The sequence below is a fragment of the Enterococcus sp. C63 genome, from assembly GCF_040887215.1.
In the GTDB taxonomy this organism is placed as follows: Bacteria; Bacillota; Bacilli; order Lactobacillales; family Enterococcaceae; genus Enterococcus_B; species Enterococcus_B hirae.
Genome location: NZ_JBFOFI010000010.1, coordinates 1 through 114,247, shown reverse-complemented (window position 1 = coordinate 114,247; position 114,247 = coordinate 1). Strand labels below are relative to the sequence as shown.

Sequence of the window (114,247 nt, the reverse complement as noted above, 5' to 3'; positions counted from 1 at the left end):
CGAGGCACTAAGCCAAACAGTACTACGACAGAAAAAGAAGAAGTCGTGACAGAAGAAATTCCTTATCAAACTGAAACTATTGATGATCCAAGTTTAGATTTAGGGGAAATGAAAGTACAAGTAGAAGGAGAAAAGGGTAGTCAAACGATTACGTATCGAATTACTTATGATGCTTCTGGAACCCAAATCGACAAAAAAGAAATCAGTCGAGTAGTCACTAAAGAACCAGTAAAAAGAGTAATTTTACGTGGGACGAAAGTGAAAGCAGTAGACCGAAGTGCCTTAGAACAATTGATTCAAGAAGCAAAAACCTATCAAGAAAACCAATATACTGCTGATACTTGGAAGGTATTTACGGAACAACTAGCTAACTCAGAAACAGTAGTTGAAAATGAAGCTGCAACGCAAGAAGAGATAGATCAATCTGTTGTTAAACTAAATGAAAGTATCCAACAGTTAAAAACAAAAGTAGTGAATAAGGAGAACTTACAACAGCTGATCAATCAAGCAAAAGGATATAAACAAGAGTCGTATACTACTGATAGTTGGTCCTCACTTAGTGCAAGTCTGCAAAAGGCAGAAGGAGTAATGAAAAATGCGCAAGCAACGCAAGAAGAAGTCAATCAAGCGGTTACGGAATTACAACAAAGCATTCAACAGCTAAAAGTAAAGGTAGTAAATAAAGAGGAACTACAAAAGCTTATAGATCAAGTAAAAGGCTATGAAGCAGCTTCTTATACTACAGATAGTTGGGCACCATTTAGTACAAGTCTGCAAAAGGCAGAAGGGGTAATGAAAAATTCACAAGCAACACAAGAAGAAGTAGATAAAGCAGCCTCTAAGTTACAACAAGCCATTGATCAATTGAAGAAAAAAGAAGAAGTTCCTGTAGTTAAATTGGCTTCTATTGATAAAAATGTTGATCAAAAAACAGCCACTATTCATTATAAGGTGACAGATATAGATGATACGTTACAATCAATTCAAGTAAAAGTATATCAAAATCAGTCTTTAAAAGTAGAACAAGCTGTTGATTTAAAAACACATTTAGTAGTACTAAATAACCTTGCTTATAATACTCCATATACTTTAGAGACAATTTACACGTATAGAATTAATCAACAAGCAATTACCAATAATCAACAAGAAAAAGAAACGATCGAATTAGTGCCTAAGAAACTAGAAATCACTAATTTCAATACATTAAAGCTCTTCAAAGTTAATGATAATGGCTCTTTGAAGAATATTATTGGATTAAAAGAAGTACCACAAGATTTATCCAATTATATCGTTCAAATCGATTCAACAAACAATAAAGATATTCTATTACCGGTTCATGAGATTCAAGAAGTCACTGAAAATGGGGAAGCAAAATATAAAGTAACTCTTTCCTATCCGGAATTGGTTACCTATGACTCAACCACGAATGATTTTACTGAAAACTATGCGTTTTATATCAATAAAATCACACAGAAACAAGGCGTGTATACAACATTTAGCGATTTAGTGAAAGCAATTAATAGTACCCCAGATGGTACATTTATAATTGGGGCAGATCTTTCTGCTTCTGAAGTAGTAGCAAACGGAGATAGTTATATCACAGAAGCCTTTGCTGGAACACTAGAAAGTGAAGCTGGAAAAGTTTATACGATTTATAATCTGAATAAACCATTATTCAATGCTATTAATAATGGTACAGTTAAAAATATTCATTTAGTTGATGTATCTATAACCGGAAATCAAACTGGAGTTGGATCATTAGCAAAAACTGCAGACCATGCGACAATCCAAAATGTTCATGCAGAAGGAACTATTCGTGTTCCAATAAATGCTGGTGGTTTAATATATACAATGAACAATTCTTCGAAGTTACTAGATAGTTCTTTCTCAGGATCATTGATTCTGACAAGTAGCGAAAATTATTTCATTGGTGGTTTAGTAGGAATACTAAATGGTCAATCCGTGATTGAACGAAGCTATGCAAATGTTGATATGATTGTCTCTGCATATCGAAATGACAATAAGTTAGGTGGACTAGTTGGACAAAGCTATAGTGATACCTGGATTAAAAATTCCTATGTATCAGGTAGTATTGTCAATAATGGCTCTGCAGGATTTATTGGGGGAATTATCGGTAGTTCTTGGTATAATGGTAAAATGGAAAACGTTATTAGCTCTGTATCTGTTTCAAATGGGAATATGATTCATGGGGATACAGGATATACGTATGCTCCATTTACGAACATCTATTATGTTCAAGGAGCAGCCGAAGGAAAAAGTTATGCTAAATCTACTGATATATCTGAGGAACATGCGAAAGAGCTGATTGCTCAATGGGGAATAAAGATAGTTGAATTAACTCAAGCTGCGACTATGACTGATTATAGCCATTTATCTGGTTATCAAAAAGAGCGAGAAACTGCTTATCGAAATGTGGAAAAACTTATTCCTTTATATGATCGATATACGGTATTACGTTACGGGAATTTAGTAGATACAAGTAGTAAACTCTATACTACGTCAGTGTTATCTGTGACACCAGCGAAAGATCACCAAGTGATTACAGATGTGTTTGAACAATTATCCGATATCAATCAACTACTGATCCACTATTCAGATGGTACGGTAGAGTGGTTAGCCTTATCTAATGAATCTAGCTTTAAGAATACGAAATTAGTGGAGTTTCAATTAGGAGATAGTCTCATCTATACACCAATGCAATTCCAAAATAATTTCGACTCTCTATTGAATCAATTAAAAACAACTTTTGATGGAATAGAATTTCTATCTATAGATATGCTTCAAAAATTTGGGTTCATGTGGACAGAGGATGAAGTACAAAAAGCACAAGATCAAGCAGTTGCTAATTATAAGAAAAATAATCCAGATACTGAATTAACTTCAGAAAAAGAACAAGAATTGCGTACACAAGCAGAAAAAGATCTTCAAGAGTCGAAATATAATAAATTAAGAGATATGTATTTATGGGAATCCTTTGATGCAATCAAAAAGAACCTGAATCAAGAATTACGTTCGATCTTGGTGAATAGTACAGTTGTTGATATGAATTCAGAGGGTATTTCTAAATACTTGCTTACTAAATTAAAAGATCAAGCTCAAAACTTACTTTTAGGATTAACATATGTCAATCGGCTCTATAATATTAATTATGGTGATGTGAATACGAAAGAGTTGGCGATGTATCGGACCGATTTTTATGGTTCTATGGTTGATAACTTAGATTGGTTGATTTCTTTCGGAAATATGAGTTATGAAAGCCTGCAAGTTAAAAATAACTACAGTACTTTTGGGACACAATTCTCAACGGTAACTGGAAAAACGAATTTGATCGATTACTTGGATTATAATCGTAAGTTATTTGTACCTGAAATGGATGAAAATGACTGGTTTAAAGGAGCTACAAAAGCCTTTGTATATGAGGCACCCTCAAAAGAAGTACCGGATGCAGAAGTAAAGATCTATCCTCGGTTAAAAGGGAAAAATCGTACAGAATATCGTAACTTTATCTTACCATTATTGAATTTAACTTCGAATAATGTATTTATAGTAACGAATATGTCGACAATTACTTTTGGTTTATATGAACGCTATATCGATGAAGCGTTGAAGAAAACACCAGAAGAGTATGCGGAAAAGGTAAAAGAATTTGAAAAAACATTGGCTCATTATGGTGATTTATGGGCAGGTTACTATGATACTTGGTATCGGATTGTGGACGAGAAAGTAAAAAGCCAGCTCTATACACGAGATATTCCAGTTTGGGATGGTTATTGGATCATTGATCAGACAAAAGGATGGCCATATTATCGTCGTTGGGTTGGAAGATATGATACCAGTGTTCCTGCAATGGTGGAGTTTTTTGGGGCTATTGGAAAGTGGTATGATCCTAACGGAAGTGGTGCGTATGCGAATGGTAATTTAGTACATTTTGTTGTAGATGGATCTGTAGGTGATTATGGCACTTCTACATTGACACACGAAATGACGCATAACTTTGATGGAGGAATTTACTTCAATGGGTACGGTCGCCGTGATGGAGAATATGCAGAAAACTTTGCGATGGGCTTATTACAATCACCATATACAAAAGATTCTTCTGTTTATGGATTAAATATGGTCTATGAATGGCCTGAAGACAGTTTACGTTCTCAAAACTATAGTCCGTCCATTTTTGAAAGTGCTCAAGATTTGTATGAGTATATGCATGGTGTATTTGATGTTACGTATTTGTTGGATTATGTAGAAGCCGATGTCACTTTGCAAAAATCGAAAGACGAGCTTAAATATCTATATCGTAAGCTTACTTTTGAAAATGGCACAGATAAAGTTGTGGAATTTACCGCAGAAGAATGGGAAAAAATGAATCTAAAAACTGTCGATGATTTAATTGATTATAGCGTAGTATCTAGACGTTATTATGGCGGAGCTTCTGTTGGAAATAACGCATATTATGAAATTTCAATGTATGCGCCAATCTACTCTGCATTACAAAATAGTAATGGTGCTTCTGGAGGAATCGTCTTTAGAAAAACAGCTTATGAATTGTTAGCTGCAAAAGGTTGGACAGATGGGTTTGTACCATATGTATCTAACCAATATAAACAAGATGCTCAAAGACAAGGAGAAACATTCTCTGATGTATTTATCATTAAGAAGATATTTAATGGTCAATATAATAATTATGAGGAATTCAAGAAAGCTATGTTTAAGGAACGGAGCGATAAGAAAAATAAAATTAAATCGATTACCGTGCAATGGAATAACTTGACGCGTGTAATTAATAACTATACTGATTTACAAGCGTTATTTATGGAAGCTTTGGAGTATGACTTGGTATTAATTAAAAAGAATCAAAATCCAAGATATATGGATGATTTGAAAGCTAAGATCATGCAGAGCTATCATTTATTAACGAATGATTTTAAAGAATCTATTTTCAAATAAAAGAATGTACCATTTCCTTTTTAGGGAATGGTACATTTAACTATTTTTTATAGGGGAAATACGTATGAAGCAGATTACTAAAAGACTAGAAACATCTTTAACTACTTTGTTGACTAGAAAATCTTTTGAATCTATTACAATTAGTGAGTTAGCTTATAACGCTAAAGTTTCGAGAAGAACGTTTTATCTTTATTTTAAGGATAAACATGAATTTATTTTATTTATCGTTGATAGACACCTGCAAAAATGAAAGAAGCATCTATTAAAGATCGTCAAACTCTATTGAAATCTACTCAATTTTCCAAAAACTTAGAAACTATTTTATACTCTAATGAAGCTTTCTTTTATGTTGCTACTTACGTAGGTGAACATCGATTGATTTTATCTGGCTTAACGTCTAAGAACAGTACACATGCGTTTTATGATCAATTGTATCGGATAATGATTGAAGAATTTCATGAACGAATAAAAATATTTAATGGAAGTTATATCTATAGTATTCCGATTAAATATATTGATCAGTATTATAAAAGATTGTTTTAACCTTGATTTCTTCTTGCTCTAATCTTGTTCTTGAATCAAGGTTTCTAACTTTTTTAATATGCGTTCTCTGCTCTTAAACAAATAACTTCTTCTTCAAGAGACTCGTCTTTAAGTTTTTTTAGGAATATTTAGCTTGGAATTCATACTAATTTTTCTGCTTCTTTTTTGGCTCTCAAGTGAAGAAGCACCGCCTTCTTCATATTGCTCTATCCATTTACTTAGAGTTCTATTTAAACCGATATTAAATTTTTTTGCGGTTTCTTGGATAGAAAGACCATTTGTTTCCATATATTCTATAACATCAATTTTAAATTTTGTAGTGTAGCTTTTGCCACCTCCAACCATGATAGTTATAAATCCTTATCCAATGTCTAACCAGTGTACGATTTATTTGATATTTATGTGCAAGATATTTGTATCCGTTTTTGTTATTTAAATAATCTGAAACTACTTTTTTCTTAAAATCAAATGTATATATCTGCAAAAAAAACCCCCCTTTTAATTAGATTTCTAGTCTAATTAAAAGGGGGGCACATCATTTAAGGGGCTAGCGAATTGCGAGCCATTCTAGGGGTTTTTACTTTTCTATTTTAGATTAATAAAAATAATTTTAAAGAAGTTTATTTTATCTATTTAAATCAATCAAGATTTCTTTAAAATTATTATCTATATTTGTATAAGATATATAGTATATATTTGGAAAAATCGTATTATTATTTTTCAATCTCTCATCACAAATTATAATGTTATTCTTAAATTGTAAAGGAATATCCTCCAATGAATAATATATATTATCTAGTAAAATTCTATTAGAAGATAGTAGGTACTCTTGGATTTTTTTTCTATAGATTAAATATATATTTATATTTTTAGAGACTACTATAATCATTTGTTTCTTCTGATTGATTATGGATATAATTTCTATGCTAATTCTATTTAGTTCTTCTTTAGAAAATTTAAATTCTTTGTCACTAAAACTCTTTATCCAGTTATTAGTAATATTTAGAAATTTATTTAGAAATATTTCATGAGTATTTTTCTGATAGATAGGGCTGGATAGAAGGAATTCCTGCTCTGAGAAAAATAGTGGAGTTATAAATCTTAAAATAGAGCTTTGTATTATTGTATCATTGATATTGTTAACTTTAAGATTTATATCTAAAGAAATTAATAAATCAGGTATTTGAGGATTGGTTTCAATCATTTTATTCATCAATAAAAGATGGTCTTTTTCAAATAAAACATAATTGTTTACATTAAATGAGATCATTCTAAATACAATGGATAAAAAAGCGATTTCATGATCATCTAACTCAATACCTATAGTTGATATAATACGTTTTATTTCCAAAAACATTAAACTGGATTTAAGAAACTTTAAGTATTTATCGCTAATAAAAATAGGATTATTTTCATGTCGTTCTATAGCTAAATAGATACCTCCCAGAAATAAGCGCTTTTCTAATTTATTCATTTTTATATTAAATGGTATTTCAATATTATCATATATAGATATATTAAAAGGTACTTCAATCCTTAATAAAATTTCAAGAAAAGAATAGCGGTAGTATAGTTCACTTTTAATAGCTTTTCTATTTTCAAAATAAGCATTAACTCTTTTTTTTAGATGATAAGCCTTTGTTAATGAAATATATTCTGAGTCAGCTATATCATAGTAACTGTATTCAATGTTTTTTAATTTTAAAGTACAGAGCTTCAAAAAAATTGAATCCCTATAGATTAGTTCTGCCACATCAAAATATTCTGTATCTTTTTTAAAATATATTCTATATATTGGACCTTTGTGATAGATTTGATTGATATACTTGCTACACGTATTGCAAATAAAACTAAAATCTCTTTTAAATGTATCTATAGTGAAAGGTATTTCAAGTATATTCAGATTTATTTCAGTAAAATAGAAAAAATATTTTAAAGTTTCTGTCTTTCTGATTATGTCTTTTTCAATATACTCTTTTATCATAAATATTCTCCTCCAATGTCGTATATGCTCATATTTTTAGTTAAATTATATTAATATATTACAATAAAAAGATTTATTTTTTATTATTTTATCTTTTGAAATTAAATTTTTAAAAAAAGTGTGCATATTGAATTTTTATTGATCATATGATATTTTTTCTGTGACTTATATTAAGTAAATAATCTTCAATAGGAAAAGTGAAGTGATTAATATCGTGTAGCGAATGTAAGATTAGTCAATGAGTATTTTAAGTTTTATTGATTATATGATAAAGAAATAATACAGAAATATTGAAATTGTGAGGAGAGAATTATGAAGAATTATTCTGTTTTTTTGAAAGAAAATGAATATTTTCGATATTTTGAAGAAAAGTATAATAATAAATTATTTTCTCAAAAATATCCTTTAATCTCTAAGAGAATGAAGATTCTATGTGAATCAATTAAAGAAAAAATTTACAATGTTGAACCAAGTAATTTTTTTCGTATACATGCAGAAGTATTAGGACTAGATGCACAATTACAAATTCTGTTATCATTTGTAGATACTGTTCAGCACGATGAAGATTTTTCTGAAGCAATGATTTTGAAATGCTCAAAGGAAGACTATACTGTTTTTATGAAGGAATTTTGTGAAATGGATGTAAATGATATTGTCAATCATTCACTATATTTTTCGGTAATTTAGTTTTATCCTTTTGTATACTTAATTTAGCTTATCTAAATATCAATGTATTTTTTGGTAATTAAACATTAAGGTAATTTGAATTTAGTACTGCATGGAATCTGACTTTAATAAAAAAGACTTGCATTTGTACCCCCAAAAAAAAATTAGATTTTTTTGAGGAGGTATTTTTTATGGATAAATATCCTTTTGAGCTTAGATTAAAGATGATTTGTGATTATTTGGATGGTAAAGGCGGAAGTGATTATATGCCAAAGAAGTATTCCGTTAAGGCTTTGTCACAAGTTAAGCACTTGATCAATATCTATCAAGAATTTGGTGAAGAGAGCCTAGTAAGAAAGTGTCAAAATAAAAAATATTCTGTTCAATTTAAGCTGAATAAGATTAGAGTTATATCAAACAAGTGAGCTATCCTATCGTGAAGTTGCCAACACACTTAACATGAACAATCTTAATTTATTTATGGAAGTTTGTCTACTTTTGTCTACTTCTGCTCAAAGAAACGGTAATACATGATTATTAACGAAGAAAAACGATGGATTGGAGGAGCTGCTACTGCAGATATTAACCTTGTATTTGTGAAAGATACATCAGATAATAAATTAAATGTTTTATTATTCCAGGAAATACTGAAGGAAAGATTGCTCTCAGAGTAGTTCAAAATGGTCATATCTATTTAAATAATGTAGAAGTAAGTGATGAAGCAAGATTAGAAGCATATTAATGGCTTTAAATATGTTTCTAGAATTCTAAGAGATACACGAGCTGATATTGCGCATGTAGCAATAGGAATGCTAGCAGGTTTATTAGAAGTAGCTTTGGCTTATGTTAAAGAGCGCAATCAATTTGGAAAAAAGTTTGCTGCATTTCAATTAGTTCGAGAAAAATTAGCTATTATACAAGATAATTTATAAGATTGGCAGAATTACAAGAAAAAGATAAATTTTAAATTTATAGAAGAAAGCTCTACTTTAGATAAAATGCATTAAGATTAAAAAAAGTTTCATTGGTAAGAGAAATGGTTGGTGGGAATGGAATATATTTAACAAGGCTTTGTTTTTTTCTTCTCTTTTCTTCTTTTAAATAAGGAAAGATTTTTTTATAAAGGATCTGATAGAATTCGTTTGATTGCTTATCCACAGTAGATTCATAACTATTTGTCACTTTACGCCAGATGAAACTGAACGTTTTGGCATCTACTTTGGTTTTTGTAACTTAAAATCATATTTTGATGGTTAATTTCAAAATCGGACTTTTTTTTCTTAATGACTGTAATTAGTTTCGTGCACAAAGCGTGCGAAACAAGAAACCCGCGTGTTTCTATGCGTGGAAGAAGTAGCTTTAGCGATAAAAAACTCCTTTCGATATACTAGTGAGTGGCTACCAACCGCTCATCAGATCGAAAAGAGTTTTTTCATGTCATATGAGAAAGTAATGAGTCAGCGTACTGATTTTCTAAATAAGTTATTAAAAACCACGATATTATTTGTATGGAAGACTTAAATACACAAGGTATGTTTCGTAATCATAAATTAGCGAAAAGTATTTCTGATGTTTCTTGGTTAAGTTTTGTGACTAATTTACAATGAAAGACTAATTGGTATGGAGCGGAAATTATCAAAGTTGATAAATATTTTCTGGTTAGTCAAATTTGCTCAAAATACGGACATAAAGACGGCAAGAAATCTCTCGAAATTCGAGAATGGATTTGTCCTATTTGTTATGCTCATCATGACCGAGATATCAATGCAAGTATCAATATTCTGAACGAAGGTCTATGACTAAAACAATTAGCACAGATCCAATAAAGAACTGTAGGAACTATGGGGGTATGGTAAATACAAGACATCGCTATTAGTGACAAAAATAATCTATCAAGTATGCTCTTTTTCCAAGAAGATTCCACTTCAAGCATTAAAAATCGCTAGCTTTAGCTAAGTGGTCAGTAATTCACAAATGATATTTCCTACCCTTACATAAATAAATTCCATTTTTGAAAGAAAATATTTTCGTGGTTAATATCTAACTAATTTTAGATAAGGCATATAACAATTTCTTTTGTAATAAATCTATTGGATTTCCTCATTTCAAAAATTAGTTAAAATATACAATTAATAATAAAAAAAATAAATTAGATAATCTATTCTTTATTTGACTGAGAGTGTAAAATATTTTGTGTAAATAGAAAAAAGGAAGTCCCTTCTGTAGAATAGAGTTACCACAACACATTCACAGAAAAGAGGACTTCCATATGAACGATTTTACTACAGAAATTCTAAAGACTCTAGCGAACAAAGGCGATTTGAATGAATTATTCCGTGTCCATTTGGAAAAAGCTGTCAATACGCTTCTCAAAACGGAGTTAACGGCTTTCCTCGATTACGAAAAGTACGATCGCATTGGTTTTAACACGGGTAATTCTCGTAACGGCTCCTATGACCGTACGGTCAAGACCGAGTATGGGGAACTTCATATCCAGATTCCGCGCGACCGCAACGGCGAGTTCAAGCAACAGACTGTTCCTGCTTATAGACGGACGAATGATACCTTAGAGGAGACCGTCATTCACCTCTTCCGAAAAGGTATTACCATGTCGGAAATCGCAGACTTGATTGAGAAAATGTATGGGCATCACTACACGCCCCAAACCATGTCCAACATGACTAAAGTGCTGACTGAAGAAGTAAATGCATTTAAAGTTAGAACTCTAAATGATAAGTATGTCGCTATTTTCATGGATGCTACTTATATTCCTTTAAAACGGCAAACCGTCTCCAAAGAAGCAATCTATATTGCCATTGGTATACGAGAAGACGGCACTAAAGAAGTACTAAGTTATGCAATTGCCCCGACTGAATCGACCTACGTTTGGAATGAGTTGTTACAGGACATTTACTCCAGAGGGGTTCATGATGTCTTACTGTTTATTACTGATGGCTTAAAAGGCATGAAAGATACGATTCACCAGATTTATCCTAAAGCTAAATACCAACATTGCTGTGTTCACGTTTCCCGTAATATTGCTCATAAAGTACGTGTCAAAGATCGAAAAGAAATCTGTGATGATTTTAAGGCTGTTTATCAAGCTAGCTCAAAGGAATAGGCAAATACCTTTTTAGGGAGTATGATTGAGAAGTGGTAGAAAACTTATCCTAAAGTGACGCAGTCACTGATAAAAAATCAAGATTTATTGATTTTTTATGAGTTTCCGCCTAGTATCCGCCGAAGCATTTACTCAACTAATTTAATCGAATCTTTCAATAAACAAATCAAGAAATACAGCCGCAGAAAAGAGCAGTTTCAAAATGAAGAATCACTAGAGCGTTTCCTAGTATCCATCTTTGATACATACAATCAAAAATTCTTAAATAGAAGCCATAAAGGCTTCCAACAAGTGAGGGATACATTAGCTTCAATGTTTACTGAGTAACCCATTATTTTGCAGAAGGACGAGTTATTTACACAAAATTATTGACGCTCCCATTTGACTTTTAGTGGAGTACTTTTAAATCGTAAAAATATAATATGTATTATTTTACCTACATGTTAAAAATCCAGTCTTACTTTCCTGCTAAGTAAAAAAAGTTTTACTACTTTTTTCGTATTTGATATATAAATTTCTTTTTTTAATAATTTATTATTTAATCGTTAAGACAACTATACTGTTCTTTTTGTTTTTTTACAAACACAACAATATTTAAGAGAGAGAAATAAAGAACGTGAGTAATTTTAACATTGTTTGGAGATTTCATAATAGTGAAAAAAATTGAAATTTCACAGTTATGAGTTTATTAAATAATAAGGAGGAAAAACAATGGATAGAAGTACAAAAAAACTATCTTTGATGAGCTTTTTTGCTATAACTGCCTCAATGGTCATGACAGTTTATGAGTATCCGACATTTGCAACATCAAAGATGAATCTAGTTTTTTATTTACTAGTTGGGGGCTTTCTTTGGTTTATTCCTGTGGCACTTTGTTCTGCGGAAATGGCTACTGTGAAAGGATGGGAAAAAGGTGGACTTTATACGTGGGTCTCAAAAACTTTAGGAAGAAAATGGGGATTTGCTGCTATTTTCTTCCAATGGTTCCAAATTACAGTAGGTTTTATCACAATGATTTACTTTATTATAGGAGCACTATCTTATGCACTTAATTGGCCAGCTTTAAATACGAATGTTTGGTTAAAATTGATTGGAACATTAGTAATTTTTTGGTTAATAACAATTTCACAATTTGCTGGGACAAAAAATACTGCTAAAATTGCAAAATTAGGTTTTTTTGTCGGAATATTAGCGACTGGAATACTTCTCTTTGTTTTAAGTATTCTTTATATTATGCAGGGAAATCCAGTAAAAGTTTCTTTTGGGGCAGATGCTTGGCTTCCAGATTTTACTAAAGTAAATACGTTAGTGGTTTTTGTTTCATTTATTTTAGCATATGCAGGGGTTGAGTCGTCTGCTAGTCATGTGAAAGATATGGAGAATCCTGGGAAAAATTATCCTAAGGCTATTTTGATATTAGTAATTTCGACAATTATTTTAGATACATTGGGTGGTGCTACAGTTGCTGCAACAATCCCACAAGACCAGTTATCACTGGATACAGGAGTAATCCAAGCGTATTCTTATTTAATTCACCATTTTGGTGGAGGAGCAGTACTTATTCGTATCATTGCAGTCATTATTTGTTTAGGTGTTGTTGCTGAAATTGCCACATGGGTAGTTGGCCCGTCGACTGCTATGCTTGAAGCAGCTGAAAATGGACTGCTACCAAAACAAATGGCAAAAGTTAATAAATATAATGTACCTACCAATATCGTATTAATTCAAGGAATAATCGTTTCTATCTGGGCAGTTGTACTAACATTAGGAGGAGGGGGAGCTAATCTTTCGTTCTTTGTTGCAATGGCTTTGACAGTATGTATTTATCTTGTAGCTTATGTTCTTTTATTTATTTCTTACATCAAATTAGTGAAAGAAAAGGAAGATTTAGCAAGATCATACCAAATTCCTGGTGGAAAGAAAGTAAAAATTGGTGTAGCAATTATAGGATTACTTGTTTCAGTTTTTGCATTCTTTATATCGTTTTTTCCACCTAACGATATCGGTTATGGTAAAGGAGGAACGTATTTAGCTATCTTAATTATTAGCTGGTTAATTATTTTAGTTATCCCTTTTGGGATTTATAAAACATTTGATGAAAAAGGAAATAACAGAAAAATCTAAGAAATCAGTGCTTTTTAGGAGGAGAGAAAAATGTTATTCAGTAAAAAAAATAGACATGAAGCACAATATTTGGAACCTATTTTCGGAAATGAAGCGATGGACGAAGCGATTCCTATGTATAAACTGCCAAAAGGCTCGCTGATTCCTCGAGATGCTTATCAATTGGTAAAAGATCAATTAATTGATGAAGGTGTGTCAAGACAAAATCTCGCTACATTTTGTCAAACATACATGGAACCAGAAGCTGCAAAAATCATGTGTGAAACATTGGACAAAAATGCAATAGATAAAACTGAATATCCACGTACAGCAGAGATCGAAAATCGGTGTGTTAACATCATTGCTGACTTATGGAATGTTCCAGATGAATCTGATTTTATAGGTACCTCGACTGTAGGTTCGAGTGAAGCTTGTATGTTGGGGGGATTAGCATTAAAATTTGCATGGCGTAATCGTGTAAAAAAACTTGGTTTAGATATCAATAAACAAAAACCTAACTTAGTAATTTCTTCTGCATATCAAGTCGTTTGGGAAAAATTCTGTGTTTATTGGGATATTGAAATGCGCACAATCCCGATTGATGAAGAACATGGGAGTATCAATATAGACACTGTAACCGATTATTTTGATGAATATACGATTGGCGTAGTAGGTATCTTAGGAATCACTTATACAGGAAAATATGACGATATAAAGGCATTAGATAAAAAAATAGAGGAATATAACAAACAGACTGACTACAAGGTATATATTCATGTAGATGCTGCCAGTGGTGGATTATTTGTACCATTTATGGAACCAGAACTTGAATGGGATTTCCGTTTGAAAAATGTACGTTCAATTAGCACTTCTGGACATAAATATGGATTGGTATATCCTGGTGTTGGTTGGGTTATCTGGAAAGAAAAAGATTTTTTACCAGAGGAATTAGTCTTCAAAGTTAGTTATCTTGGAGGAGAAATGCCAACAATGGCAATCAATTTCTCAAGAAGTGCAAGTCAGATAATAGGACAATATTACACATTTATCCGTAATGGGTTTGAAGGTTATCGATCAATTCATAAAAAAACCAGTGATGTAGCAAAATATTTAGCAAAAGAAATTGATAAAATGGGTTATTTTGATATTTATAATGACGGTTCACAATTACCAATTATTTGCTATAAATTGAAGAAAGATGTTTCTATCTCTTGGAATTTATATGATCTAACCGATCAATTTGCAATGAAGGGGTGGCAAGTCCCTACTTATCCGTTACCTGATAATCTATCAAATATTAATATCCAACGTTTTGTTTGTCGAGCAGACTTAAGTATGCAAATGGCCATAGATTTAATTCAAGATATGAAGACTGGTATTGATTACTTAAATCAAAGATCTATACGGAAAGAATCCCCTGATATTACTTATGGATTTTCCCACTAAATTTCAACAGATAAGTTATTATTTACCTCCTTTAAATTGTTTAAGTGAAGTGCACCCCAAAAGTTAGACTAAAAATCTAATTTAGAGGGATGCTTTTTTTGAGGAAATACACACTGGAATTTAAGGAAAAGTGGATAGTCTTGTTTTAGCGAATACAAAAATTAATCTAGACAAGGCGTTCAATAATTTTTTCCGTGATGAATATGTCGTCGTTCAAAAGAAAAAAATGGTTCAAAGTTGCACAATCAACAATCAGAATGGAACAATTGTTTTGATTGATAATAAATACGTCAAAGTTTCTAAATTGAAGTTTTTAGTTAAAATTAAGCTTTATAGATAATCTAAAGGTTTGATCACAATCTCACGTCATTCAAGTGGCAAATACTTTGTTTCGTTGCTGCGTGAAGAAGAAGTTGTTGAGTTAAAAAAACAATTATGCAATTAATATTTACTTATGTATTATTGACGTTGCCATTCTTTCAAATGATCAAAAGATTGATAACAATAAATTCACATCAAAAATGGAAAAGAAACTAAAACATGAACAACATAAATTGCTAGACGTACGTTATTGGCTAAAAATAAAGGTGTCAATCTTTTTGAAGCTAAAAATAGAAATGCATAGTAGTTCGATTATACGAAAAAGTAATGAAGCAACGTACCGATTTTCTGAATAAGTTGAATACAGAAATCATCAAAAATCAGGATAGATAAAATGAAGAACCGTAGGAGTAGAGATTGGTAAATAAGAGACACCATTGCTAGTGAAAAAATAAGCTATCAAGTATGCTGTTTTCCCAAGAATCTCTCATTTCAAGTTTTAAAAACCGATAGGTTTAGCTGAGTGATGAGATGAGTAGTTCACTGTAGTCACCAATCCCCTGTAGTCTAATAGTATAAGCCTAGAAAAAATTTTAAATTTTTTTAGAAATTAAATTAATTTTTAAAAATCTAGGAACTGAGCTTTTAATTATTTATAATTTTTTAGTCATTTAAAATAGGAGGAAGTATTTTGAAAAAAATGATCTATATTATTATAGGAGTCATTACGGTAATCTTTATTTGTATTGGGTCAATGACTATCGCTAAAAATGATGAAAAGAAAGAAACAACAGAAATTATAACAACAGAAAAGAAATCTGCTCAAGAAGTAAAATCAGTATATGATAAATTAACAATAGGAACAGGTTTGGAGAATGTAAATAAAATATTAGGTTCTCCGTTATATACGGAATCTTCTACAGATCATTCGGGAAATTCTGAAACCATTTATACTTGGGGAAGTAGTAAGAACGGAGAATTAGGTGCTAAGTTAACTGTTGGTACAGAAAACAACAATGTTGTCGAAAAATCAGTATCTGGATTATATGTTTCTTATGATAAAGAAAAAGTAGTTTCTTCTAAAGTATTTGGAGAAATTCAAATGAATAAGGATTTATCAAAGGAAAAAGCTATTAAAAAATTTGGCAAACCGAATGCTATTGCGGAATATAAAAATTCAAATGGTGAAAATATTCAAACATTGACGTGGGAAACAAATACTACTGGACCATTAGGATCTTATTTTGTCATCACATTTACGAATGATATTGCTACTTCTAAAAATGAAGTTGGATTAGTGTAAGCCAATTTTAAATAGCCAAGTTTAATAGAAAGTTTAATTAAAACACTGAAAGCTATCTATGATGAATTGCCCAAACAGTTTAAAAAGAGATATTTCAGATATTCATTGATGAGAACTGACATTAGATACAATAAAAAAGAGCACCTCAAATTTAGTAAAATAAATTTGGAGGTGTTTTTGTCATGGAAAAAATGGTTATCACTAAAGAAGTGAACTACTCAGCACTTAGCTAAACCTAACGGTTTCGGGGACATTGGACATAGCGATCAAGCTAAGAGGCAATTGGTACCCCCAGACAGAAGAAAAGATTGCGCTTTCTTGTAGAATTGATACAATTATCTAAAAGGACGTGTGCTTTTATGAATCCACCTATTGAACTTGTTAGCGCTGAATATGAATTTCCCAAAGGGGTACATGACGCTCTAGGGCATTGTCTTCTCTATTTGGAATCCTTTGCTTCTAAATCAGTTTGTGCGTATGATATTCAGACATGTGAAGTAAAATTAATTCGGAAAATCCGGAAGAAACTTGATCAAGTCGTTCACCAGGAACTATTGTCGATGGAAATAGAAATCCTTCAACAGAATAGTCGAATTTTACCTGCAGTCGATCATTGTTCGCAACAGCTTGAGACGCTCCTCCAAAAGACAAATCCACTTGGTGAGAACGTCCGATTTGGCAGTATAGGCATTGACGGGATTGCCCAAACTAACGCAGATGATGCACTGTACTTACAAGAGGAACAAGCCATAGTAGAGCGCTACCGACAGTTGTTCTTGAAAAGGAATGATCCGTCAGTCGAACTGGATCCTTATAAATGGTAAGTAAAAAAAGCAGGAGCCAAGATAGCTCTTTTCAGGCACTCGCTGAAATATTTTATCGAATAATTGATCGAAACAGGATCAACTAGTTAGCTTATGAAACAGGGTTCTGCCAACGATGGAGTAAGGTCCAAGGGGACGATTTTTTCTCAACGTGTGTTTTCTTTGTCAATTCAATCGCTAAAGAAACACTGGTTGATTTGTCGGTCTACTTAGAAAAACAAGGATAGATCAGTATCAGCCCGCAGGGCTTACATGAACGCTTTAATGAACGGACCGTTTCTTTTCTTGAGCAGTTTTTGAAGCAGTTGATCCAAACAGATGCCTCGAAAGAAACCACATTATTGAATGAGGATTCTGTTTTTAAACGCATACGGATTATCGATTCTACCGCATTTATTTTAGATTCGTCGTTTGTCGATGAATTCCCAGGTTCTGGTGGAACCAGACATACTGTGGGAGCTAAAATTCAATTGGAGTATGACTTGATCAGCGGTCGAATTTTGGAAAACTACCTAGGCGCAGAACGAGAAGGTGACAAACAGTTTAGTGATACACATCTAGCAAAAATAATTCCTGGAGATTTGTGTATTCGAGACTTAGGTTACTTTGATTTGAGTGAATACCAATCAATTCAAGCTGCTGGAGGTTTTTATATCACCTGAGTAAAGACAACCACTCGTTTATTTGTAAAAAATCCTAATCCAGAGTCTTTTAAAAAAGCAAGTAAACAGAAAAAGCACAGTCAATATTTACCGCTTTCTTTAGAAGGATTCGTTGATACTTTACAACCAGGAGAAACAATTAAATTTCCAGAAGTCTATTGCGGCAAAGGACACTACCTTGGGGCTCGAGCAATCATTCGTTGTTTAACAAATAAAGAACTAAAACATCGACAACAACAGATAGAAAAATTGGTAAAAAGCGCAAACCACTAAGTGATCGCAGCAAGAAAATCAAGCGGTTAAATATTTATATCACGAATTGTCCGGTAGTCCATGTCCCAATGGACATGGTACATGAGGTATATTCCTTACGCTGGCAGATAGAACTTCTTTTTAAAGTTTGGAAATCGGTCTTCAAAATTAATAAAATAAAAAAATAAATAGTCACCGATTAAAATGCCATATCTATAGCAAATTGATTGCCCTATGGCTGACGATGACAACGATGTACAAGATGAGAAAACTATTGTACGAAAAGCAAAAGAAAGAGTTAAGTGAATCAAAAACCATGCATGTGTTAATACACTATCTACCAGATTTCTGTCAGGCTTTCAGGGGTGACCTTATAGCGATTGAAAACTTATTAGACCGTATTTTTAATCTGTTAAAAAGAAACGCTTTGAAGTCTCGAAGAGGGACAAAAAAGACAAGTATGGATATCCTTAGTCCCTTTATCAGGTAAAAAAATTTAAAAGTCATGAAGCTTATTTAGTGTATGCTTTTTTTAGAAAATGTGACAAAGTCCGAGAAATTCTTTAAATAAAACTATAATGTATCCTTATATTTTGCCTTAGCTTGATGGCTATGTCCAGTGACCCCTTTACTTAAAAATTGTATATATTGTGAATTGAAGCCTACTTTGTATATTTATTTCCAGAAAGTCATTGGAGTAAATATTCTAGATAATTATACTCGGCCCAACAGGGTATAACCTGTTGGGCTTTCTGTTTAGCTGTTAGAAACTTAAATTAGCAAATGAGATTGAAGTTTAGCAATAAAAATAAAAGGGATGTGTTAGAAACTTAATAGTTTTTGATATATGATTAAATTCGCGGTATAATAGGATTTGTAGTGTTTCATAAACTTATGTCAAAAAGTTAAGGGGATTTTCCATGATTTTAGAGAATAAATTGGGTTTGACCAATCAAGTTGAGTTGGCCAAAGCTGAAGAGAAAATCAGTAAGCAAAAAGCAAAAGAATTATACGATTCTGGAAAAATAAATGAAATCGAAGTCGGTACGTTTAAAGGCTTATCTGAAATTCATGATTTTCTCTTTTCAGAGATTTATGATTTTGCAGGAAAAATTCGGACGGCCAATGTCGCAAAAGGAAATTTTCGTTTCGCACCGGTCATGTACCTGGAACATTCGTTAAAGCATATTGATCAAATGCCACAAACTTCTTTTGAAGAGATTATTAATAAATACGTGGAGATGAATATCGCTCACCCTTTTCGTGAAGGGAATGGACGAAGTACTAGAATTTGGCTAGATCTCATTTTAAAGGAAGAATTGCAAAAAGTTGTTGACTGGAACTTGATCGATAAAACAGACTATCTTTCTGCAATGGAGCGAAGTCCCATAAACGATTTGGAGATACGGTATCTAATTTCCAATGCCCTGACTGATCAAATCGACGATCGCGAGTTATATATGAAAGGAATCGATGTCAGCTATTTTTATGAAGGATACTCTGAGTATACGATAGATGATTTGTAAGAGCAGGTGGGTTAAATGACAAAATATGGCTATGCACGTGTCTCAACTGCTTCTCAAAGTAAAAAGGAGCAGATCCAACAGCTGCTTGAGAACGGTGTTGAGAAGAAGAATATTTTTTCTGAAAAATTTACAGGTACGAAACGAGATCGACCGAAGTTTAATCAGCTGTTAGCTGGTCTGAAGCCTGGAGACGAAATCGTTGTTACGAAACTTGATCGATTCGCCCGTAATACAAGAGAAGTACTAGAGATCATTGAACCTTTACTCGATGATAACGTCACGATTAAGGTATTGAATCTAGGAACGATCGAAAATACGTCAATGGGTCGAATGGTTACACGCACGTTGTTGAGTGTAGCTGAAATGGAACGTGATATGATTGTAGAACGTACTCAGGAAGGAAAATTGTTTGCGAAAAAGAATAATCCTAATTTTAAAGAGGGACGTCCGAAAGCAACAATCACACCAAAGAAGAGGCACGCATATGAATTGATTACTTCCGGTAAATCGTACAAAGAAGTGGAAGCCATAACGGGGTTCAGTTGTAGTACACTTTTTAGAATTAAGAAACAAATAGAAGGCAGTGATTAGAAGATTGATAAAATGAATATAAAAATCTCTTTCAATTTAAATGAATCGTTGTTTATACGAACATTCTAAGGTCAAGTTCGCTCATTAAGAAATATCATTGGTCGAACAAAGCGTCATATTAGCTACGAATAGAGATATTTTTAGGGAGAATCGAAGAAAATGAAAGAACAACAATTAGGCTATACTTTTTGGGGACGTCCATTATACGGATTAGAAAGAAGAACAGCTGTATCGATCTATTGTGCTTGTGGTGAGTTGATTCAGCAAAATACTCAAACGAAACAATATCATTGTAAAAATTGTGGGAATTGTTACCAATTCATTGACCAAGACTTCCAATTGCTAAACGAAAAAAATAAGTAGGTCTATGAAAGTCAGACAAATAGTCTGACTTTTTTGCTATTTTAGAATGTTCCCTTTTACAAATGCAAACGTATGTTTGTACAATCGAATTGAAATGGGGTAGAATAAAATGTTTGATTACTCAAATGGGACAGTCAATGATTACTTTTTGATCGATATAAAAAATTTTTATGGTGTGAAACGTTTCTAACTGAAAAGGTTAGGCACACAAGTAGTTCTTGTGGAGAACTGATGATTTGAGGAGTGAAATGATGGTGTAACGACCTGAAGCGCTCCCTCTGATACTCCGATTGGCAAATCTGTTGATTAGAATAAGAATTTGTCAAAAGCTAGGTAAAGCCGGCTGAGAGTTACCGTAGTTGCATTGTTGCAATCAAAAGCTGTCCAGCGGTGGATAGTGTAACCTATAAGTCGGGAGTCCAAAAATTACTCATGGTGAGAATGTGCAATTGTACTGACAAATTCGCGAATATACGAATCTATAGGCTTGGGGTGCAGAAATGTATCTTGCCCGCACAAAAGATATTGTGACATAGGGTGCGACTTGCGGTTTAGTAAGAATCGTAGATATGAATAACCGTGCAGTGTTAAGGGCACTGGAAAGTCGCAGGTTTAGAGTGAGCACCTAAAAGTAAATGTACGGATAAAATCATTGGAACGTTGAAAGCTAGTGACGTGGAGGACTAATCTCCTTTGAAGCGGTTGAGACGAAGAATAATAAGCTCATTCACACTAGTGAGAGTAGTGGCACAGTACCTATGAATCAGTAATAATAAGCTGTGGAGGGATAGCCACAAGTCAATTGGTTTTACTAACAGTTATGATACAATCTATACAAAGAAAGTTGCGATAATCACATTTTCAATAACCTTATGGAAATTGTAACTTCGCCGAATAATATCTTACTAGCGTATAGAAATATTAAAGGAAACTCTGGGAGTGTATCTCCGGGCGTTGATAATAGAAATATTGATGATTTAAAAGAAATACCTAATACGGATTTTATCAGAATCGTGCAAGACAAATTTTCAGAATATAAACCACAACCAGTTAAAAGAGTAGAAATCCCAAAATCAAATGGAAAAACTCGCCCACTTGGTATCCCAACTATTTGGGACAGAATCGTACAACAATGTCTATTACAAGTTCTAGAACCTATTATGGAAGCAAAATTTCATGATAAGAATTATGGGTTCCGTCCTAATCGGTCGGCACACCATGCATTCGCTCAAGCAGTACGCTTAGCACAAGTGTCTAAACTTACTTTTGTAGTAGATATAGATATTGAGGGATTCTTTGACAACGTAAACAATTCAAAGCTTATCAAACAGCTCTGGACATTAGGAGTCCAAGATAAGTGGCTTTTAGGTGTTATTAGGGCAATGCTTAAAGCGCCCATCATTCATAAGGATGGGCGAATTGATCACCCTAAGAAAGGAACTCCGCAAAGCGGAATCCTTTCCCCTCTTCTCGCAAATGTTGTGTTAAATGAATTAGACTGGTGGATATCATCACAGTGGGAAACCCACCCTACAAGGCATAATTATGATTGGTATAATGCCGAGAAAGGTTACTGGAATAAAGGAAATAAATATCGAGCGTGGCGTGGTTCAAAACTAAAAGAAATTTATCTCGTAAGATATGCCGACGACTTCAAAATCTTCTGCAGAAAACGTAACGATGCGGACAATATATTTATAGCCACCAAATTGTGGCTAAAAGAGCGTCTGAAACTCGACATTAGCCCAGAAAAATCAAAAGTGGTTAATCTAAAGAAAAAGAAATCCGAGTTCCTCGGTTTCACTATGAAATTGGTTCGCAAAAGAAAGACCTTTGTCATAGAAACGCACATGTGTCCTAAAGCCATGAAAAAAGTATTTGATAATCTAGCAAAACAAATAAAGGTAATTCAGCACACCCTTACCAAAGAGGACTTACAAAAACAACTAGTGAAATACAACTCGATGGTGATAGGGATTCATCAATATTACAAAAAGGCTACCCACATTAGTGTGGATTGCCCGAAAATTAACCAACGTATAATGGTTATCATTAAAAATCGACTGGACGTTAAGAAAAATGGATCTCCACCTAGTGATTTCGTTAAGAAAAACTATGCACGTTCAAAACAGCTAAGATGGATCAATGGCTATCCTATGATTCCTTTAGGATTCGTTAAACACAGCCATACATCACTACCCAAAATGGGAATTTGCAAGTACACGCCCGAAGGACGTGTGCTAATACACAAGTATCTTACCTTTCCAATCGATATTATCAACCAACTCATGAATATGAATAATCCGAATGAAAGCACTGAATTTAGGGATAATCGTGTCTCTAAGTACTCCGTACAACGAGGCAGGTGCCGAGTAACAAAAGAGGTTTTGGAGCTAGCAGATATTTATTGTCACCGTATCATACCTAAAAATCTTGGTGGAAAAGATAACTTCCAAAATCTAGTTATCATTCACTAAAATATTCATCAACTTATTCATGAGAATGATAAAACGAGAGCTTCATTTCTCATGACAAAGATGAGGATTACAGGCGCTCAGCTTGAGATAATTAACCAGTTCCGGAAAAAAGTGAAAAATTGTGAATTGTTGCTGAATTTATAACTGTATGATATCTGTTAGTAGACATTGATGGAACGCCGTATGCGGTGAAAGTCGCATGTACGGTGTGGAGTGGGGGAAAATCCGGAGACTATATCAAAGGATTACCTATCGCTATCAAGTGTCGAATGTATAGAAAGGGATTTAGATCCATTAACGACTGAATTAGTCGTGATGAGTCGAGCGGACAATACAGGATCAAGGCTTATTTTAGCTTCTTCACCAGCTGCAAAGGAAAAATATGGAATCTCTAATGTCAGCCGGCCGCGAGATCTACCGCAGCCTTATCCTAAAACGTTACATGTCGTTCCGCCACGTATGAACCTGTACATTAAACGAAACATGCAGGTAAACAATATTTTCAGAAGGTATGTAGCAGACGAAGATCTATTGATCTATTCGATCGATGAATCTTTTTACGACTGAAGGAACATGAAGTCAAAGAAGAAAGAAGTTGGCTCAAATGATCCAGGAGAGCATTAAAGAAGAGCTAGGATTGATTGCTACGATGGGAATTGGTGATAATCCTTTATTGGCAAAACTAGCTTTAGACAACGAAGCAAAGCAAAATGAAGATTTTATTGCTGAATGGACGTATCAAAATGTTCCTGAGAAAGTATGGAATATTCCTGAAATGACGGACTTTTGGGGCATTGGCTCTCGAATGAAAAAAAGGCTCAACAAAATGGGTATCATGAGTATTAAAGATTTAGCTAATTGGAATCCATACAATATTAAGAGCCGTTTAGGTGTGATTGGTTTACAGCTGTACTTTCATGCTAATGGGATCGATCGAACAGATATAGCGATCCCGCCAGAACCAACCAAAGAGAAATCCTATGGTAATTCACAAGTGTTACCACGAGATTATACCAAGAAGGAAGAAATCAAGCTTATCGTAAAAGAAATGGCGGAACAAGTAGCAATCCGTATTAGACAACACCACTGTAAAATAGGTTGTGTTCATTTACACATTGGAACTTCGATCTTAGAAACGAGACCAGGGTTTTCACACTAAATGAAAATTCCTAACACAGACAATACAAGAGAGCTGCAGAATTACTGTCTTTTCTTATTTGATAAGTATTACGAAGGACAAGAAGTCCGACATGTTGGTATTACCTATAGTAAGCTAGTTTATACTGATTCGCTTCAATTGGATTTGTTTAGTGATCCACAAAAGCAGATTGATGAAGAAAAACTAGATAAAATTAGGCAGAAGTATGGTTTTACGTCGATTGTACATGCTTCTTCGATGGTAGAAGGCGCTCGAAGTATTACTAGAAGTACATTGGTTGGTGGATATGCAGGAGGCAATGGGGGCTTAAAAATGATTGATTATAGCGATCGAGGACGGTTGAAATGGGCTGGATTTTACTTATCAGAAGCGGTTTAATTCTTCTTTTTTCATATATTTAAAAAAAGCTTCGATGACGGCGTTATCCCACGGATAACCTGGTTTAGAAAGAGAATGGACAATCGGATGATTCTCTATAAACTTTCTAAATTCTAAAGAGGTATATTGAGACCCTTGATCTGTATGAAAAAGAACAGGACTTATTAAATTTCGAGAATGAAGTGCTTTATCCACTGTTTGAATGGCTAGGTTTGTATTAATCGTTGGTCCTACAGTCCAAGCAATTACTTTTCTAGAAAATAAATCTAAAACGACACACAAATACGCAAATGTTTTCTTACCGATGGGGATATAAGAAAAATCACTCGTCCAAACTTGATTGGGTGCTGGTAGATTGAACGCTTGGTTTAGATGATTTGGACGTGTCAAAGAAACCTTGTTTTTTCTTTTTTTGAAAACAGGTTTTACTGTAGACATTTTTGGTAGGTTCATTGATTTCATCAAGCGATAAACGCGACCAATACTAATCGAAATGCCATAATCACGCAAAAGGATCCGTTGGATCTTTGCAGTGCCAAGACGTTTTTGAGAAGAAGTATAAATTTCTAAAATCATTTTTCTTAGGTGTTGATTTTCTTTTGTTCTTGGGACTACTTTTCCAGAAAAGCGTTTGTAATAAGTGGAACGATTGACTTTGAGTACACGACAGAGTGTAACAATACTGTGTTCATATCGAAGAATGTGTATGGCTTTTAATCGTTCGTCGAGCGAGGCGTGAATATGGCAATCGCTTTTTTTAGGATTAAATTTTCCTCCTCGAGCTGCGCATTTCGTTTTTGTAGCTGTTTGATCTGACGAGCCGTAAGGATCGTGTCATCATCAATTTTTACTTCAGAATATTGTTTGACCCAACGAGCAATTGAAGAAAGAGCAATGCCGTACTCTTTAGATAAAGCATGTTGAGTTTTACCACTTTCGTGAAGTTTCACAATGGATTTTTTAAACTCTTCATCAAATTTACGTGGTGATTTTCTGTTGTTTCCCATATTAAAAAGTCCTTTCAAAATTTGTGTCTATTTATTTAAGAGTATACAAAAAAATGTGTCCACTTTATTAGGATACATGCAAATAAGACCAGATCTTATGAAGAGTAATACCCAATATATAAAAGAAAAACCTAAAGATTGTGACTACATCATCATAAGTGAAGCAAATAAAACAGTATTTCTGATAGAACTTAAAAGCTCAGCTCAGACTTCTCCTGCAAAAGAAATTATTGAACAAATTGATGGTGGATATAAGTAGTTAGAACATCTTAGTTTTCTAACAAAATATGATTTTATTGAATTCAGTTATAAAATTATTAAGGTATGTTGTAAATTTGAGGCAAGACAAGATCGTAAAAATCTTTTTAAACCTAATGAATATGGTATTTATAATATGAATGGTCCAAAATTAGACTTAAGAGAGTTGTATAGAAGGTGTAACGATCTATAAATTCAAATCTTTTTTAATTCTATATATTGTTTGTCTAGTAACGTTATAATTCTTTGTAATCTTTGAAATAGAGATGCCTTCATTCAAGTCCTTAACGATGTTTTCATAAACTAAACGTCGTTGAGGATTTTTTGTATCTGCACTATAAAGTTTTGGACGACCTTTATAAACTCCATTTGCTTTCACAATTTTAATGCCTTGCGCCTGGCGTCGTTTAGATTCGGTACGCTCTTGTTCAGCGATCATGGCCAAAATTTGTATGATCAGATCCTTAATGAATTTATCCAGGAGAGGGTTACCAATTGCTTCAGCCATGATCGGTAGACTGGTGATGATTAGCTGTACGTTTTTCTTCTTTAGGTAATTGACTGAGGCGATGATCTCGTCGTAATTTCTTCCAAGTCGATCAATAGCTTCCACAATAAAAATGTCTTGATCTCTGACGAAATCCAATGTTTCTTGGAAAACAGGTCGATGAGTAATCGTTGCGCCCGATTGTTTCTCGATGAAAATTCTCTCTGCACCGAATTTTTTCATTTCTTCAATCTGGCGTTGTTCATTTTGATCGATGGATGAGACACGTATGTATGCAACTCTCAAAATTTTTACCTACTTTCTGCAACTATTTAAAATACATCCTAATCATACACGATAAAACCAGATGTCATTTTTCTTTTTAAATGACGAATATTTTATTTAATAAATGGCAAAAAATCACCTTAGAAAAAAGAGTTCAGTAGTTAGAAACCTTTTTTCTAAGGTGATCTGGTAACATTTTATCTAATTCTTCTTCTGAAAAAAATTGCTCTTCTTCAGATTTTAGTGCTTTTAGTGCTTTTAGTGCTAATTTATAACTTTTACTATCTGTTTTTGGAGTATTTATATAGATTTCATGGGTTGCGTTCATTAATTTATCTCTTTCATTTGTGATATTATTAATGCTCAAACGATTTAAATCTGTTAGTAAACTTATATATTTTTCTCTAATTAACCATAATTTATCAGCAATAATTTGATGATTTTTAGCTTCTTCAGCAAGATTAAAATTTTTAAAGTATAAATTCAATCCAAGAGAAATTGTAGAACGTAGACCAGCAATAATTGTTGAAATATGATTAGTAGTAATGATAGTCCCCAAAAATCCTCCAGTAGTAACAGCTGATAATCCTATCTGAACACATTTTAAACGTTTATTTTTAGAAATGATTCTATCTGCTTGTTTTAAATGAGTCGTATAAGTATAAGTTACTCGACCATAAGCTTCACGTAGTTGAATTTCTAAACACTTTTTTTCTTCTTCCATATTATCCCCCACAACTCTTTATAAAGCTATTTTTTTAAAACTTTTTCAAGGCATACAATGCTATTTTCTGTATCAACAAATTGATTACTTCCAGGAGAATATAAATTTAAAAAGCCAAATATATTATGTGAATTAAAGTAATTTAATAAAGTTTTTTCGTATTCTCCTGAATTTACAACTTGCCCATTATTATTGTCTACATATTTCCAGCTCCCTATAGCTTCATAAACAAAACTATCAATGACTATTCCTGAAAGGTGATAGCTTTTAAATTCTGTATCTCTTACATGACGAAAATGCTTACAAGTATCGTATAACAAATTATTACTTTGGATATTTTTTAGTTTCATAGCTTCCTGCTCTTTTTTAGGATTAGTAGCCTTCCAGTTTCCACCCATATTTGAATCTGGATAGATAAATCCTTTTGAATTTCCAAAATAATCTTTGTCATTAAATGCTGGTACTATTTCAAACTTAATTCCATCATGAAAATTTATTTTAACAATTTGTCCATCAGCTCTAATATCACTACTTGGTAATATCTCTAGAATTGTTTTTCGTATAACTTGTAATAATCTAGATGGTCCATTTGACGAATAACTCTTAAATCTATCCAATTCTGACATTGGTAATTCAACTAATATATCTATATCACTAGTGCTTATTGCAGTTCCTCTTCCATAAGATCCTACATATAAGCTGTGAGCAGAATCGCTTTCAGAATTCCAAAATGCTCTATTTATTGCTTTAGTAATTCTATGATATCTTGTGGCTATTCGTTGACGTTTATATAGTGGGATAGAATAAAAATTAGATTTTTGAATTAATAATCCCATGTTTATCATCTTCCTTTTAAATGTATTCTTCTATTCTATAATATCGTAAAATTAGTATTTCAATCAATCATTATAAGTAGTGTACAGAAAATCCGCCGTTTCTGGACACTTTATTTTTTAGCTTTATTTTATAAAAAATCAATTCATTTTATGTTCATAAACCCATAACAAAATCTATGTTCAGTTAAACTATGTAGATAAAGTTATGTTACGATGAAATTAATGAAGGAGTGATTTTTTTGAAAATAGGGTACGCACGAGTATCTACCGGTTTACAAAATTTAGATTTACAAGAGGATAGTTTAAACAAATTTGGTTGTGAAAAAATTTTTACTGATCATATGAGTGGGGCAAAAAGTAATCGACCAGGATTAGAAATGGCGCTCGATTTTATTCGTTCTGGAGATACACTTGTCATTTGGCGTTTAGATCGTCTGGGAAGAAATATGGAAGATTTGATTTCAATCGTCAATCGATTGAATGAACGTGGTGTGAGTTTTCATAGTCTTCAAGAAAATATCACGATGGATAAATCCAGTTCGACTGGTCAAGTTATGTTTCATCTATTCGCGGCGTTCACAGAATTTGAACGTAATCTGATTTTAGAGCGTTCAGCTGCTGGACGTGCTGCTGCACGAGAAAGAGAACGATTTGGTGGTCGTCCTGAAAAGTTAACTGAACAAGACTTGGAATTACTGAAGACTTTAGTAGATAGTGGAACACCGATTAAGAAAATTGCGGAACGATGGAATGTTTCTAGAACAACAATTTATCGTTACTTAGATAAACTGGAGGGAAAATAAAGAATGATGAAAACAAAAACTGTGAAAGTGGATGAAAAAACGTCTTTAGAAATAGTCACTTCTAAAGATTTCAGGGATTTTATAATTATTGATGTAAGCTGGAACAAAAAAGATATAGAAAAAGTTTTAACATAATTAAGCAGAAGTTAATAATAATCATGCTCTTTTATAAAAAGAAGGTATTGATGGCAATATTTGTTTTGAATGAAATGGTACAATGATTAGGATAAAAATAATTGGAATTGATGGATACCAACTTACAAAAGTGTTAGGGAAATTCTTTTGTTTTAACGTTTACAAAGCTATACCAATAGCTATATAGTTTCTACATAAAAGAAGTTCGTTAAAGTTTTAGTCTGTTGTAGTATGATTAGTATTGGGTTTACAGCATTAGGAACAAATATAGACGCTGCTACGTATTACGGAAATGGTGTGTATTGTAATAAGCAAAAATGTTGGGTAAATTGGGGACAAGCTTGGTCAGAAGGGGTTAAACGTTGGGGAGATAATTTGTTTGGTAGTTTTAGTGGAGGAAGGATTTAAATGATTGATATTGATGAAACAAAAAAAATAATTCATGAATTATATAATAGTTTAAAGAAGCGTGATGAGACCAAAGCTATATTAGATATTATAGATGTTTTGTTGCAAGTCTATAAAAAAATAGATAGCGAAAAATATCCAGAAATATTAATAAACAAATTGGTGAATTATATCTATATTGTTGGCTTTGACAATAAAATTCATTTTTTAGGAAATGATGAAAAGTTATTAATAGAATTGGGAGATATATCTAAAAAGGCTGGAATTAACAGTAAATATAAAGCTAATTTTACAGATAAATCTCAATTCTATAGTTATTCTGAAAAAGTACCTATTAGATAATTATATTTCTCCATTCAATTGAATAGTTGAAAAATTCAATTGAATGGAGAAATATAATATGATTTAAAGAAGCTAATATATGATGAAATTGCGGTTGATCCATATAAAGGTGAACAAAAAACTGGAGATTTATCAGGTATTTGGTCTAATGGTTTTAGATATGCAGTACAATTTATAGAGTGGCTTATGAAATCAGGGAAAATAAGGTGATTCCAGTATTGTTACGTGGAACACATGAAAATTTTTATGAACCGTTGAAGAAAATTATTTAGGTCGTTCTTCTTTAGAACGACTCAGACTGTAGCCAAAAGAGTATATATATCTTTTGGCTATTTTCTTATCTATGCTGTAAAAATAAAGAAAATATCACTTGAGCAACAAAAAATCCTACAATAAAAAAATTACTACTAAAATAGATTTTCCTAGTTTTAACCAAATGTTATTTTTTTCATATTATTTCCCCGTAAATTATAAAAATTTTTTGAAAAAAATGTGAAGTTACTTTATTGTTGAGAGATTTTTGTTAGAATGAAGGAGGATAATGATAAGTGAATAACAATTGTGATAATCAGGTGTCTCCTGACTTAAAAGAAAGCGTTTGGCAAGTAGAAGATCATACGCTGTGTGAAGAATGTTCAGAAGAACTATTTTTCAAAATGAAGGATAACTATCATGAATTTTCTTTAAGTATATCTGTTGTTTTAAATTGTTTGTTTATTGCAGAAAAAGAAGGATATGTTCCTAGGTTACCAGATTATTGGTGGGTTCAAATTCGACAAAAGATTCCTGCAGAAACTATATTGAATAAAGGAAAGGAAGAAAATTTGTAGATGAAGAAAACGAGTAAATTATTGTCTGCTTTATTGTTATTAGGTCAAGTTGTTGGTTATACTCCATCTGTTTTAGCAGATGAAAAACCATCAAATGTAGCGACAGAACAATCAACGACAGTGAATACTGACAATTCTACAACTGATAGTACAGATACGACTAAGGAAGAAACCACAACTGATTCTTCCATTGAACGATCTGAGCAAAAACCAAGTGAATCAACCGATCAAACGACAGACTCTACGACAGATAGTTCACAAACAACAGAATCTAAACCAGAAACAACTACTCCTGGTACGACAGACTCTAGTCAACCAGAAAATAATACGCAAGAACCTACTAAGCCTTCAGAAACGAAGCCTGTGGAACAGCAAACCACAAAACCAAGTGAATCAGTGAATCAAGAAGTGACACAGCCAACAAAACCTGCGGAAGTCACTCCTTCACAATCAGTTTCGAAACAGCCTTCAACCACTGGACAAAATGCACAACCAAAAGCAGAAACAAAGGCACAAGCTCAACCAACTGTGCAAGAAGAGTCAAAAGCTTATCGTCAAGCACCAACTGCGCCCATTCAAGAATTAGTCCCTTCTAGCAAAAAGGATAACGAAGGAAACATTCATTTTGAAAAAGACGAATCAGGCGAAACATTTATTCGAAAAATTGGCGAATCTGCTCGTAAAATCGGACAAGAAAATGATTTGTATGCTTCCGTCATGATTGCCCAAGCGATTTTAGAATCGGCTAGTGGTCAAAGTCAGTTAGCACAAGCACCAAATTACAACTTGTTTGGAATCAAAGGCACACATAACGGAAAAGGCGTCTCTTTTGCGACACAAGAAGATTTAGGTAATGGGACACTTTATACTACTCAGGCAACTTTTAGACAGTATGAGAACTATGAGGATAGCTTAAATGACTATGCTCAACTATTAAAAGAGGGTTTAACAGGAAATAGCCATTTCTACGATGGAGTTTGGAAGACCAATGCAAAAACATATCAAGAAGCAACGAAGTTTCTAACAGGTCGTTATGCGACAGACACTAGCTACGATAAAAAATTAAATGGGTTAATCGAAACCTATGACTTAACCAAGTATGATAAAGAAGTAGCGGGCCCACAACTAAACAAAAAAGGGTATGTCGTTCCATTAAAGAATTACACGATTTCTAGTCCGTTTGGTACTCGTGGGGGAGAATTTCATCGAGGATTAGATTTAGCAGCGCCACAAGGTGAGCCAATCTATGCCAGCAAGGCAGGAACGGTCGTTAAAGCAGAGTTTCACCCATCATGGGGCAATGTTGTAGCTATCGAGCACGAAGACGGTACAACGGCTTTATATGCGCACCAACAAGAATATCAAGTCAAAGTGGGTGACAAAGTAAAACAAGGGCAGATTATTGGTTATGTTGGTTCAACAGGAAACAGTACAGGCAGTCACTTACATTTTGAATTGTGCCTAAATCATAGTTTAAACCAATCACAATTGGTTGATCCAGAAACAGTCTTATTCTGATGAATAAGGCTGTTTTTTAAGCTCTATATCATTTAATTGATATTTAAGAAAATAAATAAATTGTAGTGAGAGAGCAGTTATACCTATAGCCACACATTCAAGTAACCATGATTTTCTTTCTTCCAATTGTGTTAGAAGGCTTGTATCATCAAAAGATAACATATCAGTAAATTGTAGAAGTAATGTGAAAAAAAGCAATACATGAGTAAAAAAGTCTTTTGAAATATCTAGTATCTTATAGACTGAAATAATATTTATTTTACTTAAATGTACTAAAGTGAGTCCGATAGCGTGAGTAATTATAGATAAAACAAAACTAATAATAATTATTGTGCTAATTGTTAGTGATTCAGATTTTATAGGAAGTATAAGAGTAATGAAATGGCACGTCAAGAGGCTGAAGAATCAGAAGAAACGACCAATTCAGATGATTTAAATTCTTATTCATCTGGAAATGAAGAGGCTCATTTATCAGCTAATAATGAAAAAGAGACTGGTTTTAATCAAGATTCTGACGATCCAAAATCTCCTAAAACTGAAGAAAAGCCAAAACGAACGATTTCTGCGAAGTCTGACCGATTAAATCAAGAATTGTCTCAACATAAGAAAAATAATCCATAAAAACAAGCAACTAAAAATAAAGTATTTGGCTATGGAAAAGAAGATCCTAGACGTTATCATTCTTCGTCCTTGATGAGTAAACGTCGAGATGCTTATGATCTCGGAAAAGATTATGGGCAGTATCGCCAACAAAAACGAAGAATAAAAAGTGAACTTAAAGAATCTAAAAAAGACGCAAAGAAAGAAGAATAAGTGATTATATTGGTATTTGATGAAGAACTCTATTTCTCAATAGGGTTCTTCAATTTTTACTGATAAATGAAAGGAAGGAACAAACATGTTTACTCGACCTAACCGAATTACGGATACGATGCGTGTCGGAGGTGTTTATACTTTAATGGATACCGCTGTATTTTATGGATGTTGCGGTTACCAATGAAACCAAGTCAAAAGAATATTACAACGCTTATTGACCTTGTGAACTACTCACCACTTAGCTAAACCTGACGGTTCTTAACGCTTGAAGTGGGAGATTCTTGGGAATAGAGCATACTTGATAGCTTATTTTTTTACTAACAGCGGTGTCTCTTATTGACCAAGCTATCCCCGTAGTTCCTACGGTTCTTGTTTATTTGATCTAAGCCAGTCCTATAGAATGTAGCCTTAGACCTTCGGCCAGGATATTGATGCTAGCGTTGATATCTCGGTCATGATGAGCATGACAAATAGGACAAGTCCATTCTCGAATTTTAAGAGATTTCTTGCCGTCTTCATGTCCACAATTCGAACAGATTTGACTAGATGGGAACCACTTATCCACTTTGATAATTTTCCGACCGTACCAGTCAGCTTTGTATTGTAATTTAGTCACAAAACTAGACCAAGAAACATCCGAAATACTTTTTGCTAGTTTATGATTACGCAACATACCTTTTGTGTTTAAGTCTTCAATACAGATAATATCGTGATTTTTGATTATTTCTGTACTCAACTTATTCAGAAAATCAGTACGTTGATTCATTACTTTTTCATGCAATCGTGCTACTTTACGTTTTTGTTTTTGATAATTGCTAGCTTCAAACAGATTGATACCTTTTTGTTTAGCTAATAAGGCACGTCTTGACAACTTACGTTGTTCACGTTTAAGTTTCTTTGCCATCTTTGACGTGAATTTATTGTTATCAATCTTTTGACTATCAGAAAGAATTGCAAAATCAGTTATACCAAGGTCAATTCCAATAGCGGAATTAGTTTTAGGAAGCTCAGCTATTTCTTCTTTACACAATAAGGAAATATAATATTTACCGCTAGAATGACGTGATATTGTAGCGGATTTAATCAGACCTTTAGGTTGTCTATGGAGTGTAATTTTAACTAATGACTTCAACTTAGGAAGTTTGACGAATTTATTATCAATCAAAGCGATTGTTCCATTTTGATTGTTAGTCGTATAGCTTTGAACTGGATTTTTCTTGCTTTTGAAACGAGGAAATCCGACGGATTTATCGCGAAAGAAGTTCTTGTACGCCTTATCTAGGTTGAGTTGTGCATTCGCTAAAGCAAGACTATCCACTTCTTTCAAGAACGGAAAATCTTGCTTATATTTTGCAGGCGTTGGAAAACTCATTTTTTTAGAGGAATCTTTCCTAGTTTCTTTATAAGCTTTCATTCGGTCATCAAGCATTAGATTGTAGACCTTACGGACACAGCCAAAAGACTTAGCAAAGAAAGTCTCTTGTTCTTCTGTTGGATAGATTCTAAATTTATATGCTTTTAGTCGCTCCATAAAGCTCACCTGTTTTCTATTTATGATTGTTTCCTTGATTTTGAATATACTTCTTAATCACATCAATTGGTGCTCCACCAGTTGTCAAAAGACAAAAACTTTTTGACCAGAACATTTCTTTCCAAAGAAATTGTTTGATTCTTGGATAATTGCGCTTTATCAAACGTGAACTAGCACTTTTATAGACATTGACAAATTTTGTCAATTCTGTTTTTGGTTGAGCTTTGAACATAATATGAACGTGGTCTTTATCATGATTCCACTCAACTAAAGTGATGTGATACGATTCTGAGATTCTTTCAAAAGTCGCTTTAGCGTAGTTAGATATTTCATTATCAATTACTTGTCTACGATATTTCGTTACTAAAACAAGGTGGTAATAAAGAAGAAATACTGAATGGTTATTTGTATCTAATTCCATGTTATATCAACTCATTTCTTGTATAGACTGATTGTAACATGGGACAAAATAAAGAGGCAATACGCCTTAGTTGTTGGTCTTCGAGTTACCAACGGTAACCCTCATACCGAACGGCATTCATCACCCACCTATAGAGGATGGGCGACTTCTGCCTAATTCTGTTAAACATAGGATTCTCCTTTCAAAATAGTAGTAGCTTATAGCTAAGAAAATTTTAGAAAGGGATAGGTAATTTTACAATAGATTAGGGAAAAATTATAAGTTGGAATTTAATGACAGGTACGACAGAACACCAATTATTCAATGGGAGAAAACGAATGAACATTTCTATGTAGATGTATTTTTTAAGTTAAAAAGAAGGAGATTTTAAATTTAAAATTTCCATACAACAAAATGACTTTTTAGCTTAGATAAATCCTATAAAATAGGTATTTAGGATAAGTAATAATTATTGATCAGTTTTCAGAGCATTGCGTCTATATTTTGTGTTTCTTATAATTTCGTTGAAAATAATTAATTTGAAAGGAAGTTTTCAATGAAACGAACAAGTATGATAGCAAGTATTGCAATTATTTTGACTTCGTTACTTAGTTCAGGAGGTGTCTATGCGGCAGAACCAACACAAACAGCTGATCCAGCAAGTGCATCAACACCAGTCACGGCCGATTTAACGACACCGCAACAAATGACGCCTAAGCCACCTTCTGATCCTAATAATCCTGATATCACATAGAATGAACCAGTTGGTGGTGGAGTTACAGGTGAAGAAGGAAATTTAGGGATTGCGTACTTTCCTAAAGGATTTTCTTTCACAGGGAATCTAGGACCTACTGAGTTAACACTTAATGATTCGAGAAGTAATACTAGTAGTGATAAAACTACTTACAAGATCGGTGTAAAAGATAATACACAGCAAAATAATTCTTGGACATTAACTGCACAATTGCAGTGGAGTAACAGTGAATTGCCAGGTTCTGAAATTACAGTAACGAATCCAGATCAAGGAAAAGTAAAACTAAATCAAAATGATGGCATATCTAATTTCCAAAATGATGTTCAAGGCACTGATTCAAACACAGTTGTTATTAGTAATAGTCCAACTACTATTATGAAAAAAGGTAAAGTTACAGTAGGTAAAGGAACTTATGATTATAGTTTAGGTAATGTAGGTACTTTGAAGTTGATGATTCTTAATGCGACTGATTTGGTTGCGAAACAATATAGCGGAAATGTAAATTGGAATTTACAAATTTCGCCAGACACTTCAAGCTCTAGTGTCGATTAATTCAATGATAAGATGACAGTATCTATTTTTCACTTCTTGAAACATAGATACGCATTCATAAAAGGAAAATGTTATCGCATATTGTTTATGTGATCTACCCACACGTATTTTTATATGCGATAACATCTTTCCTTTTCGCAGACTGTTCTTGGAGCAGTCTGTTTTTGTATTAAAATTAACTGATGGTTATATATTGTAAGAATAAATTATTTTATGTAAATATAAATTTACTGAATTTTGCAAATAAAAGAGATGGGGATTAAATTTTAATTTTATAAAGGCGAAATAATTGATTAATTATAATATACGTTGTATCTTTTATACGTAATGCGCATTATATTTTTTTGTATTCATGTTTTATTTTTATCGAAATGAAAAACAAAAAGGGAGTGTATAGAAAATGAAAAAGCAAAGTATCTTATTTAGTAGTATTGTAATGGTAGGTGTTTTAGCTAATAATGAAACGGTATTTTCGGATCAAATAGCTGATCCAAACAGTGCGGAAACTCCTGTAAGCGCTACCTTAAATGCGGATGATCCTGGAACTCCTAATCCACCTACTGATCCTACTGATCCTGATAACGGAGGGAATGAACCGACTCATGGAGGTGTAATAGGAGAAGAAGGAAAATTAGGAATTGCTTATTATCCTAAAGCGTTTGCCTTTTCTGGAAATTTAGGACAAGCCACTTTATCATTAAATGATCGTAGTGATTCAATGTCTTCTAATGCAACCTATAATATTGGTGTAAAAGATGCAACCCGTCAAAATAATCAATGGACATTGTCTGCCCAATTAAACTGGACGAATGATGAACTTCCTGGATCAACGATCACTTTAAACAATTCAACGGGAACAGTGATGCAAAATACAAATAATGGGACAGATCCTTTCCAAACCAATCAGTTAGTTGCCCAAACAGATGTTATTGGAAATTCAAATGTAACTATTTCTACAGGTGGAACGACTGAAATTATGAAAAAAGAACAAGGAACAGTCGGAAAAGGAACCTATGATTATCGTTTGGGAACATTAGGGAGTCTTCAATTGACTATTCCTAATGCCACAAATTTAGAGGCAAAAACATATAATGGAACAGTCGATTGGAATTTATTAGTTACACCTTAGAAAGTTATATTTTTGAATTTTAATTTATAAATTACAGTTATCTCTTTCTCTTGAAAAGACGGATAATAGTGTGTTTATTGATTAGTGACGATATAGGAAGAGAATTTTTTCTAGTTTTTAGTTACTAAAAAGGATAGATTAATAGTATTCACGTGAATACCTTAATAATGAAAAGGATGGTATGGAAATGAAACGAGCGATTGGCATGACAATACTTATCTTATCTATCTTTTTCTGTGGGGGAGTCATTGCGTATGGGGAAGAAGGGATTGGTGGATTTACCATTGAAGGCGTGCCAAATGCTCATCAATTAGATTCTTCTGTTGGCTATTTTTACTTGAAAGAAGATCCTGGAGAAAAAGATGAAATCAAAGTGAAGTTGATCAATGAATCGTCAAAAGAAAAAACATTAGAAATTAAAGTAACTGATGCCAATACAAATCCTAACGGCATCATTGATTATACTGGAATGATTGAAAATCATGCGTTGTTGAAGACACCCTTAACACAACTTGTTAAGGCGAATCAATCAGAAGTGAAAGTGCCTGCAAATAGTACCAAAGAAACAACATTGAGTGTAATGATGCCTAAAGACAGATTTGAAGGAATCGTCTTGGGAGGAATTGTTGTTTCTGAAAAAAAAGATGAAGAAGAAAGTAAACAAACGGTTTCTGTTGAAAATACGTATAGTTATACTTTGGGCGTAGTATTGACGAATGAAACAGAAAATCAAATGAAACAGTATATTTCAGTCGAATTAGAAGATGTTGGCCCTATTCTTTATGATGGTCGTCGAATTATTCAAGCAGACATTTTAAACCCTAATCCTTACATATTCCCAGATTCGAAAGTAGAAGGACAGATCATCGATCAGAAAACAAAAGAAGTAGTGCGAACAAAAGAACAAGAAAATGTGAGCATAGCACCGCTCTCTGTTTTTCCATTTCAATTTGATTGGGTAAAAGAAGATTTAAAACCTGGGAAATATCTATTTAAGGGTGTAGTGACTGGTGAGGAAAAAGAGTGGAAGTTTGAAAAAGAATTTGAGATCACGGAAGAACAGGCCAAAAAAATCAATCAAGAATCCGTCTTTCAAATCCAAATTCCGAAATGGGTAAGTATTGGTTCACTTGTATTTGCATTATTGGCTTTCATGACGATACTTTTCTTGCTTATAAGAAGTAGAAGGGGAGGGAACTAAAATGAAACATAAGAAATTTACGATGATACTTCTTTTGTTTTTAGGTGTTTTCCTTCTACAATCCTCTACGATGGTTTTTGCGGCAATGACAGACTCAAAAGAAACAGATGTAGCAGTGGAATTACGGGAAACGATTGCCCCCGATAAAGATTTACCAGGAGTAGAAAATATATCGGCTGAATCGGAAATTGTTCCAAAAAGGCGTGGTGTTTTACCAAAGACAGGAGAAATCATGAATCATGGATATTCTTGGCTAGGAGTTGGTTTGGTTATACTTGGTAGTACTCTTTATTATTCAAAAAAGATAGTAAAGGGGAGAGATTAGATGTATACCTATCCGATAATTTATTTGACGTTGGGAAGTATTTTCTTAATAGTAAGCATATATCTGTTTTTAAAAGACTATAAAAAAGTAGTCCAGCAACAGATAGAAAAACGATTCCTTTTTTTGAATATCTTTAGTATACTGTGTGCATTAGGAACAATGATCATGAGCGTAATCTACTTTTTTGTCATCAATAATCAATTATAGGAATATTGAATGGAAGAAGGTGAAAGACTTGAAACGATTAGTAAGTGGACTACTTTGTTCTGTGCTTGTATTTGGATTAGTTAATAACCATGGTGTTTTAAATAGTCATGCAGAAGAAAATGTAGTTACTTCTGAATCTTTGGAATCTGATAATCAAGTAGAACAATCATCTACAATGATAGATTCAGAAACAGAAGAAGACGTTTCTGAATTTGTTCCTAATACATCAAAGGAAGAAACAGTATCGGATAATCAGACAAATTCTTCAAATAGTACAGATAATTCTAAAGAAGAATCAACTACTAATGATACTGAGCAATTGCCTAACTCAAGTATTATGGCTATACAAGAGGGATTTGATTTAGAGGAATGGGAATATCAAGAGAACGAGAATGAGATAATTTTAATAAGTCATAAAGGTACTGCAGAGGAAATTGTAATTCCAGGAGAAATTAATGTGAACAATATAGGAAAACATGTTGTTTTGCAAAATTTATCTGTAGATACAGTTGGAAATCCGATTTCTTTAACAATACAAGAAATTAATGGGAAAAAAGTGGGGTTACAAAGTACAAATTTAATGGCAGCTTTTTATTTAGCTAGGCTTCGTACGTTAGATTTCAGTGGATTGGATACCTCAAATGTAACGAATATGGCACAGATGTTTTATCAAAGCGATTTACAAAGCGCAAATTTTTTAGGTATGGATACATCTAATGTGACAGATATGTCTCAGATGTTTACCTATACTGATCTGACTAATTTCCAGCAGGATTTTAATACTTCGAACGTAACAGATATGCACAATATGTTTGCGGGACTTTCTTCTTCCCCTAAACAATTAGAGGTAAATAATTTTGATATGTCAAATGTTACTAATGTTAGGCGAATGTTTGCAGCTATTCCTAGTATTTTATACTATGATTTATCGAATTGGCATTTTGGAAAAACTGATGTAAATTTTGACCAAATGTTTGCCACATTTGGTGCTAGTGCTTACAAACCATTATTAGTCGTGACAACTGATAGTCAATTACTAGCACAAAATTTTAATTACGATTCAGGAAGTACTTCTACGCCTGCAACAAGATATCGTTCGCCAGCGGGACCATATTTTGATGGTGGATCAGCTTATAATGAGTCTGATTCTATCGGACTATTTTCGAATGGTTATCGATTTCAACGTTTCTTTACAGATTTTTTTGTTCAGCCAGATGATCCTAAATTAGATTTGAATAGGTTAAAAGAATTTATTATAAATCAGGAACAAACTATTCCTATATTAACACCAGCTGCAGCCTATGATTTTACTGGTTATACTTTAAATAGTGGAGGAATAGATACACAAGATGCTACTCAGATAACAGATTTATTTAATAATATTTATACCGCACAATGGTTAAATCAAAAGATAAATAGTAGTGGAGACAATCAAAATTTTACTCCTAATAGTAGTTTATTAGGTTTTGCCTATCTGCCTAAAGCATTTGATATGGGAACTGTTACGTTACAATCTGGTGGCCGTCAAGAAATTCCTTTAAAGAAAACAGAAAGTTTAAATATTGGGGTTAAGGACCGTACAAATTCATATAATGAATGGACAGTTACAGCAACATTTAATTGGACTAGTGGAATGGAAATTTCAGATGCTTACATTCAGGCGAATAATCAGTCAGGAACAATTATGGATAATTGGAATACTGGGGATTACGCTTATAACCCAAGTACAGATTTACATCCTCTAAGCAGTAATGATGTTACTGGGATACCTGACTTTGAGTTGCAAGTGAATCAAACAGTGGTAGTCATGTCAACGAATACAACAACGAGAAAAAATGGTGTTTATGACTATGATTTAGGAAATGCAGTTTTAGTTATTCCTGATGTTTCTCAAGTAGTTACGGGTACGTATTTGGGAGAAATACATTGGAATCTAATAAATGGGCCATCTTAGTAATAGTCTAATAAAAATGAAACGTACTATAATTCTAAAATTGCTGTGTTCTAGTATGGTTTCCCTATTTTAGAAAGAAAAATAATATAGATGTAGAAGATATTACCAACGTGATGATCTATCCTTGCACCAATGGAAAAATAGAAGCGAAAAATACTAGCATAAAGACAATGAAACGAGTATTCCACGAATTCAAACCATTTGAGAACAGTAAAATTTTTTTGATTAATTAAGATGATATAATAAAAAAGCTGAGCTAGATTTGATTTTTCTCAATTTATTAGTCCTTATTGAAAAACGGCTTAAACAAAAAGATACCGCTAATGAAAATTAATTAGCGGTATCTTTTGGTTCTACAATATTTAGTGTTGGTGGAAAATCTACGGATTTTCTACTGACACTTTTTTTGTAAAAAAAGATAGAAAAAGAGATAGCCTAACTGGTAGAATTTAGTCGTCTAAAACAAAACCAAACCAAGAAAGGATATCTCCATGGATCATTGTACTAGAAATTTGTTAGGTTTAACAGATGAAAATTTATTCTTCGAAGAAGAATGGTTAGAGACAGTAGAAGAAGAGGGGGTTCGCATCAATCTTATCCATGACAAACTTAGCTATATACCAAGCCATTGCCGTAAATGTGGCATCAAAAATGAAGGACAAATCATCAAGAATGGCTCACACAAAACAAAAGTTCAACTTTTGCCTTATCGAGACACCAAAACAGAATTACGCTTGGTACGTACGCGCTTTTACTGTAAAGAATGTCAGTCGACATTCAATGCTCAGACAAACTTGGTGGATGAAAACTGCTATCTTTCAAAAGAATTAAAGGTTCAAATTGCCTTGGAGCTGGCCAAGAATACAACAAGAAAAGAAATTGCCGATCGCTATTTTGTCTCTGACGTAACCGTTCTGCGTGTCCTACACACCTGTTTAAAAACGTATCATCCTCGTTTTGATACGTTACCTTCGGTCCTTTGTTTTGATGAGTTCAAATCAATGAAGTCCTGCAGCGGAAAAATGAGTTTTGTCTTTATGAATGGGCAGACCCAACAATTGATCGGCGTATTGGAGAATCGTCGCCTTGCATTCTTAAAACCATATTTCCTTAAATTCACCCGAAAAGCACGAGTGAACGTGAAATACGTCGTGATGGATATGAATGCCCCTTATTTTGAACTTGTAAAGGCGGTCTTCCCAAACGCAAAAATCGTGACCGATCGCTTTCACATTGTCCAACAAATCACTCGTGCGTTAAACCAGTTGCGAATTAAAACAATGAACAGCTTTCAAAAAACGGAACCGACAAAGTATCGACGATTGAAGCGATTCTGGAAATTGCTCCTTAAGCATGCCTATGATCTGGATAGTTCCAATTATCAATATGATCGATCCTTTCGTAGACCAATGACGCAAAAAGCGATCGTCGATGAACTTTTGAGTTATGACGAATAATTAACAAGGGCTTACGAGACTTGTCAGCTCCTCCTCTATCACTTTAAACACAAGGACAGCCAAAGCTTTTTCGATACGATCAATAGCTTAGATCAACGCCTCCCACAATGGTTTTGTAAGAAGCTGACGTTTTTAAATAAATACAAATTAGGGATTCAATATGCTTTAAAAACCAGGTATAGTAATGGGGCATTAGAAGGAACAAACAACAAGATAAAAGTGATAAAACGAGTAGCCTACGGCTATCGAAATTTCCAGAACTTTCGAGCAAGAATTTATCTCATTCAAGGCTTAATCTTCCAAGTAAAACAAAAACCAGTTAAGCAATCTGCCTAACTGGTTATGACTAAATTTTCAGTTGTATCTTTCTCTACCAACACTAAATGTCGAAGAGCCTATCTTTTTGTTAGCTATTTACAGATGTAAAGTACTAAGTAGGATTGAATAAATGAATTGGATTTATATATTAAATATAACATGATACTATTACTAAATACAGCTATACTTGTTTTAATTATTCGTATTATTTCTATTTTTTTCCTAAAAATAGTGAATAAAATAGCCGTGACAAAAATTTAGGAGAATGTTAAAGTAACTATACATCAAAAATTGAGTATCACTATTTAATTAAGACTGTCCTCATTATTTCAAATGGTGCTTCTGGAGGAATCGTCTTTGGAAAAATAGCTTTTGAGTTGTTAGCCGTAAAAGGTTAGACAGAAGGTTTTGTACCATATGTATCTAACAAATACAAAGAACAAGCTAAAACAGAAAATGAAATATTCTCCGATGAATTTATCATTGAGAAAATATTTGATGGTGATTATAAAGATTATGCAGCATTCAAAAAAATTATGTTTAAAGATAAGAAAAATCAAATTAAATCAATAACCGTGCAATGGAATGGTCAAAATAATGTAATAAATAATTACAATGATTTACGATCATTATTTGATATAGCTATAATAAATGACTTGATGTTAGCACAATCAAATAAAAATATGCATTATATGGATGATTTGAAAGCTAAGATCATGCAGGCTTATCATTTGTTAACGAATGATTTTAACGAATCTATTTTCAAATAAAATAATGTACCATTTCCTTTTGGGGGAATGGTACATTTAACTATTTTATATTCAAGTACAGCTTATATAGCTACACACATAGATGAATATCGATAAATTTTATTCAGTTTAATACATTTCAAATAAATATGTCATAAGAATTTGAGCATTTTGATATGTAGAATAAAATATAGTCTCTTATATTAACTTTTTAAAAATTTTTATTATAAGGAGATGTAGTATGTTTTTTGCGAGTAAATTAAATAAAAGTGGAAATAATAAAGAATTTAGCATAAAAAAATTGTCTATCGGAATAGTGTCAGTCTGTATGATAATTTGTTGTAATTTACTAATAGTTAATCCCATCCAAGTACAAGCGAATGAACCAACTACTATTTTAGAATCTCTAGAGAAAAGTAGTGTTAATGGAAAGCAAGAGAATCAAACATTTTCTATTTTTGATAGTAACAGTTTTAGAACAGCGTTGACTAACTCTAAAGACGGAGATATTCTGTATTTTACGCAAAGCTTTCAGGAAATAAACGAAGATCCAATTATAATTAATAAACAAGTTATTCTTGAAGGAAATAATCAAACGATTACAACGCGTGCTCCCCGTATCTTATTAAATAATGATGTTATAATTAAAAACCTTACCATCCACTAAACTATCTCTTGCTGCTTCGACAACTTCTACAGTAATCTTATCCATTTGATTGATTCTTAAAATACGATCAATCTGTGCAAATAAACGATGAATAAGCCTAAAATTTCCTTTTGTAATTTTAATGATAGTTGTGATAGCCTCATAATCAGAAAAATCTTCTAACTTAATATCAATTCCTAAGTCTGACCATTTGTATTCCAAAATATGATGTGTTTCATCCTTACTAAGGTTATCAAATTCATGCGCAAATCCTATGCGAGAGTAAAGTTGCGGATAACGAGACAACCTTTTTTCAATACCAGGCATACCGATAAGAACCATTGCCAGATCATTTCTATCATAAATATCTCTTAGCTGTTCTAAATGCTGAAGCTTTAAACGATCAATTTCATCGACAATAATTAAATCAATTGCTTCATAGGTTTTAGGCACAGAAGGATATTCTTGATTGTATTTTAATACCATATGCATTGCTTTAGTCAGACCTATTCTACTAGTTATTGTGTTAATATCAGAACTGACACGAGACATCTTTTCAGCTGGTGCAGTATAAAAAACTTTATTTACACTTAATATTTCATCTGTTGCATTTTTTCCAATATCATCAGCACGATGATAGGCAATTTGCTTTTCTATATTATCCCAGTTACAGTAATACCTTGAAGATAATGTTTTACCTACGCCAGGAGCACCATAGCAAATTCCAATATACTTATATTTAATACATGCGTCACAAAATTCAGCAAATCGTTTATATTCTTTTGTTTCAATAAAGGTTTTATTCATTATAGTACCTCTTTAAAGCTGATTTCTTAGGTGGGTTAGTTATTTCTTCATACTTTTTCTCTTCAATTAATAATTCTACAGAACTTGGTACTTGTATCTTTTGTTTTAATAATTTTTTTCGTTTATTTCTAGCAAAAATTAAATCATCCATATTGATTTCATAATTTGAAATATCTGGAGAAATGGCATTACAAAGAAACCGATTCTTATAAAATACTCTAATTTCTGCCAAATCATTTGGCGTATAACGGATTAAAACAGGTTCTCCAACAAACGCAGATAAATTAGGATTAGTATATCGTAATCCTTGGAAATGAATTCCATCAGAGTGGACTTTTCGAGTTTTGGGAATTTCTAATAACAATAAATATATAAACTTAGCTGTGACAAACTCGATTGACATTGCCGATCAATTCTTAAAGACCACTTCAATACCTACTACGATTCTTGGAGGAACTTTAAATAGAGAAAGCCGTTCAGTTACTGGTGGATACCCAATCTGGGAATTAACTAAGTATCGGTTTGATAGTTCTTTCTTAAGTTGTGCGGGTATAAATAATCAGGGAATCTATTATGCCCATGAAGAAGATATCGCAATGAAACAGGCAGTTAGAGAGAAAAGTAATAAAGTCGTATTACTATGTGATCATACAAAAATTAATTTATCACACAATTACCTTGTCTACTCGTTTGAAGAAATTGATTATTTGATAACTGATAAAAAAATTCCTGAAGAATTAGTCGTTAGAATAGGAAAGAGCAAAATCATCTACACAAAGGAGAATAGCTATGATTAAAACGATATTATTTGATGTTGATGGAACGATTATTGATACAGAATATGTTATGACATATTCTCTGCAAAAAACATTGCGTGAAGAATTAGAGAAGGAAATCCCGATTAAAGAATTACATTATATTTTAGGTATTCCTGGAAGAGAAGCTATTAAAAAGTTTGTAAATACTGAAGAAGAAGAGGAAACTCTCTTATCAAAATGGGGTGAAAACGTACTTTTATTAGCAGACAATGCCCAAGTTTTTCCGCATATAGAAGAAACATTACAGACATTGCATGTAAAAGGAATTCAATTAGGACTTGTCACATCTAAAACAAAAGAAGAAATGAAAAATGAGTTTGATCGATTTAATTTAAATCTATATTTTGATATACAAATTACAGCTTCAGATACTAAGTTGCATAAACCTTTTCCGGATCCCATACAAAAGGCAATTGATGAATTGGGCATAAAAAAAGCAGAAACGATTTATATTGGTGATTCATTATATGACATGCAAAGTGCGAAAGCTTGTGGGATAGCATTTGGTTTAGCTAAATGGGGAGCCAAAAATATAGAAAAATTTCAAAGTATAGATATAATTATTGATTCTCCTCAAGAAATACTTGATTTGTTAGAAAAATAGACAAAGAGCGTGAGATAAGGATAGGGTCTCACGCTCTTTGTTTTTCGCCATTTAAAGATTGAAATTTTTGCCATTTAAAAAGAAAAGTGACATCAATTTTTCACTTCAAAGGAGTTTTTTAAATAAAATTGGTTAAAACTTGGAGCTGCGTTTTTTTATATGAGGAAAATTTCAAGCGCTAGCAGAGTATAATTTTACTATTCAAACGCAAGTGTATAGAAAATTATAGTTTTCTATATAGTTAGATTTTTATAAGTTATATCTGGATCAATAAGAACTATGGAGTATTTAATTGTAATGGTCCACCAATATGTGGAGAAATATACTAAATTGAAATTTTCAGTTATGGTATAATGTTTATGCTGTCTGCTACCCCGGCCTATTCTGGCAAGGGGAGGAGGTTGTATAATGAATTACCTTTTCGATATGTTTTTTGCAATTGTAGCAAAAGTAATCGCGCATTACATCTGTAAATGGCTTGATTGCAAAATTATTGCCAAAAAAGACAGTAAGCCTACCGGTTAATCTGAAAAGAACGTAAAAGAAAACCACTAGCCCGCCAGCTAGTGGTTTTTGGTGTATAATGAATTATCTTTTCGTTAAAACAATTATACCATATCTATTAATAATTACAATCAACTAAATACAATAGATAAAGTTTGTTTTTTGCAATTGCGACAGAAGTAGCAGCCCCTACATCTGTAAATAGCTTGATTGCAGAATTGTCAAAAAAGACAGTAAGCCTATCCGTTGATCTGAAAAGAACGTAAAAGAAAGCCACTGGCTCGACCGCTAGTGACCTTCGGTCGTAATATGAACCTGTTTTTAATAATTTTATCATAGCATATATTCTGTTAATTGTAATCAGGCAAATACTTATTTGTAAACTTACAAACAAGTGCAATTTTCAAGTCTACTCTTTTAAATAGCTATAGCAAAACAAGTTAATAAATTACCCCTCAACATCTGCTTAGATTTTTAGGCTAAATTATGTGTTCTTTGGTTATTGCTCTCCCCTTCTTACTCTCTTAAACACTTAACTAGTTACATTCACTTATTTTCAATTATTTAATTATATAGAAAGAACAATCTTTCTATATAATTAAATAAAAAAACTCTAAAAGATTTTTTTGGAGGATCAATCTTATTTAGATAAATTCAACTTTTAATTCTTTCCCCATAGCATGAGCAATTGCTGATAGCTTCTCAAAAGATACGTTATCCCCACGTTCAATTCGAGCGATAGTTGCTTGAGTGGTCTCTGCACGTTCAGCTAGTTCAACTTGTGTTAGTCCCGCCTCTTCTCTTGCTTTATATAGTGCTATAGCAGTTTGCAGTTTCTCCCCTTCACTCTGATAAGCTTCTGCAAAGGCGGTATCTTTTTTCATATCTTTAATTAAATCATCTATCTTCATTTTCAAACCATTCCTTTCTTAATTCCTTTGCATGATCTATTTCTTTTTTGGGCGTTTTTTCTGACTTTTTTGTAAAACCATGTGTGATTACATATCGCCCATTTTCAACATGAAAATATAACCCTCTTTGAATATTTGAACCAACTTTACTTCTCAATTCATATAAATTGGTATCTATTTTTTTAACCCATTTTAAACGTTGTGCGACTAACAGGCCATTTACTTCTGTTTCTTTGATAGTTCTTAATAATTTTGCACGATCTTTAATAGGCAAAGCGGTAACCCACTCTAAAAATTCATCATGTCCATTTGGTCGTTTATAAGTTTCGAATTCTATCTTCTCCATGCACTTATTATATCATATATTTTATTTATTTCGATTTTTGTGTATAAATTAATTGACAAGCAGCTTTCTAATTGGTATAGTCCGATTATAGAGTTACTTCTCTCCCCTACTCTTTGAAAGGATGAATATAATGAAAAATACGGAAATATATATAAAAATAGATGAAATATTGCTTCATATGCCAGCTTATATAAAAGATTTTGTTCAGGAACGTGAGGATAAAGATCAATCTCCTCGTACAACGCTAGAATACTTGAAAAATTATAAACTCTTTTATAATTGGTTATTGGGCGAAGCTATTGTTGCTGATACTTCTATCGCATCAATAAAGCAATTAACAGCCTATGATTTAAATCTATATAAGTCCCACTTGAAGCGTCGCGCAAAAGAAAATGTCAAAAAAGAATCCACTAAATCTCAACTTGAAGACAATAATAACTTGGGCTTATCGATCCCTACTATTAACCGAAACATCACGGCACTAAAAGTTTTGTTTAAGTACCTTTCTACGAGCTCGAATAATCCTTTAGGAAAGCCATATTTAGAAAAAAATCCTATGGACCAAGTATCTACTATTGCAGATAAAACAACTTTAGCTGCACGTGCAAATGCTATAGAGAAAAAATTATTTTTAGAAGATGATACGCAAAACTATTTGGATTATATCGCAGTGGATTATAAGAACACTTTGAGTAAAAGAGCGTTAGTTTATTATCAAAGAGATATTGAAAGAGATCTTGCCATAAATGCTCTTATTTTAGGGTCTGGATTGAGATTATCAGAAGTTGTAAATATTAATTTGGAAGATCTATCTTTAGAGAAGAACAATGTCGTAGTGACTAGAAAAGGAAATAAAAGAGATGCTGTGAATATAGCAGCTTTTGCTATGGAATACATAGCAAATTATTTAGCCATTCGAAAAGAACGGTATAAAGCTTCAGACGATGAAAAAGCCTTTTTCCTAACAATCTATCAAGGAGAAGCAAAACGAATCTCAGGGATTGCTATAGAAAGAATGGTAGCAAAATATTCGAAAGGCTTCAGGGTCCAAGTCAGTCCCCACAAACTACGTCATACGTTGGCCACTAGACTCTATCAACAAACCAATTCTTTAGTACTTACGGCACAACAATTAGGACACTCTAGTACTAATACAACAACTTTGTATACCCATATAGACAACGCAGCTACGATTGATGCTTTGAACGCTTTATAGATGTAGTAAACAAGTATAATAATGAAGCTTGCCTCTAAAATTAGACAAAAACCTAACTTTAGAGACAAGCTTTACTACCGTTTTTATATTACTAAACTACCAGTTGCCAATCAGAATAACTGATATAAAATCTCTTAAATAAAGCTTGAAAAATCAAGAAAAAAATTGTGATTGTTAAAATACTATGCAATTAATAAACCAGTCCACAATACTAACATAATAAAAGGAGAAGTATTCTTATTTCCCTCAACAATAAATGAAGACTTTTTTATTGTTAATAGTTTATTTTTCGATTATTGGATATGAGACTCGCATTCAGAAACCATAGAAAAAAATGTATATGTTTTAAATATAAGATGAGCGTTATAACTTGTGACTGTAAGTTATTTGTTATTTAAAGTTAGGGACAGTGCCAATTGTTTTAATTTCAAAGGCTTTTTTTATATCTTCTAAATTAGAAGATATTTGTTTATCAATATGGACTATATTACCTTTTTTATATTTTCTTATATTGTCTTTAGCTAAAACATTAAATACATATCTTTGAAATTGTATCGAGTTAGCAGGATTTAATTTAAACTGAGGAACTTTCACCACAGCTGATTCAAAACATTTGTCACACTTTTTTATTTTTTTACCTTTGTAAAAATATTCGATTGAATAATCTATTTGACACGACTCATTTGGTAGGATATGTATGTCAATGTTTTTCATCTGTTTCATAGGTATTTCAAAATCCAAAGTATTAAAAACATATAATTCTCTGTAATTATTTACATCTAACTCTACTAAATTTGTCTTTGGAATAATAGAACCTCCGCCCATTCCTCCATAATAATCATTATCAACTACAATATTTTGTTCTATCTCTGGTATTCTATTATAAATGTTACTAAAAGTTTTAAATACTTCCAAAAATTCAGTTATCTTCATTCATCTTACCTTCTAAGTTTTCATTATAGTTATTTAATTATACACGAAAAAACTAATATCTAAATTATCCTCCCAATTTAAATCCACGCAACGAAGCACCTATCTCATCTTCGGTAATTCCGATATATCTTTTTGTAATTGCTTGAGAACTGTGATTGAAAATGAACATTAAGGTAGCAATGTCTTTCGTTCTCTTATAATAATGATACCCGAAAGTTTTTCGTAAAGTGTGTGTCCCTATATCTGTTCTTTCTAGCTTCTTGGCTACATCAGCATAGATTTGATACACGCGATCTCTAGTGATATGCCCTCCCTGCTGCCTGCTTGGAAACAACCATTCATGATTTTCTTTTCCTTCAGTGTAAATTGAAATTTCTTCTCTTAAATTATCTATAAAAATTGGCTTTCTCTTCCCTGTTTTTTGTTCGACAATTACAGGCTTATCTATTCCACAAATGTCCCCTACCCTAAGTTTTATAATATCAGACATTCGCAAACCATTATTTATCCCAAATAGAAACAAAAAGCTATCACGTTCAGCGTAAGTTGTTCTTCGTAGCCAGAATTGAAAATCTTGAATCTCTTCCATCGTTCGCAGCGGTTGAACATTATAGTTCAAATTGTTCACCTTCTTAAAAATATTCTGAGTTCTTTATTTTAGTTATATATTAGCATAATCATAAACTGATAGATACTAAGATTTAAAAGTCAATAAAATCAATGATATGAGTTTATGATTTTATATCATTTCAGTAACTCAGAATATTCTGGAAATAATAAGCAAAAAAAGGTATTTTTTCTCAGGAGCATTCTGAGCGCGTTTCAGATTTTTTTTGAGGAATTACCCAAATAAGGCCTTAAAATGCACGTAGATAAATTGAGATTTTAGTCAGCATTCTAATGGTTAAATTTGCTACTTTTATTATAGAGTAAACATTTAAGTAGATTTGTCGTAATTGCAAAAAAGTTTTATAGTGATGCTTCCCTATTTATAAATCAGTTTCTATATTATCTATTAGGTCGTTCTAATAGTAATATATTATGTTACTGTTACTTAAATATTTTTATTGATCCAATACAAAAACAAATAACATACTACCTTAATGCGCAATTAAGGTAGTATGTTATTTTGGTTTGGAAAACAATTCTAGATACTGTATGTGAAAAGATTGGGACGGCAAATAGCATAAAGCTCAGGAAGGTGGCGATGTTTTAAATATTATTGGTAAGAGATAATGTACTACTTTAATCAATAAGATACTACCATAATTACGAATTAAAGTAGTAGTTTATTAGTGTTCGTGGTATAATTTCAATTATTCTGATTGAAAATCAAATAGATATTTTAGCTATGTCTATAAATTTTACCATGTATATTAATAGCAATGTTGTTAGTTTTAAATATTTAAAGAGATAGAAAATATTAAATTATGTGGCATATAAAAGACCATATGTAACGATAGGACGCTCTAAATATTAGGTTAACATACATAATATACTACCCTAATCTACAATTAAGGTAGTACATTATGTACGTTATATAGAACTTTAAAAGAGGTTTAAAAACCTTGATATACAGCGGAAAGAGCTTTTTGCATATAAAAAAATAAGATACTACCACAATTGTTGATCATGGTAGTACATTATTAATGTTTGTAGTTCATTCCCCAACTATCATGTAGGAATGTTTCAGTCTCTTGTTCGATTTCTTCTACTGTGCGAATGATAGTACCATCTGTGTCTATTTCAGGAATTGTAGGTTTCTTTTCTCTAAACAATTCAATATCACGCATAACATTATTAAAAAGATCTTGTTTATCTTCTTGTGTCAAATGCTGCTTGATATACTCATCAAGTGCTTTTCTTAATAACTCATCCCTAGTAAGATTTGTTTCATATTTTTCGACCATTACTCTAGAGGTAGCATTCAGTAGTGGTGATAGTTTCAGTGGCATTTGAGCAGAAAATGAACGATCAAATTTTCTTATCGGGGCCCCTACCCCTTTTGATTTTTTTGGAGAAACTGTTTTTTTGGTTGATCTTTTTGGTGATTGAACAGAATCTGTAACGTTGACTTTTTGGGCTTCAATAGTTTCTTTACTAGCAACAATGGCACTTTCACCAGCAGTTGTTGAATCAACGGAATTTTTTTTTGATTCTTTTCTTGCAGCATTTCCAGCTCGTATCTTATTTAAACCTTTATTTGGCTTAAAGATACCTAGATCTTTTATATCAGCCATTGGATCCCCCTCCTACTCGTACCAAGTTTCATGTTCAACAAGTTCATCATATATATTGATAAAAAGTTCATGAGAACGTCTATCCCACTGTTTTAGCTTACTAGCTTTAGTCAACTCCATAGTTATTCCTGATCCATCATAACGTTTTAATCTTGCATTTTTAAGTACTACATTTTTTAATAGATGATCTCCGTAAATTTTTTGAGCCTGTGCATACATTTCTTGATCTACGGCATCTCCACTCTCAAGCATAAAAGGAATGACTCCAGCAACCTTTAAAGTTGTGTCAAATTCATCAACAAAGAAGTCCATGTATTCTAAGTATTGCATAGCATTTCGCATAGATTTTACTTGTGTTTGCAAGACAACAATCGCGAAGTCAGCTATATACATTGCGGATTTACTATAAACAGAAATTGAAGGAGGTACGTCCAGATAAATCACGTCAAATTTTTCTAATAAAGGTGCCAATCTTTTTTCCATGTAAAGAAGTTTATCTGAAGAATCTGAAAACTGGTCTTTGATCCAATCATCGTAAAGTTCAAAACTCATATCAGCTGGTAATATATATAGATTATCTACTACTTTATATACAGCTTTTTCTGGATCAACGCGAGTATCATTGTCTACTACCTTATCCCAGTTGACTTTCCCATTTTCTTCCAATCCTAGTTCTAGAGGAGGCGTTCCAACAAGAACGTCAGTAATTGTATATTGATAATCTAACGGTTCACCATCTCCACCACCATCCTCAACTGGAAAATTCATATGGGTTAAACTCATAACATCTGATGTATTCCCTTGCATATCCAAATCGATGATTAATGTTTTTTGTTTTTTTGCCACGGCAGATTCAAAACCTAACATTTGGGCGCAAGTGCTTTTTCCAACGCCACCTTTAAAGTTACCAATTACAAATTTTTTGGACAATCTCTATCACTCCTTTATCTATTATCTACTACCTTTTTTAATATTATAACATACTACTTTAATTAAATCTATAAAATATGATACGTACTACCTTATTATTTTTAAATTATAAAATATATAAAGAAAGCTTATTTCAAGACATAAATCTGTAATAATTTAATAAATAAAGGTCATAAATAATAGTAATTTGTTTATCTACTACCTTTTTAGTATTTGGAATCAAATGATCAGTTATACTTTAATGAATTAATAAAAAGCATATGTTTCCTAAAAGGATAAATATATATATATCAAGTATGTCATAATATTTTGTCGCCTATCCTACAGTTTTGCGACTGAATGGAGGTGTAACTTGCGCTTAAAAATATCATTTGTCCCCTTCTTGTAGGGTTGTTAGTAGCAACGTACGATTATTGGCTGAATAATCGTAACAAGAAGTAAAACCACAAAAGGCGACATCAGCTCACAAAAAAGCCCCTAGAGAATCCCACTTCTCTAGGGGCTTCGTGCAACTTGTGCTTATATCATTTGTACGTTTATTATACCACATGCTAATAAAATTAGCTAACATAAATTCTATTAAAAACAGATCTTAATTAGATGTATGTTTTATGAATCTCCTAATTTTATATTTCTGACCTTTTAAACATTAATAGTATATTTCAGAGGTCATGCGTTGCAAAGAATGAATAGATAAAAATTGACACTCTACTTCTAAAGTGATAATAGTATCAAAGTAATAAACGACTAGTGTAATTTTTCATAAACATCTATTATATACTACCTAATATTTACAAAAAATTTTTTGGTAGTAATTAATTTTGTTCCTTACTAAATAAAGGTAGTAATTAATGTTTATTAAAGGTAGTACATTATTTTAATTGTAGTAGTATATAATAGATTAAATTAGTAGTACGCAATTATAATAAAGGTAGTATTTAATAGGTAATAAAGGTAGTATATTATACTATTATTAAAGGTAGTACTTAATTGTAAAAATAGTATTTTATTTATTAACTACAAAAAACAAGTAGCTACATTATATATGTAACCGTATTATTTAGAAAATATATGGGAAACACATGTGAAAAAATAAATACCTACTACGTTAATTAATAGGAGAATTAACGTAGTAGGTATTCTATATTTAAAGTAGTAGGTAATTGCTATTTGAACACATTTTGGTAGTAGATATTACAATACAAAGGTAGTACATAATTAATTTAATATGTTAGAAAGAGTAGTACATTAATATATATTAAGGTAGTAACTAATATATAAATAGAATTAATTAAGGTAGTAACTATTTTTTTTTAAGAAGAAAAATACTTGTACATAATGTTATCTTCCTCTATTCTTAATATAAATATAAAAAGAAAAGTGATATGTGGTTAAGAAGAATAACTTGCTATAGGTCAAGAAGAAGCTTTTTGAAAAAATATAAAAGAATATCTTGAGCTATTTAGATGAAACGAATTTATTAGATACTTAAAAAAACAAAGGCACTCAAAAAACTATTTATAAAGCATTATAACAAGTGCTATCGTTATAGATAAGAACAATTATAAAAAACAAAAAAAGAGACGGAAATAGTTGATTTTACCAGAATCAATTATTTCTGAATCACATGGATAAGACATGTGTTCACGCTCGTCTCAAGAATATGTAAGTAGCTACCGACTACTTATATTAAAAGTTGATCGGAATACCTTTTCCGATTGTCTTTATTCTATCAAAAAATGACGAGCAACTCAACAGAAGAACGTTTATTTAGTGTATTTAAATTAAATATTCTTAAACACTGAGGAGAGAACACATACTATGGCTGAGATTAAAGCTAAATTGTGTTCTCTTTTTGTTTGGGAAAGGACGTTACAATCGATGTTGAGCGAAATTTATTCAGCTATTCTTAAAAATGGCTTACGTACATACAAATATCGAAACAGCACCATGAAACCTGTAGATTATATTGATTCTAGCAGAAATGGTGCTATCTTTGCGTACCGTAGTAAACAATTAATGAATGGTGGACGTGGTATGGTAATTACGTCTGAAGAAGCGATTTTTGAAAACGAACAAAAGCTAACGCATTGGACACCTAATGTGTATCGTTATGGGACATATACGGATGAGTATCGAACAGTGGTTAAAGGCCATTCTGAGAAAAACTTAAGCCAAATCAACACATTTCTAGTTGATATCGATTCAAAAGAGAATCATCAAGGCGAAATTATTTTAGCCTGCCTAGATCAAGTGGGTTACATGCCAACGCTAATTTTAGAATCTGAACATGGTTATCAAATCTATTTTGTATTAAAGACACCAGGTTATGTTACAAAGAAAAGCAATTTCAAGGTAATTGATATAGCAAAAAAAATCTCCAAAACGATTCGTCTACAGTTGGCTGAAAAATTATCTGGAGTGGATCTAGGATGTAACCATTTCGGAATTGCTCGATTCCCACAAGAAAATAATGTTGTTTTTCAAGAAATGAACTATCAGTATTCTTTTGCTGATTGGATTCAATGGTCGATGAAGCTTGAATCAGATCAAAAAACAAAAGAAGATCGAGAACGAAAACTAATTGTCTTTCCTGAGAAAAAAGAAATTCGTCAAGTAGATGAACCGTGGTTCGATATGTTACTTCATAAAGCAAACATTATCGGCGGAGAAGGACGTCTTGGTCGAAATAACGTGATTTTCACACTCTCTTTAGCTTATTACTCTTCAGGCTATGCACTGGATACCTGCGAATACAATATGTTCGCATTCAATGAACGGTTACAAGAACCGCTACCTGAAGCAGAATTAGTAAAAATTGTACGCAGTGCTTATTCTGGTAACTATCAGGCAGCAAGTAGAGAATTCATTATTGAATTGTGTCAGCAATGGGTTTCACCAACCCTAAAAAATAATGACCTGTTCATTCAACGGCGTGGCTGGTGGAAATTTAAAAAACCACGAGATCAAAGAAAATATAGTCATAAAAATGAATGGAAAGAAGATTTATTGGCTTATCTAAGCGAAAAAATTCTTGCTAGTGAGCCTTATTTGAGTCTGTCAAAAAAAGAGTTGGCTTCAGAACTAAACATGCCTAAGCGAACACTTGATAAAATCTTAAACGAGTTACGAGAGGAAAATAAAGTCTTCTACAAAGTAACGCGAGGAAGAAATGGCGGAATGATCATTGCTGCAGTCAAAACGTTGTTCACGAGGGTTATTCAACTAAGTAAAGAAATGAGATTAGCTTATTCGACAAGGATCACAGAGGTGTTCGGACTAAATGGGAGCTTAGTAGAAGAGACATTTAGCCAATTATCAGAGCCCTTAACTCCTCTTAAAGAAGTGACTCTTTTTGAAGTAGATACGGGTTAAAAAATAAAAGGTGCAAATTGCCTTATACAATATATCTATGATACTTTTGTGGGTGTTGCTGCCTTTGCCTAGCTACGTGTAGGTGGTATACTTATCACTGCGTATGCAGTTTTGTGTGGCTTGGAGGACTTACTATGTTAATAAAAAATTATGTCTATTCACATCCAGTTAATGTGTTTATCATTGGTCGTTTGGGATTATCTGTAGAATTGTTTTGTGAACTTTATGGTTTTAAGCAGGGGACGTTGTCTTCTTGGGTTACTAGGGAAAAAACAGTTGCTACTTTGCCTATTGAGTTTCTTCATGCGTTGTCATTAGCTTGTGGGGAGACTATGGATCAGGTATATGATTGTTTGTGTGTGTTAGAGCAAGAATATATTGAGTTTAAAAAGGCTAATAAACCAAAGAAAAGGAAAAAGTATATTCAGAAATAGTTTTTATTTACTTAATGTTGAGGAAGCTATTCCTGTTAAGTTTGAGAAAAAATAAAAAGCAGCGTTTGAAGACTTACTAACAGTTCGAACGGAAAAATAGCTAGAGTAGTTTATATAAAATGCTTATGTTACTAAAAAAAGACGGTCAATATCAAATTAAAATTTTTTTATAATTCTAATTTGATTACAAATATTACAAAGTAATATTTGTTGTTTCGGAATTTCAAGATTAAAAGTTTATGATAAAAATCACAAACGTAGGTTTTAAAGTCATAATCGTTAGATATTTTAGTTATTTTTCATTCAAAAAAAGGGAACTAGTGTTTGCATATGAGTTTTTTTGAGTTATAATAATTCATGAAGAGAGGTAATTCACTTATTTCCCCAAGCTGAAAAGCCTGATATTACTTCTTTTCAGGCAGTGCTGCTAATATTCATTTACATTTTTTTGTATAATTTTAGTTGTTTTAAATTTAATTGTCTGCTATGCTTGTGATGAATTGATTTTCGTTCTGCACTTTTGGACGATAAATTTTGGTAATTGAAAATACAAAAAAAAGAAAGGCCCCTGTAAGACTCGGGAGACTGGTAATCTCCGTCAGTGTCCTACAGGAAAGCATTAAGGTCTGAGCTTAATGCGTGCCCTTCAGTGTTACGGTACTACCCGCAACGGACTTTAGTATAACAGATATTTAAAAGTGATACCACTTTTTTTGGCTTTATTATGGTTAAAAATACGTGATATTACGATGGATTATGTCAAGGTATAATGTTATAAAAATGTCTGTGTGGCTCTTTGCCGTATGACGAACGCTGAAATTAGAGGGAATGCATGTTTGAATGCGTTCCCTCTTTTTTGTTTGTCATGAATGAAAATCAATTCTCTATTTTTGAAAAATAACAAGAAAAATTATTAAAAATATTTGAATAAACTGGGAGGATCATTTTATGTTATATACTGGAATTTTGAGTCTCGAAGATATTTGTCACTACGGTAAACGGTGTACCGCTACAGAGAAAACCACGAAGAAACTATCAACAGGCCAAAGTAAAACCGTTGTGCAGTGTAAGAAATATATAATCCAGAAAGACAAAGTTTCAGAAGAAATGATTTATTATACTGGGAAACGCAAGCAAATGATTTTAAAAGATCCTATCCCTTTAAAAGAGCTATATCCAACAATCAAACATGTTTATGACCAAAATGGTGTACTGATTGCTCGAAGAAAAAATGGAGTCTTGCGTTGTACCGCAAAAGGGATGGGGCGTTTGATCAGTTGAATTGATCATTCTCATAACTTGTATTTTATCGTTTTTCGCTTGCTTGAAAATATTGTCGAGACTTCTAGAGGAACTTAGAATCACTCGAAAAATAAGGAGTAAACTTGATCTATCAACAATTCCCTTCGGGGAGTGACGGGGTAGGTTTTTACGATTGGTAACGTAAAAAATTGGTCAATCGAGTAAATGCCCTTGTTTGGATAGTGGTGAAATGAATTTGTGTAAATAATATGCACAGAGTAAACAAGAGGGAATTTAGAAGTTAGACAAGTTAGAATAGCGCCTAGATTAATCATGAGCAGCTACTAAGGGATCTAGGCTTTGACGCAAACTCATGGAATAAGGAGTAGGTCTTCTCGTAATGGGGAGGACGCACAAGAAATTGTGTCGTGTGCTGCAGTACATGTAGATACTTGCGAGGACGTTGGTCATTGGATCAATCGAGCATTTACCGATTTCTACTAGGGTTTCTCGTTTCGGACGCCATAAACGAGTCGATATTATTTATTTATTTTTAAGTGAACGAAAAACGATAAAATATATTTATTTTATGATTCATTCCGGAAAAGGAATTCATTGTTTAGAGGAGCGTGTAATAAAATGACAAAATTGGAAACAAATAAAGTGATGGAAGAAACGGCAAGAAAAGCTGTTGAACAGGCTAAAAAACAAGGGTTCGAAATAGATAAAGATGATTTTAAAATTGTCCAACCATTTGATGATTGGAATGCAATTATTATTAGCGTTGAAGGAGCAAATGAGAATCGATCAATCAAATATGAAGTAAGAGACTCCGTGATCGTATTGGAAAAACAAGAAGGTACACTAGATATTTTTGTTTCAGAGGAAACGAGATGAAAAGACTAACTGAGAGACAAGCTTTTGTAATTACATGTTGGAGTGGTGTTTTATTTATGGACTATGGAAGATTTTGGCAAATCGCTGAAGAATGTTTAGGCAACACCATTATCAATGATGAATTTGCGAATCATGAATTATGGAAAAAATTAAAAGAAAAAACGAAAGATGACTTCAAAGATTTAGTATTCCACCAGGAAAAAGTGAAGTAAGGAATTTATTTAGGGAGGGAATTAGATGACGCGCTCAGTTTTAGAAGCGATGGATATGGATACTTTGATAAAAGGAAGGTATGTACAGCTGTTAGCTCGTGGTTATTCACCTAAAGATGTATTCAAGGCCTTATCCAAAGGAACAGATATGGAAAAAGAAAGATTGCGAAAAGAATTCGATTATTGGAGAACTCATAATGGAATCAAGGATTTGAAGCCAGCACGGCCAGTAATTAAACGAAAGAAAAAGATAACTCAAGATTGAAGTGTAGAGCGTATGTGATCATAGGCTTTTTTATTTTTGCAAAAAACAAGGAAGGTAGGAAAACTCATGAATTATGAAGAAATCAAAAACAGAAAAAAAGTGTCGAAAGAAATGGAAGAAAAGTTGCTAAAAATGATGAAACAAAAACACCTTAAAAGATTATCTGTCATGCAATATATCAATGACATGCAGATAACAGGAAAGGAAAAAGCCTGCTTGTTGGGGTCAATGAAAAATTTTGAACAGTTGAGGCGAACTTATGTAAAAACAAGTTCCAATTGCCAACTATTATTAGAAGTTTCTTGACGATTATGATATGAAAATGATCGATTATGATGTGGCATTGTTATTGAATAAAAAGAATAGTAAAATTTAACGTGGTTTATCTTGGTTAGATGTAGGTAAATTAATTTAAATATAGAAGGTAGATAGATGAATAAAAACAATAAAACTTTATTTAATCCTTACGTGGGCGTAATCATTGTTTTTCTACTTTTTAGTTATTTTGTTTATCAAGGTTATCAAAAGGATAAAATCGCTGAAAGAGTAGATAGTGTAACAAAAACAATCCATATTCAGGAACAGGCTAAAACCTATCAAGATAATTTGACCAGTTTAACGGATATTTCTAAGAGACAACTGATTACTAATCAAAAACAGGCATTAGAAAAGGATCTCAAAGGTGAAATTGCTGGAAAACTTGTTTTTTCTTCTACAGGATTTATTCTCCCTGTTTTTCAAGGAGCGAATAGCGACACGCTTAGTTTAGGAGTAGCTTCTACTTATTATCCAGATACTGAAATGGGAAATGGAAATTATATTCTTGCTGGTTATAACGTAGATACACCAAGTGTTTTATTATCCGATATGACTGATTTATCTGAAGGAGAAGAAATTGATCTAATCGATGCTCATTACAAGTATCAGTATGAAGTCTCCAAAAGAGGAAAAATTTCTGATTACAGCCAGGTAGTTCAATCTAAGGAAAACAATTCCTTTTTATCCTTGCCAAAAGCAGGTAAAAAACCACTACTCACACTGTTAGGCTTTGAAGCAAATAATATGAAAAAGTGCGATGTGATCCAGTGTGAATTAGTCAATGTAGAAAAAATCAATAAATAAGGGAAGTGAGTCACATTCAAGAACTTGTAGAAAAATTGATCAATAAAATGAGTGCCATTTTTCTGTTACTGTTAGTATCCATTCTATATTTAATATGGACGGTGGGATTAAATCCTCCTACGATATTATTTATTTATGATAATGCTGCACAGTTAGTGACGTTTTTCGTAGGCTGTTTGTTTCTTTTGAATCTGTACAAGGTAAAGAGAAACGATCTATTCTTCATTGCAGCAGGCATTCTTTTTTACCTTTTCTTTTCTTTTTTTAGAAGCTACCGAGGAGATACTTTCTATGGTGATCTGATCGTTCCGACAATTATTGCTATTATTTTGATTGTAAAATGGACGGAATTTACTGTATTTGATCGTAGCTTGTATCTTGTAGTATTCTATGTCTTTTTACTTATAACGGTTTATCGAGTATTTACCGAGATACCAGTACCAGAAGGACAAAGTATTTGGAGTCCATCGAACAAATTATCAGATATTTGGATCAATACAAATACGATAGGTAGTTCTTTAATGACATTAGCTCTTCTTATCACAGGATTTGCTAGTTCATTTGGAAAATGGTACATGCGCTTACTATCTTTACCAGCGTTGATCCTTGCTGGGGCAACGATTTGGGTTTGCCAATCGAAAGCAGCATTATATGCACTCATTATCTTCATTATCCTAGAAATTTTGCCTAAGAAGATTTTTCGAAATACACACTTGGCCTTTTGGATGTATGCGGCAGTCTCAGTTTTAGCTTTACCAATTTCTTATTTTGCTGCTATGTCAGATAAAATTCACTTGTTTACAGGACGAGAAGAAATTTGGCGCAAATTCTATGAAACATTAGGCGAAAAAACAGGACAAATATTTGTAGGAATGAAACCTTTCTTTTTCCATAGAGGAAACCAGATTTTAGGAAATCATAATACGTATCATGCACTCATTAATCATTATGGTTTGATTGGATTTGTTCTATCAATCATTCTTTTTCTTGCATTTATTTGGTTGGTTGTAAGAAAAAGAGAGCTAACAAATGGGCAATTGACTTTCATGTGGGCTTTTTTAGCGATCATGTGCCAATCATTTATGGAAGAAACACTAACAACAATCAGCTGGGTACCAATCGTATTTCTACTAGTAGCGATGGCTACACACCAATATAAAACCAGCCGCTAAGGTAAATAGAATAGAAATAATCAAAAACACTTTTTCATTTCGAAAAGGTGTTTTTTGTTTTATCTGAAAGGAGGTAGAGGAATGAAAAAATGGTTGATCGGTTTATTAGGAGTTGCTTTAATCGCTGCTTGCAGTGTGTTTGGCTATATTAGCTATCAAAAACATGAAGGAGAGGTGTTTAAACAAAATATCGAAAAAAAGATTCCCGTAGATCAAATCAATACACATGCAAAGAGTTATAAAGACGATGCAGCGAACGTCAATAATGACTTGTCTTTGGGGCAAATGTTGTCCATACAAAAAGAAGCAATCAACATGGGCGTCAATAAACAAGCCTTTGCACAAATTCAGATTCCTGCACTTGGTTTAACATTGCCGATTTTCAAAGGTGCAAATCAATACACTTTGAGTCTTGGTGCGGCTACTTATTTTTATGAGGATGCCGAAATGGGCAAAGGAAACTATGTCCTAGCAGGACACAACATGGAAATGCCAGGTGTTTTATTTTCAGATATTCAAAAGTTGTCATTAGGGGAGGTGATGGACTTAGTTAGTAACGATGGCGTCTATCGTTACAAGGTAACGCGTAAATTTATCGTACCTGAGTACTTTAAATTAATTGATGGCGTTCCTGAAGAGAACTCTTTCTTGTCTTTACCGAAGAAAGGAGAGAAACCCTTATTAACGTTGTTTACTTGTGTTTATACGTCACAAGGGAAAGAAAGATACGTGGTACAGGGAGAGCTACAATAACAAGGTTTTAATCAACGAGAGTCGTTGAAATTTTAAATGAGGAGATAAAAAAATGGCAATCAATCGGTATGTAAAAAAAGCTGGAATGTTTTTCGGGATGTTAGGAATCATTGCAGGCTGCTTTCAAGGGTATCGCGCATATGCAGAAGATGTCACGCAGAAAACCCCACCAGAGAAGGTAAATATTACCGTTCATAAATTGATGTACGATCAAGGAACGCAATTGAATGTTGATATTGACGGGATCAAAAACGATGGTTATACGCACGATCAATACCCTACAGGCGTGACAAAATACAACAAAGCAGATTATGGCGATGTCGAGTTTACGTTAGGAAACATTACGGATCAAGTATTACCAACGGAAGATTCTGATCTAACCAACGCGAAAGTAGACGAGATTGTACAAGATGTAGAAGACAAAGGTGCTAATAGCGAATACGTTAAAAATGCAACCAACAAAATTACTTCAGCTGTAGATGAAAATGGTGAGATCACTTTTGCCGATCAACCAGCCTATGTCAATTCAAAGGGAAATGTGTACGTGGTTTATGAAAGTAAATCCGCTGCAGGATTAGTCACACAAAAAGCAAAACCAATGGTTGTGATTGCACCAATGACTGATAACACAGGTTCAGGATTTTTAAAAGATATTCATTTGTATCCTAAGAACATTGTTTCTAAGTTGAGTTTTGAATTAACGAAATTTGGTGACGATGGCACAGCTCAAAGCAAACAAACACCTTTAAAAGGGGCAAAATTTGAGTTATACAAGGGCGAACCTGGAAAAGGAACAAAATTAGGAGAGCTTGTATCGGATGATCAAGGAAAGCTGACTGCGACTGATTTGACGTTAGGAAAATACTACTTTGTGGAAGTTCCTTCAGAAGTTGTAGTTGGATCAGATCAAGAACCAACAGCAGACCAATATTTATTAGGCGCAGACGCTCGCAACGATGCGCACAATAAGTTAACCTTTGAAATTACGAATGACGGCGTGACAAGTGATTTAAAAGCTTCCTACGTGAACTATAAAGCACCAGTGATCGATAAAACAGTGACAAATGGAACAGGACAAGAACATTCTTTCCAAATTGGTGACGCAGTGAATTATCAAGGTACAATTCATATCCCTACAGATATCGCAGGTGGAACAGATGGGATTACAGTAAATGGTGTAAAAAGTGAAACTTCTCCTTACAGTGTATTTAAATGGGGCGACACAGCAGGTAAAGGACTTTCTTATGTTGCTGCTAAAGCAAATATCAAAGTAACAAACAAAGATGGATCAGTAGTATTAAAAGAAAATACAGATTACAAGATTCAAAATTCAGAAAATGGCTTTGTGATCGATTTTATCGTGAATAATGGTCAAGTTAGTGATACTGTCGCAAGTTTACACGGGCAAGATCTTCAAATGACTTATAACATGTATGTAAATGACAGCGCAGCTGTTGCCAATCCTTTAACAAATAGCGTTGATTTTGTCTATAACAATAATCCATTTAACCAGGAAGAACACCATGAGAAAACAAAAGCAGACGTGGTAACTTATGGCGCAAAATTCTTAAAAGTCGATAGCGGATTGTTTGGAACTGGTATCAAAGCAACACCGCTTGAAGGTGCAGAATTTGCCGCTAAAAATGCCGAAGGAAAATATTATGGTGGATTAGTTGATACGGATAAAGACGGTGTCAAAGAAGCTGTGTGGGTTGACGATGTAGCAAATGCTGCGATCCTAAAATCAGACAAAGAAGGTCATTTTGAACTTACTGGTTTGACTGAAGGTGATTATTCATTAGAAGAAACAAAAGCGCCTGAAAACTATCAAAAATTAACGAAAGAGATCACTTTCACAGTAAACAAAGATTCATACAAAGAAGAAAACCGTATCACAATCAAGAATAATCAAAAAGCTTCTGTACCTATGACCGGTAGCAAAGGTTTCCAAACGTATGCATTGATCTCTTGCTTGTTGCTAGGCGCAGGAGCAATCTCTGCAGTTGTTTACTTTAAGAAGAAAGCTTAAAAGGATCAAAACCAATGATTATCAGGAAGCCTAAGAAAAGGCGAATCATGGGGAAGTGGATTATTGCTTTTTGGTTACTTTCAGCTGTAGGAGTCTTACTATTAATGCCTGCTGAGGCGAGCGTAGCGAAATACCAGCAAAATCAGCAGATTGCCGCAGTTGATCGAACAGGAACGGCAACAGAAACGGATTCTTCTTTGGATGTTGCTAAGATTGAGTTAGGCGATCCCGTTGGTATTCTTACAATTCCAAGTATTTCTTTAAAACTACCAATTTATGATGGAACGTCCGACAAAATTTTAGAAAATGGTGTAGGTATTACGGAAGGAACTGGTGATATTACAGGAGGAAACGGTAAAAATCCTTTAATCGCAGGTCATAGTGGACTTTATAAAGATAATCTTTTTGATGATTTACCTTCAGTAAAAAAAGGAGAAAAGTTTTATATCAAAGTTGATGGTGAGCAGCACGCTTATCAAATCGATCGGATTGAGGAAGTGCAAAAAGACGAATTACAAAGAAACTTTGTCACTTACTTAGAACCAAATCCCAATGAAGATCGAGTAGCGCTAATGACATGTACGCCTAAGGGAATCAACACACACCGTTTCCTAGTGTATGGGAAACGAGTAACCTTTACAAAATCAGAATTAAAAGATGAAGAAAATAAGAAACAAAAATTATCTTGGAAATGGCTTTTAAAAAGCACTGTTTTTCTTTCAGTCATGATTATTGGTTCGCTATTTGTTTATAAAAAAAAATAAAGGAGGGTAACCAACATGAAAAATAGAAAATGGCTATTTGTTTGTGCAGCCGCTCTTCTTTCTTTCACTGCCTACACACAGTTGACGTTTGCAGACAGTCAAGAAAGCACGGATAACACAGAACAAACGATGCAAACGTCAGATAGCAGCACGATACAAAGCAGCGATGAATCCGTCGATTCGTCAACAACTGATTCTTCAGAAGAACCGAAAGTGGCTGAAGATGATCAAGTGATTAAACAGAAAATTCACGTTCAAAAGATTATTTCTTCCGAACAGTTAAGCAACCAGGGTCAAAAGCTTGAAAAGCAAGAAGGAGTAAATGGTGCAAAGTTTTCTGTTTATGATGTATCGGACATTTTACAAAAGATGGATGTAAAAGATCTCTCAACCGATCAAATTGAATCACAATTGAAAGATCGAGTGAAAAAACTATCCAGTGATCAATTGAAGCTAGTTTCTAATGGAGAAACAAAGACCATTGATCAACAAACAGGTGTCTTTGAATTTTCAGTAGAAGTACAGGCGAATCAGAAACAAGCGTATTATATTGTCAATGAATCAAGTCCTGAAAACATTTCGAATAGTGAAGATATTCTCCTATTAACGCCTGTTTCTGATGATAAAGGGCAATTCTTAAAGGATGTGTGGATCTATCCCAAATCAGAAGCTTCACGACCTAAAGAAGAAGTGAAAAAAATCGTTTCTACTGGCGTAAAGAGAAACTTCTTTGAGAATTGTTGGGATTTTGTTACTCACTTGTTTTCTAGAGATTAAGGAAGAAATAGGATGAAACTGATCAAATTATTATTATTTAATCTTTCTTGTTTAACCGCAGTCTTTTTGTACTGCGGTTTATTGTTTTCTCAACTATCAATTTTGCCAAGCTACCAACCATACCTAATGAGAATCTTAAACATACCAGCTGCTTCTATGCCGCTAGATATCATGGAAAAACTCATTAGGAATCCACTATTCATTACGGTCATTCTGATCGTTATAGTCGGAATTTCACTAGTCATTTATAAAAAAGAGGGGATGAAGGGATGATTTTCAAGCAGTCATGGACAAGACGGTTAAAATATGTTTTTCCCATAATGGTTATGTTAGGTACACTATTTGGGCTAAAAACAGCGAATGTTTTTGCTGAAAAAGTTATTGTCGATCCGTCGAATCCGATTCAAAATGTGAAGAATAATTTTATTATTCCAAAAGATGTACCTGGTGCAAAAACAAATATTACAGTAGAAGGAGCGTCGAAAACCTACAAATATCATGTTGATGCCAACAAAGGAGCTTTCACGGCCGATTACGTGGGATTAGTGGAGGGAAACAAAAATATTCGCTATCCTTCATTTCAAAAAGAATATGGTGAAACAAACCTTGTTTTAGAAGGTGTAACTACCAATACCAAAGTCAATATTGACTACGGTAAAATCGGCACATACAACGGAAAAAAAGTAAATGTAAAGTTAATTTTATCAAATATCCATTTATATTCGGATACGTTGCCTTGGAATCTAATGGATAACGACTATACAAAAACTCATTTTCGAGACGATGGCTATAAAAATACGAATGGTGCAATGAGTAAATCTAAAAAAAGAACAGTACTTTGGATCTCAGACAATCTTTTCTCAGGAATTGTTTACCATTCAACACAAATGAATGTGCAGTTAGTAGCCACATATGAGGACGGTAACCCCGTTCAATTTTCAGGAGACACGTTTATCAGTTTTAATTCTTTAAATCCAGCAGCAGGAAAAAGCACGGAGCTTAAAGGGGAATACGCTCATTACGACAAAATGAATACGACAGATTGGTATGTCAGAAAAGATACGGTTCTTTCAGAATTTAAATCTTTCTACAACAATCTGAACGTGGTAGGTGGCCACCCAGGAGGAAGCTCTAAGCTGACACAAGCGGATAATGATTTCAATAATTTGCATGATAAATTAGGAGATCCGAAGTTTGGTCAAGGTACGGTGTCCTTTAAAATATCTGAAGCAAATCCGACGTTTGTGATTGGTTCTTCTAATGTTCAAACCTGGTTTACTTTATCTTCAGCGACAATCTTTAGTGTTGTTCCTGATCAACCTGAAAAAACAGGGGTTGATAAAAACGGAAATAACGTGAACGATAAAATGTTGCAAGTAGGAGACACGATTCAATATCGAATCAAACAGAAGGTGAATCGATTAGGCGTGGATCTACTAGCGGTTTACGATCGATTTGAGTTAATCGATAATTTACCAAAAGAAGTAGATTACGTCGATGCACACGTTGAAAGTGGTACAAATAAAAAATTCGATGTATCTGGTGAAGTGACCTATGATAAAACAAAACACCAGGTAAAATATGCAGCGAAAGCTGATACATTAAAAAATCGAATGAAGTATAACGGCGAAACTTACGAATTAGTGATCAATGTAAAAGTCAATGAATTGGCAAATCAAAATAGTGTAGCCAAAAATCAGGGAACGTCGATCATTAATAAGGTAGAAAAGGATACAAATATCATTACCGTTTATTTCCCTAAAATTCCAGTGAAAGAAGTGCAACAAAATGGAAAAGATGTAAATGGACGTAATAAGGGGGATAATGGGCCAGCAACTGAACCATTAAATGCAGGATCTGAAGTACAATATCTAGTCACACAAAAATGGCACACAAAAGGCGTAGACGCTGCGTCAGATCACTACAAGCAATTTAGCATTCAAGATCCAATTGAATCTCGTTTGACGTATAAAGAAGGTTCTGCGCAAGTGATAGACAAGAGTACAGGAAAAGATATTACTACTGAAGGCACACTAACCTATGATAGCCATTCAAGAACAATCAAGTGGGAAGCTTCCGCTGATTTCTTAAGTAACAATCTTTTAGACGGGCGAGAGGTTCAACTGATATTTACAGCTAGAACTCCTTTGAATAAAGAAATTAATATCGATAACCAAGCAAAAGTTTCGGTAGAAAATATTGAAAAAGAAACTAATGTAGTAACGATTGGTGTAGAACCTAACTTACCTCAGGTCATTGTGCCAAAAACTGGATCGAATCATTTAGTGTTAACTGTTATAGGAAGTCTGGTATTTCTTGCGTTAGCCTCCTTAGGCTATGTAGTTTTGAAACTCAAATAAATACAAAAACAAGGCTGAAAATCAGCCTTGTTCTTTTATTTGAAGATTGGATTCGCGCTAATAAATACATTATCTACGCCTAATGAACCATCAGAATAAATTTTAAAATTATGACCTAATCCGAGAATACTTTGATTATTGTAAAGCAAGTTTGCATTATGGGCAGGACTATTTTTCCAACCTATCATGGCATCAACAACACTATCTGATAAAAGGTTATCAATATAACCACCAGTTTGGCTTATGTTTTCTCCTTTAGCACCATAACAGCCTAAACTTTCTAAGAGATCTTGGAAAGTACCGCCGCCAGGTCGATAATGACTGAAACTGACTTGTAATTCTTTAGCTCGAATATCTGCGGCTTTTTGTACGACGTCGTTAAATTGCATTGGAGCCACACCGTTTTGTTGACGATAATTATTTAACCATACAAGTTCTTTTTGCCGCATGAAGTTACGTAATTCGTCTAATGAAATATTTTTGTATTTGAAAGTGATCGTTTTATTTCGATCAACACTATTGATTGATCGTTGACCGTTTTTATCTACTGATACTGTTTGATCGTCATTTCTGCATAAGAAATAGTTTTTATCAGTCATATTTATCCAAGGAGTAGCAAAATTATCTCCTTCATAAACAGTTTTAGTGTCAGTAGAAAGAACAGCGTTCGTATCAGTATCTATATGATTCACCGTAACTTTATATTGGTGAGTGTATGCAAATTGAATACCCTGATTGCTTGTAACGTTGTTTAAAGTCACAGTGTTGCTAGAGCTTTCTCTAGGGTCAAGAACAAAATTAGTGAATGTAGGTGCTTCAATTGTGATGCTTTGTCCATAAACGACAGGATAACTCTTACTATAATTATAGAGCTCTTGGATATTCGTATCAGTATCCGACACTTTATTTGGACGAGCTTTCACTTCAACTAGGAAGACTTCATCATAGTAAAAAGTAAATGTGGTATTTGTGTTAATCGTTTGTGTTTGTGTTCCATTCCCATTTACTTGATACTGTGGTGCTTCAAAGTTAGTCAAGTCGGTTTTAGCTTTTGCAGTGTAACTTGTACCAGCTTTTACTGAGACATGTTCTTCTTTTAGCAGCGTTCCAGTTTGTCGATTCATATGACGGACGGTTACCGCATATTCTGAAGGTTTAGGTTTGTGCTGTAACCCTTTAAATGCAGAATCAAGACTATTTTTAGCATTATTTACCTGTGTTTGAGAAGCCTTAGAATCGTCTAGTAATTTTTTAGCATTGGATAAAGCAGTCTGAAATTTATTCCAAGATCCTTCTGTAAAATCTCCTTTAGCAGTTGATTTTACTTGGTTGTACAAGGCTTGTAACTCAGCTTTGTTCACAGTAGGAGCTGTTTTTTTCTTTAATCCCTTGTAAGCAGAATCTAACGTATTTTTGGCACTATCCACTTGTTTTTGAGTCGCTTTTGAGTCATTTAACACTTTATTAGCATTCTTTAAAGCGGTTTGGAATGCGTTCCAGGTATTGTCGGTATAGTCACCTTTTTTCGTTCCCTTAACGCTCGTATAAAGAGCTTCTAGAGCCGATTTATTCACTTTGGGTTTAGAGGTGTCAGCGCCATACCAACCGATACCTTCGTATTTCCAGCCATAGTCTTTGGTTAACCATTGTACTTCTTTCCAACTTGCAGTGTAGTGATGTGAGCCAGATTTTACACCAGGAAGGAAAAGGCGGTAGATCGGTTTATTATTTTTTTCGGCAGAACGCCAGGCAGGCCCTTCATAAGTCCAGCCGTAATTTTTAGTCAACCATTTCACTTCATCCCAACTAGCTGTGTAATGGTGATCACGAAGACCTTTATTGTATAAACGATAGACAAGATGACCACCGCTAGTCGGTGCTTCCCAGGCGGGGCCTTCATAATTTCCCCATTTTATCTTTACTAGATGGTCACGTTCTTTTGTGCTAGAGGTGTAAAAATGTTCATGATTATTTGGATTGTAAAGGCGATACATGACGTTAGTTGAAGCAGCGTCAACAGATCCAGCAAGGCTAAGTGAGGCAGCAAATGTTCCAATAGCTATAACAGTTTTTGGGTTTAATAATTTCATGTTTTCAACTCCTATTAAATGATTAAATATTTGTTTACATTCATAATATACCACGGTATACCGAGGTAGTCAACGGTATACCGTGGGAATTTTGAAATAAAAAAGCCGCCCTATGAAGAGTGTAAGGATGGCTGTTTATATGCTATGAAGAAATGGATTCGGCGTATTTGGTTAGTTTGGCAGCATTATCAAATCGCATTTTTTCAATCGCACTTTTTTTCTTTATTAAATCCGCAATTGTTGATTCTGCGACTGAAGAATGTTTGCTAATTTCATATGCTGTCTTGCCAGTTTCAAATAGTAACCATTCGATTTTCTCTTTATCAGCGTACATTGCAATGCTCCCTCTTGATTTTTTCTTTATTATAGCTCTTTTTTGTAATAAATCACAATATCAAGAGGAAAAGTTTCTATAGAAAGGTGGGAAATTATGAGTATCCGTTCCCCGTGTATCAAAATGAGGTTTGTTGCTACTTTCGTTATTTGATATACTAAAATAAAACAACGAAAGAAGGAATAGAATGAAAAAGTTAATAATGGTATTTACTTCGTTGATTGCCATGATTGTTATTTTAGGTGGATGTGGTAGTGAAAAAAATAAGCAAGATAGTCAAGATAATGGCGTGTTAAAACCAGGAACAGTGTGGAAAGAAGAAGTAGGCGGACTTGTTCATAATTTAAAAATTATAGATGATACAACATGGGAATATTCCGAAAGTGTTTGGCATCCTGAACAAGTACAAATAACAGTTGAGAAGCTAAAAGACTATAAAGGATTAGAAAGATATAAGGTAATCGATTCAGGTGGAGTAGATTTATTCATAGGTAAAACAGCCTTAATAGTTCCCTATAACAAAGACGGTTTAGAAACGTTTAAATTTATTCCAACAAACGAAAAAGAACATCGAGATAAAAGTGAAATATTAAAAGAATACAGTACTAAATCTGGATACAAGTTACAAAAGACTAGCGAGTGATTGCTAGTCTTTTTATTTATCCTGAAGGAGGAATCACAGTGGCAAAAGCTAAAACGCCATTTGAAAAAGCCGCGTCTAAAATCTTAGAACGTCGCGGTGTATCTGAAACACAGTGGAAACAAGAAGTCCTTGAAAAAGCACAATTTGACCTATTACGGGGAAAAGACAAGGACTTAGAAGGATATATCTATCAACGTGAACGTGAAAAGCTTGTTTTCGATGAAATTATTAAACACTAAAAGGAGCGAACAATTTTATGTTTGAATCAATTACAATGAATTTTTTAACACAACCGAAAGTAGTAGCTGCGGTTGATATTTTTAGAGCATTACAAACTGCAGCAACTAGCTTAAAAAACAATTTAATGATTTTTGCCGGCGTTGCGGCCGTTGCTTCCATTGTTATTGGGGGGCTTTTCTTCTTATTTGGACGAAGAGGTGCTGAAAACGGAAAGATGCATGTGGGATATGTATTGATGGGGGTAGGAATTATTTTAGCTGCCGCTTCTATTGTGGTTTCGTTATTTGGAATGTTTGGACAAACCCCACAGGGATTATAAAAACAAAATGAAGGAGTAAAAAGTACATAGCTACTTTTTACTCCTTTTTTTATGAAAGGAGAATACTCATGTACTTTACGATTACAGGAAATACCAAAAAAGATAAAGAGTTAATAAAAAAAGCAACGAAAGAAGTAGGAAAGCGGGCTTCTTTTTTACCAAAAACAATTAAATATTCGGTCATTGAAACGGAAGAACAACTACATGTATTAGGGAAAGTACTGGAACAAGAAAGTCAATCTTCTGTTAAGTTGACTCTCACGTTACATGACACAGAAGGAAAAATAGAGAAAGCTGGTACAGAATATGTTTTTGGCCCGCTGGATTATCAAATTTCAGAAGGTTTCTATCCTACATTGATGGATTTGATCCGCCTTGATGTGTTTAAGGAAACGGATGAAACCATGAGTGTGGAAGAGTCTTATCGAAACGAAAAACTGCTACAAGTTTTAGAAGAAGAGTTAGAGAGCGACCAAAGAAAAGTGAGTCAAGTGAGTGAAGTCGAAGTAAATGATGAAGTACCATGGGAACGACCAATCTTTCCAAAGAAGGAGTCAAAAGAAAAAGAGACAGTCTATGTTGACGAACAAGCTGATATTCCGACTCAGAAATCGATATTTGAGGAAGAGAACGATGTAATGGGTCAATTGGAGGTAGATCCCTTTGAAGAAACAATGGAGGATGAAGAGACGGCCGAAGTAGAAGTTGATCTAGTTGAAGCTAATGAAGAGCCAACATGGACTGAAGGGGATTCTCAGGAATATATTGAACCACTTATCAGTGAAGAAGTAGAGAAAAACGAAACAGAGATACAAAAGGCAACTGTATTTGATTATATTTTGGATCAATATCCGCCAGAGCATGAATGGATGAAAGAAAAAAATAAATTATTTTTAAATGAGCTTTATTCGAAATATCAATTACCCCAAACCTATCAAGCATTTTTAGAGAGTAAAGAAGAATTAATCTCACAGGGTAAAGGCACACTTTTAGAACAGTTAGAGTCTGTTCAATCAACCAATTGGCATGAGCTTGCACAAGAAGATTTATTAGCCACTTTTGAAGAACGTCAACAAGAAACAGATCAAGAAATAAATGAGTATGCGACGGAACAGTCATCTAATTGGGAGAGAACAAAAGAGGAACTAAATAAAGAAGAACAACGAGTGATTGAAGAAGAAGTACAAAAAATTAAAGAGCGATACGAAAAGAAACGCGACAATGCGTATTCCTTGTGTATAGAGAAAATTAATAACTTTACTAAAACTAATCAAGAAGCTTTATCGAAAGAAAAAGAAAACTTGTTAAAAGAACGTATAAAAGAACGAAAAGAAGAGTTCTACCGAGGTTTACGTACAGATAAGCTAAAGATTAGCAAAGAATTAAATGAACAACTGAATAAACTTTATCAAACAACGACTGAAGTTCTTATGGAAAGACACGGGCAGATCCAGCAAGAATTACAAGCACAAATTCCAAAATGGAAAAAAGAGTATGAAATTCAACAACAAGAATTGAAAGAACAAGAAGAAAAACAACGACAAGAAGAAAAAGAGCGCGAACAATTAGAACTAAAAAAACGTGAGCAGCATCTTGCAGAACAAAAAGTGGCGATAGAAAAACAACGGTTAGAGCAAGAAAAGGAAAAAGAAGCAGCTGCTCGTAAGGAACGTCAAGAACAAATGGATACATTGCGACAAGCACAGTTGAATTATCTAGCACAACCTCAACCAGTAGCTGCTGTTCAAACACCAGTGAACAACCAAGCAAATTTAACTCCTTCACCACAGCGTTCCTTTAACGGATGGATGGTGGGATGTATTGCAAGTTTAAGCTTGCTTCTAGGTGGAGGAACAGTATTTGCTTTTAATCATATCAATCAATCTTCACAGGCAGATTCTGTAGCCACAACGGCGTCAATCAAGGAAGAAGCCCAGGAACAAGCAAGAAAAGAGTATGAACAACAATTGGAAGAATTATTGAATCGTACCAATCAGTCAACAGCAGAGTCAAGTATGGAAAATAGCAAAGAGAGTGATCCTAGTAAGGCTAAAGAAGGATCAAGCGATTCAACTGTACACTCAAACACTTCCGAAAGTTCAGAATCAAATGAGGTGAAATAATGCGTATTAGAGAAACAACGAGACGAAAAGACAAACGATTCAATTTAGAAAAGAATAGGTATCTTTCTCATTTCTATCGCTATACTCCTTCAGGAGAAGAGCTACCAGAAAAACATGACAAACGTATTTCTCAAAAGATTTTTTATAGTGGCTTAGCTTATCTTCCTTTAAACTATGTTGTTACAAGAATACCAGAAGCATTTCATCGATTTGAGATTATTCCAGGAAGTTTACAAGGAGTGAATATTTTTCAGTTACAAGAAATGCCGCAGTTATTCCATTTTGATTCAACTGGTTTTTGGAATCCTTTGACCCCAACAACAAGTTTAGGCACACGTTTAGTTGTTTCTACGATTTGTGTTGTTCCAGCTGTACTTATGGGATTGAAAATGGACATGTGGTTTCGTCCGCTAGCAGATGGGCAAAAAGGAGATAACCGATTAAAAACGTTAAAGGAAATCCAACAAATTTATCCGCAAATACCAGAATCAAAGGGAAGTTTTCCTGGTTATGGCGGAATACCAATTACTCATTATAAAAAATACTGGTATATTCAGACGGATACAGTAAATACTTGTATTGTTGGTACTTCCCGCTCAGGGAAAGGCCAGATAGAAGTTTTAGCAACCATTGACAATTTGTCGCGTGCAGAAAGACAAAGTTCAATGGTTGTTAATGATCCAAAAACAGAATTATATGTTGCTAGTAAAGATGAACTAGAAGCTAGAGGGTATGATGTGTATGCCTTTAATATCACCGATCCACTGCAATCAATGAGTGATAATCCATTGGCACTCATTGTGAAATACTGGAAGCGAGGAGACATAGACACCGCAACACAGTTAACCAATACTTTTACGAATACGATTTATTATGATGCAAATGCTTCAGACAATAAATACTTTAACGAAAATGCGCAGAAAGCTGTCAATGCGCTTATTTTTGCGTTATTGGAACAAGCGGATCAAACAGGGGATTACTCCAAATTAACACCAAATAATCTCGTTGAACTACTTTCAGAAATTGGCGGTTTTAATTATTATCCAGATCCTGAGAATGAATTCAAGCAGCTCAATGCCTTAGATGAGTTCATGAATCAGTTACCCCCTGGAAATATAGCAAAAAAACAATATGGGGCAACAAAAATTGGATCTGATAAAGCGAAAGGGAATATCTTGTCTACGGCAATTACAGGATTGAATCCATTTACCCTAACGAAAATTGCGAAGATGACTTCTCAATCGACCATTGATTACAAGTCCATTGGTTTTCCGAAGTATTTGGATCTCAAATTACATGAAAGCCTATTAAATCAACGCATTGTCGTGGAATTTTATCATAAGGGAAAGAAATTTCACGAGGAACGAGTCAAAGTTGGCTATCGTGGTTTTTGTGAAATCAACTTTGATTGTCATTTAGAGCAGGGAGATCATGTTTGCTTAAAATACAATCATCAAGGAAAACAATATGTTGCTTGGTATGAGTTTTCTCAAAAAGTATTGAAAGACGAAGAGGGAAAAATCGTTTATCGAAAAAAACGAGGAGAAACTCATTTGCCAGAACTAGAAAAAGAAGCCGTTCTAACATTAGATGAGAAGAAAAGTAACTTATTAGTAGAGTCTATTCGGATGCACTATACCGATAAACCAATGGCTATTTTTATGTTAACGCCTGATTATGATCCATCTAACCATATCATTGTTAGCATCTTTCTTAGTCAGTTGTATAAAGAATTATCTACGCAATGTGTTAAGACTAAAGGAGATAAATGTCACCGTAGGATTCATTTTATTTTAGATGAATTTGGAAATATGCCACCGATGGACAACATGGAAGGAATCATGACGGTTACGGCAGGTCGTAATATGTTATGGGATCTGTTTATTCAATCTTATCAGCAACTTTATGCGAAGTATGGAGAACAAAACGCAGCGATTATCAAAGAAAATTGTCAGACACATATTTATATTATGTCGACAGATGATAATACCATCGAAGAATTTTCTAAAAAAGTGGGGAATAAGACGGTTGAACAAGAGAACAGTACCATCAATTCATTAGGTATGAATACTCATATCAATCGCAATGTTGATTCAGATCGTATCTTAACTCCTGAAAGAATTTCTACTTTTTTAGAAGGTGAAACGATTGTACTCGCTCCTTTAAAACGACAAGATTTGAAAGGTCATAAAATACGGCCGTATCCTATTTTTAATCATGGGGAAACGAATCTTCCTTATGCTTATCAATATATTGAAGATTTCAATCCATCGTGGGATATCAATGATATAGACATACATTGTACACATGCGGACTTGGATCTTAAGGCTTTACAAATTGATTATGATTATTTCCTACCAGATGAATATGCTAGAAATCTCTATCATGGACTGCATGATCAATTAGAAGAAAAAAACGAAGAAAATATGTTTTATAAAATTGTTCAATCTTTTGAGAATGAGACGGCTAAAAAATTGTTAATTCAATTTTACGAAGAACAAGCAACGGATCGTCTTCAAGAATATGTTGAAAAGTTGATCAAAAATGAAGAAATTTCTGAAATGATTGGGAAACGGCTGTTATTGGAAGCTGAAAAGGCGGTGAAAGAATGATCATTGGAGGAATTTTCTCTGGCATAGCCGACTGGTGGTCAGGTTTATTCGGAGAAGGGGATGCAGATCCCAAAACCGTAACGAAAGTCTTACAAGATTATGGTAATTATCTGCAGTATCAAGATGTATTCAGTTGGATTTGTAATACTTTTTTATGGGGATTGATCAAAGGGTTATATAATCTCAATACTTTATTAGAAAAAACAATTTATCAAAGCTTTGATTTAAAAGACTTATTGAACGCCGCTGGTGTTAATGAACTATTTCAAAGTTTGATTAGTAAGGTATTGGCTCTTTTTTGTGTCGTCACATTAATTTATTTAGGCTTGAAATTTTTTATGAGTAAACACCCACCGAAAGTCAAAAATATCTTGGTTAATTTATTTATGGCCATGATCTTGATTTTTGGTGGTAGTTCTTTAATCGATGAAGGGTTAAATATCAGTAAAAACTTTTATGGAGACGTCACTGCAGCAAATAAAGCAGATAAAACGGGTTCACCTGCTTTTCAAATTATTCAAAATAATGTGATTGATGTCAGTACATTACTAGCGACTGACCCGAATAAAGTAGAATCCTTACCAACAGATAAAAGAAATGCTTTAACAGCGAAAAATTTCAAAACAGCGAATATCAATGGGATTATTACACCTGATCAAGCTAAGAAAATGTCTGAATCAAGTGATATTAGTACAGTACAAAAAGATCGGTTAAAGGCATTACAGTATCGACTAGAGTTAGACGATAATGGGAAAGAAATCCCTGTTCAAATTAGTGATGAAGGTTTAGCAAAATATGTCTATACTTCAGGGTATCGTCGATACAGTAGTAAACCAGGTATTATTTTAGCTGGTGAATCTTCTTTGGCAGTAGCCTATTTATTTATCCTATTTACGATCGTTACTTGCATTATTGAGCTGGTATTTAAAAAATTCTATTTAGTGATTGCCGCGTCAACGGACTTTGAGACAGGTCAACGGATGAAAAGTGCTATCGAAGATATTTCTCAATCCTTCCTGTTATTGGCATTTACGATTTTAGAATTACGAATCTATACCTTAATGCTTTCAGGTATTGGTGATTTGCATGGGGCAGGAAAGATCAATGGATTCTTGTATGTTATTGCTTTGATTGTATTAACCATTGCGCTATTCAAAGGCTCTCAATCAGTTACGAAAATTTTCGGTGTTGATACGAGTCTGAAAAACGGCAGCAATTCTCTTCTTAGCATGTTTGCCTTAGGAAATATTGCGAAAAATGTGGGTAGTGGTGCTAAAAACCTTGCAAGTGCTGGTAAGAGTGGTTTAAGCAATTTAAATGATATTCGTAAAAATGGATTTGGCAATCGAAAAGATGTTACCCCTGATAACGGGGAAGAACAATCAGACGATAAAGCTACAACTGTACCTAATAGTAAGAAAACAGTTTCCGAAATGTTCGGGAAAGCGAAAAATGGTGTTTCTAAAGCCGCAGAAGGTCTTGGTTACGTCAATGAACGTGGGTTAAAAGGAACAGCTGAAGATCTTACAGAAAAAGCCAAAGACACCTTAGAAGAGAAATTAGACGGCACGAGAGATAAAGAATTGGCTGAAGCTGTGAAGAATCCATCCGAAGCACTAGAAAAACAAAAAGAAAAAGCTTCAGAAGTCAAAGAAGGACTAAAAGATGCGTATGGTGAAGGACAAGTCAATGCAGCAGTAAAAGCTAATACAACAACCGAAAAAGAAAATCAAGAAGGTGCAGCGATTCCTTCAGCCAAAGATCACCAAGATGAGTTACATTCTAACGAAAATTCAGAAGAACAAAATGGTCAATTACCAAAAACAGATCCAGAACAATATCGTTATAAATCTAACATTAATTCTGAAAATGAAAAGCGTATTTCAGATTTACCAAAACGAAATCAAGAAGTACAAACGGATGAGGATTCCATCGATCTGCCAAATGATAATGGAATCGAAGTTGGAACTGAAAAATCAACGAAAATTGGTTTGCCTAAGACACAAAATTTACCAATGAAAGATAGTCGTTTGAATCAATTCAAGGAGAATGACCAAAGCTTTGTTCACCAATCAACTGCAGGTACTGTTCAAATGAAACCAAGTCGTTTGCCTGAAAATGGAAATCTGACAACTGTTTCTTACAATTTATCTGATAGCACTGAGGCAGCAAATCTTTCCGTTCAAAATATCGTTTCAGGGGAAGCTGCACCACAGCCTATTCAAAAAGTTCACACGGGTTACAAGCCAGCAAATGTGGCATTTACTGCACCAACAAAAATAAATGTGACAAGAGAAACTAAAAACAGGAACAATGAATTGAAAGAACAACTATTGAAGAATATCAAGCAATAAAAGGCCTCTTTAAGGGCTTTTTTTCTTCATAAAACAAGTTATGTTAAAATGGAAAGGAGAAAATTGTGGAGGATATTTTTATGGCTACGTTTATAACTGCATTAGGAGCAATCCTAACGATTTTTGCGGCGACTATAAAAGGATTTAAAGATACGGGGAGTTTACAAAAAGATCATCAGTCTATTTTAAAAAAACAAGAAGAACATGCTCAAAGTATTATTGGACATCTTTCGGAAGGATTCACTTATTTGAAAGATGCTATGCCCACATTCACAGTAAAATTAACGGAGTTATTTCATTCTGTTGAGCAAATATCGTCAGAATTGAAAGAGCAAAGACAACAAAAAGATCGTCAACTTGGCTCACTTAATTTTAGGCAAGAAACGATACAAGAATCATTGGAGAATTTAAATCGATTAAACGATGAAATGCAACGAGTTCATTTGGAAAATGAAGAATTACGTGCACAAAATTATGATTTAATTCAAAAGAAAAGAAATCTGGAACAGAAAATTGTTGAATTAAAAGAAGAAAATCGTCAATTGAATTATCAATTACGACGAGGAAAAAATCGTTCTCGTGATTTAGGAAATGAATTAGAGTTGTAATATTTAGAAAAACGCTGTGAGAAATCACAGTGTTTTTTGTTTCTAAAAATAAAGAATATAAGGGGTATGGTTATATTATGGATAAATATATTCATATGAAAAATCCACCAAGATTTAGTGGAGAATGGAAGTTTTTCGCATTTTTCTTTATCGATCTATTAACACTTGGTGGTTGCTTTTTTTGGGCAAAAATGGTCAATAATCTTGTCCATTTACCACTATTTTTTGCCCTTCTGAATTATGGATTATGGCTTGCGATAGGCTTAGTGATTGTTTGGCGTTCCTATAATAATCCAGGTCAAAGGCAGATTTTTGCGATTATCGAGTCTATTTTTTTTACGGATAAAAATCATTATCATGCCTTAGATCCCAACAGAAATTATCATGGTACGTATAAGGAGGATGAATAAATGCGAGTCAAAGGACAAAATTCAGTTGATAAGAAATCCATTTTGCAGTTTGGAAAACCAGAAGAACGATCGATCTTGGATTTATTTCCTTATAAATCCTGTACAGAAGAGGGAGTCTTAGTTACTAAAGAAGATCATTTTCAACGCTATTATCGTGTAGTTTCTACAGACGTGGAAGGATTAAACGAACAAGAGAAACTAGAACGAATGAATCAGTTGACCACCGTCATGCGTACGTATGTGCCAACAATTAAGTTAGTTAGTTTGACCACAGAGACGGATCTAACGGAACAAATCGTGCAAAAGCGGCAGTTATTAGATAAGAATCGTATGGAACAATCCTTAGGAAGAAATCTACAGCGATTAAGAAAATATGAAAAGAAATTAGTAGAGGAAATCCAGGAATTGAAACGAGCAGAACAAGAACGTCCTGACTTAAGCTTCTTTTTCGTCATTGAAGGAAAGACAATCAAGGATTTACAAACCAGAAACCGTCAGTTAATGCGATCTAGTGGCATTTTAGGGTTAAAACCACTCTACAAAAAAGAATTGATCAAGATTCTTTATCGAATGAATAACATGAATGACGAATAGAATATTTAAAGAGGGATTAAATCTATGATTCAAGATTATAAACGAATACAAAAAGTATTATCTGACATTGGTGTAAATGTTACAGTACAACAAGCTAAAGATATTTGCGAATACTATTCTAAATGTTATATGTCAACCGAACTCCCTACGGAAGATAGGACTCTTTATTTAAAAGTCGTTCACATTATTAAAAATCTGAAACCAATCGGTTACGTAGACAAACGTCCAGCTTATTTTAATAGGATTGCAGATCAAATAGATATTAACACCTCTAAAATAGCGCTGGAAAAAATGCTATTTTTGCAAAATCTAATCTACTATGAAATTCCTAATAATGAACCATCGTACAAAAGAAAGGTCTATTTTGAATACGCAAATACCTATATTTTAGGACTGAATATTCAACCAGAAGAGCGGAGAATTATTTTTTACCCTTGGTATAAAGGAAAAGAAATGTTGTCTGAGGGAATGATTGAAAATATCTTGATTTTACTAGAATGTCTTTGGTTAGGACTGAAGGCATATGTAGATATATATTATGGAGAATTCCAAGAATATAAAATTGAAAGATACTATCCTTTATCTAATGAACAATATGAATGATGAGTAGGAATGGAGAAGAGAGAATGAAATATCCGTTGATATGGTTAGAAAAAGATGTTCCGAAAGAAGAGACCACTAGAAAATTTCCTCACACGTTAAGCCTGGGTAAGTTGGGAAAAGGGCACTCTTTTAACCAAGTAGAGAATCAAAAAAGAAGAGGTGATTGTACATGTTAGAAGCGATTAAAACAGCTTTTTCACCACAAAATGATCAAAAAGTACTTGATCCATTAAAGCAACTAGGAAATCGGGAAATAGAAATTTTAAAATCCAAAGGGTATGATTTAGATTTTTTAAAACAAGTGATGCCACAAGGTGGATTAAATTTCGATGAAGAGTATGTGACCTATGGAAATGGTTATTCACGATGTGTGACAGTTTATCACTACACAAAAAATCCAACGCTTTTTTGGTTGGCCAATCTCATGAACAATCCTCATACAGTGGCCACACTAGATGTTAGCACAGATGAAAAGCAAAAAGTGATTGATCAAATCAATCGCGCATTAGATGAATTAAATGATCGATCAGATAACGAACGAAAAGCGACTGACCGAAATAAAAGCGCAGAAGAATACCTGGAACTAGCGGAATATGCCCGTAAATTGACTTCTAATGGGGAAATTTCTAAGCAAGTCAAAGTGAGAGTACATGTTTATGGAAACACGATTCAAGAAGTAGATGAAAGAGCGCAGGAACTGATTGAAAATTTAAAAGGGATGGATTATCGTGCAGTGACCTATCTGCATAAAACCAAACGAGATTGGCAATCGATGTTTACCATGTTCGATGAACAAGCTGAATGGTTCGGAAATATCAAAGGGCAATCATTACCATCGTTAAACATTGGCGGAGGTTTCCCGTTCCACCACCAAACGCTAAAAGATCCAGGAGGTACACAATATGGGGAAACCATGACAGGCGGCCCATTTGTCTGGAATGCGACGTATAAAAATAGTGTACGGTTGTCTACTAATACCTTGCTTCTAGGAATGATGGGAGCTGGTAAATCAACCGTTCTTAAAATGATCGCGGAAGCCCATTTAGCTGCAGGAGACTTTATTTGGGGCTTTGAAAAGGGAAAAGACTTTATTCCTTTCTTAAAGGAATATAACGGTATTATGGTGCGTTTAGACGGATCTGACGGAATGATCAATCCTTTAGAGATATTTGCCACACGAACGTATGATGAAGCATCCAGTTTATATGACGATGTATCAGTCAAAGATTTGAAGATCAATGAAGCAGCGTCCTATCAAACGCACTTAGACAAAGTGGTTTATCAGGTACAGCTAGTGAGTCCTCAGCTAAAAGGAACGATGAAAGCAGAATTTAAGACCTATTTAAATCGTTTTTATGAAGAGTATGGAACAGTACCACGCGGATTTACTTCCTCAAATTCGCGTTCAAATACTGAGACGCAAGTCACAGGGAAAGATCCAGAAGCTTATCCGACGTTCAAAGAATTTTTAGACTTTTTAGGACAACTGGAATTACCAGGTGCTTCCCAAGAGAAAAAGAATCGAAAAGAAGAAATGGAATCCATCGTAGAATCCTTATGTGAGACGTATGGCATGATTTTTGATGGTCATAGTACGATTCGACACCTTGACCAACAACAGTTGGTCTTTTTTGACATTGACTCTATTACAGGCTTAGATCGAGGGGTACAACAATGTCAAATGTACATGGCGATGACGTTGATTTGGAATCAGGCATTGATTCAAGGGCGAAGACAACGACGCTTAATTAAAGAAAAACAAATGGAAGAACAAGACTTCAAACGCTTCTTGGCGATGATTGATGAGTGTCATAATGCGATTAATCCAGATTTTATTGAAACGGTAAATTATGTCACAAACTTTCAACGAGAAATGCGTAAAGTAGAAGCAATGACTGTTTTAGCTACACAATCCCCACAAGAAATGGTGCCAGAAAATATGTCTTCTGATAACTTCTCGAAACTGAAGAAAGTCTTTGAATTTTCTTCTACGAAGATCTTTATGCGTATGGATGAATCTATTTTACGTCATATAGAAGGATTAGTTGGTAAATCAATGACGAACTCAGAATTAGAATCCATTCCTCAACAAAATCAAGGAGACGCTGTGATCAATTTTGGCTCAAAAGAAACCATTCGTGTTCATTTTAGTCCGAACAAACGTCAATTAAATTTGTTTGATGGAGGAAAATAATGGAAAACCAAAATGAAAGTTTAATCAAGCAGTATGTTAAGCGTCGTGCAAAGCGACGCTTATTTTTGTGGTTGTTTGGTACTTCTGCAGGTTTGATTACTATTTTGATTACTGTGTTCGTGACCCTTTTTCTAATACTTGCGGCGGGTTCGATTGATAATTCGGATTCAGATTCAAGCAGTGGCGGCGAAGCTTTTACAGGAGAATATTCGGAAGGCTTACCGATTTATAAAGAAATCAAAGGGAGAGGCCCATTTTCATATGAAATTGCGCAATATGCGGTAGGAGTAGCAGTGAAATATAAATTATTACCAAGTGTGATCCTTTCGCAATACGGTTACGAATCAGCATTTGGTACATCGGCGTCCGCAAGAAATGATCTCAATTATTTTGGGCTTACGTGGTTCGATGGTTGTCTATTTCCTAAAGGAACTCCAAGAGGAATTGGTGGCAGTGAAGGGGGCTGGTATATGAAGTTTCCTAATTCTAAAGCCACGTTCTCCTTTTATGGCTTTATGGTTGCCACACAGTCCAATTTCAATGCTTGTGTAGGAAATAAAAGCCCTGGCGCAAGCTTATTGATTTTAGGACGAGGTGGTTATGCCGCTGCAGGAATTACTGAAGATAGTGCGTATTATACAGGGTGTATGTCAATTATCACTTCTAATAAATTAACCGAATATGATGAATTCGCCATCAAACATTGGGGTGAAGGTGGCAATAACAATGGCACAATTACTGGTGAATGGACGAATCCTTTCCCTGGCAGCAGTTTAGATAAAAGTTCCTTTAGTGGTGGTCAATTATTTGGAACGAATCCAGGGGGAGAGTTCCGACCAAATGGTTTCCATGACGGCTTAGATTTTGGTTCAGTCGATCATCCAGGAAGTGAAATTCATGCGGTGCATGGAGGAAAAGTCGTATACGTTGGCAATCCTGGTATTTCAGGTTTAGGTGCATGTGTGATCGTGATTAATTACGACGGTTTGAATATGGTGTATCAAGAATTTGCGAATAGTACAGGAAATTCTCGTGTGAAGGTTGGAGATCAAGTGAAAGTTGGTCAAGTAATCGGTATACGAGATACAGCACACTTGCATTTAGGTTTCACTCGAATGGATTGGCGTCAAGCACAAGGACACGCATTCACAGATGATGGTACATGGATCGATCCATTACCATTTTTGAATAGCAGCAAAAAATAAATTAGGAGAAAAAATATGGAAAACAAAACCTTAAAAATTGTCTTAACAGCTGCAATTAGCGTTAGTTTAATCGGCAATATCGCGTTGTTTTGGCAGCTGAAAGAAGAACAAGAGACAAATACCTTTAAAATTGAAGAAGTGGCTAAAAACGCGTCTGAGAAGCTCAAAAAAAATTCCTCTGAGGCACAGGCGAAGATCGACAAGTTAAATCAAATCATCAATGAGAAAAACCAAGAAATCGATCAGTTGAAGCAACAAGATGGCACAAAAGCAAAAGAGGAAGTAACTGAAGCACAAAGAAAGACGGCAGAAGAGTTCGGTCAATTGGCCATTGATAAATCATTAAGCAGAAATGAATTAACGGAAAAACTAAAAGATGTCGCAACCCAAGAAGTGATCGACAAATTAAGTCCTGCAGACGATGATCACCAACATGATGATTACGGAAGTTACTCCTTTACATTAGGTGACGTGCAAACTTACGCTCAAACAAGCAGTGTAAAAGAGGAACAAAATTTTGTCGTATTTGTTGATTATACAATCGGTAATCCTCAATTCAAAGATGTCAAACCGCAAAAAATAAAAGGTGGATTAACTGTCACTGAAAAACAAGTAGATGGTCAATGGAAAGTCACAGACTTTAGTTATTTCACTCGTTAGGAGGAAGAAAATGAGTAAGAAAAAAGGAGCAAGACAACGTTTTAAAAAACGAAAAAGTTATCTTAGATGGCTGGGGATCTTTATGATTCTCGGCTTTTTGATTCTTGCTAGTCCGATTTATACGCATAAGAAGGTAGACATACCAGATGAGGTAAGCACGAACGCATTTTTAAACACGAAGGAACTGACGATGGTTTCAAAAGAAAAAGGAGCGAACCAGCAATTAGTTTTTGAATTTGCAATCGACGATGAAGATCAAAGCTTATTAAAAGAACTGGCTAATCTTAATTATCGCGTAGAAGTAAAGACAGCTAAAGGGGATTATCAAGCAATAAAAGCCAAAGTGATCAAAGTTTCTGATGATTATTTTGCAGTGAAGCTATCTCATGTACCAGAAGAATATATTGCCATGCGTTTAACCATTATTCCTGAAAAAATTGATCCAAAAGTGGATATGCAAGAACCACAAGATCTGATTTATTACGTTCACGAAGATAAGGTTAAAGATCAAGTGAAAGATGAAGATTATGAACAACATGCGATCAATTACAAAGTGAAAGGATACAAAAAAGAACAAAAAGCAGCACAAAAACAGATTGAATCCTTCCAAGCAACCATTGATTTGAATGAAGAATTAGTGAAGAAACTAAAAGATCAATTGTCTTATCAAGTCGCAGAAGATCAGGAAAATACTGAAAATAAGATTAATAGTTACCAGCAAGAAATTGAAACATCGAAAACGCAAATGAAAGATCAAGAAGAGATCATTCAAAAACTTCAAGAAAAAATTGATCGTATGACAAAAGAAAATATTTAGAAGAATAGGTGGAGTAAAAGAAATGAAGCGAGCGAACTTGGTCGGCAAAGATACTTTCACTGAGCAGAAAGTATTGATTAAAGCCTATCTCAAAGTTGTAAAAGCTAAAGAAATATGTCAAGAAGTAAATTTATCTAACACAACAATATCTGAGTTGAAGAATGGTAGAAAGAGTTTAGATACCTTAAAATTCAGATCATTTGAAGCTCTATATATAGCTGCTAAAAAATACTTTACAGCTGATAGCAAATAAAAACACAGGAGGATTTTATGTGAAAAAAGTATATGAAAAATGTTTATGGATCAGCTATATCACCTTAGGTATAGCTGCTTTTTTATTTGGTTTAGCTGTTATCGTCGGTACAATTTTTCTTTGGTTTACCAATGAAGATTTATCATTTAATTGGTTCATGAGTCTACTGTCGTTTATTATGTTGATCTTTTTATGTTTAGAAATCCGCGAATTCATGCCTTCTCATTGGCAAGATAAGAGGAAAGAGTTTAGGGAAGAAATCGAAATGAAATCGGACGACTGGGTTGAACACACCTGGCTTCCTCTGAAAAGAAATAGCAAGCGAAAAGAATTTTGGATTCTACAATTATGGCCATTAGGTAAACTTTGTAGCTATTTGGCTCGTTTTATACTTGATTTAATCATTTACTCGATTGTAGTATTTGGAACGGCTTATTACTTATTAAATGATCCCAATAGGATTGCAGCATCAGACATTTTTACAGTGCTAATGACGTTGATTTTTGTCATGCTATTTACTATTTTCACTCAAATAGCCATGCAATTTACCAGGCAAAAATTAACAGCAGGACGACTTTTCAAAAGTCTACTCGATTTGATTATTGTAAATGCAATTCTAGCGACTTTAATAAAACAAATTGAACAAGCTGGAAGAACAACAAAAGGAGTGAAGAATTTTTTAATGACATTTGTTCACTTTGTAAATGGACATATGTATTTGTTTCTAGTGGGTATTGTTCTCTTTTTGGTAGGGTATGTATCCACGAAACTTATTAAACGTTCAATTGAAAAAGAAATTGAGATTGACCTGATTCCGACACTTCTTGGTTATGAGTACTATGTTGATTTTGGAAGATATGACGAATTGATCAATACAGATATTGTTCACACGAGTATCCATGAAGCTACCGTTAAGGGCATCAGAACTACATTAAAAGATAGCCAGGAGAGGAAAGTAATTGACCGAAGAAAAGAGGTCTTCAATTTTTATGAAGTCGAAGCAAGTCTAAGATATGGCTTTGGAAAATTGTCGTTAGATGGAAAAAATATTCCACAAAACAAACCATACATTGGCTGGAAAAGTGATGCTTTAGAAGTATCTAAAAAGCTTTCTATGGAAGAAGATGAGCTTCAATGAATCCGATCAATTTGAACCATTTATTTGAAGATATCAGTCATCATTTTCAACAATTTTCAATTGAAGATAATGATGAATTGATGGGATTATTCCAAATAGAACAAGAATACGACTATTTGACATTTATTTGTCGTGAAGGAAGAATCATTGATCCCAAAGAATCAAAAATCATTTCCCATTTAAGACGATTCAAAAATTATATCAGTAAAAATAAAGAAACTATTTCAGAAATAAAATTTGACGGAACAACAAACTTAGAATATTTAGTAAGAGTCACCTATCAAAGAAACCGCCGACTGATTGAAGATGATCAGGGAGTTTTAATATGTGCTGGTGAAGAATACGATAGTCTCAAATTTACTCAGTTAAAATTTGAAAGTATTGGTCGTTCTATTTATTTTGAGTCACGACCATTTTATATCCGATATAATGATTTTCAACATTTGTTTTTACAAGATGAACCAAATGGATTAACCATTCTAGAACGAAGAGGGAAGAAACAAATTACATTATCCTACGAGAGACCCCTCACATTCATGGATGGTTCATGTGAATCTATTTTTCAAAAAATCAATCCGTTTATTAAAGAAATGATGAAAGAAAAAGATTCATTACCTTTCACTTGGGTTGAAATTATAAAAGCAAAAAATAAATATGAGTTATTGTGTAAGAAGTACCCAACAAAAAGATTTACTAAAAAAGTAAATAAATATCCTTTACGTTATACGTATTCGTTGATGAAGATAAGAACAAGGGTAACAAGCAAACAGTTTAGAAAAATAGAGGCTGCGATGGAACAAAAAAACAATGATGTTTTTCCCTCAGAAGTATTTAGATTTGTAAAGAAGAACAGCCGTGAATTTGTAAAAGTATTATTAATTAGCTATGTTCAAATGTGTATTTTACCAAGTTTTGCAACGATTATTCTATCTGATTTAATGGACATGAGTTTTTATTTAAATCAGAAATTAGAATTTAATTTTAAAACAGAACGAGGATTATTAAGACAGCATAATCAAATTGTTGAAGAATATAATTTGAAACAAGCTAAAAGATTAAAGACATTCAAATTGAAACAACATGGTAAATACAGATTGCTCGTCAAACATTTACAAAATCATCCTCACTTTAATTTGATTAAAACAAATAAAGAACTCTTTATGGAAGGATCAACTATGCACCATTGTGTATATAATTACTTAGAAAAAATACAAAGAGGTGGTTCAACTATTTGGAAATATGAACGGCAGAAGCATCGTTATACAGTTGAAATAGAGAAAAGAAAGTATGGCAATTATGAAGTGGTACAGTGCTATGGAAAATACGATTCATTGCCAGATAAACAAGAACTTGATGAGATCAAAAAGGTTGTTAGGGCTATTCCGTACAAATAAAAGTTTATATAAGACATCAGTTTATTTTGATTGAAAAAAGAAAAAATGTAGAAAGTTGTCTGTGAAAAAAGTGTATGCTATACTGATGATGCAAACACATAAAACATTTAACACTCAAAAAGAGCCCTAGCAGTTGCAGCTGCGTAAGGCTCTTTTCTTTATTCACTATTAACCGAATAATGAACAGGCTAGCTGTCTTTATCATGTTTAGAATCTAACCATTTGTTAATGAGATGGGAGAAAACATTAACCACGATTCTAACACAAACATCAAGCACATAAAACATTTAACACTCCTCCTTTCTGGCTGAAGATTTCAACCAAACAGGAAGACAGCGTATCAATTATAGCATACACTTTTTCTTAAATTCATTTTTCATATGACAAAATATTTCCTTCTAATCGACAAAGTTAGAAGGATTTTTTATTGTCTAAATACACAAATAACCTTAATTTTTAAAGAGCATAAGGAAACGTGGGAACACTTTTAAAAAAAGTGTTCCAATAGTCTGTGCCTATTACGTTTCTCTAAATTAATTGTGGGAACAAAATAAGTAAAAATAGGATAGCAAAAGGATAGTAAAGGATAGTAAAAGGATAGAAGCAGGATAGCGAAAAGGATAGGCTCCTTTTCGCTATCCTTTTAAAACGGGGGAAATTAATATGGAAGTAAGAGTAAGAAATGTAGATGAGAAAATCGTAAGAGAAATTGATAGAAGATGTGACGAACTAAGTAACCGTACGGGAAATAAATGGAGTCGTAATGACTATTTAAAATTACTGATAGAAAATGATTTTGATCGTCCTTTGATGGAATATAAACAAGAAAAGTTTGACCAGTTATTAGAAAAGTTTTCAGAAATTCAAAGCTACAACACAAAGACATTAGAAGAGTATGTTAGGCAAAATAATCGTATTTTAGAAATTTTGATTGAACAAAATAGAGGAAGTGAACTTTGATATGGCAAAGGTTATAGATAAACACATTTACTTTCACCAAACACATATCGATGTATTGGATGAAATTATTTCTACTCATGCAGAGGTTAAAAACTATAGTGAAGCTGTTCGCTTTTTATGTATGAATTATGATCCAGAAATGGAGAAAAAAGTAAATGCAAATCAAGCAAAACTAAATAGTATGAGCAAAGAAATATCTACTATGACTGAAATTATAGCAGAATTTGCAGATATTCATTTGAAAGATGCAGGAATACTAATTGGTACAAATTCAACTGTTTATCAAGAAGCAAAAGAACGTGTAGAAGGGAAAATAAAAACAAATCAAACGAAGAAATATTCTCCTAAGATCAAGAAACCAATCAATGAATCTGTTCATGCCAGAGTAGATCCATTTGATCCAACACAGTTTTTAAAAAGATAGAAATGAAGGAGAATAATAATGACTCAATCACCTGCAGTTATTCTCACTTGTCAATTTACCTTGCCCAATAAAAAATCTTTTTCAACGTACATTGATTATATGACAAGAGAAAAAGCATTGGAAGAAATGGAACGACGTACGCCAGAAGAAGAACAAGAATTGCAACGAATAAAAAGTGCATTGAATGATTTCTATATTCCTGAAGGAGAAACTTTTTCGGAGAGTAAGACGGATAAAGAATTCAGCGAAACGTCGAATGAAGCGCAATCGTTGATGGAACATGGAATCAATTTTGACAAGTTAGAGGAACAAGATTTTACCAAATATCTTTCTTATATGACCCGTCACTATGCGTTAGAACAAAAGAAAGAACTGACGCAAAGTGAACAAAAAGAATACCAACGGTTGAATCAAGCAATGAAAAAATATCAAACAGAACCCCATAAAAAAGCTTCAGGAAATCTTCCTGGAGTTTTTTCTATATCTTCAGACGAAGTAAAAGGAAGTGATCTGAAGGAGATCAAGCAAATCTTCCAAAAAGGGCAACAAAAAGGCTCAATCATTTATCAAGATGTTGTCTCTCACGACAATTCGTATCTTGAAAAAATGGGCTTGTACGATCCCAAAACAGATACCTTAGATGAAGAAGGTTTGAAAGCAGCTGGAAGAAAAATGATGGAGACATTATTCGAGAAAGAACAATTGAATGAAACAGGTTACTGGATGGCAACGATTCACCGTAACACTAAGCATATCCATATTCATTTTGCAGTTGTTGAAAAAGAAAATACGCGTAAACCGTATATTGAGATTGAAAATGGTGTGAGTTATATCGTACCGAAGGGGAAGAGAAGACAAGCAACATTAGATGCAATGAAAACCAATTATGTACATGAGTTAGAACGTTTCTCTTATGAAAAGAATCGAATGATCGGTATGGAGAAACGAAATTTATTGACACGAAAAAGTGATTTGCGTAACACCTTAACAAAAGTAGTAAAAGAACCAGCACGTTACGATCGACACGCCATGAACTTATTAACTGAAGTATATAAAACCTTACCCGACAAACGTTCAGAATGGAATTATGGAAATGAAAATCGAACTAAACTTTCACCATATACAAGAGAAAAGCTCGATGAACTAACCAAATATGTTTTAACAAAAGAACCTGAATATCAAGAATATATACAGATTTCAAAAGCGTTAAAAAGAGAAGCCAAAAGTCTTTATGGAGAAAGCAAAAGAGAGTCAAAGGATGCAGAGAAAAACGCTCTCTTTGATTTGAAAAAGCGCACAGGAAATGCGATTTTAACAGAACTGAAGAGACAGGATAGTCAAATAAAACCATTAATAGAAAGTGTCAATCAGATGCAATCTATTTACAATGAACGATCCTTTCGAACACTCAAACAGTTGCCAACAAATGAATACAAGTATAGTTACCAAGAATTCGTGAAGCGTAGGAAACAATTCCAACAAAGAGTTGTCACGCAGCGAAGCTTGCGTCAATTAAATCGAACAATTAATGCACATGAAGAAAAATACCACGCAAGTAAAGCATATGAAGAGCAACAGCGAAGAATCCAAATGGAACAAGAAAGACAATAGGAGGAAGAGAAATGAAACAATATTTAGATCAATGGAAAGTCATAGAAGGATCACTAAAAGAAGAACGAATCGAACAACTTCCTGATTGTTTAGAAAAAGAGCATTTGTTTCAGATAAGCGAAATGTTGAGAAACGAACAGTTTGATCCAAATCAATTTTTAGTCGTTGAGTACCCAGCTACTGGTGTGTATTGTTGTAATCATGTGAAGGGTGAAAAATATTTTATCATTCAAGAATATGAGGGCAAGTTAGCGCCTTATTATACTACTTGGGAAATGAATGAAGAGGGGATCAATAACTTCCCGTGTAAAAGCATTGAAGAGTCTATTTCACTCACAGAATGTTAGTTGTTAAGTGAATAAAAGAAGTAAAAGAGTCCTGAACATAATTTGTCCAGGACTCTTTTTTTCAATGAATTGTTTTCCGCCAATTCATTGAGTGGTGCGATTTCCGATTACATTATATCAAAAGAAAGAGAAGGGAGGAAGCAGAAATGGTTCATTCAACGATTGGAGTTGTTGTGGAAAAAAGCAGAGACAATCTCGTTTTTGTGACAGAAATTCAAACGGGCAGAGCTTTTGTCGTCACAGACAAAGCGGCAAAAGCGTATCAAAGTGGCGATATTTTAACGTTAAATCTGACTACGAAGACGTTCGTCGATGCGGCAGAAGATTATCCATTTGTTTAGGAGGAAACGGACATGGCAGAAGAAAAAGAACCACTAGACAATAGTCGTTTGGGAAAATCCAAAAGAAAATTAGTACGATTGCAAAATGAATTAAACGAACAAATCGAAAAGATGTTTGAACACCAAAGAAAGACCCACGGTCAACCAATGAACGATAAGAGAAACGGGCATTCTTGGTTTAGGCAACAAGAACGAATCGAAAATAAAGTCCAAAGTCTGAGAGAAGAGATCAAGCAACAAGAAAAACAGGTAGAAAAACTTGAAAGACAAGAAGAGCTAAAGGAAATGGGTTATAACAAGTACGGTGGCCTGGATATGACGATCGAAAATATTCCAAGAATCAAAGAAGAAATCGAACGCTTTGAAAAAGATGAATCGACTTTTTCAGCTGCCACGATCCGAAAATACCAACGAAAATTGGAAACATTAGAACAGCTGAAAGAAAAATCAGAGAAAGGAAAAGAAAATATTCTTCCTGAAGTACAAGCGATCATTGACAGCGGACGAGTGACGCAATGGAAAAAGAATCCAACTATCTATTTTCTGAAAGGCTATCGAAAAGTCGCTTTAGAACTCAATGAAAACGGGGGATTTGAGGAATCTAAAAAATACCAAGCCACGTCGGAAGAGGAAAAAGCAGCTGTTCGTGAATTACTTGAAGAGGCTGCGCCAACTGATTCTCTGAAGGAGAAAGAAACCGATCATTTCTATCGAGTAGAATTCAACGAAAATGATCCAGCAAAAGGGTTGAAAAGTTATGGTGGGGAGATCGTAACACTAGAATTGATCGATCAACTCAAAACACTGGATAACCAATACGCCGCAGAAGCAGGCTATTATAAATTCTATTTTGAAGAAGTGAAGAATGGAGAAGTAGTCGATCAGATACGAATGGATCTAGGGGATGGCGTCAATAGTAATCACCCCATCTATTTAGAGTTAGCTAGATTGTGCGAACAAGTACCTGAGAAGGAACAAAAACAAACAGTCAAAAATGAACCTATTTCAAAAGTACAAAATGAGATTAAAGAGACAAAAACAAAACAAAAGGGTTATCAAAAACGAACGGCAGAAGAGATTAAGCAAGAAGTCAAATCACTTTCCCAACAGGCGCTTGATGCGGTGAAAAAGCATACTCATTCACCTGAAGACGTCAAAGAACTTCTGAACTTTATGTCGCGTTTTCCAGAACGATCCTTTAGAAATCAATTATTGATCGAGGAACAATTTCCAGGCGCAACGGCTTGTTTAGGTCGTGCCGCGTTGAAAAAAGAAGGAATCTATATCAAAAAAGGGGAACAAGGGAACAAGATCTTTGTCAGAAAAACGGTCAAAGGATTTTATGAGAAAGGACGTGGCTTTGTTCGAGAAACAGAGGCTACACCAGAAGATAAAAAACGAATCGAAAGTGGTCAAATCGAAGTGATCAAAAAACCTTACTACACGATTGAAAAAGTGTTTGATATCACACAAACACAATTGAAGCCTGAAGACTATCCGAAAATCTTCCCGAACCGCGTCTTTGATTTTCAATTGGATCAAACAGGGCAGACAGAACTTCAAGTTGGGATTCAAGCGGTAGCCAAAAACATTGGAATTCAAATTCGAGATATGACAGAAAGTGAAGTCTATCAAAGAGAATTAGGACAAGCACGTGGGGCGTACGTTCGTAACGAATTTACTGGCGAAGAAGAAATCGTCATGAATACTCGAAATACTCCTACGCAGCATTTAGCCACAAGTATTCACGAATTAGCCCATGCTAGAATGCACAAATTTTCAGAATTAGATACTGCAACAAAAGAACTACAGGCAGAAATGACCTCCTATATTGTGTGCAAGCATTTTGGGATGGACACCTCGGAGAAAGCTATTCCTTATATAGCCACATGGACGAAGAATGGTCAAACTTTGGATGATAAGGAAGCCGCGGAACGTGGGAAAATCATGAATGATGTCAGTCGTGTCGCAAATGAATTCATTCAAACCATTTCTAATGAAATCAATCAATACAGAGAAAGAGAACCAGAGATCCAGCCAGCAGAAGTGAAGCAGGAGTATAAAAATACTGTAGAAACGGCAGAACAAAAGAATATTGTGCCCGTTGGCTCACTTTGGATCGACAAGAAAGACGGGAAAGTCCTGGAAGAAGACACGGGCCGAACGTTACATTTGAAGGATGCGGCGTTTATTGAAGATCCGCAGCATAATCAAGTGATTTTAAAAGGAAAAAGTTATGGAAAAGAGATTCAAACGGCGTTACCTTCAGAAGAATTTGCGCTAGGAAATCCATTCCGATTTTCACTTGAAACAGTGTCAGAAGTGGCCAAACGAAAAAATGAAATCTATTATGAACAACAATTGTCACAAAAAGAACGCGTATAAAACAAGTAAAAAAGACTATCTGAAAAACGGATAGTCTTTTTTCTTTTGGGAGGTTTGAAAATGACAGAGAAAAAAATGAGTCTTATTGATCGATGTAAGCAAATAGATATTGTGGATTTTGCTCGAAACAATGGAATGGCTGTAGTCAATAAAGGACGAGACTATCGTTTAGAAGACCATGATTCTTTTGTTTTCGATCGAAGAAAACAGCGATTTTATTGGAACAGTCAAGGAATTGGTGGGGATATTATTGAATTGACTCAATTGTTTTTTATTGACGATTCTATTCAAAACCCAAAGCAACGTTTTAAAGCGGCGCTAGATTATATTTTAAAGGACGAAAGCAAGGTAGAACGGGTGGAAAATCTTCATTTTGAAACACAAGAGTACAAGCACCACCCAATGGATTATCAACCACTCACAGAAAAAGGACGAACTTACTTAAAAGAACAACGAAAATTTCCTGAATGGTTGATTGAATATGGAGATCAACAAGGGTTGATCTTGGAAATGAAGCCACGAAGTGAACGAAAAAACTATATTGTGCATGACGATCGATTAGACTATGCGATTGTTTTTCCTTGGAAAGACCGACATACAGACCAAGTATTAGGAGCAACTTATCAAGGAACGATTATTGATTACGAACGTTTTGGTGATCGGGGAACGTACAAACATATAGATATCAATCCTACTCCTAATCACGGATTTAATGTTCTTCTTGGCTCTCCTAAAAATTTAAAATTTTTTGAGAGTCCCATTGATTTATTGAGTTACGCTGCTTTAAATCGTGAGACAGTCAAAGACACGTGGCTTATTTCTATGGACGGACTGAAGGATGCAGTAGTGGGACACTATGTTAGAGAAGCGGTAACGGAATTAGCGCCGAAAGAGGAATTTCCAGAATCGATCGAGATTTGTGTGGATAATGATCGAGCTGGACACATATTTTGGGATAAAGTACACCGACTGGGAGTGTCGAATCCATTTACAGGAAAAGCGGTATATTTTGAACCTGATCTTCCCAATGATTGGCAAGTACCGAGAAAATACCAAACTATCTACGAAGAAGTAGGGAAAGAAATGAACGTTGCGCCAGAAGCGATTATGGCTATTCATAAAATCGAAAACAATCTAACGGAGAATAACCAGATTGTATCATTCGGTGAAATCCATGGAGTGTTTGCCAAAAAGCTTGCACCAAAAGAGAAAGTTCAGACCATTGATGTGAAGGAGAAATGTATAGAAGCCGCTCAGCAGTTGAAGCCGTGTGAAAAGTCTGACGGAACGTACAATTTTGATCGTTTTTATCGTGGAAAAGGGAAAATTAATGAAGAAATTCAATTTTCATTAAAGGCAAAACACTATTTTGAAGGCTATAAAAATCATGATCATGAATTTGTGTCTGAAGTGAAAAAGGATTGGAATGATCACTGGAAACATGAGATCCAGCAACAAGCAATCAGAAAGCAAAAACGTGCGATGTTGTTTCAACAAGGCAGACAACAAGAAAGGGAGTGAAGTCGTCACTATGAAAACCGTCATTTTAGCAGAAAAACCGTCACAAGCGAAGGCTTATGCCGATAGCTTTTCTAAAGCTACCCGAAAAGATGGGTATTTTGAGATCCAAGATCGATTGTTTACAGGAGAAACTGTGATCACGTATGGTTTTGGTCATTTAGTCGAGTTAGATTCGCCCGATATGTACGATGAAAAATGGAAACAATGGGCATTAGAACATTTGCCTATTTTCCCCAATCAATACCACTATCATGTTCCTAAAGATAAGAAAAAGCAGTTTAGTGTCGTCAAACGACAGCTGCAGTTAGCTGATACGATTGTGATCGCGACTGATAGCGATCGTGAAGGGGAGCTGATTGCCTGGTCAATCATTCAACAAGCAGGCGCCAATCAAGGAAAAACCTTTAAAAGACTTTGGATCAACTCCTTAGAAAAAGAAGCCATTTATCAGGGATTCCAACAGTTACGAGACGCAGAAGAGACCTATCCAAAATTTGAAGAAGCACAAGCACGTCAGATCGCCGATTGGTTAATTGGGATGAACGGTAGCCCACTGTATAGTTTACTCTTGCAGCAAAAAGGCATACCAGGAAGTTTTTCTTTAGGTAGAGTCCAAACCCCAACGCTCTATATGATTTATCAATTGCAGGAAAAGATTAGAAACTTCCAAAAAGAACCATATTTTGAAGGAAAAGCCCAAGTAATCGCTCAAAATGGCGCATTTGATGCGAAGCTTGATCCAAATGAAACCCAAGCGACACAAGAAGCATTTGAAGCCTATTTAAAAGAAAAAGGTGTTCAATTAGGAAAACAGCCAGGTACGATCCTTCAAGTCGAAACAGAGAAAAAAAGTGCGGCTAGCCCACGTCTTTTTTCTTTATCGAGCCTTCAGTCTAAAATGAATCAACTCATGAAAGCTAGTGCCAAAGATACTTTGGAAGCCATGCAAGGGTTGTATGAAGGAAAATATCTAAGCTATCCGCGAACGGATACCCCTTATATTACGGAAGGGGAATATGCGTATCTGTTGGATCACTTAGACGAATACAAGCATTTTTTAAAAGCCGAAGCGATTCCGACTCCTACTCATACACCGAATAGTCGGTATGTGAATAATAAGAAAGTCCAGGAACATTACGCGATCATTCCTACAAAAACGGTTATGACAGCAGCGGCTTTTGAACAACTAAGTCCACTGCAGCAGGCCATTTATGAACAAGTGTTAAAAACAACGGTGGCCATGTTTGCGGAAAAGTATACCTATGAAGAAACAACAATCTTGACGCAGGTTCAGCATCTTCAGTTAAAAGCAATCGGAAAAGTGCCGGTAGATCTAGGTTGGAAGAAGTTATTTGGCAAAGAGAGCGACGGAAAAGAGAAAGAAGAAGAACCGCTACTTCCTAAAGTGACAAAAGGAGAAACGGTGACGGTAGATCTACAAGTCCTTGAAAAAGAAACCAAGCCACCAAAACCTTATACCGAAGGTACGTTGGTCACTGCGATGAAAACAGCTGGGAAAACCGTTGATAGCGAAGAAGCACAATCCATATTGAAAGAAGTAGAAGGAATCGGTACAGAAGCGACACGGGCGAATATTATTGAAACCTTGAAACAAAAGGAATATATCAAGGTAGAGAAAAATAAGCTCGTGGTGACGAATAAAGGGATTTTGCTTTGCCAAGCCGTGGAAAAAGAGCCGCTGCTTACGAGCGCCGAAATGACCGCCAAATGGGAAAGCTACTTGTTAAAGATTGGGGAACGAAAAGGAACACAAACCACTTTTCTAACCAATATCCAAAAATTTGTCTCTCACTTATTGGAAGTCGTCCCAGGACAAATCCAATCCACTGATTTTGGATCGACGTTACAAGAAGTGAAAGAAGCCAGTGAAAAGCAAGAAGCCGCGCGTCATTTAGGAATTTGTCCAAAATGCCAGGAACAAGAAGTCTTACTCTATCAAAAGGTGGCAGCTTGTACGTCTGAAGCCTGTGATTTTAAATTATGGACAACGATTGCCAAAAAGAAACTCACAGCGACACAGCTGAAGGAACTCATTCAAAATGGCCGAACAAGCCAGCCAGTGAAAGGGTTAAAAGGACAGAAGGGTTCGTTTGAAGCAATGATTGTTTTAAAAGAAGACTTCACTACAGGCTTTGAATTTTCTGAAAAGAAAAAAACGAACTTCAAGAAAAGAACACGACGCACTACAAAATAATGGAGGGTTAATTTTATGCGTAATACAACACACAAACAACAAGAAATCGAAAATCAAAAAGCCAAAATTCGTTCAGAACAGGAAAAAATGCGTGCCAGCAAACGAAGACTGCAGCAATTGAAGAACCAGCAGCGGATTCAAAAAGAAATTGAATTAGATCGATAAAATCTTCCTGGCTATTGTATACGTATAAACTTACGTTATACTATATTTATAAGTTTATACGTATACAAAGGAGGGAGAAAATGACCAAAGCAATGGTATACAAGCTGCTAGAAGAATTTAATGGAACGTTGGCTTTGAAGGATGCCAAAAAAGCGGGCATTTCTCCTGTAACGATCAAACGTATGGTAGATCGAGGGGAACTGGATCGAGAGTATCCAGGTTTTTTCACCTTACCTGGTCAATTTCCTGATGAATTGTTTATGGCGCAAAAAAAATATGAACGCGGCATTATTTCACATATTACCGCGTTAGATTTGTATGATTTAACAGATATGATCCCTAGACAGATCGATCTAACCGTACCTTACGGTTATCACGTTTCTGAAAAAGGATTGAAGGAATTCGCGGTTGAGTTACACTATTCAAAAGCGGAATGGTATGAATTAGGCAAGATCGAAATAAAGAGTCGCTATGGGAATCCTGTTATAGCTTATGATCCAGAAAGAACCTTGTGTGACATTTGGAATCCCTGGTATAACGTTGAGGATGAAATCAAAGTAAAAGCAATCAAAAACTACATGGAGTCGGACAGAAAAAATCTTAGAAAATTGAATGAGTATCGACGAATTTTGCCTACAGATAAAACGATGCGCTCTTATATTATGGCTTTAAATTAAAGGAGAATACACATGACACCTACGCAATTAAAAGCAAAAGTGAAGAATATTTCTAGAGAAAAAGAAGTTGATCCGCAGCTTGTTTTAAGACATTTTATGATGGAAAAATTCTTGGAAAAAATCTCAGAGTCTCCTTATCGTGAAAATTTTGTGTTAAAAGGCGGCTTCTTAATTGGCTCAAAGTATGGCATTGAAAATCGAACAACTAAAGACATTGATACGACTTTACGGGAAATGAAAGTAACCAAAGAAACATTGACAACGGTTCTAAACGATATTTTTTCAACGCCGACGAAAGAAGGCATTCAATTTGAGATTCAAGGAATGAAAGAAACGAGGGAAGCTGATTATTATCCAGGGTTTAGCTTACGTGTACTGGCACATTTGGAAAACATGCGGCCAGATTTTAAGGTAGATGTTACTACAGGTGACTCGATCTATCCTGCGACGATCACTCACAGTCATAAATTGATGTTTGAGGATCGAACGATTCCTTTGGAATCCTATCCTACAGAACAAATTATTGCTGAAAAATTAAGTGCAACATTTGATTTTTTAACAGATAATTCAAGAGGAAAAGATTTTTATGATCTCTACACTATTCCAAAAATGGAGACGATCGATGAGAAAACCTCGAAAGATAGTGTGAGAAATACATTTTCACGTCGAGGGAAAACTGATCCGCTGAAGATTTATTACGAAAAGGATATGGATGTACTGAAAAATAGTCACGAACTAAAAGATACCTGGAAGAAATATCAAAAAAGTAATCCTTATGCTGCGTCGATCACGTACGAAGAGACAATGGATTCAATTAGTAATTTGATGGAAAAAGTGATTCACGTCGAAGAAAAAGAGCGAAAACTAGCTTATCAAAGACACCAACAGATGAATCGAGAAATGGAGAGATAAAAATGATCAATAATGTAACTTTAGTAGGGCGGTTAACCAAAGATCCAGATTTACGTTATACCGCAAGTGGTACTGCAGTGGCTACTTTTACCCTAGCCGTTAATCGTAATTTCACGAATCAAAACGGCAATCGAGAAGCTGATTTTATCAATTGCGTGATTTGGCGCAAACCAGCAGAAACGATGGCGACATTAGCTAAAAAAGGCAGCTTGATCGGTGTTGTCGGACGGATTCAAACACGGACTTATGACAATCAGCAAGGACAACGTGTGTATGTGACAGAAGTTGTAGCTGATAACTTCCAACTATTAGAAAGCAAAGCAGCGACAGAGAGCCGTGCGCACGCTGATCAATCGTCCACCAGTCCAAGCACCGCCACCTTTGAACAACGGGATACAGTGACGCCTAACAACAATGGATTGAACGCTTCACAGAATCCATTTGGTGGACAATCAATCGATATTAGCGATGATGATCTACCGTTTTAGTTCGAGAAAGAAGGAGTAAGCATGGCAAAAAACATTAGTCTGACGATGGATCTATTGATACCCGTAATTGCATTTATAGACGGGATTTCTTTTGGCGTCACTGAAAATCCTTTGGTAAATAGAATTGCGAAAGGATCACTATTTCTTGTATTCGTGTATCTTGTCTGTTCTTATCTTTTAAAAAGATCAGGAAAGGATAATTCCTTTTGGCGATTGACTAAAGTCACAATAGCAGCGACAGCTGTTATACTTACGGCTATTCTACCGCTTTATATGTAGGTTTAACGGGAAATCGTTGAACTTCTTGCGAAATATTGCTATAATGAACATGAAAAAGAGGAGTTGCGCGAACAACCCCTCATTAACAGCACCGTTTAAAGAACGGCGGCTCAGATTAATTATTTATTGAGAAATAACCGATCCTCGCTAAAGTGACGGTTATTTCTTTTTGTCATTTTTAAGCATATTTACAATCAAACTAATCAAAGCAATGGTAAACATACCAAAACCAAGAATGGTTTGAATTGTCTCATATGCGGACAAAAGGCTTACTCCTTTCATAGATTTTAGCACTTACATTCATAAGCACCACCACCTTCCAGAAGTCGCCACCGTCATTAAACTTTACTGTCTTGATCATTATAGCATATCTAAAATCGAATAAAAATTCTCAATTTTAGCTGTTTTTGCTATAATTTTAGCGAGGTGATCGCGATGGAACATTATACTGGTTTACTCGATAAAATTCGGGTGATCAAGACACAGCCATTGCTTGTGCGATTTACATTACACACGAGTCATGAACCAATCAATTGTGTAGTGGCCAATATAGAAATAGCGGATAAATTGCTGATTTTGGAAGAAGGCAAGTATACTATTTCAGTGACAGGTCACTTCAATAAACGAAATCAACTAGTCATTGAATCAATGCAAATTAGAAACCCTGATCATTTTACGCGATCGATGGGCATATAAAAGAAGTGCTGCAGTCCTAAATGAGGATTGCAGTTCTTTTTTTTACATAGAATAGAAACAAGAAAAATGAAAAGGCCTTTTTAGGAAGGCACAAGCGCCTTCTCAATTGAAAAACCTCTCTCTCACTCCAACCGCCACCGCCGTTCGAGAAGAAAGGAAGTGAACGTTGCACGTTCACTAAGATAAGGGGTCTTGCAAAGCAAGACAAAATAGAAAAAACTTCCTCTCACCAAAAGGTTCGTTCCTGTTCGCTATCTCTTTATTGATTTGCCAGACCGGCAACAAGTTGCCTTTTATCACCAAAAAGCGACAAGGACAAGGGTAAATGGCACGCTGCGCGCCCTTGTCCTTGTCGCTTTTAGTTGATTCATTCTGACCAACAAATCAATAAAGAAAGAACTAACGAAAGGAAATAAAACCTTTCCTCAGAGGAGGCAGAATCAATCATGCGAAAGAAATTTGATTATTGGGGTGTTCCCTTCAGCGAATTATTCCCAAACTACCATGCACCACATACTGTTGAATGTGATTGTGGAGAAAGAGCGAAATGTATCAAAAGTTATTATTTGTATCAATGTCAAACATGTGGGAAAAAATATACCTTATCTTACGGCGATTACATTTTAATTAAAGAGAAAGGAAGATAAACTTATGGCTCAAAATTATTATGATGAATTTGTCAAATTACCTTTGGATAAAATGGCACAAAAAATGGAGGATATGACATTTCTATACAACGAAACACGTGTACCCAAAAAGCATTACAAAGAAAAATTGTCAGTCGCAGTGGAAGAAATGATTGAATCAGGTGTCGAAATGAACCTCATTGCGACGTACTATCGAACACTAGAAGAGCTGAAAAAGCAAAATAACAAATGGTTTTTCCAAGCCTTACTATGCTTGGAAGTAGGCGTCAAACCAAGCACAATCAAACCTTCTGAATACCAAGCTTTAGAACTAACGTATGCAAAATTTGTCGAAACGAAAAAAGCTAAGACTGTTTCAAGTGAATGGTTGGACTACTTTGAAAATGTCAACAAGCATGGCGCATGTTACATCATGAAAAAGGAGGATAACGAAAATGAGTAATGTGGTTTATCAACTAACAATGGAAGATATTTGTCAATTCTTGACAAATAGGGAGCATCTAAATGAGGTAACAAGAAGAGTGAAACATTCATTTAGTTGTATGGAAGAGCTAAAAGAATTTGTAAATAGCGTGGAACAAGAGCTATATAAGGAAAAACATACAAGTGTTTTAAAAGTAGAAGCTGAGGTTAATTATTTTACACTTTCACCAACGATGGAAGATGATGCCACTCTATTACGATTTGAGACCGACCATTATATCATGGAAGTATTTTTAGAGACCGATAAATGGGTAAAGAATTATCTTAATTGCATAATTCTTAGGAAAGAATACTATTCAGAAAATGAATATGTAACATTTGTAGAAAGTGGCATGGACATGGAAGAAATAATGGAAGAGCTAAATCAAAAACAATATAATCACTTTGACTATTATTTGCTTTTTGCTCAATTTCTAACAGATGAGACCGAACTAGCATTGGTTTTTGGAAATGGGTACATGCTAACAGTACCTCAATCGTTTCTTGATGAGTACAAAAAAGAAATTGCAAATCCAAAGGGAGATAATTTTGAAATGCGAAAAGAATTGTATGAAACATTTCATTTAGATGAGACCGAGCAAATGTTAGTAGAGTTAGAACGAAAGCAAATAGCTTATCAAATGTTTGTATTAAAAAAAAGTAATTAGTATATATATATACCGAAAAGTGAAAATGTGTGAAATAAGAACAAAAAAACTTGAAATTAAGGGAATGATTCTTATTTCGCACCAATCGCTCCAACCGCCCCCGCCGCTTAGGTGGTGCGAAATAAACGGGCAAAGCCCGATAACCTAAGAGAAAGAAGGAAATCTATATGAACAAGATTATTCCCTTATTATTAGTCCTATTTGTTGGCGAAATATTTATGCGTCATGCTGCAGCTGTACATTTAAACTTCGTAGTATTTTTGACAATACTGGTGTTTTGTTTGATCTTTTGGCGGTTTGTATTAACTCTTGTAAGTCTACTATTCAAGATGATTGCAGCCATATTCTTTATAGGCCTATTTCGATGAGAGGAGAGAGTAACAATGCCAATTGCAATAGGAAATAAACGATTACCCGTAACATTAGACGAAAATAGACAAAAAGAATTACAACGACTCAAGAAAAAATATAATAAAAGTGAGTCAAAAATTATGTGTATAGCTTTAGACATGCTTGTTGAGCAAGAAAAAGCAGGCTTTGAGATCCCAGTATTAAGAAAGTGATATCACTTTTCTTTCACATTAATCAAAGTGACATCACTTTATTATTTTGTACAATGTTATTCAAAGAAAAGGTTTTTACAATAATAATGATGGTATAATTATAGTAACGCCATTATATCGATAAAAATAGAAAAGTAGGTTTTGTTGATGTCAATATTTTTTACCATAATATTCCTAGTTATAGCTGTTCCTTTTGTAATAAGCATAGTGTCAGCATTATTAAAAATTAAAGGTAAAGTAAATATCAGTTGGTTTTCAGTATTTATACCAATTTTCTTATTGTTAGGTTGCATTGCTTTTTTAGTGTTTGGTTTATTACTGATGTATTTTGCTAATTACAGTTTATAAAAAGAAAATAATCAAATTTGTGTTCTAAAATAAATTTAAAAGGAGAATTATGGAGATCTTACAAAAAATAAAAAATCATAAGTTGTGGAAAAAAAAGTACTATATATTCCTTATCTTGTTTAGTTTTTTTATCATATTAATATTTTCTAAGTCTTCTCCACTTTATTTCATAAATGATTGGGTAGATGCCAATGCTTTTTTCTCAGTTGGAAAAGGAATAGTCCACGGGCAGGTACCGTATAAAGATTTATTTGAACAAAAAGGCATACTTTTGTATTTCATTCATGCAATTGCTTATAATTTGAGTGAAACTTCCTTTTTTGGTGTCTACTTGTTAGAAAGTATTTCATTTGCTATTTCGATGATTTTATTTTTTAAAATTTGTAATTTTTATTTTTCAGAAAAATTAGCCGGTGTTATCACCTGTTTAACGCCACTAATTTTGTTAAATAAAGACTATTTCCGTGCAGGAGATAGTGCAGAAGAATTTGTTTTTCCTTTTGTGCTTGGGTTATTGTATTTAATTATATCTATCTCTAATACTGACGAAAAAATAAAAGGCAAACAATTTTTTATTCAAGGATTGCTTATGGGATGTGTATTTTGGATAAAGTATACGTTGATTAGTCCGTGGATAGGTTTTTTTGTTTTTTTCGGAATATATTATCTATTAAAGAAAGACTATCAACAAGTAATTAAAGCAGTGATTTGTAGCCTATTAGGATTTGTATTAGTGAGTATTCCAATTATTATGTATTTTATAATTAATCATGCTTTACATGAAATGTATTTTGTTTATTTCAAATTTAACATGATGTTATATCCAAAACTAGTTGATCAAGGGAATAATATAAATATATTTAGTCGTTTTTTTAATACAACGAGGATATTTGCTACATTAATGTGGCAAAACAAAATTATTATGTCTATTTTAATTATAGGATCTGCCTATCTTTTATTTACCAAGGCAGTCTTTAAGCAAATTATTTTTAAAGTATTATGGATATTTATATTTGTATGTACTAATTATTTTATTTTCTATGGTGGTATACCACTGAACTACTATATTCTGTTAGATTTAGTCGTATTACTGGTTGGATTTTTAGGATTTTGTGTTTTATTAAGAGACTTAATAATTCGATATAAATTTCAAAGGCCTATTGTAACTAATATTCTATTATCAAGTGTTATTATTTTGGGAATTGTATTAATGATTAATTCAAATGATACTTTTAGAGATATGAGATTTTTTACTGATCGGCCAAGTATCCAAATAAAAAATGCTGAAAATACAAACCCAAATGCTAAAGTTCCTGCCCAGCTGGAGTTTGCTAAGTATTTAAAAGGAAAGAAAAATGTAACTCTGTTAAATTATCAGTTTGTTGATTATGGATTCTCAGTAATCCCAAATATTGTTCCAAATGTTAAGTATTTTATGAACATAAATATTCCATACAAAGTTTATCAAGAGAGTATGGATCAACAAAATAAATATGTAGAAGAAAAGAAAACGGATTATATAGTTGCTGGGCTCAAGCTGAACGAAGATGTAAACAAATTTGGAACACCATGGTTGCACTGGAACTATCACCCGATTGCTGTTCATGTCCAAGATCGTGAAGGGAATACTTTAAAATATGTGCTTTATGAAAAAAATAAAAAATAAATTACTAACTCAGGAAAGAGAAATCTGATTTTAAAGCCCAACAGGGTATACTTGGATAAGCAAAAGACAAATTGAGTATAGATTAATATTTGTATAAGGACATTTAAGTTGAGCATTTAAATATAATATGATTGCGAAATTAGATAAGCTATATACGAATAGCACAAAAGCCAACCCTATTGCGAGTAGGGTTGGCTTTCTTTATGTTCGTTGCGACTCTGAACATGTGGGTTAGAGACAACTTGCTTAGTTATCGTCTTTCTCGTCTAATCAGTGAGAAACTAGTTCGATGACCAGTCCAACAAAAATTGGTGCGATAACCAATGAGATAAGCTCTTTCACGAAAAACACCCCTTAACTTGAATATTAGTCCAGGTTATTGGGTGCACTACATTTCTAGTCTAACTTTTTGGGGGGGCACATCAAGAGGAGGCGTAGCCCTTTTTTCATGAATTAGTTGAAGCTTTTCGAGACAAAGACCCTGACTTATTTTTCTCCTTATCAGCAGAACTTCCCGAAACGTTAGATGACGGCTTTCGGAAGAAGCTTCAAAAACTTCTGACCTATTAAGAAGGCATCACCAACGCGATGATCTATCCCTACTACAATGTAAAAATAGGAGCGAAGAATACCCACATAAAGACAATGAAACTAGTATCCTACGGATTTAAATCATTTGAGAACATGAGAATTAGAATCTTTTTGATTAATCAATTAATCAAAGTAGGATAACAAAAAATCTGAGCCAAAATGAGGAGCATTTTTACCCAGACTTGATTTTTCACAACTCATCAGTCCTTATTGAAAAAGAGCCATTTAGACATTTTCGGTCTAGTCGTATGCGAAACCTAAAAGAACATGTGATTCTATAAGTGGACGAAGTAACTAAAGCAATAAAAAACTCTTTTTGATGTACTGATAAGTGGAAATAACCTGCATATCAAGTCAAAAGGAGTTTTTTGTCTAACGATGATAAAAGGTTAGAACTTATATGATAAAATCTAAATATAACACTATTTTAGATGATGATATTCAATTTTTTCGCGAATAATTCTTCGATTTATCGAAAAAGTGAATGCTACATAATACGTTTAATGTATTTATTTTTGCTACTGATTTTAATGGAAAAAGCCACAAAATAGCTAGTTTACAAATTAAGGTTCTTATATGAACTGTTATTTTTCAGAAGAATATTTTAAGCGTGAAGATTTTTATTAGCATTAATTTTTCGTATTATCATAGAGCTACCTTCACTTTTTTCATTTTTTTGCTTTTAATTATAATAAAGATAAAAATTAGGTCTCTTGATGATTTTAACTCTCGGATATATATTTTACACATAAAGTGCAATTCGGAATTGCTTTTATATTTTATTTGTTTTTTGACTTTGTAAAAAAATTAGAAAAGGAGAGATTCAAAATGAAAAAAACAAATATCTTATTGGGTAGTGCTGTTTTAGTAGCTTCATTGGTCAATGCGGGGAGTGTATTTGCAGCTACTGGTACAGGTTCGGATCCTATTCCAGATACTGCAAATACTCCAGTTTCAACTATACTAACTGTACCAAATACAGAGACTCCTAAAGCTCCTACAGATCCCGATGAACCTGATAAAGGACTAAACAAACAAGGAAACGTTAATGGAGAAGATGGAAATCTTGGTATTGCCTATTATCCTAAAGCTTTTAGTTTTTCTGGAAAACTAGGAGATGATACTCTAGTATTAAAGGATTCTGGAACTAATGTTGCACAAGGAGTAACCTACAATATTGGGGTAAAAGATAACACACATACAAATAATAGTTGGACTCTGACTGCAAAATTGAGTTGGACAACAGGAAAATTACCAGGATCTAAAATTAAATTGACTAATAATGGTGTGGTTAAGCAAAATATAAATAACGGTACAGATGATTTTAAAACAGCAGATTTAGTAAATCAAGATCCTCAAGTTGTTAATGGTGTTAGTGACGTATCTATTGGAAATGATTCAACAGCAATTATGACGAAAGCCGATTCTACTATTGGTATCGGGACATATGATTATCAGTTAGCAAAATTAGGTGAGTTGGAACTAAATATTCCTAATGCAACTAGCTTAAAAGCAGGCGGTTATGAAGGAATAGTAACATGGAATTTAGAAGTTGTTCCTGGTACAGCTGTAAATTAATTTTAATGGGTTAATTACTAATCCTTAAACTAAAATAGAACTTTAGTTTAAGGATTAGTATGAATATAGATTTGTTTATTCTATTACTCTAACATCAAATGAGTTAGTGAATCCATAAGAAAAATTTTTCAAGTATTTATATTTAAATATAAGAAGGATGGAATGAAAATGAAACGAGCGATTGGTATTACAATATTAATCTTATCTATCTTTTTCTGTGGTGGAACCATTGCTTATGGGGAAGAAGGGATTGGTGGATTTACCATCGAAGGTGTGCCAAATGCTCATCAATTGGATTCCTCTGTTGGCTATTTTTATTTGAAAGAAAACCCTGAAGAAAAAGATGAAATCAAAGTGAAGTTGATCAATGAATCTTCAAAGGAAAAAACATTAGAAATTAAAGTAACCGATGCAAATACGAATCCTAATGGGATCATTGATTATACGGGCATGATTAAAAATCACAAGTTGTTGAAGACACCATTAACACAAATTGTTAAGGCCAATCAGTCAGAAGTGAAAGTTCCTGCAAATAGTACGAAAGAAACAACATTAACTGTAACGATGCCTAAAGATCGATTTGAAGGAATCGTGTTGGGAGGAATTGTTGTTTCTGAAAAAAAAGATGAAGAAAAAAGTAAACAAACGGTCTCTGTTGAAAATACGTATAGTTACACTTTAGGTGTAGTATTGACGAATGAAACAGAAAATCAAATGAAGAAATATATTTCAGTCGAACTAGAAGATGTTGGGCCGATTCTTTATGATGGTCGTCGAATTATTAAAGCAGATATTTTAAATCCGAACCCTTATATATTTCCAGATTCGAAAGTAGAAGGACAGATCATCGATCAGAAAACAAAAGAAGTGGTACGAACGAAAGAACAAAAAAATGTCAGTATAGCCCCTTTCTCTGTTTTCCCGTTTCAATTTGACTGGGTAAAAGAAGACTTAAAACCTGGCAAATATCTATTTAAGGGAGTAGTGACCGGTGATAAAAAAGAATGGAAGTTCGAAAAAGAATTTGAGATCACGGAAGAACAGGCCGATAAAATTAATCAAGAATCTGTCTTTCAAATCCAAATTCCGAAATGGGTAAGTATTGGCTCACTTGTATTTGCTTTATTGGCCTTCATGATGATAGTTTTCTTGCTTCTAAGAAGTAGAAAGAGAGGAAAATAAAATGAAACATAAGAAATTTAAGATGATACTTCTTCTGTTTTTAGGCGTTTTCTTTCTACAATCATCTACGATGGTTTTTGCAGATATGGCAGACTCAAAAGAAACGGATGTAGCTGTGGAGTTATGGGAAACGATTGCACCTGATAAAGCTTTACCGGGAGAAGATTCCCCTATAAAGAATCAACCGGATAGTTCTAACATTGTTAAAGAAAAAAGCGGTATTTTTCCACAAACAGGAGAAATCATGAGTGATGGGTATTCCTGGATAGGAGTTGTGATCGTTTTATTTGCTGGTACTCTCTATTATTTAAAAAAGATAGCGAAGGGGAGAAACTAAATGTATATCTATCCGATGGTTTACATGACTTTAGGAATCATTTTTCTAATAGTGAGTCTATATCTTTTTTTAAAAGACTATAAAAAAGTAGTTCAGCAACAGTTGGAAAAACGATTGCTTTTTTTGAATATATTTAGTTTACTGTGTGCATTGGGAACAATGGGCATGAGTATTATCTATTTTTTCGTTATCAATAATCAATTATAGGAATATTGAATGGAAGAAGGTGAGAGGATTGAAACGATTAATAAGTGGACTGCTCTGTTCTACTCTCCTTTTAGGATTGATTAGTAACAGCAGGATCTTAAACAGCTATGCCGAAGAAGATCAAGCCATTATTGCTTCTCAATCTGATAAGGAAGCTGAAACGGCAGAGAATCAAGTAGAACAAGAAAATAAATCTATCATAGAGACAACAAATGAAGAGATAACTGATTCAGAAGAAAAAACTGGTGATGATGTATATCAATCTGAAAATGAAGTAATAGAAGAATCACCTAATTCTTCTAAAAAGAAAACTGATAAATCCGTTCTTGCAGTTACACCTAATCAAGCCAAGACTGTTGAAGGACAGGATTTGGATATAGACCATACTACTTATAAATTAGAGAATGATTCTATCGTTATCACAGGTTATAAAGGACAGAAAGAAAACCTAGTAATTCCTTCTAAAATTAAGTTATATGGAAAAATGCTATCAGTTAAAATCGAAATTGGTTTGAATAATGCCGCTGCTATATTCCCAAACAATGTACGCAGTATCAAATTTGTTTCTGTTGAAAATACCAAAATAAAGTTAGTAAATAATACACCTGATGGAGTTTCTCTTGATCATCTATTTGCAGTAAATGGACAAAGCTATCCCAATTTAACTTCAATTGATTTTTCTGGGCTGGATATGGATAATGTAACTTCAATGTATGCTTCTTTTGATGGTAGTTTTATACCAAATTTAACTACCATTTCTTTTGGAGACAACACATTGCCTAATGTAACAAATATGGGTATTGCATTTAATAAATTAGCTAATTTAAAAGAAATCCAACAACAATGGACTTTAGGAAATGTAACTAATATGTATGAAATGTTTTGGATGCCTGAAAATAATTCAAGTCAATTGACATCTATAGGTGATACTAGCCATTGGAATACTTCTAATGTAACTAATATGTCAGGAATGTTTCTAAATTGCGTAAAGTTACAGAATCTTGATTTATCTAACTGGGATACTTCCAAAGTAACTGATATGTCAAATATGTTTTTCAATTGTCCATCATTAGTATCCATTGGAGATACAGGTAACTGGGATACTTCTAATGTGATGAATTTTAAATCAATGTTTTATGATTGTATCAGATTAGATGAAATTCATATGGATAATTGGCGTATCAATAGCAATGCTGATTTGGGTGATAGTATTACAGATAATACTGGAATGTTCTATTTATACAGTCTTGGTTATACTCCTTTGCCAGCTTTGATTGTTGCTTCTGATAATAGATTATTGTCTTATCCTTATTCTCAGTCAGGTTATAAACCTAAGTGCGAAATAAGAATTAATGCTGATACTGGAAAGGTAGCTGAAAATCCATATATTAACAGAGAAACCGATCAACCTACAGATTTAAGTTATTATTTTTATCAAACCGCCATTCCAACTAATCAATATGAGCAACTTTCACAATTATTAGGACAAGATCTACAAAATAAAATAAGAGATTGGTTGGAAAGCAATGTGCCGACAAAAGATAATTATGCCTTAACAGGATGGGCACCGACTGATCAAGTTTTTGAACAAACTATTCAATCTATTAACAGTTTTAGTGATTTTATTAATAGCAAAGCAGAGTTTAAAGCAGGATGGGTCAGTGATAAATTTGATACATCTGTAGATAATAAAAAACTAAATCCTACTGGAAGTTTAGGTCTGGCCTATTATCCTACAACATTTAAAATTGGTTCAACGGATCTTCATTCATCTGGACAACAAAAAATACTGATTCCCAAAACAGATAGTTTCAATGTTGGTGTAAAGGATCGGACAAGAACTAAAAATGAATGGTACGTTACTGCACAATTAATTTGGGATAATATTCCAATTCCTAATGCATATATTCAGACAACTAATAGTCATGGGACAGTTATGCAAAATATAAGTACTGGATTAGGAACTTATTCCCCAAGTACCGACTTAAAAGCTCTCTCAGATAACGGAATTACAGGAACAGTAAATGATCAAATTACCACTGTGCCAAATACTATTATGAAAAGTATAAATGGGGGAAGTGCTGTGAATAATGGTGTCTATGATTATGATCTTGGGGATTTAAAATTAGTGATACCAGATGTTTCTCAAGTACGAGCAGGAACTTATTCTGGTCAAGTAGAATGGAATTTGATCAGTGGGCCTGCGTAACATTTTTTTATAAAAGAATGAAACACGTAGTAATTCGGCTTTTTAGTTAGTATTATTGCGTGTTTTTCTAACTTAATTTCTTGTGAAAAAATTAAACTAAAAATAGGAGAAAGGCAAAATGAATGTTTACAAAAAAAGATCAGAAGAAAGAGTTGTAAAATATACTTTGAGAAAATTATCTCAAGGATTATTTTCTGTTGCGATTGGCTCATTTATTTTTATCAGTCAGCCGAATACACTGGTTTCAGCGGATGAAATTAGTGAAACTTCCTCTATTTTTCATCCATTAAAGAATGAAGTAAAAATAGAGCTGATACCTATATTGTCAAAGGATCTTTCAAATGCGCAAAAAGAGACTATGACAAAAGAATTACCTAAAGTCAGTATTCACGAAAATCAAAAATATTACATGGTTTATTCTAAAAAAGAAGAACGTAAAGCAAATGTACTGCCACAAACGAATGAGCTAGACACATTAAAATATGTTTATTTAGGTACAGGAATATTCTTATTTAGTTGGGCGCTTTTAGCGAGAAAAGCGAAAAAAAATAAATTTTTGCTTAGCTTACTGGTCAGTAGTTCCTTAAGCAGCATTCCTATTGTCGCTAAAGCAGAAGAGGTTGATCTCAATTTAGATCATTATAATCAGACGATCTATTTAGAAAAAGGCCAAAAGTTGCCATTTATTTCTACAGAGATTCCTGGCTATGAGCTCTTAGGGTATGTATTGATCGATGAGAAGTCAGCACCTTCTGATACAAAAGAACCTGTTGTCACTAAACAAAAAGAAACAAAGGGGACAACTGTAGTTAAAGAAGAAACAGTGACTGAAACGCTTCCGTATACGACAAAAATGATAGAAAACCCAGAATTGGAAGAAGGGGTTACACAAGTCAAAACAGCAGGAGAAGATGGAACTAGAACGATCGTCTATGAGGTTACTTATGATGGAGAGGGCAATGAAATCAGTCGAGTAGAAACAAGCAATACCGTCACAAAAGAACCAGTAGAAAAAGTCATTGAAAAAGGAACGAAAGTTCCAGTCTCAGTAACAGAAGAAAAAGAAGAGGTCTTAACCGAAGCTGTGCCGTTTACAACGACAACTGTTGA

The 114,247-nt window shown here is 33.8% G+C and carries 111 protein-coding genes and 14 pseudogenes; 104 read left to right on the top strand and 21 right to left on the bottom strand.

Features of this window, described 5'->3' with window-relative positions; translation table 11 throughout:
- The 3 genes from AB3H90_RS13610 to AB3H90_RS13600 all read left to right on the top strand — a co-directional run.
- Nucleotides 1-4,965, top strand: a 4,965-nt coding sequence (locus AB3H90_RS13610) for a ZmpA/ZmpB/ZmpC family metallo-endopeptidase (RefSeq protein ID WP_368016868.1), incomplete at its 5' end; no start/stop codon positions are given.
- Nucleotides 4,966-5,029: 64 nt separating this feature from the next.
- Nucleotides 5,030-5,215: a TetR/AcrR family transcriptional regulator gene (locus AB3H90_RS13605; RefSeq protein WP_081129220.1), complete on the top strand. Its 186-nt coding sequence runs from the start codon at nucleotides 5,030-5,032 to the stop codon at nucleotides 5,213-5,215.
- Nucleotides 5,212-5,508: a hypothetical protein gene (locus AB3H90_RS13600; RefSeq protein ID WP_081125806.1), complete on the top strand. Its 297-nt coding sequence runs from the start codon at nucleotides 5,212-5,214 to the stop codon at nucleotides 5,506-5,508. The genes AB3H90_RS13605 and AB3H90_RS13600 overlap by 4 nt, the downstream gene beginning before the upstream one ends.
- On the opposite strand, the pseudogene AB3H90_RS13595 reads toward AB3H90_RS13600, so the two are convergent.
- Nucleotides 5,498-5,992: pseudogene (locus AB3H90_RS13595) on the bottom strand (transposase); the annotation flags it as partial. The gene AB3H90_RS13600 and the pseudogene AB3H90_RS13595 sit on opposite strands and share 11 nt — an antisense overlap.
- Before the next feature lie 141 nt (nucleotides 5,993-6,133).
- Nucleotides 6,134-7,492 carry a hypothetical protein gene (locus AB3H90_RS13590; RefSeq protein WP_081129219.1) on the bottom strand — a complete coding sequence of 453 codons (1,359 nt, stop codon included), beginning with the start codon at nucleotides 7,490-7,492 and terminating at the stop codon, nucleotides 6,134-6,136.
- Nucleotides 7,493-7,804: 312 nt separating this feature from the next.
- On the opposite strand from AB3H90_RS13590, the gene AB3H90_RS13585 reads away from it, so the two are divergent.
- The 18 genes and pseudogenes from AB3H90_RS13585 to AB3H90_RS13500 all read left to right on the top strand — a co-directional run.
- Entirely contained in the window at nucleotides 7,805-8,179 is a 375-nt protein-coding gene (locus tag AB3H90_RS13585; protein WP_368016867.1) for a hypothetical protein, read from the top strand.
- A gap of 170 nt (nucleotides 8,180-8,349) precedes the next feature.
- Nucleotides 8,350-8,635, top strand: a pseudogene (locus AB3H90_RS13580) (IS3 family transposase); the annotation flags it as partial.
- A gap of 260 nt (nucleotides 8,636-8,895) precedes the next feature.
- Nucleotides 8,896-9,090 (top strand): acyl-CoA dehydrogenase family protein, encoded by a 195-nt coding sequence (locus tag AB3H90_RS13575; protein ID WP_081129216.1) that lies wholly within the window; start codon nucleotides 8,896-8,898, stop codon nucleotides 9,088-9,090.
- Between the two features lie 508 nt (nucleotides 9,091-9,598).
- Nucleotides 9,599-9,957: pseudogene (locus tag AB3H90_RS13570) on the top strand (RNA-guided endonuclease TnpB family protein); the annotation flags it as partial.
- 206 nt (nucleotides 9,958-10,163) lie between these two features.
- Nucleotides 10,164-10,271: pseudogene (locus AB3H90_RS13565) on the top strand (RNA-guided endonuclease TnpB family protein); the annotation flags it as partial.
- A gap of 156 nt (nucleotides 10,272-10,427) precedes the next feature.
- Nucleotides 10,428-11,606 (top strand): annotated as a pseudogene (locus AB3H90_RS13560) (IS256-like element ISEfm2 family transposase).
- A 384-nt stretch (nucleotides 11,607-11,990) separates the two neighbouring features.
- A complete protein-coding gene (locus AB3H90_RS13555; RefSeq protein WP_197725943.1) occupies nucleotides 11,991-13,403 on the top strand; it encodes an amino acid permease in 1,413 nt (470 codons plus the stop codon).
- A 30-nt stretch (nucleotides 13,404-13,433) separates the two neighbouring features.
- Nucleotides 13,434-14,828, top strand: a complete 1,395-nt coding sequence (locus AB3H90_RS13550; RefSeq protein ID WP_128427772.1) for a glutamate decarboxylase — start codon at nucleotides 13,434-13,436, stop codon at nucleotides 14,826-14,828.
- A 127-nt stretch (nucleotides 14,829-14,955) separates the two neighbouring features.
- Nucleotides 14,956-15,536 (top strand): annotated as a pseudogene (locus AB3H90_RS13545) (RNA-guided endonuclease TnpB family protein); the annotation flags it as partial.
- 313 nt (nucleotides 15,537-15,849) lie between these two features.
- Nucleotides 15,850-16,452: a DUF3862 domain-containing protein gene (locus tag AB3H90_RS13540; RefSeq protein WP_226062823.1), complete on the top strand. Its 603-nt coding sequence runs from the start codon at nucleotides 15,850-15,852 to the stop codon at nucleotides 16,450-16,452.
- 359 nt (nucleotides 16,453-16,811) lie between these two features.
- On the top strand, nucleotides 16,812-17,276 hold the full coding sequence (locus AB3H90_RS13535; RefSeq protein ID WP_081129210.1) for a hypothetical protein: 465 nt from the start codon (nucleotides 16,812-16,814) through the stop codon (nucleotides 17,274-17,276).
- Between the two features lie 296 nt (nucleotides 17,277-17,572).
- Nucleotides 17,573-17,938: a transposase gene (locus AB3H90_RS13530; protein ID WP_164885448.1), complete on the top strand. Its 366-nt coding sequence runs from the start codon at nucleotides 17,573-17,575 to the stop codon at nucleotides 17,936-17,938.
- Nucleotides 17,939-18,186: 248 nt separating this feature from the next.
- On the top strand, nucleotides 18,187-18,378 hold the full coding sequence (locus tag AB3H90_RS13525) for a transposase (protein WP_081129207.1): 192 nt from the start codon (nucleotides 18,187-18,189) through the stop codon (nucleotides 18,376-18,378).
- Between the two features lie 732 nt (nucleotides 18,379-19,110).
- The gene (gene fic / locus AB3H90_RS13520) at nucleotides 19,111-19,716 is read left to right on the top strand and encodes a protein adenylyltransferase Fic (protein WP_128427684.1); all 606 of its coding nucleotides are present in this window, start codon (nucleotides 19,111-19,113) and stop codon (nucleotides 19,714-19,716) included.
- Nucleotides 19,717-19,731: 15 nt separating this feature from the next.
- Nucleotides 19,732-20,307, top strand: a complete 576-nt coding sequence (locus AB3H90_RS13515) for a recombinase family protein (protein ID WP_368016866.1) — start codon at nucleotides 19,732-19,734, stop codon at nucleotides 20,305-20,307.
- Between the two features lie 159 nt (nucleotides 20,308-20,466).
- Nucleotides 20,467-20,670: a DNA helicase UvrA gene (locus tag AB3H90_RS13510; RefSeq protein WP_368016865.1), complete on the top strand. Its 204-nt coding sequence runs from the start codon at nucleotides 20,467-20,469 to the stop codon at nucleotides 20,668-20,670.
- Nucleotides 20,671-21,542: 872 nt separating this feature from the next.
- Nucleotides 21,543-23,147, top strand: coding sequence for a group II intron reverse transcriptase/maturase (ltrA, locus tag AB3H90_RS13505; RefSeq protein ID WP_368016864.1), 1,605 nt, complete (start codon nucleotides 21,543-21,545; stop codon nucleotides 23,145-23,147).
- A gap of 213 nt (nucleotides 23,148-23,360) precedes the next feature.
- Nucleotides 23,361-24,618, top strand: a pseudogene (locus AB3H90_RS13500) (Y-family DNA polymerase); the annotation flags it as partial.
- Nucleotides 24,619-24,669: 51 nt separating this feature from the next.
- Here AB3H90_RS13500 and AB3H90_RS13495 read toward each other — a convergent pair.
- Together AB3H90_RS13495 and AB3H90_RS13490 are read right to left on the bottom strand one after the other, a co-directional pair.
- Complete coding sequence (locus AB3H90_RS13495) at nucleotides 24,670-25,365, bottom strand: IS3 family transposase (RefSeq protein WP_368016869.1); 696 nt, start codon at nucleotides 25,363-25,365, stop codon at nucleotides 24,670-24,672.
- A 32-nt stretch (nucleotides 25,366-25,397) separates the two neighbouring features.
- Entirely contained in the window at nucleotides 25,398-25,691 is a 294-nt protein-coding gene (locus AB3H90_RS13490; RefSeq protein WP_368016863.1) for a transposase, read from the bottom strand.
- A gap of 97 nt (nucleotides 25,692-25,788) precedes the next feature.
- On the opposite strand from AB3H90_RS13490, the gene AB3H90_RS13485 reads away from it, so the two are divergent.
- On the top strand, nucleotides 25,789-25,950 hold the full coding sequence (locus tag AB3H90_RS13485) for a hypothetical protein (protein WP_241653311.1): 162 nt from the start codon (nucleotides 25,789-25,791) through the stop codon (nucleotides 25,948-25,950).
- 186 nt (nucleotides 25,951-26,136) lie between these two features.
- Here the strand turns inward: AB3H90_RS13485 and AB3H90_RS13480 are convergent, their stop codons facing one another.
- From AB3H90_RS13480 to AB3H90_RS13470, 3 genes are all read right to left on the bottom strand, one after another.
- Nucleotides 26,137-26,742, bottom strand: coding sequence for a recombinase family protein (locus tag AB3H90_RS13480; protein ID WP_081129199.1), 606 nt, complete (start codon nucleotides 26,740-26,742; stop codon nucleotides 26,137-26,139).
- A gap of 133 nt (nucleotides 26,743-26,875) precedes the next feature.
- Nucleotides 26,876-27,445: an SLATT domain-containing protein gene (locus AB3H90_RS13475; protein ID WP_197725940.1), complete on the bottom strand. Its 570-nt coding sequence runs from the start codon at nucleotides 27,443-27,445 to the stop codon at nucleotides 26,876-26,878.
- Nucleotides 27,446-27,471: 26 nt separating this feature from the next.
- Nucleotides 27,472-28,281 carry a nucleotidyltransferase domain-containing protein gene (locus AB3H90_RS13470; protein ID WP_197725939.1) on the bottom strand — a complete coding sequence of 270 codons (810 nt, stop codon included), beginning with the start codon at nucleotides 28,279-28,281 and terminating at the stop codon, nucleotides 27,472-27,474.
- A 239-nt stretch (nucleotides 28,282-28,520) separates the two neighbouring features.
- On the opposite strand from AB3H90_RS13470, the gene AB3H90_RS13465 reads away from it, so the two are divergent.
- The 8 genes and pseudogenes from AB3H90_RS13465 (at nucleotide 28,521) to AB3H90_RS13430 (ending at nucleotide 32,938) form a co-directional block, all read left to right on the top strand.
- Nucleotides 28,521-29,084, top strand: a complete 564-nt coding sequence (locus AB3H90_RS13465; RefSeq protein WP_128427803.1) for a recombinase family protein — start codon at nucleotides 28,521-28,523, stop codon at nucleotides 29,082-29,084.
- Between the two features lie 3 nt (nucleotides 29,085-29,087).
- A complete protein-coding gene (locus tag AB3H90_RS13460; protein WP_264082654.1) occupies nucleotides 29,088-29,219 on the top strand; it encodes a hypothetical protein in 132 nt (43 codons plus the stop codon).
- 231 nt (nucleotides 29,220-29,450) lie between these two features.
- Entirely contained in the window at nucleotides 29,451-29,627 is a 177-nt protein-coding gene (locus AB3H90_RS13455; RefSeq protein ID WP_081125813.1) for a leucocin A/sakacin P family class II bacteriocin, read from the top strand.
- On the top strand, nucleotides 29,628-29,969 hold the full coding sequence (locus AB3H90_RS13450; RefSeq protein ID WP_081129193.1) for a bacteriocin immunity protein: 342 nt from the start codon (nucleotides 29,628-29,630) through the stop codon (nucleotides 29,967-29,969).
- A gap of 75 nt (nucleotides 29,970-30,044) precedes the next feature.
- Nucleotides 30,045-30,241 (top strand): annotated as a pseudogene (locus AB3H90_RS13445) (type II toxin-antitoxin system RelE/ParE family toxin).
- 276 nt (nucleotides 30,242-30,517) lie between these two features.
- A complete protein-coding gene (locus AB3H90_RS13440) occupies nucleotides 30,518-30,799 on the top strand; it encodes a hypothetical protein (RefSeq protein WP_053765647.1) in 282 nt (93 codons plus the stop codon).
- Entirely contained in the window at nucleotides 30,800-32,317 is a 1,518-nt protein-coding gene (locus AB3H90_RS13435; protein ID WP_128479537.1) for a peptidoglycan DD-metalloendopeptidase family protein, read from the top strand.
- Nucleotides 32,318-32,698: 381 nt separating this feature from the next.
- Nucleotides 32,699-32,938, top strand: a complete 240-nt coding sequence (locus AB3H90_RS13430; RefSeq protein WP_081125810.1) for a hypothetical protein — start codon at nucleotides 32,699-32,701, stop codon at nucleotides 32,936-32,938.
- Nucleotides 32,939-33,515: 577 nt separating this feature from the next.
- Here the strand turns inward: AB3H90_RS13430 and tnpB are convergent.
- Nucleotides 33,516-34,664, bottom strand: a complete 1,149-nt coding sequence (gene tnpB / locus AB3H90_RS13425) for an IS200/IS605 family element RNA-guided endonuclease TnpB (protein WP_081125829.1) — start codon at nucleotides 34,662-34,664, stop codon at nucleotides 33,516-33,518.
- Nucleotides 34,665-34,680: 16 nt separating this feature from the next.
- Nucleotides 34,681-35,085, bottom strand: a complete 405-nt coding sequence (gene tnpA / locus AB3H90_RS13420; RefSeq protein WP_081125828.1) for an IS200/IS605 family transposase — start codon at nucleotides 35,083-35,085, stop codon at nucleotides 34,681-34,683.
- A gap of 535 nt (nucleotides 35,086-35,620) precedes the next feature.
- On the opposite strand from tnpA, the gene AB3H90_RS13415 reads away from it, so the two are divergent.
- The 10 genes and pseudogenes from AB3H90_RS13415 (at nucleotide 35,621) to AB3H90_RS13370 (ending at nucleotide 44,377) form a co-directional block, all read left to right on the top strand.
- A complete protein-coding gene (locus AB3H90_RS13415; protein WP_081125757.1) occupies nucleotides 35,621-35,818 on the top strand; it encodes a hypothetical protein in 198 nt (65 codons plus the stop codon).
- A 33-nt stretch (nucleotides 35,819-35,851) separates the two neighbouring features.
- Nucleotides 35,852-36,370, top strand: a pseudogene (locus AB3H90_RS13410) (WxL domain-containing protein); the annotation flags it as partial.
- Between the two features lie 400 nt (nucleotides 36,371-36,770).
- Complete coding sequence (locus AB3H90_RS13405; protein ID WP_081125759.1) at nucleotides 36,771-37,499, top strand: WxL domain-containing protein; 729 nt, start codon at nucleotides 36,771-36,773, stop codon at nucleotides 37,497-37,499.
- Between the two features lie 187 nt (nucleotides 37,500-37,686).
- Nucleotides 37,687-38,700, top strand: coding sequence for a DUF916 and DUF3324 domain-containing protein (locus AB3H90_RS13400; RefSeq protein ID WP_081123664.1), 1,014 nt, complete (start codon nucleotides 37,687-37,689; stop codon nucleotides 38,698-38,700).
- A gap of 1 nt (nucleotide 38,701) precedes the next feature.
- On the top strand, nucleotides 38,702-39,025 hold the full coding sequence (locus tag AB3H90_RS13395) for an LPXTG cell wall anchor domain-containing protein (protein ID WP_081123665.1): 324 nt from the start codon (nucleotides 38,702-38,704) through the stop codon (nucleotides 39,023-39,025).
- A gap of 235 nt (nucleotides 39,026-39,260) precedes the next feature.
- Nucleotides 39,261-41,186, top strand: a complete 1,926-nt coding sequence (locus tag AB3H90_RS13390; protein WP_081125760.1) for a BspA family leucine-rich repeat surface protein — start codon at nucleotides 39,261-39,263, stop codon at nucleotides 41,184-41,186.
- A 68-nt stretch (nucleotides 41,187-41,254) separates the two neighbouring features.
- Nucleotides 41,255-41,419: pseudogene (locus AB3H90_RS13385) on the top strand (transposase); the annotation flags it as partial.
- 258 nt (nucleotides 41,420-41,677) lie between these two features.
- A pseudogene (locus AB3H90_RS13380) lies at nucleotides 41,678-42,979 on the top strand (ISL3 family transposase).
- Nucleotides 42,980-43,374: 395 nt separating this feature from the next.
- Nucleotides 43,375-43,731 (top strand): annotated as a pseudogene (locus tag AB3H90_RS13375) (ZmpA/ZmpB/ZmpC family metallo-endopeptidase); the annotation flags it as partial.
- Between the two features lie 220 nt (nucleotides 43,732-43,951).
- Nucleotides 43,952-44,377, top strand: a complete 426-nt coding sequence (locus AB3H90_RS13370) for a YSIRK-type signal peptide-containing protein (RefSeq protein ID WP_368016862.1) — start codon at nucleotides 43,952-43,954, stop codon at nucleotides 44,375-44,377.
- On the opposite strand, the gene AB3H90_RS13365 is transcribed toward AB3H90_RS13370, so the two are convergent.
- Together AB3H90_RS13365 and AB3H90_RS13360 are read right to left on the bottom strand one after the other, a co-directional pair.
- Nucleotides 44,336-45,163: an AAA family ATPase gene (locus AB3H90_RS13365; protein ID WP_368016861.1), complete on the bottom strand. Its 828-nt coding sequence runs from the start codon at nucleotides 45,161-45,163 to the stop codon at nucleotides 44,336-44,338. The two genes, AB3H90_RS13370 and AB3H90_RS13365, sit on opposite strands and share 42 nt — an antisense overlap.
- A complete protein-coding gene (locus tag AB3H90_RS13360; protein ID WP_081129177.1) occupies nucleotides 45,156-45,566 on the bottom strand; it encodes a Mu transposase C-terminal domain-containing protein in 411 nt (136 codons plus the stop codon). Before AB3H90_RS13360 ends, AB3H90_RS13365 begins: the two co-directional genes overlap by 8 nt.
- Between AB3H90_RS13360 and AB3H90_RS13355 the strand changes: the two are divergent.
- Together AB3H90_RS13355 and AB3H90_RS13350 are read left to right on the top strand one after the other, a co-directional pair.
- A pseudogene (locus AB3H90_RS13355) lies at nucleotides 45,526-45,960 on the top strand (DeoR/GlpR transcriptional regulator); the annotation flags it as partial. The gene AB3H90_RS13360 and the pseudogene AB3H90_RS13355 sit on opposite strands and share 41 nt — an antisense overlap.
- Nucleotides 45,953-46,585, top strand: coding sequence for an HAD family hydrolase (locus AB3H90_RS13350; RefSeq protein ID WP_081129176.1), 633 nt, complete (start codon nucleotides 45,953-45,955; stop codon nucleotides 46,583-46,585). The pseudogene AB3H90_RS13355 and the gene AB3H90_RS13350, both read left to right, overlap by 8 nt.
- Before the next feature lie 1,148 nt (nucleotides 46,586-47,733).
- Here the strand turns inward: AB3H90_RS13350 and AB3H90_RS13345 are convergent.
- Together AB3H90_RS13345 and AB3H90_RS13340 are read right to left on the bottom strand one after the other, a co-directional pair.
- On the bottom strand, nucleotides 47,734-48,000 hold the full coding sequence (locus AB3H90_RS13345; RefSeq protein ID WP_010738094.1) for a helix-turn-helix domain-containing protein: 267 nt from the start codon (nucleotides 47,998-48,000) through the stop codon (nucleotides 47,734-47,736).
- On the bottom strand, nucleotides 47,987-48,346 hold the full coding sequence (locus AB3H90_RS13340; RefSeq protein ID WP_081129174.1) for a type II toxin-antitoxin system RelE/ParE family toxin: 360 nt from the start codon (nucleotides 48,344-48,346) through the stop codon (nucleotides 47,987-47,989). The genes AB3H90_RS13345 and AB3H90_RS13340 overlap by 14 nt, the downstream gene beginning before the upstream one ends.
- 130 nt (nucleotides 48,347-48,476) lie before the next feature.
- Here AB3H90_RS13340 and xerS point away from each other — a divergent pair, with 130 nt between their 5' ends.
- A complete protein-coding gene (gene xerS / locus AB3H90_RS13335; protein ID WP_081129172.1) occupies nucleotides 48,477-49,562 on the top strand; it encodes a tyrosine recombinase XerS in 1,086 nt (361 codons plus the stop codon).
- 390 nt (nucleotides 49,563-49,952) lie between these two features.
- Here the strand turns inward: xerS and AB3H90_RS13330 are convergent, their stop codons facing one another.
- The 4 genes from AB3H90_RS13330 to AB3H90_RS13315 all read right to left on the bottom strand — a co-directional run bounded on the left by AB3H90_RS13330 (nucleotide 49,953) and on the right by AB3H90_RS13315 (nucleotide 53,665).
- A complete protein-coding gene (locus AB3H90_RS13330) occupies nucleotides 49,953-50,495 on the bottom strand; it encodes a hypothetical protein (protein WP_081129171.1) in 543 nt (180 codons plus the stop codon).
- A gap of 64 nt (nucleotides 50,496-50,559) precedes the next feature.
- On the bottom strand, nucleotides 50,560-51,114 hold the full coding sequence (locus tag AB3H90_RS13325) for a tyrosine-type recombinase/integrase (RefSeq protein ID WP_081129169.1): 555 nt from the start codon (nucleotides 51,112-51,114) through the stop codon (nucleotides 50,560-50,562).
- A 1,027-nt stretch (nucleotides 51,115-52,141) separates the two neighbouring features.
- Nucleotides 52,142-52,735, bottom strand: coding sequence for a hypothetical protein (locus AB3H90_RS13320; protein ID WP_128427787.1), 594 nt, complete (start codon nucleotides 52,733-52,735; stop codon nucleotides 52,142-52,144).
- Nucleotides 52,736-52,747: 12 nt separating this feature from the next.
- On the bottom strand, nucleotides 52,748-53,665 hold the full coding sequence (locus AB3H90_RS13315; RefSeq protein ID WP_368016860.1) for a ParA family protein: 918 nt from the start codon (nucleotides 53,663-53,665) through the stop codon (nucleotides 52,748-52,750).
- Between the two features lie 366 nt (nucleotides 53,666-54,031).
- On the opposite strand from AB3H90_RS13315, the gene AB3H90_RS13310 reads away from it, so the two are divergent.
- The 17 genes from AB3H90_RS13310 to AB3H90_RS13230 all read left to right on the top strand — a co-directional run bounded on the left by AB3H90_RS13310 (nucleotide 54,032) and on the right by AB3H90_RS13230 (nucleotide 69,067).
- Nucleotides 54,032-54,106, top strand: coding sequence for a type I toxin-antitoxin system Fst family toxin (locus AB3H90_RS13310; RefSeq protein WP_128427789.1), 75 nt, complete (start codon nucleotides 54,032-54,034; stop codon nucleotides 54,104-54,106).
- 1,440 nt (nucleotides 54,107-55,546) lie between these two features.
- A complete protein-coding gene (locus tag AB3H90_RS13305) occupies nucleotides 55,547-57,040 on the top strand; it encodes a primase C-terminal domain-containing protein (protein WP_081125734.1) in 1,494 nt (497 codons plus the stop codon).
- Between the two features lie 134 nt (nucleotides 57,041-57,174).
- The gene (locus AB3H90_RS13300; protein WP_081125733.1) at nucleotides 57,175-57,474 is read left to right on the top strand and encodes a type III secretion system protein PrgN; all 300 of its coding nucleotides are present in this window, start codon (nucleotides 57,175-57,177) and stop codon (nucleotides 57,472-57,474) included.
- A 948-nt stretch (nucleotides 57,475-58,422) separates the two neighbouring features.
- Nucleotides 58,423-58,755 carry a type IV conjugative transfer system protein TraE gene (traE, locus tag AB3H90_RS13295; RefSeq protein ID WP_081125732.1) on the top strand — a complete coding sequence of 111 codons (333 nt, stop codon included), beginning with the start codon at nucleotides 58,423-58,425 and terminating at the stop codon, nucleotides 58,753-58,755.
- A gap of 424 nt (nucleotides 58,756-59,179) precedes the next feature.
- Nucleotides 59,180-59,359, top strand: a complete 180-nt coding sequence (locus tag AB3H90_RS13290) for a hypothetical protein (protein WP_081125731.1) — start codon at nucleotides 59,180-59,182, stop codon at nucleotides 59,357-59,359.
- Nucleotides 59,356-59,613, top strand: coding sequence for a hypothetical protein (locus AB3H90_RS13285; protein WP_081125730.1), 258 nt, complete (start codon nucleotides 59,356-59,358; stop codon nucleotides 59,611-59,613). The genes AB3H90_RS13290 and AB3H90_RS13285 overlap by 4 nt, the downstream gene beginning before the upstream one ends.
- Complete coding sequence (locus tag AB3H90_RS13280) at nucleotides 59,610-59,825, top strand: hypothetical protein (protein WP_325828359.1); 216 nt, start codon at nucleotides 59,610-59,612, stop codon at nucleotides 59,823-59,825. The genes AB3H90_RS13285 and AB3H90_RS13280 overlap by 4 nt, the downstream gene beginning before the upstream one ends.
- Before the next feature lie 25 nt (nucleotides 59,826-59,850).
- Nucleotides 59,851-60,090, top strand: coding sequence for a hypothetical protein (locus AB3H90_RS13275; protein WP_081125728.1), 240 nt, complete (start codon nucleotides 59,851-59,853; stop codon nucleotides 60,088-60,090).
- A 66-nt stretch (nucleotides 60,091-60,156) separates the two neighbouring features.
- The gene (locus AB3H90_RS13270; RefSeq protein WP_368016859.1) at nucleotides 60,157-60,396 is read left to right on the top strand and encodes a hypothetical protein; all 240 of its coding nucleotides are present in this window, start codon (nucleotides 60,157-60,159) and stop codon (nucleotides 60,394-60,396) included.
- A 126-nt stretch (nucleotides 60,397-60,522) separates the two neighbouring features.
- Entirely contained in the window at nucleotides 60,523-61,212 is a 690-nt protein-coding gene (locus AB3H90_RS13265) for a sortase (protein WP_325828358.1), read from the top strand.
- A 5-nt stretch (nucleotides 61,213-61,217) separates the two neighbouring features.
- Nucleotides 61,218-62,384 carry an EpaQ family protein gene (locus AB3H90_RS13260; RefSeq protein ID WP_368016858.1) on the top strand — a complete coding sequence of 389 codons (1,167 nt, stop codon included), beginning with the start codon at nucleotides 61,218-61,220 and terminating at the stop codon, nucleotides 62,382-62,384.
- A gap of 81 nt (nucleotides 62,385-62,465) precedes the next feature.
- A complete protein-coding gene (locus tag AB3H90_RS13255; RefSeq protein ID WP_081129161.1) occupies nucleotides 62,466-63,137 on the top strand; it encodes a class A sortase in 672 nt (223 codons plus the stop codon).
- Nucleotides 63,138-63,189: 52 nt separating this feature from the next.
- Entirely contained in the window at nucleotides 63,190-65,166 is a 1,977-nt protein-coding gene (locus tag AB3H90_RS13250; protein ID WP_368016857.1) for a SpaA isopeptide-forming pilin-related protein, read from the top strand.
- A 14-nt stretch (nucleotides 65,167-65,180) separates the two neighbouring features.
- Complete coding sequence (locus tag AB3H90_RS13245) at nucleotides 65,181-65,930, top strand: class C sortase (RefSeq protein ID WP_081123603.1); 750 nt, start codon at nucleotides 65,181-65,183, stop codon at nucleotides 65,928-65,930.
- Between the two features lie 15 nt (nucleotides 65,931-65,945).
- Nucleotides 65,946-66,707 carry a pilin N-terminal domain-containing protein gene (locus tag AB3H90_RS13240; RefSeq protein WP_081123604.1) on the top strand — a complete coding sequence of 254 codons (762 nt, stop codon included), beginning with the start codon at nucleotides 65,946-65,948 and terminating at the stop codon, nucleotides 66,705-66,707.
- A gap of 12 nt (nucleotides 66,708-66,719) precedes the next feature.
- On the top strand, nucleotides 66,720-66,980 hold the full coding sequence (locus AB3H90_RS13235) for a hypothetical protein (RefSeq protein WP_081129506.1): 261 nt from the start codon (nucleotides 66,720-66,722) through the stop codon (nucleotides 66,978-66,980).
- Nucleotides 66,977-69,067: an isopeptide-forming domain-containing fimbrial protein gene (locus AB3H90_RS13230; RefSeq protein WP_368016856.1), complete on the top strand. Its 2,091-nt coding sequence runs from the start codon at nucleotides 66,977-66,979 to the stop codon at nucleotides 69,065-69,067. Before AB3H90_RS13235 ends, AB3H90_RS13230 begins: the two co-directional genes overlap by 4 nt.
- A gap of 35 nt (nucleotides 69,068-69,102) precedes the next feature.
- Here AB3H90_RS13230 and AB3H90_RS13225 read toward each other — a convergent pair whose 3' ends face one another.
- The gene (locus tag AB3H90_RS13225) at nucleotides 69,103-71,157 is read right to left on the bottom strand and encodes a CAP domain-containing protein (RefSeq protein ID WP_368016855.1); all 2,055 of its coding nucleotides are present in this window, start codon (nucleotides 71,155-71,157) and stop codon (nucleotides 69,103-69,105) included.
- 142 nt (nucleotides 71,158-71,299) lie between these two features.
- Nucleotides 71,300-71,491: a hypothetical protein gene (locus AB3H90_RS13220; RefSeq protein WP_002300033.1), complete on the bottom strand. Its 192-nt coding sequence runs from the start codon at nucleotides 71,489-71,491 to the stop codon at nucleotides 71,300-71,302.
- 187 nt (nucleotides 71,492-71,678) lie between these two features.
- Here AB3H90_RS13220 and AB3H90_RS13215 point away from each other — a divergent pair, with 187 nt between their 5' ends.
- The 30 genes from AB3H90_RS13215 to AB3H90_RS13070 all read left to right on the top strand — a co-directional run bounded on the left by AB3H90_RS13215 (nucleotide 71,679) and on the right by AB3H90_RS13070 (nucleotide 101,983).
- The gene (locus AB3H90_RS13215) at nucleotides 71,679-72,134 is read left to right on the top strand and encodes a hypothetical protein (RefSeq protein ID WP_002300032.1); all 456 of its coding nucleotides are present in this window, start codon (nucleotides 71,679-71,681) and stop codon (nucleotides 72,132-72,134) included.
- A complete protein-coding gene (locus AB3H90_RS13210; RefSeq protein WP_002307547.1) occupies nucleotides 72,131-72,373 on the top strand; it encodes a DUF5415 family protein in 243 nt (80 codons plus the stop codon). Before AB3H90_RS13215 ends, AB3H90_RS13210 begins: the two co-directional genes overlap by 4 nt.
- 17 nt (nucleotides 72,374-72,390) lie before the next feature.
- Nucleotides 72,391-72,693 (top strand): TrbC/VirB2 family protein, encoded by a 303-nt coding sequence (locus tag AB3H90_RS13205; protein WP_002307546.1) that lies wholly within the window; start codon nucleotides 72,391-72,393, stop codon nucleotides 72,691-72,693.
- Nucleotides 72,694-72,761: 68 nt separating this feature from the next.
- The gene (locus AB3H90_RS13200) at nucleotides 72,762-74,816 is read left to right on the top strand and encodes a hypothetical protein (RefSeq protein WP_005874919.1); all 2,055 of its coding nucleotides are present in this window, start codon (nucleotides 72,762-72,764) and stop codon (nucleotides 74,814-74,816) included.
- Entirely contained in the window at nucleotides 74,816-77,428 is a 2,613-nt protein-coding gene (locus tag AB3H90_RS13195; protein WP_005874920.1) for a VirD4-like conjugal transfer protein, CD1115 family, read from the top strand. The genes AB3H90_RS13200 and AB3H90_RS13195 overlap by 1 nt, the downstream gene beginning before the upstream one ends.
- Nucleotides 77,425-79,782 carry a pLS20_p028 family conjugation system transmembrane protein gene (locus tag AB3H90_RS13190; RefSeq protein WP_368016854.1) on the top strand — a complete coding sequence of 786 codons (2,358 nt, stop codon included), beginning with the start codon at nucleotides 77,425-77,427 and terminating at the stop codon, nucleotides 79,780-79,782. Before AB3H90_RS13195 ends, AB3H90_RS13190 begins: the two co-directional genes overlap by 4 nt.
- Nucleotides 79,783-79,862: 80 nt before the next feature.
- Nucleotides 79,863-80,390, top strand: a complete 528-nt coding sequence (locus tag AB3H90_RS13185) for a hypothetical protein (RefSeq protein ID WP_226062828.1) — start codon at nucleotides 79,863-79,865, stop codon at nucleotides 80,388-80,390.
- Between the two features lie 77 nt (nucleotides 80,391-80,467).
- Nucleotides 80,468-80,800 carry a hypothetical protein gene (locus AB3H90_RS13180; RefSeq protein ID WP_047927452.1) on the top strand — a complete coding sequence of 111 codons (333 nt, stop codon included), beginning with the start codon at nucleotides 80,468-80,470 and terminating at the stop codon, nucleotides 80,798-80,800.
- Nucleotides 80,801-81,394 carry a hypothetical protein gene (locus AB3H90_RS13175; RefSeq protein ID WP_002319881.1) on the top strand — a complete coding sequence of 198 codons (594 nt, stop codon included), beginning with the start codon at nucleotides 80,801-80,803 and terminating at the stop codon, nucleotides 81,392-81,394. It abuts the gene before it with no gap.
- 24 nt (nucleotides 81,395-81,418) lie between these two features.
- Entirely contained in the window at nucleotides 81,419-81,997 is a 579-nt protein-coding gene (locus AB3H90_RS13170) for a hypothetical protein (protein WP_081125710.1), read from the top strand.
- Nucleotides 81,998-82,166: 169 nt separating this feature from the next.
- Nucleotides 82,167-84,191, top strand: coding sequence for a VirB4 family type IV secretion system protein (locus AB3H90_RS13165; RefSeq protein ID WP_081129564.1), 2,025 nt, complete (start codon nucleotides 82,167-82,169; stop codon nucleotides 84,189-84,191).
- Nucleotides 84,191-85,396: a glucosaminidase domain-containing protein gene (locus tag AB3H90_RS13160; RefSeq protein ID WP_368016853.1), complete on the top strand. Its 1,206-nt coding sequence runs from the start codon at nucleotides 84,191-84,193 to the stop codon at nucleotides 85,394-85,396. The genes AB3H90_RS13165 and AB3H90_RS13160 overlap by 1 nt, the downstream gene beginning before the upstream one ends.
- Before the next feature lie 15 nt (nucleotides 85,397-85,411).
- The gene (locus tag AB3H90_RS13155) at nucleotides 85,412-86,056 is read left to right on the top strand and encodes a hypothetical protein (protein ID WP_368016852.1); all 645 of its coding nucleotides are present in this window, start codon (nucleotides 85,412-85,414) and stop codon (nucleotides 86,054-86,056) included.
- Nucleotides 86,057-86,066: 10 nt separating this feature from the next.
- Entirely contained in the window at nucleotides 86,067-86,873 is an 807-nt protein-coding gene (locus AB3H90_RS13150; protein WP_368016851.1) for a hypothetical protein, read from the top strand.
- 22 nt (nucleotides 86,874-86,895) lie between these two features.
- Entirely contained in the window at nucleotides 86,896-87,126 is a 231-nt protein-coding gene (locus AB3H90_RS13145) for a hypothetical protein (RefSeq protein ID WP_368016850.1), read from the top strand.
- 19 nt (nucleotides 87,127-87,145) lie between these two features.
- Nucleotides 87,146-88,264, top strand: a complete 1,119-nt coding sequence (locus AB3H90_RS13140) for a hypothetical protein (RefSeq protein ID WP_368016849.1) — start codon at nucleotides 87,146-87,148, stop codon at nucleotides 88,262-88,264.
- A gap of 80 nt (nucleotides 88,265-88,344) precedes the next feature.
- On the top strand, nucleotides 88,345-89,658 hold the full coding sequence (locus tag AB3H90_RS13135) for a PcfJ domain-containing protein (RefSeq protein WP_368016848.1): 1,314 nt from the start codon (nucleotides 88,345-88,347) through the stop codon (nucleotides 89,656-89,658).
- 663 nt (nucleotides 89,659-90,321) lie between these two features.
- A complete protein-coding gene (locus AB3H90_RS13130) occupies nucleotides 90,322-90,618 on the top strand; it encodes a hypothetical protein (protein WP_368016847.1) in 297 nt (98 codons plus the stop codon).
- A 1-nt stretch (nucleotide 90,619) separates the two neighbouring features.
- Nucleotides 90,620-91,042 carry a hypothetical protein gene (locus tag AB3H90_RS13125; RefSeq protein WP_081129316.1) on the top strand — a complete coding sequence of 141 codons (423 nt, stop codon included), beginning with the start codon at nucleotides 90,620-90,622 and terminating at the stop codon, nucleotides 91,040-91,042.
- An 18-nt stretch (nucleotides 91,043-91,060) separates the two neighbouring features.
- A complete protein-coding gene (mobP2, locus tag AB3H90_RS13120; RefSeq protein WP_081129318.1) occupies nucleotides 91,061-92,653 on the top strand; it encodes a MobP2 family relaxase in 1,593 nt (530 codons plus the stop codon).
- Nucleotides 92,654-92,664: 11 nt separating this feature from the next.
- Entirely contained in the window at nucleotides 92,665-93,000 is a 336-nt protein-coding gene (locus AB3H90_RS13115; protein WP_081129321.1) for a hypothetical protein, read from the top strand.
- A 146-nt stretch (nucleotides 93,001-93,146) separates the two neighbouring features.
- Nucleotides 93,147-93,341: a hypothetical protein gene (locus tag AB3H90_RS13110; RefSeq protein WP_081123807.1), complete on the top strand. Its 195-nt coding sequence runs from the start codon at nucleotides 93,147-93,149 to the stop codon at nucleotides 93,339-93,341.
- Nucleotides 93,342-93,353: 12 nt separating this feature from the next.
- Nucleotides 93,354-95,726: a hypothetical protein gene (locus tag AB3H90_RS13105; RefSeq protein ID WP_368016846.1), complete on the top strand. Its 2,373-nt coding sequence runs from the start codon at nucleotides 93,354-93,356 to the stop codon at nucleotides 95,724-95,726.
- A gap of 60 nt (nucleotides 95,727-95,786) precedes the next feature.
- Entirely contained in the window at nucleotides 95,787-97,247 is a 1,461-nt protein-coding gene (locus tag AB3H90_RS13100) for a toprim domain-containing protein (protein ID WP_081123788.1), read from the top strand.
- A 10-nt stretch (nucleotides 97,248-97,257) separates the two neighbouring features.
- Nucleotides 97,258-99,462, top strand: coding sequence for a DNA topoisomerase 3 (locus AB3H90_RS13095; protein ID WP_368016845.1), 2,205 nt, complete (start codon nucleotides 97,258-97,260; stop codon nucleotides 99,460-99,462).
- Nucleotides 99,463-99,477: 15 nt separating this feature from the next.
- A complete protein-coding gene (locus tag AB3H90_RS13090; protein WP_002295632.1) occupies nucleotides 99,478-99,627 on the top strand; it encodes a hypothetical protein in 150 nt (49 codons plus the stop codon).
- Nucleotides 99,628-99,707: 80 nt separating this feature from the next.
- Nucleotides 99,708-100,304 carry a type IV toxin-antitoxin system AbiEi family antitoxin domain-containing protein gene (locus AB3H90_RS13085; protein ID WP_002293530.1) on the top strand — a complete coding sequence of 199 codons (597 nt, stop codon included), beginning with the start codon at nucleotides 99,708-99,710 and terminating at the stop codon, nucleotides 100,302-100,304.
- A gap of 12 nt (nucleotides 100,305-100,316) precedes the next feature.
- On the top strand, nucleotides 100,317-101,216 hold the full coding sequence (locus AB3H90_RS13080) for a nucleotidyl transferase AbiEii/AbiGii toxin family protein (RefSeq protein ID WP_368016844.1): 900 nt from the start codon (nucleotides 100,317-100,319) through the stop codon (nucleotides 101,214-101,216).
- A 2-nt stretch (nucleotides 101,217-101,218) separates the two neighbouring features.
- Entirely contained in the window at nucleotides 101,219-101,704 is a 486-nt protein-coding gene (gene ssb / locus AB3H90_RS13075) for a single-stranded DNA-binding protein (protein ID WP_368016843.1), read from the top strand.
- Between the two features lie 21 nt (nucleotides 101,705-101,725).
- Nucleotides 101,726-101,983 carry a hypothetical protein gene (locus tag AB3H90_RS13070; protein WP_368016842.1) on the top strand — a complete coding sequence of 86 codons (258 nt, stop codon included), beginning with the start codon at nucleotides 101,726-101,728 and terminating at the stop codon, nucleotides 101,981-101,983.
- A gap of 159 nt (nucleotides 101,984-102,142) precedes the next feature.
- Here AB3H90_RS13070 and AB3H90_RS13065 read toward each other — a convergent pair whose 3' ends face one another.
- Nucleotides 102,143-102,265, bottom strand: a complete 123-nt coding sequence (locus AB3H90_RS13065) for a putative holin-like toxin (protein WP_002295624.1) — start codon at nucleotides 102,263-102,265, stop codon at nucleotides 102,143-102,145.
- A gap of 153 nt (nucleotides 102,266-102,418) precedes the next feature.
- Between AB3H90_RS13065 and AB3H90_RS13060 the strand changes: the two genes are divergently transcribed.
- From AB3H90_RS13060 to AB3H90_RS13030, 7 genes are all read left to right on the top strand, one after another.
- Entirely contained in the window at nucleotides 102,419-102,679 is a 261-nt protein-coding gene (locus tag AB3H90_RS13060; protein WP_049055261.1) for a hypothetical protein, read from the top strand.
- 446 nt (nucleotides 102,680-103,125) lie between these two features.
- On the top strand, nucleotides 103,126-103,326 hold the full coding sequence (locus AB3H90_RS13055) for a DNA helicase UvrA (RefSeq protein ID WP_081123580.1): 201 nt from the start codon (nucleotides 103,126-103,128) through the stop codon (nucleotides 103,324-103,326).
- A 4-nt stretch (nucleotides 103,327-103,330) separates the two neighbouring features.
- The gene (locus AB3H90_RS13050) at nucleotides 103,331-103,768 is read left to right on the top strand and encodes a hypothetical protein (RefSeq protein WP_081123581.1); all 438 of its coding nucleotides are present in this window, start codon (nucleotides 103,331-103,333) and stop codon (nucleotides 103,766-103,768) included.
- On the top strand, nucleotides 103,761-104,456 hold the full coding sequence (locus tag AB3H90_RS13045; protein ID WP_368016841.1) for a hypothetical protein: 696 nt from the start codon (nucleotides 103,761-103,763) through the stop codon (nucleotides 104,454-104,456). The genes AB3H90_RS13050 and AB3H90_RS13045 overlap by 8 nt, the downstream gene beginning before the upstream one ends.
- Before the next feature lie 167 nt (nucleotides 104,457-104,623).
- A complete protein-coding gene (locus tag AB3H90_RS13040) occupies nucleotides 104,624-104,824 on the top strand; it encodes a hypothetical protein (RefSeq protein WP_368016840.1) in 201 nt (66 codons plus the stop codon).
- A 15-nt stretch (nucleotides 104,825-104,839) separates the two neighbouring features.
- Nucleotides 104,840-105,019, top strand: coding sequence for a hypothetical protein (locus AB3H90_RS13035; protein WP_081123584.1), 180 nt, complete (start codon nucleotides 104,840-104,842; stop codon nucleotides 105,017-105,019).
- 397 nt (nucleotides 105,020-105,416) lie between these two features.
- Entirely contained in the window at nucleotides 105,417-107,033 is a 1,617-nt protein-coding gene (locus AB3H90_RS13030; RefSeq protein ID WP_368016839.1) for a glycosyltransferase family 39 protein, read from the top strand.
- 270 nt (nucleotides 107,034-107,303) lie between these two features.
- On the opposite strand, the gene AB3H90_RS13025 is transcribed toward AB3H90_RS13030, so the two are convergent.
- Nucleotides 107,304-107,375, bottom strand: coding sequence for a type I toxin-antitoxin system Fst family toxin (locus AB3H90_RS13025; protein WP_128479739.1), 72 nt, complete (start codon nucleotides 107,373-107,375; stop codon nucleotides 107,304-107,306).
- An 84-nt stretch (nucleotides 107,376-107,459) separates the two neighbouring features.
- Here AB3H90_RS13025 and AB3H90_RS13020 point away from each other — a divergent pair.
- The 7 genes and pseudogenes from AB3H90_RS13020 to AB3H90_RS12990 all read left to right on the top strand — a co-directional run.
- Nucleotides 107,460-107,765, top strand: a pseudogene (locus tag AB3H90_RS13020) (transposase); the annotation flags it as partial.
- A gap of 687 nt (nucleotides 107,766-108,452) precedes the next feature.
- On the top strand, nucleotides 108,453-109,202 hold the full coding sequence (locus AB3H90_RS13015) for a WxL domain-containing protein (RefSeq protein ID WP_368016838.1): 750 nt from the start codon (nucleotides 108,453-108,455) through the stop codon (nucleotides 109,200-109,202).
- Between the two features lie 162 nt (nucleotides 109,203-109,364).
- The gene (locus AB3H90_RS13010; protein ID WP_368016837.1) at nucleotides 109,365-110,384 is read left to right on the top strand and encodes a DUF916 and DUF3324 domain-containing protein; all 1,020 of its coding nucleotides are present in this window, start codon (nucleotides 109,365-109,367) and stop codon (nucleotides 110,382-110,384) included.
- A 1-nt stretch (nucleotide 110,385) separates the two neighbouring features.
- Nucleotides 110,386-110,721, top strand: coding sequence for an LPXTG cell wall anchor domain-containing protein (locus AB3H90_RS13005; RefSeq protein WP_081125803.1), 336 nt, complete (start codon nucleotides 110,386-110,388; stop codon nucleotides 110,719-110,721).
- The gene (locus AB3H90_RS13000; protein WP_081123767.1) at nucleotides 110,722-110,928 is read left to right on the top strand and encodes a hypothetical protein; all 207 of its coding nucleotides are present in this window, start codon (nucleotides 110,722-110,724) and stop codon (nucleotides 110,926-110,928) included. It abuts the gene before it with no gap.
- A 28-nt stretch (nucleotides 110,929-110,956) separates the two neighbouring features.
- Nucleotides 110,957-113,137: a BspA family leucine-rich repeat surface protein gene (locus tag AB3H90_RS12995; RefSeq protein ID WP_368016836.1), complete on the top strand. Its 2,181-nt coding sequence runs from the start codon at nucleotides 110,957-110,959 to the stop codon at nucleotides 113,135-113,137.
- 118 nt (nucleotides 113,138-113,255) lie between these two features.
- On the top strand, nucleotides 113,256-114,247 hold a 992-nt coding region (locus tag AB3H90_RS12990; protein ID WP_368016835.1), incomplete at its 3' end, for a G5 domain-containing protein.

Bases quoted from the DNA above. Each gene is read 5' to 3' on its own strand.
- AB3H90_RS13605 (WP_081129220.1), top strand. From the start codon at position 5,030: ATGAAGCAGATTACTAAAAGACTAGAAACATCTTTAACTACTTTGTTG.
- AB3H90_RS13600 (WP_081125806.1), top strand. From the start codon at position 5,212: ATGAAAGAAGCATCTATTAAAGATCGTCAAACTCTATTGAAATCTACT.
- AB3H90_RS13590 (WP_081129219.1), bottom strand. From the start codon at position 7,492: ATGATAAAAGAGTATATTGAAAAAGACATAATCAGAAAGACAGAAACT.
- AB3H90_RS13585 (WP_368016867.1), top strand. From the start codon at position 7,805: ATGAAGAATTATTCTGTTTTTTTGAAAGAAAATGAATATTTTCGATAT.
- AB3H90_RS13555 (WP_197725943.1), top strand. From the start codon at position 11,991: ATGGATAGAAGTACAAAAAAACTATCTTTGATGAGCTTTTTTGCTATA.
- AB3H90_RS13550 (WP_128427772.1), top strand. From the start codon at position 13,434: ATGTTATTCAGTAAAAAAAATAGACATGAAGCACAATATTTGGAACCT.
- AB3H90_RS13540 (WP_226062823.1), top strand. From the start codon at position 15,850: ATGATCTATATTATTATAGGAGTCATTACGGTAATCTTTATTTGTATT.
- AB3H90_RS13535 (WP_081129210.1), top strand. From the start codon at position 16,812: ATGAATCCACCTATTGAACTTGTTAGCGCTGAATATGAATTTCCCAAA.
- fic (WP_128427684.1), top strand. From the start codon at position 19,111: ATGATTTTAGAGAATAAATTGGGTTTGACCAATCAAGTTGAGTTGGCC.
- AB3H90_RS13515 (WP_368016866.1), top strand. From the start codon at position 19,732: ATGACAAAATATGGCTATGCACGTGTCTCAACTGCTTCTCAAAGTAAA.
- AB3H90_RS13510 (WP_368016865.1), top strand. From the start codon at position 20,467: ATGAAAGAACAACAATTAGGCTATACTTTTTGGGGACGTCCATTATAC.
- ltrA (WP_368016864.1), top strand. From the start codon at position 21,543: ATGGAAATTGTAACTTCGCCGAATAATATCTTACTAGCGTATAGAAAT.
- AB3H90_RS13490 (WP_368016863.1), bottom strand. From the start codon at position 25,691: ATGGGAAACAACAGAAAATCACCACGTAAATTTGATGAAGAGTTTAAA.
- AB3H90_RS13485 (WP_241653311.1), top strand. From the start codon at position 25,789: ATGAAGAGTAATACCCAATATATAAAAGAAAAACCTAAAGATTGTGAC.
- AB3H90_RS13475 (WP_197725940.1), bottom strand. From the start codon at position 27,445: ATGGAAGAAGAAAAAAAGTGTTTAGAAATTCAACTACGTGAAGCTTAT.
- AB3H90_RS13470 (WP_197725939.1), bottom strand. From the start codon at position 28,281: ATGGGATTATTAATTCAAAAATCTAATTTTTATTCTATCCCACTATAT.
- AB3H90_RS13460 (WP_264082654.1), top strand. From the start codon at position 29,088: ATGATGAAAACAAAAACTGTGAAAGTGGATGAAAAAACGTCTTTAGAA.
- AB3H90_RS13455 (WP_081125813.1), top strand. From the start codon at position 29,451: ATGATTAGTATTGGGTTTACAGCATTAGGAACAAATATAGACGCTGCT.
- AB3H90_RS13450 (WP_081129193.1), top strand. From the start codon at position 29,628: ATGATTGATATTGATGAAACAAAAAAAATAATTCATGAATTATATAAT.
- AB3H90_RS13435 (WP_128479537.1), top strand. From the start codon at position 30,800: ATGAAGAAAACGAGTAAATTATTGTCTGCTTTATTGTTATTAGGTCAA.
- AB3H90_RS13430 (WP_081125810.1), top strand. From the start codon at position 32,699: ATGGCACGTCAAGAGGCTGAAGAATCAGAAGAAACGACCAATTCAGAT.
- tnpB (WP_081125829.1), bottom strand. From the start codon at position 34,664: ATGGAGCGACTAAAAGCATATAAATTTAGAATCTATCCAACAGAAGAA.
- tnpA (WP_081125828.1), bottom strand. From the start codon at position 35,085: ATGGAATTAGATACAAATAACCATTCAGTATTTCTTCTTTATTACCAC.
- AB3H90_RS13415 (WP_081125757.1), top strand. From the start codon at position 35,621: ATGAAACGAACAAGTATGATAGCAAGTATTGCAATTATTTTGACTTCG.
- AB3H90_RS13405 (WP_081125759.1), top strand. From the start codon at position 36,771: ATGAAAAAGCAAAGTATCTTATTTAGTAGTATTGTAATGGTAGGTGTT.
- AB3H90_RS13400 (WP_081123664.1), top strand. From the start codon at position 37,687: ATGAAACGAGCGATTGGCATGACAATACTTATCTTATCTATCTTTTTC.
- AB3H90_RS13395 (WP_081123665.1), top strand. From the start codon at position 38,702: ATGAAACATAAGAAATTTACGATGATACTTCTTTTGTTTTTAGGTGTT.
- AB3H90_RS13370 (WP_368016862.1), top strand. From the start codon at position 43,952: ATGTTTTTTGCGAGTAAATTAAATAAAAGTGGAAATAATAAAGAATTT.
- AB3H90_RS13365 (WP_368016861.1), bottom strand. From the start codon at position 45,163: ATGAATAAAACCTTTATTGAAACAAAAGAATATAAACGATTTGCTGAA.
- AB3H90_RS13360 (WP_081129177.1), bottom strand. From the start codon at position 45,566: ATGTCAATCGAGTTTGTCACAGCTAAGTTTATATATTTATTGTTATTA.
- AB3H90_RS13350 (WP_081129176.1), top strand. From the start codon at position 45,953: ATGATTAAAACGATATTATTTGATGTTGATGGAACGATTATTGATACA.
- AB3H90_RS13345 (WP_010738094.1), bottom strand. From the start codon at position 48,000: ATGAAGATAGATGATTTAATTAAAGATATGAAAAAAGATACCGCCTTT.
- AB3H90_RS13340 (WP_081129174.1), bottom strand. From the start codon at position 48,346: ATGGAGAAGATAGAATTCGAAACTTATAAACGACCAAATGGACATGAT.
- xerS (WP_081129172.1), top strand. From the start codon at position 48,477: ATGAAAAATACGGAAATATATATAAAAATAGATGAAATATTGCTTCAT.
- AB3H90_RS13330 (WP_081129171.1), bottom strand. From the start codon at position 50,495: ATGAAGATAACTGAATTTTTGGAAGTATTTAAAACTTTTAGTAACATT.
- AB3H90_RS13320 (WP_128427787.1), bottom strand. From the start codon at position 52,735: ATGGCTGATATAAAAGATCTAGGTATCTTTAAGCCAAATAAAGGTTTA.
- AB3H90_RS13305 (WP_081125734.1), top strand. From the start codon at position 55,547: ATGTTGAGCGAAATTTATTCAGCTATTCTTAAAAATGGCTTACGTACA.
- AB3H90_RS13300 (WP_081125733.1), top strand. From the start codon at position 57,175: ATGTTAATAAAAAATTATGTCTATTCACATCCAGTTAATGTGTTTATC.
- traE (WP_081125732.1), top strand. From the start codon at position 58,423: ATGTTATATACTGGAATTTTGAGTCTCGAAGATATTTGTCACTACGGT.
- AB3H90_RS13285 (WP_081125730.1), top strand. From the start codon at position 59,356: ATGACAAAATTGGAAACAAATAAAGTGATGGAAGAAACGGCAAGAAAA.
- AB3H90_RS13280 (WP_325828359.1), top strand. From the start codon at position 59,610: ATGAAAAGACTAACTGAGAGACAAGCTTTTGTAATTACATGTTGGAGT.
- AB3H90_RS13275 (WP_081125728.1), top strand. From the start codon at position 59,851: ATGACGCGCTCAGTTTTAGAAGCGATGGATATGGATACTTTGATAAAA.
- AB3H90_RS13270 (WP_368016859.1), top strand. From the start codon at position 60,157: ATGAATTATGAAGAAATCAAAAACAGAAAAAAAGTGTCGAAAGAAATG.
- AB3H90_RS13265 (WP_325828358.1), top strand. From the start codon at position 60,523: ATGAATAAAAACAATAAAACTTTATTTAATCCTTACGTGGGCGTAATC.
- AB3H90_RS13255 (WP_081129161.1), top strand. From the start codon at position 62,466: ATGAAAAAATGGTTGATCGGTTTATTAGGAGTTGCTTTAATCGCTGCT.
- AB3H90_RS13250 (WP_368016857.1), top strand. From the start codon at position 63,190: ATGGCAATCAATCGGTATGTAAAAAAAGCTGGAATGTTTTTCGGGATG.
- AB3H90_RS13245 (WP_081123603.1), top strand. From the start codon at position 65,181: ATGATTATCAGGAAGCCTAAGAAAAGGCGAATCATGGGGAAGTGGATT.
- AB3H90_RS13240 (WP_081123604.1), top strand. From the start codon at position 65,946: ATGAAAAATAGAAAATGGCTATTTGTTTGTGCAGCCGCTCTTCTTTCT.
- AB3H90_RS13235 (WP_081129506.1), top strand. From the start codon at position 66,720: ATGAAACTGATCAAATTATTATTATTTAATCTTTCTTGTTTAACCGCA.
- AB3H90_RS13230 (WP_368016856.1), top strand. From the start codon at position 66,977: ATGATTTTCAAGCAGTCATGGACAAGACGGTTAAAATATGTTTTTCCC.
- AB3H90_RS13225 (WP_368016855.1), bottom strand. From the start codon at position 71,157: ATGAAATTATTAAACCCAAAAACTGTTATAGCTATTGGAACATTTGCT.
- AB3H90_RS13220 (WP_002300033.1), bottom strand. From the start codon at position 71,491: ATGTACGCTGATAAAGAGAAAATCGAATGGTTACTATTTGAAACTGGC.
- AB3H90_RS13215 (WP_002300032.1), top strand. From the start codon at position 71,679: ATGAAAAAGTTAATAATGGTATTTACTTCGTTGATTGCCATGATTGTT.
- AB3H90_RS13205 (WP_002307546.1), top strand. From the start codon at position 72,391: ATGTTTGAATCAATTACAATGAATTTTTTAACACAACCGAAAGTAGTA.
- AB3H90_RS13200 (WP_005874919.1), top strand. From the start codon at position 72,762: ATGTACTTTACGATTACAGGAAATACCAAAAAAGATAAAGAGTTAATA.
- AB3H90_RS13195 (WP_005874920.1), top strand. From the start codon at position 74,816: ATGCGTATTAGAGAAACAACGAGACGAAAAGACAAACGATTCAATTTA.
- AB3H90_RS13190 (WP_368016854.1), top strand. From the start codon at position 77,425: ATGATCATTGGAGGAATTTTCTCTGGCATAGCCGACTGGTGGTCAGGT.
- AB3H90_RS13185 (WP_226062828.1), top strand. From the start codon at position 79,863: ATGGCTACGTTTATAACTGCATTAGGAGCAATCCTAACGATTTTTGCG.
- AB3H90_RS13180 (WP_047927452.1), top strand. From the start codon at position 80,468: ATGGATAAATATATTCATATGAAAAATCCACCAAGATTTAGTGGAGAA.
- AB3H90_RS13175 (WP_002319881.1), top strand. From the start codon at position 80,801: ATGCGAGTCAAAGGACAAAATTCAGTTGATAAGAAATCCATTTTGCAG.
- AB3H90_RS13170 (WP_081125710.1), top strand. From the start codon at position 81,419: ATGATTCAAGATTATAAACGAATACAAAAAGTATTATCTGACATTGGT.
- AB3H90_RS13165 (WP_081129564.1), top strand. From the start codon at position 82,167: ATGTTAGAAGCGATTAAAACAGCTTTTTCACCACAAAATGATCAAAAA.
- AB3H90_RS13160 (WP_368016853.1), top strand. From the start codon at position 84,191: ATGGAAAACCAAAATGAAAGTTTAATCAAGCAGTATGTTAAGCGTCGT.
- AB3H90_RS13155 (WP_368016852.1), top strand. From the start codon at position 85,412: ATGGAAAACAAAACCTTAAAAATTGTCTTAACAGCTGCAATTAGCGTT.
- AB3H90_RS13150 (WP_368016851.1), top strand. From the start codon at position 86,067: ATGAGTAAGAAAAAAGGAGCAAGACAACGTTTTAAAAAACGAAAAAGT.
- AB3H90_RS13145 (WP_368016850.1), top strand. From the start codon at position 86,896: ATGAAGCGAGCGAACTTGGTCGGCAAAGATACTTTCACTGAGCAGAAA.
- AB3H90_RS13135 (WP_368016848.1), top strand. From the start codon at position 88,345: ATGGGATTATTCCAAATAGAACAAGAATACGACTATTTGACATTTATT.
- AB3H90_RS13130 (WP_368016847.1), top strand. From the start codon at position 90,322: ATGGAAGTAAGAGTAAGAAATGTAGATGAGAAAATCGTAAGAGAAATT.
- AB3H90_RS13125 (WP_081129316.1), top strand. From the start codon at position 90,620: ATGGCAAAGGTTATAGATAAACACATTTACTTTCACCAAACACATATC.
- mobP2 (WP_081129318.1), top strand. From the start codon at position 91,061: ATGACTCAATCACCTGCAGTTATTCTCACTTGTCAATTTACCTTGCCC.
- AB3H90_RS13115 (WP_081129321.1), top strand. From the start codon at position 92,665: ATGAAACAATATTTAGATCAATGGAAAGTCATAGAAGGATCACTAAAA.
- AB3H90_RS13110 (WP_081123807.1), top strand. From the start codon at position 93,147: ATGGTTCATTCAACGATTGGAGTTGTTGTGGAAAAAAGCAGAGACAAT.
- AB3H90_RS13105 (WP_368016846.1), top strand. From the start codon at position 93,354: ATGGCAGAAGAAAAAGAACCACTAGACAATAGTCGTTTGGGAAAATCC.
- AB3H90_RS13100 (WP_081123788.1), top strand. From the start codon at position 95,787: ATGACAGAGAAAAAAATGAGTCTTATTGATCGATGTAAGCAAATAGAT.
- AB3H90_RS13095 (WP_368016845.1), top strand. From the start codon at position 97,258: ATGAAAACCGTCATTTTAGCAGAAAAACCGTCACAAGCGAAGGCTTAT.
- AB3H90_RS13090 (WP_002295632.1), top strand. From the start codon at position 99,478: ATGCGTAATACAACACACAAACAACAAGAAATCGAAAATCAAAAAGCC.
- AB3H90_RS13085 (WP_002293530.1), top strand. From the start codon at position 99,708: ATGACCAAAGCAATGGTATACAAGCTGCTAGAAGAATTTAATGGAACG.
- AB3H90_RS13080 (WP_368016844.1), top strand. From the start codon at position 100,317: ATGACACCTACGCAATTAAAAGCAAAAGTGAAGAATATTTCTAGAGAA.
- ssb (WP_368016843.1), top strand. From the start codon at position 101,219: ATGATCAATAATGTAACTTTAGTAGGGCGGTTAACCAAAGATCCAGAT.
- AB3H90_RS13070 (WP_368016842.1), top strand. From the start codon at position 101,726: ATGGCAAAAAACATTAGTCTGACGATGGATCTATTGATACCCGTAATT.
- AB3H90_RS13065 (WP_002295624.1), bottom strand. From the start codon at position 102,265: ATGAAAGGAGTAAGCCTTTTGTCCGCATATGAGACAATTCAAACCATT.
- AB3H90_RS13060 (WP_049055261.1), top strand. From the start codon at position 102,419: ATGGAACATTATACTGGTTTACTCGATAAAATTCGGGTGATCAAGACA.
- AB3H90_RS13055 (WP_081123580.1), top strand. From the start codon at position 103,126: ATGCGAAAGAAATTTGATTATTGGGGTGTTCCCTTCAGCGAATTATTC.
- AB3H90_RS13050 (WP_081123581.1), top strand. From the start codon at position 103,331: ATGGCTCAAAATTATTATGATGAATTTGTCAAATTACCTTTGGATAAA.
- AB3H90_RS13045 (WP_368016841.1), top strand. From the start codon at position 103,761: ATGAGTAATGTGGTTTATCAACTAACAATGGAAGATATTTGTCAATTC.
- AB3H90_RS13040 (WP_368016840.1), top strand. From the start codon at position 104,624: ATGAACAAGATTATTCCCTTATTATTAGTCCTATTTGTTGGCGAAATA.
- AB3H90_RS13035 (WP_081123584.1), top strand. From the start codon at position 104,840: ATGCCAATTGCAATAGGAAATAAACGATTACCCGTAACATTAGACGAA.
- AB3H90_RS13030 (WP_368016839.1), top strand. From the start codon at position 105,417: ATGGAGATCTTACAAAAAATAAAAAATCATAAGTTGTGGAAAAAAAAG.
- AB3H90_RS13015 (WP_368016838.1), top strand. From the start codon at position 108,453: ATGAAAAAAACAAATATCTTATTGGGTAGTGCTGTTTTAGTAGCTTCA.
- AB3H90_RS13010 (WP_368016837.1), top strand. From the start codon at position 109,365: ATGAAAATGAAACGAGCGATTGGTATTACAATATTAATCTTATCTATC.
- AB3H90_RS13005 (WP_081125803.1), top strand. From the start codon at position 110,386: ATGAAACATAAGAAATTTAAGATGATACTTCTTCTGTTTTTAGGCGTT.
- AB3H90_RS13000 (WP_081123767.1), top strand. From the start codon at position 110,722: ATGTATATCTATCCGATGGTTTACATGACTTTAGGAATCATTTTTCTA.